Origin of the sequence: Halomonas sp., from assembly GCF_029263665.1 — a bacterium.
In the GTDB taxonomy this organism is placed as follows: Bacteria; Pseudomonadota; Gammaproteobacteria; order Pseudomonadales; family Halomonadaceae; genus Halomonas.
Window position 1 is genome coordinate 57,672 of the sequence record NZ_JAJUFQ010000007.1, and the last position, 115,343, is coordinate 173,014.

A 115,343-nucleotide genomic window follows, 5' to 3' on the forward strand; every position below is an offset into this window, starting at 1 on the left:
GAAGTCGCGAATTTCGGCCACTTGCTGATCGCGAGCATCGCGCAGCATATGCTCGATCTTCACACCCAGCCCACGAGCCGCCATACCCAAATGGGTCTCGAGGATCTGACCAACGTTCATCCGCGACGGCACACCCAGCGGGTTGAGCACCACGTCGACCGGCTCACCGTTGTCATCGAACGGCATGTCCTCGATCGGCATGATCGCAGAGATAACACCCTTGTTACCGTGGCGACCAGCCATCTTGTCACCCGGCTGCAGGCGACGCTTGATGGCCAGGTAGACCTTGACGATCTTGAGCACGCCAGGAGCCAGGTCATCACCTTGGGTGAGCTTGCGTTTCTTGTCTTCGAAACGCTCATCCATCTCTTTGCGACGGTTTTCCAACTGCTCATCGGACTGAGCCAGCAACTCGTTCAACCCCTCGTCCTGCATGCGCAGCTTGAACCACTGCTGACGCGGCAGCTCCTCGAGGTAGTCATCGGACAGGATATCGTCCTTTTTCAGCCTCGGACCGCCATTGACCGGCTGGCCAGAAAGCGTCCGCTTGAGGCGCTCGAAGGTAGCGTCTTCTGCAATGCGGTAGGTTTCCTGAAGGTCCTTACGCACTTCATCGAGCTGCATTTGCTCAATGGCCAGTGCACGCGAATCCTTCTCGACTCCATCGCGAGTGAAGACCTGAACATCAATGACGGTACCCTTCATGCCCGTTGGAGCACGCAAGGAGGTATCCTTGACGTCAGAGGCCTTCTCACCAAAGATTGCCCGCAGCAGCTTCTCTTCCGGCGTCAGCTGGGTTTCGCCCTTCGGCGTGACCTTGCCGACCAGAATGTCGCCAGGACCAACTTCGGCACCAATATAGACAACACCCGCCTCATCCAGTTTACCCAGAGCCGACTCACCGACATTGGGGATATCTGCGGTGATTTCTTCCGGCCCCAACTTGGTGTCGCGAGACACACAGGTCAGTTCCTGAATATGGATGGTGGTAAAACGGTCTTCCTGAACCACCCGCTCGGACAGCAGGATGGAGTCCTCGAAGTTGAAACCGTTCCACGGCATGAACGCCAGACGCATGTTCTGGCCCAGCGCCAAGTCGCCCATGTCGACGGAAGGACCATCAGCCAGGATGTCACCTCGCTCGACAGCATCTCCCGGGCGCACGATCGGACGCTGGTTCTGGCAGGTATTCTGGTTGGAACGCAGGTACTTGGTCAGATTGTAGATATCAACGCCGGCTTCACCGCCGATGATCTCGTCCTCATTGACACGCACCACGATGCGCTTGGCATCGACCGAGTCGATCACACCGCCACGACGCGCCACGGCACACACGCCGGAGTCACGCGCCACGACACGCTCCATACCGGTACCCACCAGAGGCTTATCAGCACGCAGAGTCGGTACCGCCTGTTTCTGCATGTTGGCACCCATCAAGGCGCGGTTGGCGTCATCGTGCTCAAGGAACGGAATCAGTGCAGCTGCAACAGACACCACCTGGCGCGGAGACACATCCATCAGCGTCACCTGCTCAGGGCGCATGAAGGTAGTCTCACCCCGGTGACGAACCTGCACCAGGTCATCGACCAACTGGTTCTGTTCGTTAACGGTGGCCGACGCCTGGGCGATGATGAAGTCACCTTCCTCGATGGCCGACAGGTGAACCACTTCATCCGTTACCGCGCCATCCACGACCTTACGGTACGGCGTCTCAAGGAAACCGTAGCTGTTGGTGTGGCTGTAGGTGGCCAGAGAGTTGATCAGACCGATGTTCGGGCCTTCCGGCGTCTCGATCGGACACAGGCGCCCATAGTGAGTAGCGTGAACGTCACGCACCTCGAAACCTGCCCGCTCACGCGTCAGACCGCCCGGGCCGAGAGCCGATACACGGCGCTTGTGCGTCACCTCGGACAGCGGGTTGTTCTGGTCCATGAACTGGGACAACTGAGATGAGCCAAAGAACTCCTTGACCGCAGCAGCCACCGGCTTGGCATTGATCAGGTCCTGCGGCATCAGGCCTTCGCTCTCGGCCATGGACAGGCGTTCCTTGACGGCACGCTCGACACGCACCAGGCCCACGCGGAACTGGTTCTCAGCCATCTCACCGACACAACGGATACGACGGTTGCCCAGGTGGTCGATATCGTCGACGTCGCCAAAACCGTTACGGATGTTGATCAGCTCGCGCAGCACATCAAGGATGTCACCCTTGTCCAGCACGCCAGAGCCAGTATCAGATTCACGACGCAGGCGACGGTTGAACTTCATGCGACCAACGCCGGACAGGTCGTAGCGGTCTTCAGTGAAGAACAGGTTGTGGAACAGCGTTTCGGCAGCCTCTTTGGTGGGAGGCTCGCCCGGACGCATCATGCGATAGATCTCGACCAGCGCCTCGAGCTGGGAACCAGTGGTATCCAGCTTGAGGGTGTCAGAGATGAAGGGACCACAGTCGAGATCGTTGGTGTACAGCGTCTCGATAGTGGTGATACCAGCCTGACCCAGCGTCTCAAGCAGCTCCGGCGTCAGCTCGGTGTTACACGGGCAGACCAGCTCGCCTGTCGAGGCATTGATCTGGTCCTTGCCAAGCGTCTTGCCGAACAGGTAATCCATCGGCACTTCGAGGCGCTCGAGACCGGCTTTTTCCAGCTGACGAATATGCTTCTGGGTGATGCGACGACCTTCCTCGACGATGACTTCACCATTGCCATCCTTGATGTCGAAGGTCGCTGTCTCACCACGCAGGCGCGAAGGCACCAGATCCACAGAGAAGCCAGTCTTCTCGATGTGAAAAACGCTGGTGTCGAAGAATTCGTTGAGAATTTCCTCGGTACTCATGCCCAGGGCGCGCAGCAGGATAGTCGCAGGCAGCTTGCGGCGACGGTCAATACGTACGAAGACGTTATCCTTGGGATCGAACTCGAAGTCGAGCCATGAACCACGGTAAGGAATCACTCGAGCGGAGTACAGCAGCTTGCCGGACGAGTGGCTCTTGCCCTTGTCGTGGTCGAAGAACACACCCGGACTACGGTGGAGCTGAGACACGATGACGCGCTCGGTACCATTGACAACAAAGGTACCGTTTTCAGTCATCAGGGGGATTTCCCCCATGTAGACTTCCTGCTCCTTGATGTCCTTGATGGCCTTGTTGGACGACTCTTTGTCGTAGATGATCAGGCGAACCTTGACACGCAGGGGAGCGGAATAAGTGACGCCGCGCAGCTGGCACTCCTTGACATCGAAGGCCGGAGTGCCAAAACGATAACTGACATATTCGAGCGCAGCGTTACCAGAGAAGCTCTCGATCGGGAACACGGACTTGAAAGCGGCGTGCAGGCCGACCTCCAGGCGCTCATCAGGCGAGCGGTCCTGCTGGAGAAAGTCGTAGTAGGAATCAAGCTGGATGGCCAGCAAATAGGGCACATCCATCACTTGGGGCAGTTTGCCGAAATCCTTGCGGATGCGTTTTTTCTCAGTGTATGAGTAAGCCATCTGTATTCCCCAGCTTGTTCACCATGGGTGACCGATGCGTGTCGGCGGCACCTGAAGGAGGCAGCTCCGTCAGGCGCTGACGACGAGCCCTCTAGACAAGGGCTCGTCGTCGGAATTCTGCAAGTTACACAGCCTATCGAGACTGTCGCAACTAGTGACAACAGAAAAAGGCCGGCAGCGGGTGTCCCGCCACCAGCCGTGGAAGCTTACGCAGCGCGTGAAGCCATGGGCACAAGGATTACTTGAGCTCCACGGAAGCGCCGGCTTCTTCCAGCTTCTTCTTGGCTTCTTCTGCGTCTTCCTTGCTCAGACCTTCTTTCAGGGTAGCAGGAGCGCCGTCGACAGCACCCTTGGCTTCCTTCAGGCCCAGGCCAGTGATTTCGCGGACAGCCTTGATGACGTTGACCTTCTTGTCGCCAGCAGCGGTCAGGACCAGGTCAAATTCAGTCTGCTCTTCAGCAGCAGCAGCAGCGCCACCAGCAGGGCCAGCCACAACAGCAGCAGCAGCAGAAACGCCGAACTTCTCTTCCATTGCTTCGATCAGTTCAACGACGTCCATCACGGACATTTCGGCGACGGCGTTGATGATGTCTTCTTTGGTCAGTGCCATTGTCTATATTCCTAACTTTGCGGGCACTCCCGATTGAGGGAGTGCGAAATGAGTCATGCAGTCTGTGCGATGAGCAGAACGCCTTAGGCGGCAGCTTCCTGCTTCTGGTCGCGCAGCGCAGCGAGGGTACGAACCAGCTTGCCGGCAGAAGCTTCCTTCATGACGGACATCAGCTTGGCGATCGCCTCGTCGTAAGTCGGCAGGCTTGCCAGACGGTCCAGATCGCTTGCAGGGATCAGCTCGCCTTCGTATGCCAGCGCCTTGACTTCGAAGTCTTTCTCATCTTTAGCGAAGTCCTTGAACAGACGGGCAGCAGCGCCCGGATGCTCGAGGGAAAACGCCAACAGAGTCGGACCAACGAATGTCTCGTTCAGGCACTCCCACTGAGTGCCTTCCAAGGCGCGACGTGCCAGGGTGTTGCGAACAACACGCAGCTGGACGCCATTTTCACGGGCCTGCTTGCGCAGAGAGGTCATTTTGTCGACCGTAACACCACGTGAATCGGCAACTACGACGGAGAGAGCGTCCTTCGCGGCTTCACTGACCTCGGCAACAATTGCCTTCTTGCCTTCGAGTGCTAGTGCCACAGTGATCACTCCTTCGTGCCGGAACCCGGAGGCCCCGGTGGTTACCATCCCCCTCTCCCACCGGGAAGAGAGGCCGTATGATGGTGCTCACCAGGATTGGCGGCACACCATCTGCGCAGGTGTTCTAGTAAACGATTAAGCTGTCATCGACTCAGCTTTCGAGGTCTTCATCAGACAGCGCCTGCGGTCTTTGACGGCGCCCGCCGGCCAGGTGCCGGCACGGGTACCGCAAAGCGAGGGGAAGCACTGCAGCGCTCCCCCAGATCATCGATCATCACACCAGAGGAGCGAGATCGACGGTCAGACCCGGGCCCATGGTAGTGGACAGGGTCATTTTCTTGAAGTACACACCCTTGGAGTTGCTCGGCTTGAGCTTCTTCAGATCAGCCAGCAGCGCCTCGAGGTTGCCCTTGATAGCGGCAGCATCGAAATCGACTTTACCCAGAGTGGTATGAATGATGCCGTTCTTGTCGGTACGGAAACGCACCTGACCTGCCTTGGCATTCTTGACAGCAGTGGCAACATCCGGAGTCACGGTGCCGACCTTGGGGTTCGGCATCAGGCCACGCGGCCCCAGGATGGTACCCAGCTGACCGACAACACGCATGGCATCCGGAGATGCGATGACAACATCGAAGTCGAGCTGACCAGCCTTGACCTTCTCTGCCAGATCTTCCATACCGACGATATCAGCACCAGCTTCCTTGGCCGCATCGGCATTGGCACCCTGAGTAAAGACAGCAACACGCACGTCCTTACCAGTACCGTGAGGCATGACAGTAGCGCCACGCACCACCTGGTCAGATTTACGCGGATCAACACCCAGGTTGATGGCGACGTCCAGAGACTCCTTGAACTTGACGGTGGACAGCTCGGCGAGCAGTGCCACAGCTTCATCAACAGAGTATGCCTTGGTAGCGTCGACCTTGTCGCGAATCAGCTTAGCGCGCTTGGTAAGCTTAGCCATGATCAAAGACCCTCCACGTTCAGGCCCATGCTGCGAGCAGTACCAGCGATGGTACGCACAGCGGCGTCAAGATCAGCAGCGGTCAGATCCGGCTCTTTGGTCTTGGCGATCTCTTCCAGCTGATCGCGAGTCACAGTACCGACCTTCTTCTTGTTCGGCTCACCAGAGCCGGACTTGATACCTGCAGCCTTCTTCAGCAGGATCGCCGCAGGCGGCGTCTTGGTGACGAAGGTGAAGCTGCGGTCAGAATAGACGGTGATGACCACGGGAGTCGGGAGACCCGGCTCGATGTTCTGCGTCTCAGCGTTGAACGCCTTGCAGAACTCCATGATGTTGACACCGTGCTGACCCAGAGCAGGACCCACGGGGGGGCTCGGGTTGGCCTTACCAGCTGCAACCTGCAGCTTGATGTATGCCTGGACTTTCTTAGCCATGTTAAGACTCCAGATGGGTAATAACGCTGCAAGCAGCTCCCCGGGACGACATGATCGCCCCTACCGTATCAATAGGGGCGACCTCGATAACACTTAAAAAGCAACCACAACCTTCACCCGGCAATCGGCCGAGCGAATGGCATCATTCTTTCTCCACCTGGGAGAATTCCAGCTCGACAGGCGTCGCACGACCAAAGATCAAAACACTGACCTGCAGGCGACTCTTGTCGTAATTGACCTCTTCCACCACACCATTGAAGTCGGCAAAGGGGCCATCAATGACACGCACGGACTGTCCCGGCTCGAACAAGGTCTTGGGACGCGGCTTTTCAGAGCCATCACGGACGCGACTGAGGATGGCATCCGCCTCACGCTGGGTGATCGGTGCCGGCTTTTCCTTGGTACCCCCAATGAAGCCCATCACACGGGGAGTTTCGTTAACCAGGTGCCAGCTTTCGTCCACCATCTCCATCTCGACCAGGACATAGCCGGGATAGAACTTGCGTTCGCTTTTGCGGCGCTTGCCATCACGCATCTCGACGACTTCTTCCGTAGGCACCAGGATCTCACCAAAGAGATCCTCCATGCCATGCAATTTCACACGCTCGATCAGCGAGCGCATGACATGCTTCTCGAAGCCAGAGTAGGCATGAACGACGTACCAACGCTTGGACATGAAATCTCCTAACCGATGACGCCGGACATTGCCCAGCTGAGCAGAGTATCAATCAGCCACAACACCAGCCCGACCACAGCAACGGACACCAACACGATAGCCGTGGTCTGGATAGTCTCAGGACGAGTCGGCCAGACGACACGCTGAATTTCCTTCTTGGCGCTTCGCGCCAGCTCCATCAGCTCGCGCCCCTTGGCAGTCATCAAGGCAACCAAAGCAGCGACCACGGACAGGGCAACGACACCCAGAACACGATACAGGAGCGGCTGATCGGCAAAGTAGGTATTGCCGACAACGGCCAACACCAGAAGAACGACGACAACCGCCCATTTGAGCCCGTCGTGGCGCGACTCCTGCACCTCGGCGCTATGCTTCATAAAGATGAGACTCCTCAGGGCGCGGCAATCGAAACCAGATAGTGTACAAAAAACTGCCAGCCTGGGGAAGACTGGCAGGCCAGGAGGGAATCGAACCCCCAACCTGCGGTTTTGGAGACCGCTGCTCTGCCAATTGAGCTACTGGCCTGTACTCGATGCAGGCAACCCTTTGCGGGCACCTCTGCAACAGCGGGCGCCATCTTAGCGGAGCCACCAGGATTTGGCAACCCCCTCGCACCCAGCAAACACCTCGTCATCGGAGCGATGACAAGAAGAAAGGCGAGCCTAGGCCCGCCTTTCAACACTGGAGCTCATGGACGGATTTGAACCGTCGACCTCACCCTTACCAAGGGTGTGCTCTACCCCTGAGCTACATGAGCGCACTCTTTGATATCAAGACCTTCAGACAGGCAGAGATATCCAACACTGGAGCGGGCAGCGGGAATCGAACCCGCACCATCAGCTTGGAAGGCTGAGGTTCTACCATTGAACTATGCCCGCCTACCCACTCAGAAATCCAATACCAGAAAACCGATATTCGATCTCAAATTCTGGTGGAGGGGGAAGGATTCGAACCTTCGAAGCTTTCGCGGCAGATTTACAGTCTGCTCCCTTTGGCCACTCGGGAACCCCTCCAGCTGGCGAAGCATTCTATCGCCTCATCCCGCAATGTCAAGTGCTTGTTTCTCAAAAGCTCTTCCAAAAGCTTTCTTTATTCACACTCGTCATCTAACGCAGAGCAACAAGGGAATTGCTCATCACTCTGCCCTGGAACGCGGCGTATGATGTCAAAGCAGTGATGAGAATGCAAGGCCCGCACGAATTTTTTCTAGTGCCACTGGGCGCGGAGGCGCTGGAGCCCCGGCCATCTTGCCAGCACGCTCAGCAGTCGTCAGCGGGAAACATGCCTCAAGCCCGGCATAGACCATGTCGGGCCAGATTGCATGAGGCACCTGAATTCCGCGCGACACCACTAGCGCATCTCCCCCGGTGACCAGCATCGGCAACGAGATGCTTTCGCGATCGCACACCTCAGCATATATACGATTGACAGCACTCACTGCGGCCAGATAGATACCGTGATTCACCGCTTCCGCAGTGCGCCTCCCTGGCGCCAGCAGCTCATCCGCTTCACTATCCGGATCGATGGCCACGTTGCCGGTACCCAGCTTGAGGCTTTCCTTCATCAGGCGCAGCCCTGGAAGGATGTAACCGCCCAGGTGGCGGCCACCAGGCAGTACGAAATCAATGGTGATGGCGCTGCCGCAATCCACCACGCAACAGGCGCCGGCCAATTGATATCCGGCCAGCACCCCCATCCAGCGGTCCACCCCCAAGCGACCGGGCTCGACATAACCATTGGTCACCCCCAGCGTCTCATGGGCAGGTCGCGCTACGTGCACTGTCCGCACATTGTCCTTGAGCAGCCTCTCTGTCTGAGTCAGTACAGAACGACGCGCAACACTGGAGATACGCACCGTTTCCACCACTTCCAGGTCAGGGATGTCTGCACCGGGTTTCCACTCATCACGAGTCCATACCGCACCTCGCGAACGAATTTCACTGCTCACAGAGTCTTTCAGGCGCCATTTGGATAGTGTATTGCCGATATCGAGATCAAGAATCATGAGCGGCCACGCACGCTGATTTCTCCTCCTACCAGGCGCTCCTGGCGCTCGCCTTGACGCACCAGAAGATTGCCATTCTGATCTACGCCTTCCGCTATCATGACATCGCGACGCTCTCCACGGATGACATCGACTTCACACCCTTCGAAGGCGTGGCGCTGATTCCACTCACCCTGCCAGCCAGCGAAGCCCAGAGCCTCGAAATCCGCCAACATTGCCAGCAATCCATTGAGCAGTTCAGCAGCCAACATGTTGCGCGAAACACTAGGGGACTGGTCGTACACGCAGGCTATCGGCTGGTCGATGGAGGCGCGGAAGTCATCTGGCAAATCCACATTGATGCCCATACCCAAGACCACTTCACAAGGACCCGCGGCATCTCCACTGATCTCCACAAGAATGCCGGCGAGCTTCCCCCATTCACCGCCATCATTCTTCAGCAATACATCATTGGGCCACTTCAGCGCAGGCTCCAGCCCGTGTCGTTCCAGGACCTGAGCCAGCACCACACCAACAGCCAGGCTCAGCCCCTCCAGGGCAGACACCCCAGACTCGAAGCGCCAACCTACAGAGCACATCAGAGTGCGCCCCCATGGCGTGGTCCATACTCGCCCCCGACGCCCCCGCCCCGCGCTCTGCTGCTCCACGAGACATGCCTCGGCATGACCTGCACCCTGCTGAAAGCGGTGGCGCAGGAACTCATTGCTGGAAGGCAAGACTTCTTCGACAAACAAGCGGGAAAGATGCTGGCGCGACTCACGCGACAAGGCAGTAACGATGGAATGACCATCGAGCAATTCCATGGGGGATGACAGACGATATCCCTGCCCTTTCACAGCCTCCATCGGAATGCCGAGATCTTCCAGCTTACGAAGTTGTTTCCATACCGCCGCGCGCGATACTCCCAGACGCTCTCCTAACTGCTGGCCAGAATGGTATTCGCCATCACTAAGGAGGCGAATCAGCTCACCTATGGTCATTCCTCATCCCCACCGCGGGAAAAGACCATAGTCTATCGAAAGTCATCAGACGAAGCATAATTCACCGATAAAGCTTTGCGCCGCGGCTCCAATGGATAGAATGGAGGCTCGATGCAAAATATCCCGGTCTGTCGCCAGGGCGACAGACATACCTCAAAAAATGGAGTCATATACCATGCGTCACCTTCTGGTCATGATCATGGTTAGCGTGTTGGGCTTCGGCCTTGCCGTTGATCACGCCGAGGCCCGCCGCCTGGGCGGTGGCAAGAGTGTCGGCAGCTTTTCCCAACAAGCTCCCAGCTCTGCCACATCCAGTTCTTCCGCATCATCACCCAAAGCCACCGGTGCAGCCGGTACTCGCAAGGGCGGCTTCATGGGCGGCATGCTGGGCGGCCTGCTGGCTGGTAGCCTGCTTGGCGCACTGTTCTTCGGTGGCGCATTCGATGGCCTTGGGATCGTCGACATTCTATTGATGGCTGGCCTGGCATTCCTGCTGTTCCGCTTCCTGACCCGGCGCCGGGCTGCCATGGCTGGGGCGGGAGACAATGTCATGCAGCGCCAGCAGCATGACACATCTGTACCTTTCAACATGCCAGGCACCTCCTCCGGCGGCATGGCATCCGGCCCTGTCAGCGATCCAGAGTGGTTTGACCGTGAGCGTTTCCTTGGCGGTGCCAAGGAGCATTTCATGACCTTGCAGCGTGCCTGGGACAACAATGACCTTTCGGGTATCCAGGAATACGTCACTCCCGAGCTGTACAACCTGCTGCGTGAAGAGCGCGCTAACCAACCTGCCAACAACAGCACCGAGGTCATCCGGCTGTTCGCCGAGATGGGTGGCATCCAGGAGCTCAATGGCAAGGCGGAGGCCCGAGTACTCTTCCATGGCATCCTCGACGAAAACGGCACCCAGACCGAGTTCAACGAGACATGGCACTTGGTCCGTGACGTGCGCGAGAGTGCCCCCTGGTATGTGCAGGGCATCGAACAGAACAGCTGATGCCGAGCGATTACCCGTTTCAATGAAAAAAGCCAGGGCAATGCCCTGGCTTTACTGTTTCAGATTCATGGAAATAGCGACTGACTAACCCAGTAGCATCGTACATCCAAACTCTGTAACGACATGTCATTGATCAGGCCAATGACATGGAAGAGTGCTTCAATCTTTCCTCAGGATGTCACCAGAGGCCACTAAAGCACCATCCAACCTGCCTCTTCTGCACATGGAAGCATCGTCAAGGAAGCACTGAAACGTTAGCATCCACCAGAAGACGAGGATATCAAGCTTGAGAATCCGGCTGACGAGTTCAAGTCTCGGCTAGCGTTTCTTTTGCCAGCAGGTTCAAGTCCGCTCAAACATGCTTAAGCAATTTCTTCATGAATGCTGCTGTACAACTGTAAGACGACAGAGGCCGAGCACATGCCCGGCCTCTGTTCTTCTCGCTACATCACTGCAATAAGCAGGTTCATTCAAGCGACGCCCAACTGATCACATCAGTTAGTTGTTGCTTCTCCTTCAGCAGAAGCATCAGCGTCTGCCTCAGTACCGTCCATTGCTTCCTTGGCGCTGTCGGCAGCATCATCAATGGCACCGTTAACAGCATCCTCGGCCTGATTCATGGCGTCATCCGCAGCTTCACCCATGGCATCGCCAGCTTCTGTTGCAGCATCCCCCACTTCAGATCCAGCCTCTTCTGCTGCCGTTGCAGCATCATCTGCCGCTTCATCCATCGTCTCGCCAGCTTCCGTTGCAGCTTCCTCCGCGGAGTCAGTTGCTTCATCTGCAGCAGTTGCCGCGTTGTCCATCTCTTCATCAGCGGTAGCAGCAGAATCATCTGCAGTCTGATCCGCGGGCTGCTCGGTGCTGGTATCGTCGGTAGCATCTGCAGGCTCTTCCTTGTCACAGGCTGCCAAGCCTCCCGCAGTCAGAGCCATCAACATTGCCATACCAATCGTGCGCTTCATGCTGTTTTTCATACACATCTCCTCCTGAGACATTGGTCAAATAACGCTATAACCCCAAGCTAGCCTTGAAAAGTGAAGCACGCCAGCACAATGCGTAACATTATGTAAACCACAAGCAGCAACTAAGTTTACTTGAGCTGTCTGAGCATCGAACTATTCTCGCAATCTTCAGACCACATACGTCAAGATAGAGCATTCGCTTGAGTTTCACAGGCCACATGTTCACACCACACTATGCTAAAAGAGATCCCATGCCATGGACTCTCTTTCTGCTGTCATCTGTCACAATGTTTCCATCGGGTATCACCCTTGGTCACCACCTGCTACGGGAACCACCGTACCTGTGATATAGCTGGCATCTTTCGAAGCAAGAAACAGAATGGGCCCAACTTGTTCATCAAGGGTGCCATAGCGATTCATCAGACATGAATCAATGGTCTGATCAATATGTGCCTGATACCAGGCCTGCTGTGTTTCATTCTGAGGCTCAGGGGTTCCTCGCGAAATCCTGCGAGGCGGTGCTTCTGTCCCCCCGGGTGCGGTTGCCACTACGCGAATACCAACATCTGCGTACTCCATGGCCAGCGAGGCAGTAATGGCATTGATGCCTCCCTTGGCTGCAGAATAAGGGATACGATGGATACCGCGAGTCGCCGCCGACGAGACATTGATGATCACGCCACTGCACTGCCCTACCATGGACGGTAGCACGGCACGGCAGGTATATAGCGTTGTCATCAATGACCGCGTGATTTCGGCCTGGATTTCAGTATCCGAGAATTCCACGAATGGCTTGAAGTTGATCGCCCCCCCAACGTTATTGACCAGCACATCGATTCGACCAAATCGCCCTAGTCCCTGTTGAACAGCGGATTCAGCTCCTTGCCATCTTTCCAGGTCGGCATTGATTGCCAGGACATCGTTACCCTGGGCATTCAATATGTCTGCGATCTCTTGCAAGTAGTGGGAACGATCCACCAGGATCAACTTTGCTCCCTCTTGTGCTGCGCGCTCTGCCAGGCGCCGCCCAATCCCTTGGGCAGCTCCTGTGATCAGCATCACTGTGTCGTTGAATCGCTGCATGACAGTTTCTTCTCACAAAGGTGGACAAGAAGTTCTTGGGACGAATTGGATCAATTCGGGGTGAACTTCTCGTAGTGAAAGCTGGCTGGTTCGATGCCTTCAGAAGCAAAGTGCTTGAGCACGGCGTCCACCATGGGAGGCGGACCACACAGATAGACATCGACATCACCACCATACAGCTTCGCCGGGTCCATATGGTTGGTAACATAACCCTTGCGGGGATGCAGGCTGTTTTCATCCACCACGACAGTGGCATAGTCGAAATCCAGCTCGACCGTTGCTGTATCGAGTTCGTCGCACTTGACCAGGTGGTCATCGACATTGACACCGTAGATCAGATGGACCGGATGCTCGCAGCCTGTCTGGCGTAACTGCTTGAGCATCGACAGGAAGGGCGCCAGCCCAGTACCACCAGCAAGCATCAGAATCGGACGCTGAATAGAGCGCAGGTAGAAACTTCCCATTGGCCCCGTCACTTCCAGGCTGTCACCTGCCTTTGCTTGCTGTGTCAGATAGGTACTCATCAGGCCGTTGGGGACATTGCGGATCAGGAAGCTGGCCCGACTCTCCCCGGGCAACGAGCTGAACGAGTAGGAGCGATGCTGGCCATTCGCCCCTGGCACCTCCAGATGGACATATTGTCCTGGCAAGAAGCCAATCGTATCTCCCTCAATATCGATTTCGACTTCAATCGCATCATCAGAAAGCGGCGCAACCTTCACGATAGAAGCCTGACGCTTACCGGCCCCGGTCTTGCACAACGTAGAAGCCACCGGCACTCTCAGGACACAATCGGAAGATGGCACCATCTGGCACGTCAACACCTGCCCTTCGTCAAGCTCCTCGTCCGACAGAGCCTCTTCCAGATATTCGTCACCGAGCTCGAATTCCCCTTGGTCGCAATGGCACTTGCAGGTGCCACAGACACCATCGGAACAATCCATCGGCAAGTTGACTTTCTGACGATAGGCAGCGTCCAGCACCGTTTCGCCTGCATTGCATTCGATAAAGCGCGATACCCCATCCTCGAAGTTGAGCGCGACGGTATAATTCATGATCGTTCTCCCAGCCCAGTCATGGCCACTGATCAGATGTGGTACACATCGATAACCTGATGGATATAGTCATTGTTGAGCTGCACGACCTTTTCCTTGATCTGTGGCTGCCCACCGGTGATATCCAGGGTGTAGAAAGACACCCCGAAATAGCTGTCGGTCTGCTTGTAGCGGTGACTCAACGTATGCCAGTTGAAGCGGATCTTGATGCAGTCGGCATCCTGCTCCAGCACTTCCAGGTTGGTGACCTGGTGGGTTGTGCGTGGCTCAGGCGTACTAGCACCGGAACGCTCGGTCTTGATGCGATAGACCCGATCCTCCAGCCCCTCACGATTGGGGTAGTACACCAGTGAGACTTCGGACATGGGGTCCTTGATCAGCGTATCGTCATCATCCCAGCAGGGCATCCAGAAGACGACGTCCTTGTGATAGCACTCGAGCCACTCTTCCCACTGGCGGTCATCAAGCAAGCGTGCCTCACGATAGACAAAGGCCTGAATCTGTTCATAACTGATGGACATGGCGATTCTCCTCCCGGGCACTCAGGATGCAGTGGCGATGAATTGGCTACGTTCCTTGTCGATGGCGCGCAGCATTTCCGATACCCAGTGCTTGTGGTGCAGCACATACAGACCTTCATCTTCAGGTGCCGCGCCGCTCAGCAACGGCCTCATGTCTATCGCCCTGGCATTGTCATCTGCTCCTTCGATCCACTGCAGAGCCCCTCGCGACAGGTCGTTCCACTCTGCCAGGCTCGATGCCTGGTAGCCGTTCTGGCAGCCACGGAACTCCTCCAGATCATCAGGCGTTCCCATGCCGCTGACATTGAAGAAATCTTCATACTGACGGAGACGCACACGGCGCATTTCCGCTGACTCTCCCTTGGGAGCAAAGCAGTAGATGGTGACTTCCGTCTTGTCCACGGAGATGGGGCGCAGTACACGTATCTGTGTCGAGAACTGATCCATCAGATAGACGTTCGGGTACAGGCAGAGGTTACGCGTCTGGTTGATGATGTGATCAGCTCGCGCTTCGCCATGCTGCTCCGTGATCCAGTCACGTTTCTCGAATACCGGACGCACCTCGGGGTTGAGCAGACGCGTCCACAGCAACATGTGACCATTCTCGTAGGAATAGAAACCGCCCTGGCTCTTCGACCAGCCGTCAGCGTCAACCGCCTTGGTTCCACCTGCCTCGTAATTGCGGCGATCCATGGTGGAGGAGTAATTCCAATGCACCGTACTGACGTGGTAACCATCACACCCATTCTCGGCGCCAAGCTTCCAATTGCCGCTATAGGTATAGGTGGAAGAACCACGCAGAACCTCGAGCCCTTCCGGGGCCTGGGCCACAATATTGTCGATGATCTTGCGTGTCTCGCCGAGGTACTCCTCCAGTGGTTGCACATCGTCACTCAGGCTGCCAAACAGAAAGCCTTTGTAGCTTTCGAAGCGCGGCAAACGCTTGAGGTCATGCGAGCCTTCCGTCTTGAAGCCTTCCGGATAGGCGCCTGTCTTTTCATTCTTGGCCTTGAGCAACCGGCCATCATTCTTGAACGTCCAGCCATGGAAGGGGCAGGTAAAGGTTCCTTTATTACCCCGCTTGCGACGGCACAAGGTAGCTCCACGGTGCGCACAGGCATTGATCAGGCCATGCAACTCACCTTCCTTGTCACGGGTGATGATGACCGGCTGACGTCCCATTTGCAGAGTAAAGTAGTCACCTGGCTCTGGAATCTGGCTTTCGTGAGCGATGTACAACCAGTTGCCCTCGAAAACGTGCTTCATTTCCAGTTCGAAGAAATCAGGGTCGGTAAACATGCTGCGGTGGCAGCGATAGATGCCTTTCTCGGCATCATCGACAACGGCACCACGAACGCGCTTCTCGAGTCGATCAAGCTGAGTGGTCATGATCCTGGTCCTCGCTATTTTGTGATGTTGGTACCCGGTCGGAGAGCGGCCGGGCTCTCGACCCCGTTCTTCGGAGCCGTCCTTGTGAGGTGCAGGCTCAAACCTTGGCGGAACCGGCCTGCTGACTGGCGGCCTCGTTGCTCTCCTTGGCCCGTGGGCGCGCATGGCGAACCTGGAGCAAAGGGTCATCGACCACCGTCAGCTCGACATCGAACACCACTTCAGTAAAGGGACCATCCAGGCCTCGCTGGTCGATTTCAGTAGCATCCTCGATACGCTTGCCATCCACGACCAACTCCTCACGGGTGGCATAGGCAAAGTCATCGTAGGTGTAGGGATCGCCTGCCAGATTGATTTGGGTAGTCAGATGTTGATAGCCAGCAGCCGAGACAAAGTAGTGGATATGGGCAGGTCTTTCGCCGTGCCGCCCCAGGGCCTTGAGCACTTGGTCAGTAGCACTGCCGGGGGGTACGCCATAACCAGAAGGAATGGTGCTGCGCACGGCATAGCGACCTTCTGCATCGGTGATGATGGTGCGGCGCAGGTTGTAATCAGATTGTGTCGGGTCAAAGAAGGAATACCCTCCTTTGGAATTGGCATGCCATATCTCGACCTTGGCACCAGACAGAGGGACACCATCGACATTTTTTACCTGGCCTGTCAGCCACATGGTTTCGCCATCAGGATCAGGATCGTCATCCATACGACCGACACCATGGACCTCCGGGGCTCCTGCTACATACAAAGGCCCTTCGATGGTCCGTGGTGTACCACCAGCTCTCTGTGCCGCTTCATCGGCAGCGTCCATGCGCATGTCCAGGTAGTGATCGAACCCCAACCCCGGAGACAGTAGACCGAACTGAGTTCCTGCTCCCAGAGCATTCAGCACAGCAATGGCACGCCAGTACTCGTCTGGGGTGATATCGAAGTCATCGATCGTCTTGAACAGGTCGGATAGGATGCGATGCAGGATAGCCTTGGCACGATCACTACCCTCGGTGTTATCCATACCGGCGATGACTCGCAGAAATTGCTGAACTTCCGGCGTATCGAAAATCCGTACGCTTTGCGTGCTCTCATTCATGCTATTCATGACGCTACCTCACGGTTGCATAGTGTTGTTGTTCTAATCTTCTCTTGATTGGATCAATGCCCTGCGCAGCCCCCTATCGGAGTCCACAGCAAGACAGGAATCTTTCAACTATCGTCGTCGCGAATCGAAGAGGGATGACGGCACAAGGGCTTGACGCTGATATCCATGTAAGGAAACAGTGGCAGACGAGAGATGATGTCCTGAAGTTCAGTGTTATCTTTCACATCAAAGATGCTGACGTTGGCGTAGCTGCCAGCGACACGCCATAGGTGCCGCCACTTGCCGATGCGCTGCAGTTCCTGGGAATAGGCTTTCTCGGTTGCCTTGATTTCGGCCGCCTGAGACTCAGGCATATCCGGGGGAAGGTTGACCTTCATTTCCACCTGAAAAAGCATCGTGACTCTCCTCCACAGCATATTGAATCGGGGTAATGCACGTTATCGAGTGACGTATCGATCATGTGCTGGAACAACGCGACAACATGTCAGCGCCGTGTATATTCCCTGAGTTTGTCTTCATCCAGCTCGACACCAAGCCCTGGCATCTGGGGTAGCTTCACGCCAAATTCCATATATCTCAGCGGCTGTTTGACAATGTCGTCCGTGAGCAGCAGTGGCCCGAACATTTCCGTACCCCAGGCCATTTCAGGTAATGTGGCCCAGACGTGCAGGGCCGCCACGGAGCCAATACTGCCTTCAAGCAATGTGCCGCCATACAGGCCAATCCCAGCCGCTTCAGCCAAGTGGGCCAGACGCTGTGCGCCGAAAGGACCACGGCTCTTGGCGATCTTGAGAGCAAAGGCCCCGCTGAACCCTTTCTTGATCAATGACAGGCCATCGATGCAGTCCTGCACCCCTTCATCGGCCAGAATGGGAACCTCAAAGCGCTCGGACAGACGGACGAGGCCAGCATGATTCCGTGCGGGGATCGGCTGTTCGATCAGGTCACAGCCAACTTCTTGCAGAGCAGCAATGGCACGTACGGCAGTACGCTCATCCCAGGCCTGGTTGACATCGACCCGAACACTGGCGCTGTCACCTAGGGCCGCCTTGATCCTGGCAACATGGCTGACGTCTACATCTACGTCCCTTGCCCCGATCTTGAGCTTGAAATCCCGGTGACGACGCTCGGCCAGCAAACTTTTGGCTTCTTCTATATCACGCTCGGTATCGCCACTGGCCAAGGTCCACAGAACCGGCAGGTGGCTCTGGCAGGCACCACCAAGAAGCGCTGCAATACTGACACCTAGCCGCTTGCCTTGTGCATCCAGCAGCGCAGTTTCCAGCGATGATTTGGCAATGGCATTACCTTGGGAAATCTTGTCCAGACGAGCCATCAGCGTATTGATATTGGAAGCATCTTGACCGATCAGAGCCGGTACGAGGTATGTATCCAGGTTGACTTTGATACTCTCGGGACTCTCCGGGCCATAGGCCAATCCTCCGATTGTCGTGGCCTCTCCCAGACCTTCGATGCCATCTGAGCAACGCAGGCGAATGATGACCATGGATTGGGTGGCCATTGTGGCCATTGATAGCTTATGTGGACGAATGGTCGGCAAATCGACCACTAGCGTCTCAATGGATTCAATCAAGACTGACATGGCGGCTCCTGCAGTCGGGTGACTCGGTACTGCTCTGGCATTGAGCAACAGTCTCGTTGCCCTTGAGTCCAGGAACCAATATGGTTTAAGTGGTCTCCCATACCTTGGAGGTATTATGGAACTTCGCCATCTTCGCTACTTCTGTGCAGCTGCAGAGGAACTGAACATCACCCGAGCGGCGGCCAAGCTGCATATGGCACAGCCACCTTTAACCAGACAAATCAATCAATTAGAAGAAGAGCTTGGCGTCAAACTTTTCATCCGAGGACCTCGTGGACTGAGCCTGACCCCAGCAGGAAAGTTCTTCCATGAGCACGCCATTCAGATACTCGAAAAGTTGGACACTACTGTCAGCGCAGTGCGCCGTATGGTCCGCCATAGTCGCGAAATCTTTGGCATTGGCTTCGTGCCATCATTGTTCTACGGCCAACTTCCTATCCTGGTACGAGAATTACGACAAAAGGAGAATCTGGAACTGACGTTGGCCGAAATGACAACGGTCGAGCAGGTACACGCTCTAAAGGCGGGACGCATAGACATTGGTTTTGGTCGCCTGGTGATTGACGATCCAGAAATCGAACAACAGGTATTGTTCGAAGAACCCATGATGGCGGCAGTGCCGGAAGGTCATCTCTTGGATGGCACTACTCCTACCATGCAGGAACTGGCCGAGTACCCAATTGTGCTCTACCCAGCAAGCCCAAGACCTAGCCTGGCGGATATCGTCCAAGGCCTGTTTCGACGTAGAGGTCTCAAGCTAAATATCGTGCAAGAAGCAAATGAAATGCAGACAGCCCTGGGGCTAGTCGTCTCTGATTTTGGCATCACGCTGGTGCCAGAGCAGGTAAAGCGTCAGAAACGTGATGGTATTCGCTATCTGTATCTGGCGGAGTCCCACATCACCTCACCTATAGTATGTAGTCGACGGCGCGGGGAAAAACCCTCGGAGACCATGAAGCTGGCAACCGAAATTCTTGATGTGCTGGTAGAAAACCGGCGTAGCGGAAAATATCCTTGAATCGTCTTTTGCGATGCCAGGAATATTTTTGCTGATGCCTTGGCCGAGAACGGAGCTGGCGACTATGCCACAAGCCCCGTTCATGGCTGGTAAAAGCATGAGGAGTGTTAGCGTTCCCTCAAGGCCTCGCGCGCTTTGTTCAGAGGCTTGAGCAGATAGTCCAGGACACTCTTCGAGCCAGTTGCGATATCCACGGTCGCGATCATCCCTGGCGATATTGGAAATTTGTGTCCAGCATCATTCTCAAGATAGGACTTATCTGTGCGAATATAGACACGGTAATAGTAGGTATCACGTTTCACTTCATCCTGAATGGTATCAGGAGAGATCGTTGTCACCTCGCCATCCAGCCCACCATAGATGGAATAGTCATAGGCAGTAATCTTGACTAGAGCTCTTTGTCCAGGGTGAACGAAAGCCACATCTCGTGGGGATATCCGCGCCTCGATCAGAAGCTGATCCTCTACCGGAACGATAGTCATCACATTACCGTTGGGTGGTACAACCCCCCCTGCGGTAGTAACGTCGATATCCTTCACTATGCCATTTACAGGAGAAAAGAAGACTAATCGGGTCAAAGCATCCTGGCGCCCTCTCACCACCGAGCGCAAAGATTCTATGTCTCCCGTGGTCTTGGAGAGTTCTTCACGAGCCTTGACGTAATACTGATTACGCGCATCATCAATCTTGTTCTGGAGATCACTCGCCTGACGGCGCAAGCGTAATACTTCTACTGCACTGGCAGCTCCCTTGGCTACATAGGGTTCTGTCATACGAATTTCCTGCTGCAGCAAATTCAAGGCATGCTGCAATCCGCCAACCGTCTCATTGAGGCTCTCCCTGCGAGACCGGTACAAACGCATCTCTGAATCAACCAGGTTCTGGTCAACGGTAACTTCAGGTGGAAACTCAGGTTCCTTGTCATTGACTTCAGCCCGCAGACGCGCGGCACTGGCCAATAGAGCCTGCAACTTGGCACGCGTCTCATTTACTGCCGATTCCGACTTGATAGGATCGAACTCTGCCAGTGTCTGGTCCTTGCTGACCCGATCACCCACCTTCACATAAAGATGCTTGAGAATCCCCCCCTCCAGACTTTGCACGATCTGCTCACGAGACGACGGCACGACCTTGCCACTACCTGTAGTGACTTCTTCAAGCTGAAAATACCAGGCCCACGCCACAAAAGCGCTCAGCACAAGGACTGTCAGCCACACGATGATAGTGCTCTTCGGTAGCGCAGGCTCACGCAGAGGCATGTTTGCCCCCGGGCGGGACAAAGATGATCCACTTGGTGCATTTAGATTGGATATACCCGACATTGGCCTCTTGCCTCCCTATCTATCGGCTGACCTCAGGAGGCCTTGGAAAACTTCTTGAGCACTACGTCGCGCGCATCATCAGCGACGATCTTTCCGTCATTGACCACGATCACTCGGTCCACCAAATCAAGTAATTCTGGTCTGTGAGTCGCCACCACCAAGGTCCGCTGCCCCATCCAGCGTTTGAGCTGCTTGACCACCTGGCGCTCGGTCATCTCATCCATTGCAGCCGTTGGTTCGTCGAGGAGCACTATATTAGGGCTGCGAATCAGCAGGCGGGCCAGCAGCAGCGCTTGACGTTGGCCGCCAGACAGCCCCAAGCCACCTTCCATGATCATGTAATCCAGCCCACCTTGCTGCTGCTGAACAAAGCTCAAGGCACCACTCAGCACCAATGCCTGATGAATTTCTTCATCTGTCGCCAGAGGCGAGCCCATGATCAGGTTTTCACGCAATGAACCAAAGAACAATTTGGTGTTCTGGTGCAACAGGCACATATCGCGCCGCAGATCGCCTGTATCCAATGATGTAATGTTCACATCATCAATCAATACACGTCCTTGGGAGGCAAATCGCATACCAGCCAGTAGCTGCAATAAAGTTGACTTACCAGCACCATTACGTCCCAAAAGAGCGATCTTCTCCCCAGGTTTGATCGACAGGTTAGGTATCGATAAGTTGGAGACTTTCTTTTCTTCGTCATACCAGAACTCGACATTACGAAGATCATACCCACCACGAATTACCGCCTTGTGCACAGCACGCCCATTTTCTGGCTGATCCAATGGGCGCTTCATCAGCTCATCAAGACCATTACGCGCTACCTTGGCCTGCTGCCATCGGGATAACACACCGGAAATCTGCGACAAGGGGGCGATTGTGCGAGACGCTAGAATGCTGGTACCAACTAGAGCACCAGTGGTCAGATCACCATTGATGACAAGATAAGCTCCCGTCAGCAGCACCGAAGCATAGACAATGGACTGTACTTCTTGCGTCCAGGTCATCAACATGCCGACCAGAAAACGTTGGCGCTTGGCAATATCTGCCGATACCTGGTTAGCATGGTTCCATTGGTTCTGAAACCTTTGTTCAGCACATAGCAGTTTAATGTCTTCTACATTCTCCACTGACTCGATCAAAGTCGCGTTGCGCACGGCAGACTCACGCAAACCATCATTTGCCAATCGGGCCAAAGGGCGCTGCAGCAACATACCTGGAATCAGCAACAAGGGAACAGCAGCCAGGACAATAAAGACCAGCGGCCCCCCGATCAGCCAAATGACAGCAGCAAACAAAAAGAAGAATGGGAGATCGGCAACCGCCCCGATTGTTGTTGATGTGACCAGGTCTCGCACTTGTTCCAATTCACGGACCTGAGAAATGAACGAAGCGGTCGACTTGGAACGCGCACTATTCTGAACCCGCAGAGCATGACCAAACACCTTGTCTGACAGACGTAGATCTGCTCGTTTACCGATGACATCTGAAATATGAGTACGTGTCAGACGCATGCAAAACTCGAAACATATCGCCAGCATCACACCACCAAACAAAACCCACAAGGTCGGGTAGGATTGAGCTGGCACCACTCTATCGTATACCTGCATGGAGAAGGTCATGCCGGCCAGCGCCAGCACATTGGCCACCAGCGAAGCGATGATGATGTCGGTATACCTGCGCCAGTCACGGAAAACGATGCTCCATAACCAGTTACGCTTGTATGGCTTGAGGTATTCATCAACGCGCGCATCGGGCGCAGAGTCTCGAGGTTTCAGCAGAATGGCAAGTGCAACCTTTTCTGCCAGTTCCGCCTTGTCAAAAGGCGTCGCAAGGCCAGCATCTGTAGTGAACTGGACATGCGCTTTCCCATCTCGATCGATCTTCTCCACCATGCCGATCTGGCCATCATGAAGCTGCACCACCATGGGCATTCGCCAAGGTGTAAGAATGGAAGTAGAAAAGCTTACGCTTCGCGCAGCCATTCCTAACTGCTTGCCCATATCTTCCAGGTATAGATCCAGGGGCGAGTCTTGCTCCCAGCTCATTGCTACCCGGACATTTTCTTCAGAAAAATCCAAGCGATGATGCTTAGCGACAGCGACAAAAGCTGTTAGCCATGCTTCATGATCACGAGTGCCCATATGATATATATCTCGCAGCCAGACAGGCCAGATGAGAAGCCTTTGGCGAATAAACAAGTGTTGAATCAGTTTAAGGAGACGTCCGGCACGAAATCCCCCAGACCTTTCCGGACAAATTGTAGGAAAATGCCTAAAAAAGGCCGTCCACTGGACGGCCTTTTATATTGAATTCATACGGTGGCTAGCACATACACAAGAACAGGTCACACCAAAGGTAGCGAACTTCCTTCCAGTAACGCCGCCATATCGAAGGATGAGCTCTGCATCGACATGACATCATGACCTGAGTCAAACCCTCCGTCAGTAGTTGTAGATGCTGTCTTCCCACTATCCAACAAGTCACTCAAATCAATAGAAAGATCATCTATATCTGCTGACAAGGCCGCCGCTGCATCTTCCACCGATAGTGTGCGCTGCGTGCTATGAGCTTCTCCAGCATCGTCCAGCACCGTCAGCATCAGTTCGTGCTCACCAGCCGAGAGATCCGTCACGGTCTCACCGGGCAGCTCAATTTCCCAACTGCCATCCGTATTAAGCTCTGTATTATAGGATTTACCATTCAGGGTGATGATCATGATAGATCCGGCATCAACCCCTGTGGCAGTGCCCGATACCAAGATTCCCTCTTGCAGCTCATTCGCCGTCACGACATCATCATCACTGACAGGATCAATCCCCAGCACAGGATCCGGAGTATCAACAGGGTCCTCTGATGCGCCTTTGATCGTTATATCGATGCTGTCACCTTGCTGAACGTCATCCCCTACGATCTGCACAATCTGGTAGTGGTGGTCACCATCTTCTTGGGAGGGCAGGCTTACCGTCCATGTACCATCCTCTGCTACCTGTGTGCTCGCCAGTGTTTCGCCATTAGCATCATTAATTTGTATTGATGCGCCTGGCTCCCCTGTGCCATTAAAAGTTGGTGTGCGATCATCAGTGGTATCCCCATCTTTCAGAGCTCCCTGACTCTCCCCTTCATCATCCATCACCGCATCAAAAGTGACCGGCGCAGTTGAAGGGTCAGACGAATCATCCCTTTTGAGGGTGTTGCTACCATCGTCATCATCCATCAATGCTATCGCCGCACCGCCTGCCAGAAGGATTCCTCCCAGGCCAATCCCCCAGGCCGTCGGACTTAGTGAACCCAGCCAGTTACCTAAAGAAGCAACAAGAGAGTCATTCTCTCCTACGAGCAGTTCATCGATATCGGCAACAGGCTCTACAGAGGGATCTAGCAGGATGCCATTCTCATTTCCATCTGCTAACAGCTTCTCTTCTGTCATATCAGCTTCAGAAAATGAGTATTTCACCAGTTGATCGCCAGAATCTAGGACAAGCTCACTGGCATTTTCACCATCAGAAACGAAAGCGAAATAGTCCTGAATACGTACTACTTCCTTTCCGCCCTGGTCACCATTCAGAACCATGACCAAGTCATTTCCTTGACGATGGACACTGGTTACCTGGTCAGCTTGAGCGCTTAAGTGAACAACACTTGGCCCATATAAGGCTACTGTAGAGCTATCGTATGCTACCGAAGCTAGAGATAGGCGAGAAACAACCTTAATATACATGGATTACGGAACACCTCATCTTAGATATCCGGCAGCAAATCCGACCGAGCCTGAACACGCAATGCAGGCAACAACTGATGTATCGCCGTGCGATAATCAATGACAGCTTTCCATTGGTCATACATGGCAGTTTTTACAGCAACTTTCGCCTGGTACACTTCCTGTTCGGTGCTGAGCAAATCATTGACGCTTCGATTTCCAAGCAAATATTCATCACGATAAACATCTCTCGACTTCAGCGAGCTTTGTAGCTGTCTTTGTGCAGCTACAGTTCGCTCTCTGGTTCCTTGGAGAGTTGAATTCGCTGTAGAAGCAGCTAAAAGAACATCCTGTCGAGCCTGGTTTACCTGAGATTCTGACATTTTCACCTGACTTTCGGCTTGCCTGACACGAGCAGATACTGCTCCACCCTGATAAATCGGAGCATCCATCTTAAGCTGAATAGAAGTATCCCAATAAGCGTCATCCGTATCATAACGGATGCGCTGGCCTTCTACTCTAAAGGAAGGCAAACGCTCGGTCTTGGCAATATCAACTCCTTTTTCCGAGGCTTCTGCCTGCGACTCAACCTGCTGAACTTCAGGAATCACGGAATAATCAATAGAGTCAAGATTAGTCTTGATGTCCTTCAAATCATTTGGATATTCTGCCAATGCCTGAACCTGCACGCCTGTCAATACAGAAAGCTGAGCTTTTGCAGCAGCAATTTGTGCATCATAATCTGCAATCTGTGACAACATACTGGCAATTCTGGCATCAGTTTGTAACTCATCAGATTTTGTGCTCAAGCCCCCTTCGACTCGCAAGGTAGCAATACCTTTTACTTTCTGTAATGAGCTGACCCCCTCTTCTGCCACGCGCTTCAACTCTTCATAACGCTTGACATTGAGATATGCCTGAATAGCCCTGGCTGCAACACTATTTACGGCCATTTGCAGGCCATACTGCTTACCGTGTGACAATGCCAACTTCTGATCGATGGTGCTGTCTGTTCGACCGAAGTCATACACTAATTGCGATAAGGTAAGTCCGTATGTGCGGGTCTGATCAAAATCACTATCATCATCTGCAGCTCCACCAGCACCAGCTTGAAAGCCAACCTGAGGACGCCATGCACTCCTTGCCTCCTCCACTTCACCCGTACTGATCCCCAGATCCGCCGCAGCTGTCACTACCGCAGGATCTGTCTCGAAAGCCCGTAGAACAACCTCCTGCAGCCCCATGGCAGGCATGGCGACAGACTGTCCGTTCAAAGGCTCAGCAGCATATGCATGTATGCAGAAAGATGAGGATAGTGACAATGTAGAGAAGAAATAAAATAAAGTCTTTTTCATGGCTGATGAAAGTAACTATCCCATCTATTAGTGGATCCGCAATCGATGCTCTTACCGAGAGCAGACTTAGGCATCATATTCCCCTATATATATTGGCTTGAAAGTAGGAATTATCCTATTTGGACGACAGAAATTTCCCATTTTTTGTATTTCTACTCTGATGTGTATGGAGCAATGGAAGCCTGAAACTCATACAACATCTCGACAAGCTCCTGTATGAGCTTGCTACGCTCGTTTCTCGATTCATGGCTATCAAAAAGACGCTCAATACGTTCACACATGGCGACAATTCTTCCACCACCTACCATTCTAATCGCTCCTTTCATTCGATGAACGAGCTCAAGCTGGGCAACCTCATCGGAGTCTCTTATCGCTTGATCGAGCGCTTCCATATCTTGGGCATTCGCACGATAAAGCTCTCTCAACAATTTTCTCGCCGTGTCCGGATCGACACCAATTGATTTACACATACGGCATATATCAACGTCATCGCTGATATCTCTCAACCTGCAGCTTACTTTCTTTCTTGCTTGTACTGATAGCAGTAAACTTCTCAAATCTTCTAAAGATAATGGTTTAAATACACATCCATCCATTCCTGCATCAACACAACGGTTATTCTCATCTGCAGTAGCATTAGCGGTGATAGCATATATGTAAGTCGAAGAATCTCGGCCCTCTACACCTTCCTCTTTTCGGATTGCTTTTGCCAGCTCATAGCCAGACATTCCAGGCATATTACAATCCGTCAAAACAAGATCAAACTGGTCTTTCTTCCATAAATCAAAGGCAGACTCTCCATCACTTACTTCAAAAGCCTGCTGCCCTAGCATTTCCAGCTGACGAGATATCAACATGCGATTAGGCTCATGGTCATCTACCACCATTACACGCATTCTAGAGAGAACTTCCTCTTCCATATCTACAGATGAAAATATATGAGTTGAGGGTGATAGAGGAGGAAGGACAAGGGATACGGTCGTCGTTGTCCCTTTGCCAAGTTGGCTCTCTATTTCTACATTTCCTCCCATCATCTGTGCCAACTGGCGACAGATGACAAGACCAAGCCCCGTGCCTTGTACTGTTGGCTTAAGCTGCGTGAAAGGAGCAAAGAGACGCTCTATATCTTCCGGTGCGATACCGCACCCTGTATCATGAACAATTATTCTAGCGTCCAGATATTTATCGGTTCTTGGAGTAAGTGACAAAGATACACCAACTTGACCTGACTCGGTAAACTTGATCGCATTGCTAACAAGGTTGGAGATAATCTGCCTTAATCTTTGACCATCAACATATACTTCTTGATGAATATCATCTGGAGCACTCAAGCTAAGGACCAGGCCCTTTTTCTCTGCAAGAGGAGAAAAGGTATTTATTACACTCCGACATATATCCGCAGGATTATAACGGTCTGGATGTAGCTCAAAATATCCAGCTTCTATCTTGGAGATATCCAGAACATCTCCTATCAGACTAAGTAAATCCTTTGAAGATTCATAGGCAGTGGCAATCAATCGCGCATCGACCTGTCGCTCGTTTGACTGTTTTACGACCAACTCCAGCATACCAATCATCGCACTCAAGGGAGTACGTATTTCATGACTGATAGTAGCCAGAAAAGTGCTCTTGTAACTATTGGCCCTTTCAGCAGACTGTTTCGCTACCTGCAAATCTCTTACTAGCTCTTCTCGATCACTGACATCAACCCATCCTCCAATAACTCCGCGGACCTGTCCTGAGTGACTCTTGTAAGGAATGACCCAGTGATAAACAGTCAGCTCTTCTCCATTTAACATTATTTTTCTATCTTTTATTATTTTCTTGTCGTACTTTATCGCGTACCAGTAGTCATCATATATTTCCTTTGCCGACGTATCGTCCAGGGAATAAATAGCAGTATCATCTTTGTATAGAATTTCCTGAACGTTTCCTTTTACGAACTCTTGATAGCTGCTATTATGGCGAACCATTCCTCCTTTATCATCTCTAATATAAATCGGATGAGGAGTCCCTTCTATCATTGCTTCCATGAACTCAATTTGGTCTTTCAGCCCGGATTCAGCTTTCTTCCTTCTATTTACTTGTCGGCGAAGAAGAAAGTTCCAGGCAAAGGATAACGCTATCACGACGCTGAATATAACGACAGATATGATTACAGCAGTACGATAATCTTGCCATCCAGATGTTTTAAGGACTGGATTGGTCCTCCAGCGATTCTCTATTACGCCCAATTCGTTTGGCTCTATAGAACTCAGTGCTTTTTCAACTATTTCCAATAGTTGCGCATTGCTGGAAGTCGCTGAAAAAGACGCTTTATATACATCACCTCCAAGAATATCCTTGACATCAAGATGCGTACCCTTCATCCGCTCTATGAAATATCGTGATACCAACAATGGCTGAATTGAGTAACGAGCATTTCCATTTTCTACTGCTTGGAAGCTGGAGCGGACATCATCTTTGTACAATAGCTTCGCATTGGGGTATTTTTCCAGAAACCCCGGCACCATAGCACTGTCCTTCAGCACTGCCAGCATCGACTTACTCAACAGTTCTTGTGTGATCAAGTCATTGTCATTCTTATGCCCAACCACAGCATACGGGCTCAGCAGGTATGGGTGGCTGAACAATAATGTCCTCCGGCGCTCCTTATTAGGGGAGAAATCCGCCAATATATCGACTTCCCCACTATCCAGAGCTAACTGTGCAGCTCTTACTGTGCTAAAGGGAACTGTTTGGAAGTTCAATCCTGTCATCACTGAAAGCAAGTTCAATATATCTTGCGTAACCCCAGAATACTTACCTTCACGATTGTAGTATGAGTATGGAGGGAAGTCATAATTGACACCCACTTTCACGAGTGGATTATCGCTAATCCATGTCTGCTGGTCAGGGGTAAGCTCGAGATTATTTCTCGCTACAACTCCCCCGCCATCCCATCGCCCAAGAATTGATTCTGACTGATTATCTGCAATTTCCTCAGCCACTTTACCAATAATCGTTTGAAGCTCACTACTCTCTTGAGATAAAGCAAAACGTATACCGCCATAGGGGTAATATGACAGGTTGCTGATATAAACATCATTGGAATATGCCTGACTAATCAGGAACTGCGCGCTAATGTTATCTGTAACAGCAACATTAGCTTTTCCAAATACTACTTCAGAAATAGCCTCTAGAGGAGAAGCTTTCATCTCGACAGATCGCCCGGATATTTTTGGCGATACAGTGGTATTATCTACTGCACGCCTATTCCAAGCATCATAGACATAATCAAATTTAGTCCTACTTTCTTCCTCACCGATATTACCATTTGCACGAACCAGCGCTATTTGAGGCTTGATATAAGCTTGGCTGTACCAGATGCCATCAGATCCCACATCCCCCTCTCTTACATTAATAATTCCATCAATGTCACCTTTTTTCATGGCATCGCTTGCGGCTGACAGTGATGGAAACTTATATACTTCAATATCCTTTCCAGTCACTCTTTTAAGGACCCAAAGGACGTCAGCACTAACACCTTCGTACTGACCTTCGCCAAAGAAAACTTCATAAGGTATAACAAATGGTTCTGCTATCCCTATTTTCAGGGAGCTTCTTTTTAATAGCCACTGCTGCTCATCTACGGATAAACTTATTGGTGTATGGATCACACCAGGCCTACCTAGAAACTGGACTTTTTTGGCTTGCACATATGATAGATCCTGAGCTTTCCCATCCTTGGCAAAGCTGTTCACACCAACCATTATACTAAAGAGAAAAAACAGCAAGACCCTCCATACATTCCAAGACATTGAACTCATCTCTCACAAACCATCCAGCACATTAAGGCGCCGAGCCAAATCATATAACTCCATCATATTACTAACGCCCAACTTATCAAAAATCCGCACCTTATAAGTACTAATAGTCTTATTGCTTAGTAGCATGGATTGGGAAATCTCTTTATTACTCATTCCTTTAAGCAATTTATTGAATACCATGAGTTCACGGTTAGACAATAACTTTATAAGATCACACTCACTATTACATGATGCTTCTGAAGGGTCAGAGGATAGGCTAGGAAAAAATGTATACCCTCCTAGAATTGTTTTTACTCCACTAACTAGAATGGACATATCCTTATCTTTACTGACAAACCCTGATGCACCTGCTAGATAAGACCTCATGGCGTAAATCTCAGGGGGATAGGAAGTCAAGACTAATACCCGGGATCGGTCATCCAAGGCTTGGATTCTTCTGATCACAGCTAATCCATCCAGGCCATGAATACCGATATCTAGTATAGCAAGATCTGGCTTCTTCTCCTTGATCAACTGGACAGCGTCTGCACCATTATCTGACTCACCGACGACTTTAATCCCATGATTATCAAGAGAAAATGAAACAGCAAGACGAATCATGGGATGGTCATCCACCACCACCACTCTCGCTCCTGGCTTATCTAACATTTTGTGTACCTGCCTTCTATAAGATTCAAGGCCGGAAGATTATTGTGTACCGTTTTTTTGACGACCACAACAACCTTATATGATTCGTTTTATATGCTTCATTAGCCGGCCGCTGTGCGATGCAGCATAATTCATTTTCATCACTTGGACCATGCCACTTTTACAATAAAAAAGCCCTACTCCTATTGAGGGAGAAGGGCTTTTTAAATCCATAATACTGACTAATGCATTATAGTTTTTAAGGTAATCTATATATATGTTTAACTCAATGACTCACTGCTGGGTTCCAGCCACTTATGCCAAGTAGCCATCACTGCCTCCCGGTGATGCCGAAAGGCCTCAACATCGCCTCTAGCAGGTTGCCGAGTCAGTGCCATACGGTGGTTGGCCGCCCGCGCATCCAGATACGCCTGCCGCAACGCTACGGCCTCTTCCTGCTGCAGATAACCGGTTTCTTCGAGAGCTTCAAGAATTCTCATGTTATCGCTATAGCGCAATAGCTCCGGCGTGTAATGAGACAATGCCAATACCGCGTACTGACACATGAACTCAATATCAATCATCCCACCTGCATCATGCTTCAGATCAAAGGTAACGCCCTCACCATCAGCATTCTCTTCTGTATTTTTAGAACCTGTATTTTTAGAACCTAGGTGATCGCGCATCTTGTGGCGCATCTGCACCACCTCCTTGCGCAGTTCATCTCGATCACGTTGACGCCCCAGGATTTCCTTGCGAATGGACTCAAAGTGCTGTGCCAAACGCTCATGTCCCGATACTACTCTCGCTCGTACCAATGCTTGATGTTCCCAGGTCCAGGCCTGCTCTCGCTGATATTCGGCAAAAGCCGTCATCGAACTGACCAACAACCCAGAATTACCCGAAGGCCTCAAACGCATGTCAACCTCATACAGTGAGCCGGCTGGTGTCACCGCAGAAAGCAGATGAATGATCCTCTGGCCCAGGCGGGTGAAGAACACACTGTTATCAATCGGCCGGGGACCATCTGTTTCGCCCTGGGACGCACCATCATGCAGGAACACCAGGTCAAGATCCGAGCCATACCCCAACTCGATGCCTCCCAGTTTTCCATAGCCAACGATCAGAAACTCGGGAACTTCGCCTGCACGTTCGCCATCGTGCCCTATCGGAAAGCCATGCTTGCGTGTCAGTGTTCGCCAAGCCATGGCCAGCACAGCATCCAGTACGACCTCGGCAATATAGGTAAGAAAGTCACTCACCTTCATCAGGTGACGGGTCCCTGCAATATCCGACGCTGCCACGTGCAACACTTGGGCATGCTTGAACACTCGCAATGCTTCGAGTTGGCTTTCCTCATCTTCCTCGGGGATACGGGCCAGAATCTGGCGAAGCTCGTCAGCCAAGCGTTCCTTGTCGGCCGGCGTATAGAGAGTATCAGGGGTCAACAACTCATCGAGCAGTACGGGGTAACGTGCAATCTGCTCTGCAATCCATGGACTGGCACTGCACAAGCGCATCAAGTGTCCCAGTGCATCGGGGTTTTCTCGCAGCAGTGCAAGGTACGCCGTACGTCGAAGCACCGCTTCGATAAGTGGCAGCACTCTTTCTAGAGCTGTATCTGGCGTCTCGCTTGCAACCACGGCCTCTATCAACATGGGCATCAGGGCATCCAGGCGTTCATAAGCCACTCGCTGCATGGCCTGAACCTGGCGTGATCCAGATAACCCCCTGATCCTCTTCAAGGCCACATCCGGATCTTCGAAGCCCCCATCAGCAAGCAACAGCAAAGCTTCTTCCTCATTAGGCTCGCCACGCCACAGTTGACTCCACACCTCACGTTCAGAGTGTTCCTCTTCCTCTTCGATATCATCCTCAGGCTGGCTGATGACCGCATCAAAGTGGCGCCTCACTCGATCTCGCACAGCCCTCAGGCACACCAGCAGTTCATTCCAACCTTCCATGCCCAAGGCAAAGGCAACCCGCTCCTGATCCAGATGCTCCGTAGGCAGCGCCTGAGTCTGCCGATCTTCCAATGCCTGGATCGCATGCTCCAGGTCCCGCAAGAAAATGTAATCTGGCATCAACTCGTCGACTACCTTCTGGGGCAGGAGGCCTAACTCTGCCAGACGCTGCAGCGCTGTCTTCAACGAAGTTACTTGAAGCTCGGTATCGCAGCCCCCGCGAATCAATTGAAAAACCTGGACCACGAACTCCACCTCGCGAATCCCGCCCGAGCCAAGCTTGATATTGCTTTCCATGCCCTTGCGCTTGACCTCACGATTGATCATCGCCTTGAGCTCACGCAGGGATTCAATAGCACCGAAATCCAGGTACTTGCGGTAGACGAAAGGACGCAAGCTGGACAACAGTTCGTAACCAGCATCGATGTCGCCTGCGATAGGACGCGCCTTGAGCATGGCATAGCGCTCCCACTCACGCCCTTGGTCCTGGTAATAGCTCGCCAGAGAAGCGAAGCTGCCAACCAGAGGGCCTCCATCACCCAGCGGGCGCAAGCGCATATCGACACGAAACACGAACCCCTCACTGGTCACGGCATCCAGAGCGGCTATCAGCTTCTGTCCCAGCTTGGTGAAATACTCGACATGATCCAGGGCCTTACGCCCCCCCGTCGTTTCACCCTTCTCGGGATAAGCAAAAATCAGATCGATATCGGATGACAGGTTGAGTTCGCCCGCCCCCAGCTTTCCCATGCCAAGCACGACCAAGCGCTGTTCACTGCCATCTCGACGTGGTGCGGGCAGGCCCCAGCGGGGTTCGAAGTGACGTTCCAACCAGCTCAGCACACCTTCGACACATACTTCAGCCAGACGTGATACTGCAGCGCTTGTGTTCCAGGCATCAACACCCGGTGGACGGGTCAGGTCGCGCCATACAATTCCCAACATCCGCGCACGCCGATAGCGGCGCACGACAGCATGCATGGCAGCTTCGTCCTCGGCAGCCTCCAGTCCTTCATCAAGCAACTCTTTAAGCGCCTGCGGCGCCAAGGCAGCATCCAACTCACCACTGGAGTCCAGACTGGCCAGCCACTCGGGATGACGCACCAGAGTAGCGCCAGCAAAGCGCGACACAGTCAATACCTTGGCCAACTGGATGCGTCGATGAGGTTCCAATGCCAGATAGACTTCAGAGGGTATTTCCACGCCTCGCATTGCCGCTAGATTGTCGCTTTGCTCAATGCTCGAGAGAAGCTGCCCCCAGGCCTTGTCCAAGGCTCCAAACAAGGGAGCCGGGATATTCTCACGAGGTAGGAAATCCATGCTCAGGTCCATGGCAGCACTCCTTGATCAATGCCTGCGCGCTCTCGCATGACGATAGAAAGAGCGCTTTAACCTGAGCATACCACCCATGCGCTATAGCGTAGCCTCGATATCCGGGTCGACTTTTGCATGTTCGGCAAGGGCAATGACAGGCAAGCGATGAACAAGTGAACGGATCAACACCGTGGACTATCTATCAAGTGCTATCCAGCAGCTGCTATCCGCTCCTGGCAGCCAGCCATGTCGAGTGGCCACCAGGGGGCATGGAAGGAAAGATTCGGTTCAGTTAGATCAGATGATATTTGTCGGCAGCCAGCAGGATCCACGTCAGCCCTGCCATAATCAGTGCCAGCATCACTGCTGCCGAGCCGATATCCTTGGCTCGTCCGGAAAGAACATGACGCTCAGGCCCAATCCGATCGACCACGCTTTCGATGGCCGTGTTGACCAGTTCGACGATCAGCACCATAAAGCAGCTACCGACGAGAAGAATCCATTCAACGGGCGTATCCCCGATCCACCAGGCCAAAGGTACCAGCACAAGGCACAAGCCAAGTTCCTGACGAAAGGCGGATTCATTACGGAATGCCGCCTTGAGCCCCTTGAGCGAATAACGAGTGGAATGAACCAAGTGGCGCCAGCCGGTATGTCCGGGCTTCATCAACTATCTCCTCAGGCAAGGCGTCAGTCAGTGTTGGGAAATCATCTGGTCAAGATCCAGGGATACCAGATCCAGGACGCGTGACCAGCTCAGGTAAGGAGTATTGGATGTGCCGTTGACCAGCACCGTGAACACCCCCCAGCGCTGCCCGGCGGTACGAAAATATCCGCTGAGAGCACGCACGGCCACCGGCTGATTCAATGTTCCCGTCTTTACCATCACATGGCTCTGGAATGTCTGCGAGCCTCGCCGCAAGTGACGCATGGGGCCATTGGTAGGAGCCTGCAGGCCAGCAGCAAAGACCGGGAACAGTTCGCTGCGCCCGTACATGTACTCGAGCACGGAGTTGACTCCCTGTGCCGATGTCTTGTTGCCGGTCGTCAAGCCGCTACCACTCTCTAGTGTCACAGGCCCATGCCCCGGAATCTTGGCCGCGAAGGCCTCCAGGATTTCTCCAGCCTGGTCGAGCTGCGCCTGGGGCTCTTCCACCAGGTCCAGTGCCATCAGGTCAGCCATGTAGTTGTTCGAATAATTGAGCATGCGCAGCAGAAGCTCCTGCAGCGGTTTACCATCCACTGCCGCCAAACGGACGGCGTTCGAGGGTGGCCGTTCGCTGGTCGTGCCATGTCCGCCTTCGACCTTTATACCCGCAAGCTCAAGCATGGCTCCCAGGATCGTGGCTGTCTGAGCCGCAGGATCGGCACTGGCACGATAGATTTCCTGAGGCAGTTCATTGATAGCGATCTTTCCCGCCACTCGTAGATGCTCGGTACCATTTTCCTGCACCCGGCTGGCAACCAGCCCCGTGGCCCCGTTAGCTCCCTGAGTGGTCACCGTATTGCTGATGCCCATCAGTGGCGTCATGGCATTACAGTCCGTAACTCGGGCAGGCCCCCCAACAGCCCCAGGGGCTACCTGCACGCACCAGCTGCCATAGTTCACTCCAGAAGAACTCAGCAAGGCGCTGTAGGCATTATCGGAGCGCTCGGCCACTGCACAGCGATCAACCGTCCTGCATTCCACCGGACCAAAACGCCACTGGCTGATCAGCAGCTGTCCCGTCACTTGACGAACCCCGGCCTGATACAGGCGCTGAGTCAAGCGCCACAGGTCCTCGCTGGTCAGTCCAGGGTCACCTCCACCGTCCAGAATCAGATCTCCATTCAGCACGCCATCACCAGTTGGACGCGCAGTACTCTTGAGCGTCGTGGTGAAACGATACTGGGGACCTAGGGCATCCAGAATGGCTGCTGCGGTGTAGACCTTGGTCACCGATGCTGGTGTCAGCAGCTTCTCAGGGGTAATGCTGCCCAGAATTTCTGGCTCTTCAGCACTGTCGCCCAATAAACGTGCTTGAGCACTGATCTGATACCCCTGTTGGCCAAGCTCTTGAAGATGTGAAAACCCAGCGGCCTGAACAGAAGATGTGGCAAGCACAGCCAGAGAAACCGCCATGATGGTGGCAAGCCAGGATGATAACGGGCGACAAGGCATAAGGACTTCCCTGAGGTGAATACGGATATTGCGCCAGCTCCCGGCACAATTGAATATCGAGTCTACCGTGTGATGATGACGGTTTCGACCGAGATACCGCTTCACATGCCCAATACCCACCTCAGCCACAGGATGATAGCCAGGGTGCTCAATGCCATCGACAGCATATTACCGATATAAGGATGGAAGTCGTCGGGCAGTTGCCCGGAGATCCAGCTGGCCAGAGGCGGCCCTATCAGCGCCCCGGCAAAGGCACTGAGAATGATCACTTCCGGCGCACTACCCAGGCCAACCACGCAGGCCGGTACAACAGATACCACAGGGACATAAGTGGGATACCAGCCTTTCTCCATCCACTTGCGCCGCCATAATATGATGCCAATGGCGGAAGTCATCACCTGCCCTACCAGGATCTGTGGCAGCAACAACGAGCCGTAGGCAGGGCCGAGAGGGTTCAGGACAACCGCAAGCAACACCCCCGCAATCAGACCTATCCCCGCCCATTCATTACCGTAGAACTGTGACTCGGAAAAGTCCGCCAGGATGCGCCGTACTGTCCACCCTGCGCCAAACCTGGCTTCGCGCCGAGTCCCCTGTTCCACCAGCATCTCTTGTGGCTTCACAGGCAAGCGAACCCAGACAGCAATGGCACCACGAAAGACACGATACAGATAGAAGGCAGCTACACTTCCCAGAGCCATGGCACTCACCCCACCAATTACCGCAGGCCATCCCATCGGAATGCATAGATAGTTGATCAACAGCAATGCCAACGGTGTCACCAGCAGGGGCCCCATGACAGCACCCAGCATGGCAACCCGCCAGCCTCGGCCCAACAGTAGAACCGTTGCCGCTGGCAAAGAGACAAAAACCACGAAGGTCGGCTGCCAATTCGCGGTGTTCGTCAGCGTCCAGCCCCACAACAGCTGATTCAGCAGCAGCGAAAATGTGGAAGCAGCAAGTATCCAGGGCCAGAGCCCCGAACCATAGGCAATCGGGAAGCCCTGCCAGCGACTCCCTCGATATGCTGCAAGCCAGGCGAAAAACGCTCCAATACATAATCCCAGACTCGCCAGTTCATGCTTGTAGAACGTCGGTTCCGACATGTCGCCAAGAAACCATCTTCCCCAGGCGAAACCTGAGTCAGATGAAGAGAAATAATCATTATATGCAGGCCAGGCAGACTGCCACGACTGGCCAAGCTGCTGTGCCAGCAGGCCTAGGCAGCCCACGACTGCGACCAGAGCAGCGGCCGCCATGACATTGACCCAGAGCCACCCTGACTGGAGAGAAGGAGTGGGGCTACGGACGGCCTCAAGAGACGGACGACCATCATTATCCATTTTTGCGCCTCGATAACTGCACACATAAAAATAACGCTCTGTATACAATTATTCGATATCACTGGCGACAAAAATTGCAGATTAGTCCACTAGACTATTGTCTATCCCATTTTTTTGTATACGAGACTAGTGAGAGGCAACCGAAGAAAACAGCTGAATGATGGCCACACCTCCTACGATCATGGCCATGCCCAGTACTGCGGGAAAATCAGGCTTCTCGCCATAGACAACAATGCCGACCAAGGCAACCAATACAATACCGAGCCCCGCCCACAGAGCATAAGCAATGCCCACCGGCACACTGCGCAATACCAGAGCCAACAGATAGAATGCCGTGAGGTAGCCCGCGACCACCAGTACGCTGGGCCAGAAACGACTGAACCCCTCGCTGGCCTTCAAGGCTGAAGTCGCAATGACTTCAGCGACGATGGCCAGGGCCAGATATAAGTAACTCATCAGGCTTCCCTCATGGCTTGCTGTGCTTTCGTGGCTTGCTGTGCCTTTGAAGCCTGCTTCGCAAGGCGCCGCTGCATGACACGATCAAACAGGCTGTTGAAGATCATGGCGTAACACAGGAAGAACAACATAAAGCCTGCATCAAGCCAGAATGCCTCGATCAGGCCAATGTTCAACCACCAGGCCACGATGGGCAGGGTGCCCAGCAGCAAGCCCAGTTCAAACCCCATTGCCTGAGCGAACCGTTGCCCAATGGTTCGCTGGCGAGTCGGTACGAGGCGATCGAAGAACCAGTTCCAGACAAGATTCCACAGCATGGCGATCGTCGCCAGTCCTGCAGCCAGGATACCAATCTCGCCCAGGCCATGGCCGCTGATGGCACTGGCCAGCGGAGTCACGATCACCAACCCACCGAGCTCGAACAATGACATATGAGCCAGACGCTCCTTGAACGAACGCATGGAATTCTCTCCTTTGACGTTAAGCGACAGCAGGATAAGCCAAGGAGATTCTAGTGCTATTCTTGATAGTATCCAGCTAGATACTATCTAAAAATCAGATAGGTTAGGTAATCTCATCATGCATTGGACATTGGACCAGCTAGAGCTATTCACCGCTTGTGCCGAACGAGGCTCATTTTCCGCAGCAGCACGCCATCTTGGCAGGGCGCAATCTGCGGTAAGCATGGCCATTGCCAACCTGGAACTGGACCTTGGCTGCGAGTTGTTTGACCGGAGTACGCGATCTCCCACCCTGACCGCCGCGGGTGAAGCGCTTTTACCTGAAGCCCATGCAGTGCTCACTCAATGCCAACGCCTGAATGCCCGTGCCCATACCCTGGCACTGGGAGAAGAACCCCGTCTGGTGGTCGCCATTGATGAAGCTCTGGTGGAAATGCCCCCGGTAGACGCAACCCTCGAGGCACTGGCAACGCACTACCCCGCGCTTTCTCTGACGCTATTGTACGGTGCCCAGGGCGATGTATCCGGCTGGGTCCAGGATGGAACGGCCAATCTGGGAATCCTGCTCAGCCATGAACGTACACCAGGTGCACTGGAAAACCATTGCATTGCCCTGCTTCGCCAACACTGGGTGGTGGGGGCATCACACCCCCTGGCGAGCCTGCCCCACGTCACCCCCAGTGATCTTGCCCAACACCGACAACTGATGATGGCACCGCGCCGCTACCAGCCTTCCAGCACACAGGCACCTCCCTTGAGCAGCCAGTGTTGGCGCCTGAACAGCTTCTATTCGATGGCCGAACTGGCGACCCGCGGCCTTGGCTGGGCTATCGTGCCTGAACATATCGCTCACTATCCGCCCTTTCGGCATCGCCTCACCCAACTGACCAGTGCCACGCTAGGAGAAGCGCCCAGCATCGAAGTGGATACTGTCACTCGCCGGGATGCTGGCCAGGGGCCCATCGCCACCTGGCTGCAACAGACGCTGCGAGAACGTTTCAGAGATCTGGCATGAATTCGGCGCCCGGCAATAGCCCAGGCCGGTAATCGAGTTGAACTACCAGATGCCACAGCGGTTGGCCACTGGCTTGATACTTGCGTTCGAAATGAGTCAAGGGATCGTCGCCTGGGTCGAAAGGCCCCAGCGGAGCCGTGACACCAGAAGCCTGTGCAACGGCAATGGCAAACTCCTCTATATACAGACGCCAGTTGGAGCGCACTTCTAGACGCCCCCCCAAGCCTACGATAGCGGGAAACACCGGATGGCCGTGCCAGCGCATCTTGAGCTGCACCGACTTGGGGTAGGGGTTGGGGTAGAGAAGATAGTGCCTTTCCGGCTTCCATCCTCCAGCCAGCGCCAGACGCCAGAAATCCACCAGATCAGCTCTCACCAGCAGCGCATTGTCCGGCAACTCACCATGGTCTCTAGACAGGCGATCTGCACTGCGATCGACACCAATGACACTGTATTCAGGAAAACGCATGGCCAGCTTGCGAGTCGACAAGCCTACCCCACAGCATGAATCAAGGATAAACCCTCGGCTCTTCTGGGCTCTACGCCAAGCATCAGCCTGTTCGAAAGCTGCACGCGTATGGCCCGCAATTGGCTTGCGCCAGACATGGGACAACGCTCGGCCAACCCTGCGAGTCAAATCCTCATGCGGCGTGGTCTGACCCGAACTGATCGGGCGACTATGGAACTGAGTCATGGCAATCTCGTCGTACTTACACAGCCCCGGCAAAAAAAGACATGAACATGGTTCATCCTCTTCCTGTACGGGGAAAATCCATTGATAGCGGGAAGTGTAATGCGAACACCATCCAAATACCCGTGACGCACACTCAAGGTGCAGCGGTTTCGTTACTGCACCACGCATGACGTCAACCAGACCAAATGCTAAGATTCTTGGCCTGCAATCCTCTCCCGTGGCAATATCGAACGGCGTTTTGCTTCATTTTCCCGATTTATTGACGAGGACCCCGGCTTGTCACATCTACCTGTGATCGTGGGCATGGGCGGCGTTAACCCGGCCGGCCGAACCTCGGGCCACCAGGCCTTTCGCCGCACTGTGCTCGATGCCTTGCCCAAGGCTGAGCAGGCCCGCACTCTGCTGGGCCTGGCGGCGATGATGCGCCTGGCCAGCCGTGACGCTGACCAGCGCTGGTATGACGCTTCCGGCCAAGAGCTGGATGCCGAGGCTCTGGTCGCAGCTACCCGTGACCATGTGCTCAACCACACCCTGATTCGTCGCATTGAAGATCCACGCTTCGGTGCTGAAGGACTACCGGCCAACCGTGCTGCCAGCCTGGCGTTGGATGCACCGTTGACCTTCCGTGTGCGTCGCCGCCAGCTACCCGCTGAGCTGCCGCCTACCTGGCAGGTCCGCGAACTGGACCGCCACAACATGGAAGTCACGGTTCCCGCCGGGAACATGGATGTCATGCTGCCGGAATCTCGTCCGGCCCAGGTGCGTACTGCCGGCCAACTCCCTACCGGCTTCGATGCCAGCCAGCTGTATCGCAGCGTCCATCACCCCAAGGGACTGTCCATGTCCGTATTCGCTGCCAGCGACTGCCTGGGCAACAGCGGCCTGGAATGGGATATCCTGCGCGACCGGCTCGATCCGGATAGCATCAGCGTCTACGCCGGCAATTCCATCGGCCAGCTCGATGAAGAAGGCTGGGGTGGGCTACTGCAGAGCTTCGTCTCCGGCAAGCGCGCGACCTCCAAGCAGATGCCGTTGGGCTACGGTCAGATGCCGGCAGACTTCCTCAACGCCTATGTCCTTGGCAGTGTCGGGGCTACTGGCGCTGCCCTCGGTGCCTGCGCCAGCTTCCTGTATAACCTGCGTCTGGGCATCGAGGACATTCGCGCAGGCCGCTCCCGCGTGGTCATGGTAGGAACGGCAGATGCTCCTATCACACCAGAGGTGATCGAAGGCTTCCGTGTCATGGGCGCTCTCGCCGATGATGACAGTCTCAAGGCCCTGGACGCCCTGGAACTGCTCACCGACGCAGACTACCAGCGCGCCAGCCGTCCTTTCGCTCTCAACTGCGGCTTCACCATGGGCGAAGCCAGCCAGTTCGTGATGCTGATGGACGATGCACTGGCACTGGAAGTTGGCGCCGAGATCCTCGGAAGTGTGCCGGACGTCTTTGTCAACGCTGACGGCTGGAAGCGCTCTATCTCAGCCCCTGGGATTGGTAATTATGTCACCCTGGGCAAGGCCTGTGCCCTGGTTCGCGACATGCTGGGAGAGAAGGCGTTGCGTGAGCGCACCTACCTCCATGCCCACGGCACCTCGACACCGAAAAATCGTACTACCGAATCCCATGTATTCGATGCCGTGGCCAAGGCCAACGGCATCCATGACTGGCCAGTCGTCGCCATCAAAGCCTACCTCGGCCATTCTCAGGGCAGTGCAGCAGGCGACCAGTTGGTCAACGCCCTGGGTAGCTTTGCCTATGGTTTACTGCCAGGCATCAGCACGATCGACCGCATTGCCGACGATGTCTATGCCGAACGTCTGCGCTTCTTCCAGCACACCATCGAGTTTGATGCCGACGCTTCCTTCATCAATGCCAAAGGCTTCGGTGGCAATAATGCCACTGGTGTCGTGCTGTCGCCCAAGGTGACGGAGCGCCTGTTGCAGCAGCGTCATGGCGAAGCGGCTGTAGCAGAGTGGCACGAGCGCCGCGAGACGGTCAGGGCCAAGGCCGAGGCTTACCACAACGAGGCCGATGCAGGCCATTTCCAGGTTCGCTATCGTTTTGGCGAGGGAGTGCTCGAAGGTCCTGAGCTCGAAGTAGGCAGCGATATCATTCGCATTCCTGGCTATGCCCAGCCTGTTTCCTTGGATGTGCACAACCCCTTTGGGCGTTTCAACGACGAGGATAGCTGATGACGACTGCCGTCTATCCTGGAACTTTCGATCCCATCACCAATGGCCATCTCGACCTGATCGAGCGGGCGGTAAAGCTGTTCGACAAGGTGGTGGTGGCCATTGCAGAAAGCCCCGGTAAATCACCGGCGCTACCCCTCGAAGCACGCCTGCAATTGACTCGGGACGTCCTCGATGGGTACGACAGCGTTGAAGTGGTCGGATATTCCGGGCTGATGACAGAGTTCATGAAAGCCAACAACGCCCGCATACTGCTGCGTGGACTGCGTGCCGTATCCGACTTCGAATATGAATTGCAGTTGGCCAATATGAACCGCGCCCAGATGCCTGACCTGGAAACCGTGTTCCTCACCCCTGCACTGGAAAACACTTACATTTCTTCCACCTTGATACGAGAGATTGCCCGTCTAGGCGGCGATATCTCTCAGCATGTGCATCCCAAGGTCGCCGAGGCGATGCGCAACCATTACAATACCTGACTAAACCACTTGGACTTTGGCGGCAATCCGCCACCCACTGCAGCGCGATGGCATGTTGCCTGATCGATTTTTGGCCTGTCGCGCTGCCTGGCTCAACGGCCAAGACTCTGCGTGAGGACTCCCATGGCCCTGATGATCACCGACGAGTGCATCAACTGCGACGTCTGCGAACCTGAATGCCCCAATGGCGCCATTTCTCCCGGTGAGGAGATCTACGTCATCGACCCCAACCTGTGTACGGAATGCGTCGGCCATTACGATGAGCCCCAGTGCCAGCAGGTATGTCCGGTAGACTGTATCCCTCTGGACCCGGAGCGTGTCGAGAACCACGACCAACTGATGGAAAAGTACCACATCATCACTGCCGCCTGATCAAGGCGGAGACGGGAGTTGCCTGTACGGCGTCCCCTTACTTGCCCAGGGAAGGGGTTCACTGTGTCGTCTCTCAAGGATAGCTTTGCCAGTCTGCCTCGCATCACTGCTCTCGCCTGGCCGATCATCCTGTCCAATATTACCGTGCCACTGCTCGGCCTGGTCGATACGGCTGTGGTTGGACACCTGTCAGATTCCCGATACCTGGCTGGTGTCACCTTGGGCGCCACACTGTTCAGCTTCCTCTATTGGAGCTTCGGCTTCCTGCGCATGGGCACTACTGGCCTCACATCCCAGGCCTATGGTCGTGAACGGGACGACGAGGTACGTCACCTTCTCGGCCAGTCGCTGATCTTGGCCCTTTGTATCGGCACCCTGCTGATTGCATTGGGTCACCCCCTCATTCACCTGGGTTTATGGTTACTGGATGGCAGCCCAGAAGCCACAGGGCTGGCCGCCAGCTACGCCGGCATACGCCTGCTTTCCGCTCCTGCTGTCCTGGCCAACTATGCCATTCTTGGCTGGTTCCTGGGCCAACAGAACAGTCGCGTCACGCTGATGCTGTTGCTGGTCAACAATGGTGTGAACATTGCCTTCGACCTGCTTTTCGTGGTGAGCCTGGGCATGACCAGCGACGGTGTCGCCTGGGCATCAGTGATTGCCGACTACAGTGCCCTGATGCTTGGCCTCTGGTTGTGCCGCAAACGCCTTGGTCTGCTGACTGGGCACTTTGAAACACCGCACCTGTTCAGGTTGTCAGCCTATACCGAGCTATTCTCGATCAATGCCAACCTGTTCGTAAGAACCCTGGGACTACTGTTTGCCAGCGCCTTCTTCACCGCCCAGGGCGCAGCACAGGGAGACACCATACTGGCCGCCAATGCGGTGCTGATGCAGTTCATCATGCTGACGTCCTATGCCCTGGACGGGTTCGCCAATGCCGCCGAGGCACTCACCGGCCATGCCATCGGCCGCCGGCGTTTCAACGAGTTCGCCTCCGCTGTACGCGGTGCTGCGCTATGCTCTTTGCTCAGCGCCATCCTGGCCAGTCTGGCCTTTGCGCTGGGTGGTAACGCCCTGATCTCCCTGCTCACCGGACTTCCCGAGGTGCGAGCCAGTGCAGCAGACTATCTACCATGGATGGTGATCATGCCATTGGTCGCGGTATGGAGTTATCTGCTCGATGGCGTTTTCATTGGCGCCACCGCCATTGCCGAGATGCGCAACTCCATCTTCATCGCGCTCGCGATTTACCTGCCGGCATGGTGGCTGACACAGGGGCTCGGCAATCATGGCCTATGGCTTGCTTTCACCCTCTTCACGGTCGTGCGTTCCACGGTACTGATCGCTTACTATCATATCTATCGCAGCAGCCGGTGGAGTTCCTGAACACGACCTGTGGTTGCCAGTGAACCGGTTGCTTTATCGCCAGGGCCAGGCAAGGCCCTCCCTCAACAATCAGAAAAAGCGATACACGCCATGCTTAGAGCCCTGTCACGACCCGCTGTGAAGCTGGTCGAACGCTATCTGCCCGACCCTTATATCTTCGTTTTGCTGTTGACCCTGATTGCGGCTGTTGCCGCCATTGCCATTCAGCATAAGTCGCCGCTGGCAGTGATCGACTACTGGGGCAATGGTTTCTGGAGCCTGCTGCAGTTCTCCATGCAGATGCTGCTGGTACTGGTCACTGGTTATATGCTGGCCAGCTCTCCTCCCGTGAAACGCCTGCTCGATCATCTTGCCAGCTACGCCAAGAATGCAGGTGCCGCCGTCGTTCTCGTTACGCTGGTCTCACTCATCGCCAGTTGGATCAATTGGGGTTTCGGGCTAGTAGTTGGTGCATTATTCGCCAAGGCCCTGGCCCGCCAGGTAAAGGTCGATTACCGCTTGCTGGTCGCCAGTGCTTACTCCGGCTTCATTGTCTGGCATGGCGGACTGGCCGGTTCCGTACCGCTGACCATTGCCACCGAAGGCCATTTCATGCAGGAGAGCATCGGCATCGTATCCACTGCTGATACGATCTTCTCCTATTTCAACCTGATTCTGGTGGCAGCACTGTTCGTCGCTGTTCCATTGGTCAATCGCCTGATGCTGCCCAGCGAGAGCGAAAGCATCTATGTGGACCCTGCCCTGCTCGGCGCCGAGGAAGAACCGCGGGTACGCATCACTCGACCGGCAGAGCGCCTGGAAAACAGCATGACCCTGGCCATGCTGGTAGGCTTACCAGGGCTGATCTATCTGATCAGCTACTTCGTGAGCGGCGGGGGCCTCAACCTGAATGTCGTCAACTTCCTGTTCCTGTTTCTGGCCATCGTGCTGCACCGCACCCCTCAGAGCCTTCTCAACAGTCTGCAGGAAGCCATCAAGGGTGGGGCCGGTATTGTCATCCAGTTTCCTTTTTACGCCGGTATCATGGCCATCATGGTGCAGTCGGGACTGGCCGAGACACTATCCCAGGCAATGATTTCCTTTGCCACGGAAACCACCTTGCCTTTCTGGACATTTATCAGCGCTGGCGTGGTCAACATGTTCGTCCCGTCAGGTGGCGGTCAGTGGGCAGTGCAGGCACCCGTAGTCGTTCCCGCCGCTCAGGCACTTGGCGTCGATATTCCTCGTGCTGCCATGGCCGTGGCCTGGGGAGATGCCTGGACCAACCTGCTACAACCCTTCTGGGCCTTGCCTGTACTGGGCATTGCCGGCCTCAAGGCCAAGGACATCATGGGCTTCTGCCTGATACAGCTGTTTGTCACAGGAGCCATCATCGGCGCCTGCCTGACTTGGCTATAAGACCACTGACAAGACAAATGGATACAACGATGGAAGATCATAGCCTGCCCGGCCAGCACGAACTGACCATGACGGTCTTGATGACCCCTGATATGGCGAATTTCAGTGGCAAGGTTCACGGCGGCGCTATCCTCAAGCTGCTTGATGAAGTCGCCTACGCTTGTGCCAGCCGCTACTCCGGCCATTATGTGGTCACGTTGTCAGTGGATCAGGTACTGTTCAAGCAGCCGATCCATGTGGGGGAACTGGTCACCTTCCTGGCCAGTATCAACCACGTTGGCCGCTCCTCCATGGAAGTCGGGATCAAGGTCGTCGCCGAGAATATCCAGCAGAAGATCATCCGTCATACCAATAGCTGCTACCTGACCATGGTGGCAGTGGACCCGGATGGCCGGCCGGCTCCTGTGCAGCCACTGCAACTGGATACACCTATTCGCAAGCTGCGTTTTGAGAAAGCTGCCCTGCGAAAGAAGCTGCGCAAGCAGGAAGCCGCCGGCGAACTACAGGCACAATCCAGGTTCGACAGCGACGCAACCAACACGTAAGACTATCCATCCAGCAACTAAAAGGGCTGTCCAGTCGAGGGCAGCCCTTTTTATCTGCGCACGTCCATCTTCAACGTATTCAGCAGCACATCAATCAGCGGGTCACAGCAGACAACAGGTATCTATCAGCCGCAGACAAGCGACTCGATGACATCATTGTCGTCCAACTTCACGTTCAGGCGATCTTGACGGAAATCCATGGTCGCCACATCACCAGGACGCAATACTCTCAAAGCCTTGGCACCACTTCCGCCCAATAATTGCTCGTCGAGGCTTGACTGGTACGGGCTACCGACATGCTGCTGAATGGCATCGGCATTGCAAGGTGCCTGAGCCCCCATTTTCGGCGGCATGGGCGCTGGCTCGGATGGTGCTGTCTGGGCGGAAGACTGGCAGCCGACCATACTCACAGCGGCAAGCATCAACAGTCCGGGGAAGAATCGCTTCATGTCTGGCCTCCATTGCCAATAGATGCATTTGCGAAGACTCAGAATATAACGCTTGATAACGGGGGAGCCCAATAGGCTCCCTCGGTCATGCAGAGGAAATATTACGCAAATGGGGTTATTTATTTGCGCTATTCTGGATGGCTTCCCCACCTTTCTCGATATCCTGCCCTACGCCTCTCCAAGTGTTGCAGCCAGTCAGCACTGCCATGGTGAGCAGCGAAATCAATACAAGTGACAACATTCTCTTCATGCTTCCAGCTCCCTTCATTTTTCAAACGGCAACAATGCTTTTATCCATCATGGTGGCACCATGGTCAACTAGCTAAATAACCGACTAGCTGATATTAGCCCCCAATGCCAGCTGCACGGCCTTCGACGTTATCCACAGCCCCTTACAGTAGCAGCCTGAGGATAATCACCACGATGACAGCCAAGGTTAGCCATTTGACCACCATCGCTCCACGAGCGCTCACATTGACCTTCACTGCCAACCAGGCTCCGGTCATGCTTCCCATTGCCAGCACTAAACCATAGCTCCAGCGCACCTGGTCATGCCACAGAAACATGGCCAATGCGGGCAAAGTGTATACCAGCACAATCAGCACTTTAAAAGCATTGACCTGAGCCAGGTCAATCTTGAGCATGCGATACAGCACAATGATGAACAGAATACCCACTCCGACTTGCAGGAAACCGCCGTACACACCGATGGCAAACATGGCGAGATACACGGCTGGAGTCAGCCGGTCTCTGGACAACGGTCGGGTATCCAGTTTGGGCTGAGGCAACATCATGATCACTGCGGCACAACTCATGACCACCACCAGAATATGCTGGAACAGAGCATCACTGATATTCAGCGCTAGCCATACCCCCAATAGAGACCCCACAACGGCAGGCAAGGACAGGCGCAAGCTCAGATCAAGGTGCCGCGAGCCAGCCCGCAAGAAACTGGCAACGGCAGCGACACTTTGAAAAGTGATGGAAACCCGATTGGTGCCATTGGCGACCTGTGGAGGCAAACCGAAGAACATCAACAGTGGCAGTGTCAGCATGGAGCCTCCAGCAGCCAGCACATTGATGAAGCCTGCCACGACACCAATGCCGAGCAAGGCAGTGGCTTCAAATAGCGTCATGGGCGATCCTTGTCCTGTGTTATTGCGATCTCACCAGCGAACTGAGACCCCCTGTCATGAACCACTTTTCCCTGCACCCCCGTCTTGCGGCTGACAGCCATCTCATCACCCACCTGCCCTTGTGCGAACTCAGGTTGATGGATGATGCCCGTTACCCATGGCTGATTCTGATCCCTCGTCGTCCTGCCATCAGCGAGGTCTTCGAGCTGTCCGAACGCGACCAGCAGCAGATGTGGCGTGAAGCTACCCAACTCGGTCAGGCACTGAAACAGCAATACCAGGGAGACAAGATCAACATCGCTACCCTTGGCAATATGGTGGCGCAATTGCATCTCCATGTGATACTGCGTCACCAGGACGACCCCGCCTGGCCTGGCCCAGTATGGGGGCAGGGACAGGCAGAGGTTTACGACGATGCCCGTCTGGAGCAGATCAGCGAAGAGCTTCTGGCACTGGTCGATGATCTTACCCTGGGAGACTAGCCTCCGATCAGCCCACTCCCACCTCTCGGAGCCACCAGTAACGGCAGGCTGCCTGCTCCTTGCTCGGCGTGAAGCAATAGCGACACACCGAGCACACAGATCACCACGCCCCCGGTCAAAGCCACCAGAGGCATGATCCATTCCACAGACCAATGGCGGTGGCTGGCCAGGCGTTGCTCTGCCCAGCCACGCGCCAGGACACTGAGCAGTCCCAGCGTCGAGACGGTGACGGCAGTCCCCAGCGCCATGACCATCACCGCAGCTATCCCCATCAACGGCTGTCCCAGCAGGGTCGTCACTCCCATCAACAGAACGGCGCCGCTGCATGGCCTGGCACCGATGGCCAACACGGTCAGCCAGACAGTCCTTTTCTGCCCGGAGTCGGCAAGATCCTCTGGAGACAGGTGATGATGTCCACCACAGCAGGCATGATCATGATGTTGATGAGCATGATCTTGATGGGAATGGTCTTGATGGAAATGGTGGTCGTGCACATGACCTGCAGGTACTTCAGTTGCACTCCGCCGTAGACGGATGAGGTCGCGTATCGCTCGCAGGCACAGCCACGCTCCCAGCAAGGCCACCAGCACAAAGCTGAGCTGTTCTACCCGGATGACACTGCCCAGCGCCTCACGTGTCAGCCAGCCAAGTACATTAACCAGTACCAGCACGATGGCAATGGCTACCACGCCCTGAACTATCGCTGCAGCAAAGGATAGTCCCAGTGCCTTGCGCCAGCTTCCCGTCCCTTGCCGCTGCGATAGCAGGTAAGTGGACAGCACCGCCTTGCCATGACCAGGCCCAGCAGCATGGAAAATACCGTAGAACAAGCTCAAACCCAGCAGCGTCATCCATGCCTGGGGCGAAGGACTACGATTGACCAGGCTCACTGCCTCAGTCATCTGGCGGTGGAGATCTCCCTGAACGCGATAGATCCAATGACTGACGTCGTCCATAACACCGGATGCCACACCCCAGAACAGCAAGCCACCCAGTACTATCGCCGCGAGCAACAGAAACATCCCTGCCCAACGTATTCCAGCACGGCTTTCCGTACTGCGCGTCTTGGCCATCGCCTTCATCTGCAGTCCACCCGTCCAGTTTCAGCAAAGAACCGACCCAGCCGGGGGTCTCCTGTCTCATCGATATCAAGGCGCGATGCTTCGGCAACTTTCTCTGGATCAGGGTTGGCCTTGACGATCTCATGCTCGCAATTCAGCCTGTCCGGCACCACCAGAGCATTCGGCAACGGCGTCGAGCCGTCATCCTCGGCCTCGTGAACCACCTCAATATAATAAGTCGGGTCATAGACCCGATAACTGAGTCGATGGCCGGCAAGCGTGATGGGTTTGCGCAATGGCAAGCGGAAATGCAGCACAATGCGGTCATTGCTATTCATGACCGTTGCCTCGGTCACTCCCTTGAAAGACAGCGCCTGACCATCCACCTCCGCTTCCGTGAAAAAACCTTGGGGAGCCAGGGTCCGCAGCATGTCGCCGCGAAGTCGATCGAGCGCGACATTCATGCCATCAGGCTCTGCAGCCAGATCCTCAAGCAGCACCAGACTGTAGAAAGGATCCAGCCGCCAGGCCTGCTCGAGTGCTTGCAGACGCCCTTTGTCATCCACCTCAAGACGTACCGACAGGTCAATCCAGCTATGAGGGTGGGCTTCCACCACAACGGGTGCTGCCAATGACAGGACCATCACGATCAGCATGTTCAGAATGCTTCTCACCGCGGATGCTCCCTACCCAGGCGTGACTGCAGGTCGATGAACAGGGGCTCAACCACATTGCTCGGCAAGGCCCTACCCCCCCCCAGGGCTTGTATGGCAATACGGCTGCCGCCGCCAGAATCCTGCGTGACACGTATTTCAACCCGATAACCGGGATAGCGTCCCAGAGCAGCATCAATGCGACCCAGGTTCCCATCGGCCTGGGTAATCACATAACCCCGCTCCATCATCAAAGCGAGACTCTCGTGCAACGCCGCCTGCGGTGTCGCTGGAGTGTGCATTTCTCGCGGTGGCTCCTGTGGTGCCGACGTTGTCGCACACCCCACCAATGAGACCAACAACAGCCCGGACAACGCCAGCCTTCTCATCCACCTCATTACGGCGCCTCCCCAGTGTTGTCCATACTGCTCCCGGAGCTGTTCATGGGTGTCATGTCCTGACGCAGGGCGACACAGAAGTTCGCATCGGATGCGCTGCGGAACTCACGCAGATCACCATTCCAGTCGAACAGGCGGATATCTCGACTGACGCGGACCTCACTATCGCTGAGCGCCACGGATACACGCTCTATGCGCGTAGCATCATCCATCCCCCAACCCCAGCCACCGAAGCCCACTCCGACGCCGCTGCCCACGCTGACACCGCGCCCTACCCCGATCCCAATCCCGACCCGAGGCCGAATCGCATCAGCATTGTGGTAGATGGCACGCTCAGCATGCTCGGCATAGACCACCCCCAGATCCGTGTCAGTGTCACGGATCAGAAAGTCTCGCTTCTCAAGTGCAGTGGCCACGTCGTTGAGATCCAGTGATCCAGGAATGATGCTCCAATGGCATTCTGCAGCGGGGTCCGGCTCGGCCATCGGCAGGCTCGTCGGGGTTGCCTGGCAACCAGCCAAGGCGACGGCCGCCAGCGATGCCAGTGGGAAAAATTTGGGCAAGCGCATCACGACCTCCATGGAGCGGCTATGAAATACTTCCCCAGAGTCTACGCTGTCCCACGCCATCGGGAAACGCATCAACGGGCAGATGACACTCGTCGCAAATAGATGAGATATACATATGGAAATATTTTCCATAAAGTAGTCTCCATATGATGCCTGGCCTAGGCACAGAGAACACAAGTAAAGAGAACAACGCTAAGAGCGAGTCGCCTTATGAACCTGCTTATCTGCCCCGATAGCTACAAGGATGCCCTGTCTGCCCGAGATGCTGCCCGAGCCATCGCAGAAGGCGCCAGGCGCGTCGACCCTGCCATCGGTATCGACGAATGTCCGCTGGCGGACGGCGGTGAAGGTAGCCTGGATGCACTGCTTGCCTCTACTGGTGCTGAACGACGTATCGCAACCGTTCAGGATGCCTTAGGACGTTCTTGTGAGGCCGCCTGGGGCTGGCACCCCGAATCTCGCACTGCCTATGTCGAACTTGCTGAAGCCAGTGGACTGCAGGCTTTGACACGAGAAGAGCGCACTGCCCTGCACAGCACCACCCATGGAGTAGGGGAACTCATCCGCGCGGCACTGGACAGTGGCGCTCAGCGTCTGCTGGTCACTCTTGGTGGCAGTGCCACCAATGATGGAGGAGCCGGAATGCTGGTGGCCTTGGGCGCGCGTCTGCTTGATGCTCAAGGCAAGCCCTTGCCCCCCGGTGGCGCTGCTCTGGAACAGCTCGCCCACTTGGATCTGTCGGAGCTTGATCCCCGACTGGCCGATATCGAAGTAGAGGCCGCCGTGGACGTGGACAATCCTCTGCTGGGAGAGCGCGGAGCAAGCGCCATCTTCGGCCCTCAGAAAGGTGCCAGCCCAGCAGATGTGGCACGCCTGGATGCCGCTCTGTGTCACTTTGCCGATCATGCCAGCCAGTTACTGAATGAAGACCATCGCGAACAGCCCGGCACCGGTGCCGCTGGCGGCATGGGCTTCGCTGTTGCGACCTTCTTGCGTGGGCGTCTACGGCCTGGCATCGAGATGATCATGGAGCAGGCGAACATGGAACAACGCCTAGCCAAGGCAGATCTGGTCATCACCGGAGAAGGCCAGCTCGATGGCCAGAGTCTGTCCGGCAAGACTCCCATCGGGGTATCGCGCGCGGCCAGTGCCAGACATATCCCTGTCATTGTGCTGGCAGGGCGCATGGCTCCAGGCTGGCAGGCTGCCTTGCAGGAAGGCGTCAGCGCTGCCTTTGCCTTGGCCGATGGCCCCATGGACCTGGATGAGGCCCTGTCTCGTTGCGCAGAGTTGCTGAGTGACCGCACCGAGAATCTCGTGCGGACCATCTACGCCACGTGTCGCCACTGAAGCTCGTACAAGTCAGGCCTCGTACAAGTCAGGATCGAGAAAGCCAGAACCCTGAAAACCTGCACTATGAAAATCTGCACTATGAAAACATAGGCTGTGCGAACAGGTTACCCATGGCGGCAGTTTGATATTGTTCATATGCACAACCGGTCGCGCGCTGACGGCCCAGAGGTGCTGCCAAATGTCGCAAGCAAATGTCATGCAATCCAGCTATGGTTGCGATACACGGAATTGGCTTTTCTGTCGTCAGTATCACAGATAGACTCAACCGCAGAACATGATCAAGGAGGCAATGCATGAGCGACACTAACGCTATCGGTCTACATCAGGGCAGCGCCAGCGATCTGGCCGCCAAGCTTAATGAGCTGCTGGCCAACTATCAGATTTTCTACATGAACGTGCGTGGCTATCACTGGAACGTGAAGGGCCCCAACTTCTTCGAACTGCACGAGAAGTTCGAAGAGTTCTACACCGACCTATTAGCCAAGGTCGATGAAGTGGCCGAACGTATCCTGACCCTGGGCCACAAACCGGTACATGCCTACAGCGACTACACCACCTTGTCGCGTATCAAGGAAGACAAGGACGTGCATGATGGTGAAGCCTGTGTGCGAGGCGTCCTGTCTGGTTTCCAGACCCTGATCGAATTCCAGCGCGAAATCCTCTCCGTGGCTTCCGATGCCGATGACGAGGGCACCGCTTCTCAGATCAGCGACTATATTCGCGAACAGGAAAAGACCGTGTGGATGCTGGGCGCCTATCTCGGCTGATACCCGACACACATCGGCTCTAGCACGAGATCTGGATCGAAGTACTAGTCCATGTACTAGGTCTAAAAGCACCAGGTCTAAAAGCACCAGGTCTAAAAGCACCGAGCCTAAAAGTACCAAGCCCACCTCGACCGGTGGGCTTGTTCATTTCATGGTCTCAGGGCGTGCTGTCATCAGGCGGTTCATCGGAACTTTTTCCAGGCGCCAGCGCATCGGCTTCCGCCGCACGCCGCAATGTCGCCGGCAGCGGTTTCTTCATGCGTGCCCCCAGACGCTCAAGCTCAACGGCCTGAGCCACCAGGCTGCCCTGCCCCCTGGACAGACGATTGATGGCCTGATGATGGCTATCCCGGGCGCGTTCGAGGTGCTTGCCGACATCTTCCAGACTTTCTGCAAAGCCAGAGAACTTGGCCAGCAAGCGTTCAGCCCGCGCCACGATCAAGCGTGCATTGTCATTCTGGCGTTCCATGCTCCATAGTCCAGCCACGGTACGCAGGCTGGCCAGCAGGGTGGTGGGTGTCACCACCACCACCTGGCGTTCAAAGGCTTCCTGGAATAACGAGGGATCACGCTCGAAGGCCGCGGCAAATGCCGGCTCTATCGGTACGAACAGAAACACGAAATCGGGCGAGTTGAGTCCAGGCAAGGCAGGATAGTCTTTGGCGGCAAGACCACGGATATGGCTGCGCAGGGACTGCAAGTGAGCGCTCATGGCTGTTTCCCGCTCACTGTCGTCCTCCGCATTCACGACTCGCGTCCAAGCACTCAATGAAACCTTCGCGTCGACGATCAGGTGACGCTCTTGAGGCAGGTAGATCACTGCGTCCGGGCGCTGTCGGCCCTGCTCTCCACTGAGAGAGACCTCACGTCGATATTCGATGTCGGGGCGCAATCCACTGCGTTCCAGCACCGTTTCCAACATCAGTTCACCCCAGCCCCCCTGGGTTTTCTGATCCCCCTTGAGCGCTCGAGCCAAACCCGCCGCCTCTTCACCAAGACGGGCATTGAGGCCTGCCAGTTGTTCGATCTGGGTCTTGAGCGAGATGCTTTCGCGGCTATGCTGGCCTGTCAATTCCTCGACCCTGCGGCGAAATTGATCCACCTGCTCGCGAAATGGCCGGAGCAGTGCTTCCAGCCCCTCACGACTCTGAGCCTGAAAGGTCTGCTGACGTTCCTCGAAGATACGTCCGGCGAGTTGCTGGAATTCGTTCTTGAGTCGCTCCCGGGATTCTTCCAGCAATGCCAGGCGTTCACGGTGATGTTCCTTCAACTGCTCACGCTCCGCCTCCAGGCGCACATTGCGCTCCCTGGCTTCGGTATGACGCAGGCGAGTCTCGTCGAGAGCATCCTGCAGGCTTTGCAGCTGCTCGCGGCAAGCATCCAACTGGACATCGCTGGCAGCCAGCTCCTGCTCGAGCTGACGAGTCTTCTCATCACGCTCCTGCAGGCGAGCCTGCAGCATTTCAGCCTGTTGTCGGGCCTTGAACAAATGCTTGCGCCCCTGCCACCAGGCCAGCGCCCCCACGCCGGCCAACACCGAGACACCCCCTAACAGCGATAGCAGGATGGACAGGAGAGGCCCCGAGGGATCGACGATACCCATCACTTCAAACCGGACTCCGTGCCAGATCGGTGATCAACGCCTTGAGCAAGCCATAGAATTCTGCCACTGAAGCGATCTCGACACGCTCGTCAGGGGAGTGAGCACCGCGAATCAACGGCCCGAAGGAAATCATTTCCAGATGGGGGTACTTTCCGCCCAGAATGCCGCATTCGAGCCCCGCGTGAATGACCTTGACCTCAGGTTCACAGCCAAGCCGAGTGCGATGCAACTCACAAAAACGCTGGAGCAATGCGCTATCAGGTTGAGGTGTCCAGCCGGGATAGCCATTCTCTACCCGAGTATGAGCGCCAATCAGTTCGAACAGAGCCCGAAAGCGCTCCGCTATATCGGCAGTGGCGCTGTCGCGCAGAGAGCGCACCAGAGCACACAAATGGAAACGACCGTCGGCAAGTTGCACCACACCAAGGTTGTTGGACGTTTCGACCACATCCGGAACTTCGACACTCATGCGCTCGACACCACAAGGCGCCGCATGCAGCGCAGCGATCAGCAGACGGCTGGCCTGACGCGCGAGAGCATTTTCGGGTGTCTCATCGGCAATCTTCAGGCTCAGGGAGAGTGCATCATCGATCCCTGACAGCTCCGCCTGAATATCCGCTTCCAGCGCTGCCACCCGTGACCTGGCTGCATCAATCTCGTCCCGGGGCAATACGATGGTGGCAAAAGCTTCCCGGGGCAGTGCATTGCGTAGCGTACCACCGTGGTAACTTGCCAGGCGGGCGCCGCAGGCATCCAAGGCACGTAGCACCCGAACCAGCAGGCGGTTGGCATTCCCCAGTCCCTTGTGAATATCGATGCCGGAATGACCACCGCGCAGGCCGGTCAGGGCCAGCGTCATGGCCACTTCATCCTCCGCTAGTGGCTCCTGAGGTAATTGCGCCTCTACATTGACGTCAGCACCACCCGCACAGCCGATATACACTTGACCACGATCCTCGGAATCGAGGTTGAGCAACAACTTGCCTTCCAGCCATCCCTCAGCCAGGTTCAACGCCCCGCCCATGGAGCTTTCCTCTTCCAGGGTGAACAGCGCCTCCAGCGGACCATGCACAATACCCTCGTCTTCAAGGGCCGCCAGGGCCGCCGCTACACCGATGCCATTATCGGCACCCAAGGTGGTATGACGCGCCTTCAGCCAGCCATCACGGATCTCTGTGTCGATAGGATCCTGAGTGAAATCATGGGAGGAATTGGCATTGGCCTGCGCCACCATATCCAGATGGCCCTGGAGAATCACACCAGGAGCCTGCTCAAACCCAGGACTCGCCGGTTTACAGATACGCAGGTTACCGTAGGCATCGCGATCATGATCCAGGCCCCGCTCTTCCGCCCACTGCTCCAGCTTGGCCAACAGCGCCGCTTCATGGCCAGAAGGACGAGGTGTATTACACAGTGTGCGGAAGTGGCGCCACAGAATGGCCGGAGACAGACTTTCAAGATGTGCGTTCATAGCGCCTTTAATATTGACCTGAAGATATTGACCTGATTCAGAATAGGGAGATGCAATTTAAAGAATTTTCCCCAAGTTTGAAGGCACTCTACCCTTGCTGATACCGCTTGGAAAGACTATCAAGCCCGTCCAGCAGCGCTGCCACTGTGCTACGCCGCCATTGCTTGACCTGAGCCCTGCCTGTCAGTGACAGCGCATGTGCCAAGGCTGCCTCATCACGTCCCTGGAAAGCCCAGGCCGCCAGCCATTGAGCATCGACCGTTGTCAGGCAACCTGCGCCCGCCGCCGTCATTACCAGGTTCTGGATAGCCGGACGTGCCAGTGCCGGTTCACGGCCGCCTGCCACCACATCGTTCAGATCCTGCCGTTGGATTGCGCTGATACAAGCCTGCGGCTCTCCTGCCTCTCGCTCTCCCGCGACAGCCTCCAACAATATCGCCACCAAGGCAGGAGAGAGAGTACGCAGTTCAAACGCCAGCAATCCTGGCAACTGGCACTGGAATCGCCGGGCAAGACGCTCGCTCAGCATGTATCCATGCTCGGAGCATGGATGAACCACCATGACGGCATGCTCACCGGTGGCTGCCTCGCGCGTCAGCCCCAGTCGCACAATGCGGTAGCCCTGGTTGAGCCAGAAGGACAACAACTCTGGATCAGCTCCGAAACTGGCCCCCAACAGGTCAATGCCATCATGTTCAGCCTGCTTCCGGGCCGCTTCCAACAACCGGCTTCCACCTCCTTGCCTGCGCATCTCGGGATGCACGGCGATACGGCTGATTCGCCTGACACGTGCAGTGAGCGCTTCTCTTTCACCTGCATGCACGGCCAAGGACTGGGCCAGGAGATGTCCCCGTGGACGCCGTTCACCACGCGCCACGGCCTCGGCCAGCTCAGCCTCGAAGCCGCCTTCATCCAGACTGACGATGACTCCGGCAGGGGTGCTGGGCTCCCCCAGCAGCATCAAGTGACCACCAGGGGCATCAAGCAATGCACGGAGATCTGCTGGCGTGGTGCGATAGTGGGCCTGAACCAACAAACCGAACAATCTGGCCAGGGCCACTTCATTAGTCACCAGTTGATCGGAATCGAACAGACATATGGGCAATCGGCCTGGCTGGGAGACTGCATCATCGCCAGTGATATCCCCCGGTTCCGCATCCAGTAGCAACAGACGTGACGTGACAATTTCCAGAGGGTCTCCCTGAGCCCAGCGTACTGGTGTTTTCAGATGCAAGCTGCGCCATTGCGGCGTCAGCTCATCGAGACGCCGTCGAAAGCGCAGAGCAAAGCCCCTCCCGGAACCTTCATAGCCATGCTCCGTGGTAGCAAAGGCGATGCGGGGGAAAGCCAGCAGCCACTCAGCCAGCAAGGCAGCAGGAATCGCCGCCGCTTCGTCCACCAGCAGCAAGCGATGCTGAGTCTTCATGCCGCCGTGAGAATGCCTGCCAGTGCTGCTCTCTTGCCGGTCGAAAGACTTGTCGATCCCAGACACCATGGCGGATAACGCATCGGGCGCCATGAAGCGTACGCTGCCACCCGTTGCCTCGAACGCGTTGGCGCTACGCTCCCCCTGGGGACACAGTGCAGCCAGACGTTCAAACACAGGGGCTACCGCATCCAGTCGTGGAGCCGTCAGTACGATATCCAGCTCCTCATGCCTGGCAGCAGCCTTTTCCAGCAGACGTGCACAGGCAATTCCCAATGCGGAAGACTTGCCTCGTCCACGATCGGCGGTCAGAACGAAAGGACGACGACGCTTGAGCCGAGTCAGGTTGTCGACCGCCTGTGCCTGATCCAGAGTCAGGCACTCCTCATCCTGCACAGGCTCGGACTGCGTGACACTGCCAGCGGGGACATCCTGACATTTCAGCGACTGCCCCGAGCGCCAGCAGGCAATTCCGGGCAACTGCTGGGCCAGCTCCGCCAACCGCGAGTGAAAGCGCCGCAGATAGCGGCTGGTCATCTGTTCCGGTGTCCATGGATATGCCGCCAGACGCGCATAGTCCGCATCCGGCCTGGCACCACCATCATCTGGTGTGAGCAATACCAGAACCCCTCCCGCGACCAGAGTTCCCGCAAGCGCTCCCAACGCATCAGGATCCAGCCCATGCCCCGGCGACAGCGCATCAATCACGACCAGGTCATGCTCGCTTCCCAGCCGGGTCCGCGCCTTGGCCGGAGACAGCCTTGAGCGGGGTTCAATAAACAGACTTGAGCGGGGGGCAATAGATCGACTTGAGCGAGGGTCAATAGGCTCACTTGAGCTGGCGGGATCTCCTCCTACCCACAACGGCGCCTGCCAATTGCCCTGCAACCACCAACCCCTGACCCCTGCCAAACATGCATCCGCTTCACCGGCAGCCCCCGTGACCCATACAAGACCTCGCCAGCGTCGTTCGGAAAGGCTATGTCGCCAGGACTCCAGCCTGTTGATTTCAAATGACGAAGAACACTGCGACATAGGGATCCCGTTAATCAACTTTGGTCTAATTTAAGCGAGTGTTTAAACGCTGAAATAACAGCACCGATACAGCAAAGATAACGACAAAAACCCTCATTTATCTGATATATCGACATCTTTTCCTCCACACCAGCCACTCTCGAGGAGATTCATCTCAATCGCATCAGCCACCAAGGGAGCATCGAACAGAATTCTCGCCCCGTGCTAGCTTGATGTTGCAAGCCAAACGGTCCGGACACCTTGGCACCATCATCAATGGTCGAACCACATTCCGGAAACCCGAGGCCCTGCGCCATATCATCAGTGCAGAACCCAGTACGAATAACAAATCATCACTTGTACAAGACAAGGACAAGGGGAGCACAACAAACAATGAACAAGTTTACCTTGACGGGTCTGGCTGCGGGCATCGCCCTGGCCACCCTTTCCAGCCACGCAATCGCCCAGGAAAAGTGGACCATGACCACCACCTGGCCGGATAACCTGGACCTGATCCAGATCGACCGTCACTGGGCCGAGCTGGTCAATCAACTTGCCGGCGACGAGGTCCAGATCGAATTCTATGCCGGAGGCACCCTGATGCCAGGTACCGAGGTCTTCGATGCTACCGAAAGCGGCAGCATCCAGGCTTCCGGTGACTGGCCCGGCTACTGGGCTGGTCGCAGCCCAGCATTCTCGCCACTGGCGACCACTACCAGCCTGTTCAATGGCGTCGACTACCTGAACTGGATCAACCAATGGGGAGGTTTCGATCTCTACCAGGAAGTCTACGGCCAGTTCAACATGGTCTATCTGCCCTACGGCATCACCAACAATGAGTCAGGGTTCCGTGGCGGCACACCCATCGAAAGTCTGGCAGACCTCAAGGGCAAGCGCCTGCGACTGTCCGGTCGTGATCAGGGACGTGTGCTGGAGCAACTTGGCGGTTCCCAGGTCACCTTGGCCGGTGGCGAGATCTATCAGGCCATCGAGCGCGGTGTCGTCGATGGCGCAGAGTTCTCCACACCCGGTGTCGATTACAAGGCCGGGTTCTCCGAGGTTGCCGACTACTGGATGACACCCGGCTGGCACCAGTCCGCCAGTGTGTTCGGGGTGATGATCAACAAGGAGGCCTGGGACGCCCTGTCAGAGGAAACCCAGGAAAAGCTGAAGATCGCCGCCCAGGCAACCATGGCCTGGTCACTGGCCTGGTCCGAGAAAGAGTCCACCAATGGCACGGCCAAGTTCCTCGCAGACGGCACCACCATCCATCAGCTGTCCGAGGATGACCTGGCCAAGATTCAGGACATCACCAACGAGGTGATTGTGCAAGGTGCCTGCGAAGACCCCATGCATGCCAAGATCTATCATTCGATGATCAGCTATCTGCAGGACTACGCACAATGGCGCGACATCTCGGTGCCTTACAACATGAGCCGAGTGACCGACAATCTACCGTCACTGGAAGACATTGAAGCCTGCATGAACAAGTAGCCTACAGGCCACCGTCATGGCCCATGGTTTATTGCTCGGTGATGGCCGATGGCACTGCCTGCCAGTCCGTCGGCCACCCATCTGAGACTCCTCATCTTTTGAGGCCATCCAGGCAGATGCTGACTTCACAGGACCTCCCCTCATGAACAATATTGCCAAGGCCATCGACTGCCTGAACGAATGGTTCGGTCGCCTGATCGCGCCATTGATCGCAGTCATCACCATGGTGGTGGTCTATGACATAGCCAGCCGCTTCTTCATAGGCCGACCCAGCGACTGGGCCTTCGACGTCACCACCATGCTGTTCGGCACCCACTTCATGCTGCTGGCCGCCTATGGACTGCGTCATCACGCCCACGTGGAAGTGGACGTTCTCAAGCGCCTGCTGTCACGGCGTGGGCGTGCATGGATCGATATCCTCGGTTATCTGATCTTCTTTACACCATTCATCGTGATGTTCCTTGCCTATAGCTGGAAGTTCTTCGAACGCTCCTGGAGTCGTTCTGAATCCACCTATGGCATCGTTTCCATTCCGGTCTACCCGGTGAAAGCTGTCCTGGTCATTGCGGCAGTGCTGATTCTGCTCCAGGCCATCGCCATCGTGATACGTGCCATCAATGAACTGCGTGGCACACCGGCAGAGGGAGATGTCCGATGAGTCCAGAAATGCTCACTATATTCATGTTCGGCGGGCTGATGGTGGGTCTGTTCATGGGACATCCTCTGGCCTTCGTTCTCGGAGGAACTGCCGTCCTCGGGGCCTGGTTCGGCCCTGGTCCCCAAGTGCTCGGCATCATCATCAACAACATCTATGGCCGCGCCATGGACAACTATGTCCTGGTTGCCATTCCACTGTTCATTCTGATGGCACGCTTTCTCAATGACTCGGGCGTCACCGAGAAGATGTTCGAGAGCATGCGATTATTGCTGGGCCAAGTGCGGGGCGGCCTTGCGTTGACCGTGGTCATTGTCTCCGTCCTGCTGGCGGCCACCACCGGCATCGTCGGAGCCTCCATTGCCGTGATGGGGTTGATTGCCCTGGCGCCGATGCTCAAGTACGGCTACCACAAGGGCCTGTCTGCGGGAGTGATCATGGCCAGTGGTTGTCTCGGCATCCTGATCCCGCCAAGTATCATGCTGATCCTGATGGCCAGCTATTCCCCGGTATCCGTAGGCGCCCTGTTTGCAGGTGCACTGATTCCCGGCCTGTTGCTGGGTGCCCTGTACGCGCTTTTTGTGCTGGCAGTGTGCATGATCAAGCCCAGCTATGGTCCTCCGGTCGCCATTGCCGAACGCGCTCAGATCAGTCGCGGCCAGATGTGGCTGATGATGGGAAAATATGTCCTGCCGCCAATGAGCTTGATCCTGGGGGTACTGGGTGCGCTGTTCACCGGCATCGCAACGGCCACCGAGGCTTCCGCCATCGGCGTGACTCTGGCGTTCATCCTGTTCCTGATCTTTGGCGATCGTAAACTGTCCACCTGCTACAGAACCTTCATCGAGGCCGGCAAGACCACCACCATGGTGATGTTTGTCCTGGTCGGTGCAACCGCCTTCACCGGTGTCTTTTCCATCGGCGGTGGCATGGATGTGATCAGTGAACTGGTACTGGCCATGCCTGGTGGTACCACAGGGGCGTTGATCCTGATGTTCCTGCTGGTCTTCGTGCTGGGCATGTTCCTCGACTGGACCGGGATCGTCTTGCTGAGCTTTCCGATCATGTTGCCGATCGTCCAGACCATGGGCGTCGACATGCTGTGGTTTGTGGTGATGGTGGCGGTGGTATTGCAGACTTCCTTCCTCACGCCACCTTTCGGCTATGCCCTGTTCTATCTCAAGGGAGTGGCACCACCTGAGGTGCAGACACTCGACCTGTACAAGGCGGTAATTCCCTTCTGCATCCTGATCATGCTGGCCTGCATACTGATGGCCTTGTTCCCCTGGCTGATTACCGGACTACCCGCCATATTGCTGGGATACGGTTGATTCAAGTCAAGGCTTTGTGCGAAAAGTCGACGAGCGATGATCAGGCAAGGCGGAATTGATCGAAAAAGCGGAGTTTACGGGGGTAAATGAGCATTTTGAGATCGACTGACTCGCTTCGCTCGCCCTTCGGCTGTTGCCTCCGCTTCGCTCCAGCTCAACGCAGCATGAACAAGCGCAGACACTTTTCGCACAGAGCCTAGGGCCCTGCCGACAGGTGCGGCTCTAGGCTTTACAGGCTCTGGTGATTATCATGCGCTGATGCCTTTCTGGAGTTCGCCTGTTGTCCACTCACCCGGTTTCTGCGCCTTCGGCTCGCCTGCGTCGTTCATTCTCCACCTGGACATGGCTGACCTTTGCGGTTGCGGCTGTGGTCGCCCTGCCTGTACTGGTGATTCTGGGGCATATCCTGGTTCCTGCAGGCGATATCTGGAGTCACCTGGCCGCTACGGTACTTCCTCGCTATCTGACCAACACCCTGCTGCTGGTGCTCGGTGTGGGGTTTGGCACTCTGGTGATCGGCACGGGGACGGCCTGGCTGGTCGTCATGTGCCGCTTTCCGGGCAAGCGCCTGTTTGAATGGGCCATGCTGCTGCCACTGGCAGTGCCGACCTATGTCATTGCTTATGCCTATACCGATTTCCTGCAGTACTCAGGGCCACTGCAAAGCGCACTGCGCGAAGCCTTTGGCTGGTCTAGGGGAGATTACTGGTTTCCAGATATCCGCTCGTTACCCAGTGCTGCCATCCTGGTCACTCTGGTGCTCTACCCCTATGTCTATATGCTGGCTCGTGCTGCCTTTCTCGAACAATCGGTATGCATGCTGGATGTCGGGCGTTCTCTCGGGCGAGGGCCCTGGCAGATGTTCACCCAAGTTGCCGTTCCCTTGGCTCGCCCCGCGTTGGTCGGCGGGGTTTCCCTGGCGCTGATGGAGACGCTGAATGAGTTTGGCGCCATGCAATATTTCGGCGTTGATACCTTCACCACTGGCATCTATCGCACCTGGTTCGGACTCGGCGAACAGGTTGCAGCCGCTCAGTTGGCGGCCTGCCTGCTGGCCTTTGTCATCCTGCTGGTATTGCTCGAGCGCTGGTCCCGGGGCAAGCGTCGCTACCATCACACCTCCCATCGCTATCAGCAGTTGCCCGAGTATCGTCTGACGGGAATTCGCGCTTTTGGTGCCAGCCTTGCCTGCACATTGCCGGTGTTGATCGGCTTCGTCGCTCCCTGCCTGTTGCTCGCAGAAATGGCGCTAAGCAAAGGTGACAGCGTGCTCGGTGGTGCCTTCCTCGAATACGCCGGCAACAGCCTGATGCTGGCACTGATTGCTGCGGCAGTGGCCGTAGGCATGGCCGTCATCCTGAGCTATGGCGCTCGCCTGATGCCTGGCCAGTTGACACGCACCGCTACCCGCATTGCGGCGCTGGGTTACGCCATCCCCGGTTCCGTGGTAGCCGTCGGTATCCTGATTCCCTTTGCCTGGATCGACAATCACCTCAACCAGTTGTACAAGGGCTACACCGGCGAAGTGTTCGGGCTGCTCTTCAGTGGCACTGCATTCATCTTGATCTATGCCTATGTCGTGCGCTTCCTTGCCGTATCCTTCAATGCAGTGGAAGCCAGCCTGGAGAAAGTCACACCATCGATGGATGCCGCTGCACGCACGCTGGGCGAAACGGCCACCGGCACACTGCGCAAGATCCATACCCCCATCATGCGCGGCAGCCTGCTGGCAGCAGCGATCCTGGTATTCGTCGATGTGATGAAGGAGTTGCCTGCCACCATCATCCTGCGCCCATTCAACTTCGACACTCTGGCGGTACGCGCCCACAACCTGGCAGCCGACGAGCGCCTGGCTGAAGCATCCACGGCCTCTCTGGCCATCGTCGCGGTAGGGATCATCCCGGTGATTCTGTTGAGTGTGGCCATGCGCAAGTCACGCCCAGGACAGCAAAAGTCCTGAGCGTTGCATGACTCCAGAGGGCTTGGTCCTGGAGAACATGCTCCCAGAGAACATAGACCAGGAGAGGTGCAGATTAATCTGCATTTCTAGTCGGCAGGAAAGACAAACGCCTGAGAGGGATCCAGGCTGACTTGAACGGCCTGGCCTTCTTCGGGCAGGAACACTCCCGGCATACGAGCGTGCAAGTGTGCTTCCTGGCCATCGATGCCATGGACACAGATATGCAGCAGACTGGAGCGACCCAACAGACGCGCTATCAACACATGGCTGTGATGGTCATGAGGTACATCGCTCTTGATCTCCACGACTCGCAGAGCTTCAGGACGCACCAGTACCTGTACACGACTGCCCTCTGCCAGTTTCGTGGCTACAGGTCCTACTGCAGTATGCACGAAGCCATTTTCCACGACGCCTTCCAGATGATTGACCTCGCCAAAGAAGGTCACCACAAAGGGATCCTGGGGATGGCAGTATAGTTCCAGAGGAGTACCGACCTGCACAATTCGCCCATCGCGCATCAGCACGATGCGATCGGCCATGAACATGGCCTCTTCCGGATCATGCGTTACCAGCAAGGTGCCGGCGCCAACTTGCTTGAGCACATGCAAGGTGTCGTCGCGAATGCGGTCACGCAACCGTGCATCCAGGCTGGAGAACGGCTCATCCAGCAGCATCAACTGCGGGGAAGGTGCCAGGGCCCGTGCCAGAGCAACACGCTGCTGCTGTCCACCGGACAAGGTGTGGGGAAAGGCATCGGCATAGGCCGCCATGCCAAGTTGATCAAGTAGCTGCATGGCACGCATGCGGCGCTGCTTTGGAGGTAGTGACTTGAGCCCAAAGGTGACATTGTCCAGCACGCTCAAGTGGGGGAACAAGGCTGATTCCTGGAACGCCAGGCCGACACTGCGCCTTTCCGGGGGAACATGAGGCATTCCCTGTGCGGCCAACGTCTGGCCATTGAAACGCAGCTCTCCCTGCTGCAACTCCTCAAGCCCCGCCACCACCCTCAGCAATGTGGTCTTTCCACAACCCGAAGGCCCCAGCAAGCACAACACCTCACCTTGGTGCATCACAAAGGACACATCATCCACGGCCACGCTGCCAGCGCTCCCCTGGGTGTATCGATGTCGGACACCATGAACTTCCAGCAATGGAGAAGCGCTCTGATCGCTTGGCTCATCATCCAGCACATCGGCAATCGTCGAGGTTGCCTCCAGCGTGGTTATTATCATGATTGTGGCCACCATTTACTTGTGGAACGCGAAGAAAGTGTATTCATGACCGCTGAGGTCGTGAGCAAGAAGCTCCCATGCTAGCGCGATTGACGCCGCCTCGGCGACAGGCTATGAATAGTAACGCGGAATTACATTGATTTTCATTTAGCAAAATAACGATCTCTTCTGGAGGTGGTACGCATGTTCCACATTTCCCGCCTTGCGGTGGCCATTGCTCTATCGAGTGCAGCCAGTCTTGCCTATGCCGAAGGTAGCGTGAACATCTACTCTGCCCGGCATTACGACTCTGACCAGGCTCTCTACGATGCCTTCACCAAGGAAACCGGCATCGAAGTCAATGTCCTTGAGGGCGATTCCGATCAACTGATCCAGCGCATCGAGCGGGAAGGGGAAGCCAGCCCGGCAGACATCATGATGACAGTGGATGCTGCACGCCTGTGGCGCGCGGAAGAGGATGGCGTATTTGCATCCGTCGATTCCCCCATACTCAACGAACGTTTGCCAGAAAACATGCGCCACCCCGAAGGCAAGTGGTTCGGTTTCAGCCAGCGCGTGCGGGTATTCTTCTACAACCCGGACACCATCGATCCCGAACAGATTTCCACTTACGAGTCCTTGGCCGATCCAGATCTCAAGGGCAAGGTCTGCATCCGCTCCTCCAACAATGTCTATAACCAGTCGCTGCTGGCCTCCATGATCGAGCACGATGGCGCAGAAGGTGCCGAGAAATGGGCTCAGGGCGTGGTAGACAACATGGGCCGCCCGCCTGAAGGCGGCGACCGCGACCAGATCAAGGCCGTGGCCGCTGGCGAGTGCGACGTGGCCGTCAGTAACCACTACTACTACGTGCGCATGCTGAATTCTGATGATGCCAGCGAGAAGGAAGCCGCCGAGAAGGTCAAGATCCTGTTCCCGAACCAGGGTGAAGGTGACCGTGGCGTTCATGTCAACGTCGGTGGTGCCGGACTGGTGGAAGGCGCACCCAACCACGACAATGCCATCAAGTTCCTCGAATTTCTGGCCTCCGATGAAGCTCAGGAACTGTTTGCCCAGGGCAACTATGAATTCCCGGTGGTAGAAGGCCTGCCAATCAATGAAACACTGGCCTCCTGGGGCGAGTTCAAGAAAGACGACGTCAATGTCAGCGTACTGGGCGCCAACAATCCCGAAGCCGTGAAGATCTTCGACCGCGTCGGATGGCGTTGATGGCACTGACGCCTGACGCCTGACGTTATAACGGAAACAACCGTTACTCCCAGAACGCTACTTGAGTATTTCCCATATACAACGACGCTCCAATGCAACAGCGCCCACGCCAAATGGCGTGGGCGCTGTTCATGGTGAGCGTCAATCAGTGCCTATTGCGCTCTCTTTTCCTCATCGGCCAGCGGCATGGCATCGGCGGCCCGCTGGAAAACGCTCAATGCGCCCATGCGGCGGCCTCGGTCATTGATAAAGGTTTCCAGTGTCACCACCGCATCGGTATCTGCACGAGAGAACACTACCCGGTCATCCCCAGGCGTTCCCGTCCACTCGCTACCGAGACACTGTCCCAGCGCTTCGCTTCCCGCCGCCAAGGCACCGCGCGGATCTTCGACCTGCAGCCTACCGAAGCATACGTAATGATCAGGGCGCTGCGCCGAAGTAATCACACAGGCATTGTGAAAGGCCTGGACATCGGTCTCCCAACTGCGTGTCAGACGAGTGTCGGTAAAACGGCCCTTGATATCCTTGAAGCCATTCGCCGCGCTGGCAACGGCCTGGTTGAGCGCCGCACAATCGAAAAGGTCAGCCGCCTGCTGCGGCGTGGTGGTGGTGACACATCCCGCCAGGCTCAGTCCTGCCATGACCAGGCTGGCCCTGATAAAGATTCCCCGTGTCATATCCTTGTCTCCGACCGATAGCCGTGTCCATCACGACCTTGATGAGGTAACCAGGATCACACCATAGCATTATGCCGACATACCTCGCATGCGCCATGTCACCTATCCCTCTATCTATTCGATCACAGAGCTTGAGACAGCGTAATTTCGCCACACCCAGAAAAAGACCCGCGTCGGAGAGCGCGGGTCCAGGGGAATACAAGACGGCCGGATTCATCACCAGCCTGATATCTCATTCCATGGTGATATCAGGCATCCTGTTGGCCACTCGGCAAGGCATGGGCATCGACTTCTTTCTGGAAGACGCTCAACGTGGCGACGCGATGATGACGATCATTGAGGAAAGTCTCCAGCGTCACCACGGTATCCGTTCCTTGGCTCCGGTACATGGCACGCCCAGCACCCACCGAGGCCTTCCAGTCGCTACCAAGACATTGCCCCAGTTCTTCACTGGCGATGGCAAGGGCGTTTCCAGGATCCTTGATATCGATGCGTCCAAAGCATTCATAGTGATCTGGACGCTGTGCCGAAGTAATCACGCAGGCGTCATGAAAGGCCTGCACGTCGGTGTTCCAACTACGTGTCAGGCGCGTTTCCTTGAACTGGCCTTTGATGTCATCAAAGCCATTGTCAGCACTGGCAACAGCCTGCTTGAGTTCTGCACAGTTGAACAGCGCCGCCACATGCTGTGGCGTAGCAGTGGTGACACAGCCAGACAGGCTCAGGGCGCTGGCCACAGCCAGTCCCGTCCAGGTGAGGGTTTTCCGCGTCATTTCCTTGTCTCCATGCGATAGCCGTGCCCGTCACGACCCGGGGACGTTACCATGCAACGTCATCGCACCTCGCCGATATGCCTCCCATGCGCCGCGCTCCATACCTCATATTGATCCGCTGGCAGGAACAGCGTCCGGTACGCCATACTCGTCTGCGCTCATCCACGCCTTTCCTCTTCTGCCAGGGTTTCACTCAGCATTTCTGCAAACAGGGCCAGAGCCGGTGACATGGGGCGTTCCCTGGCCACACAGATATCCAGCCTGGCATCCGCTATCTGGTGATCGGACAGTGGGCGAAAAACCAGCTCGCCAAGCTGGGCTTCCCGTACGATATCCAGAGGATTGAGAAAGGCAATCCCCAGGCCGGCACGGGCCAGGGACTTGATGCTCAGCACACGACTGCACTCAGCAAAGGTGCTGAATGCCACCTGATGGTGGGCCAGGGTCTGCTCCAGAGTCGAGCCGCGATACATGTCCTTGTCAGGAAGAATGACGCAGTATTCAGCACAGTCCTTGAGCTTCACTTCCTTCTGCCTGGCCAGAGGGTGATCTGGCGTCATGACAGCACCGAAGCGAAAGGTAGCACTGCGTAGCGTACGAACACGAGGGTTAGGAGAAGCGTTCACGCAGATTCCAATATCCGACTCCCCCGACACAATACGCTCCACAATGACATCCGTCAGACAGGTCAGCAGTTCGAAACGTACTTGGGAATAACGCTGTTTGAAGCGCTGCATGACAGCAGGCAAGGTGAGGTCGGTCATCGACTCGACACTGGCGACACGAATCTCGGCACAGCCAGCACCACGAATCTCATCGAACACGCCGAGAATCTGGCGCTCATCGCGTTGCCATTGACGCACTTGATAGAGCAGCAATTCTCCTGCAGATGATAACCGCATGCCGCGCGGCAGGCGCTCGAAAAGCGGCACCTCAAGCTCTTCCTCCAGCTTGAGAATCTGACGATTGACTGCCGAAGCCGCTACATGGAGCCGCTCGGCAGCCTTGCGCAATGATCCCTGACGCGCCACCTCCTCGAAGTAACGCAAAGCGGTTGTCATCAGCGGCATGATGCTTCCTCCAGCTCGTGCATGATCCTGTCACCCGTTTCTATCATCGATATGACAAAAGCCCCACCGTTGCCAAAAAAGCAACAGATGAAACGAAAAACGATGATGGACCAGTACGCGCTCAGAGCACTAGCTTGAGCTTGCTAGACAACACCACATGCATCCATGCCTAGCCCTGGTTGCTAACTCCCAAGCCCTCAACCATAGAGCACCACAACAATAACGAGGTTCTCCATGTCCCACCCTGACGCCTGTGCCACCGACCCCGTCGACGAGCGGCTGGCACCACATACCGCATTGTTGTTCGGCTTTCAGCATGTCCTGGTGATGGCTGCGGCGCCTATCACCGCCGTGTTCCTGGTCGGCCAGGCCATGGGCTTCGGCCCTGACATCACCGTACCGTTGATGAGTGCCACCTTCCTTGCCTGTGGGCTGGGAACCTTATTGCAATCCTTCGGCCCCTGGGGGATCGGAGCCCGTTTGCCATTTGTGCAGGTTCCCGGTGGCGCTCCCATCGTCATCTTCCTTGCCATCGCCCAAGGCACCGACATGCAGACCGCCACCGGGGCCGTCATCCTGACGGCCTTGTTCTACTTCATTGCATTGCCATTTTTCACTCGTGTGCTGCGCTTCTTTCCTCCTATCGTGATTGGCACCATGCTGCTCCTGGTAGCCGTCAACCTGGTCAAGATCTTCGGTAGCCTGATTGTTGGCCAACCAGATAGCCCGAGTTATGCCGCAAGCTCCACCACACTGCTGGCCCTGGCCACCATGGCCGCCATTGTGCTCTGTGCCCGCCTGTTCAGAGGAGTGCTACGCCGCATTTCAGTGATGTTGGGCTTGCTGAGCGGAACACTGATTGCTGCCCTGTTCGGCGACATCGATCTCAGTGGCATGACCTCTGGCCCCTGGTGGGCATTGCCTCAGCTGTTTCCTTTTGGCATGCCAAAATTCGACATCATCGCCTCGCTGCCCTTGATCATCTTCAGTGTCGTATCGATGACCGAAGCAACCGGACAGACCATGGCGACTGCCGAAATCGTCGGCAAGAAAGGAGATCCCAGCGTCCTGGTACCTCGCAATATTCGTGCTGACGCCCTGGGATCACTGTTCGGGGGTTGCCTGGGAACGTCTCTGATCATCACCAGTGGCGAGAATATCGGCATCGTACGTGCTACCGGTGTTCGCTCACGCTATGTCACGGTCGCAGCCGGCGCGTTGTTGATCGTCATCGCACTTTTCGCCCCGCTTGGACGCCTTGCTGCCGCACTCCCCACGCCAGTGGTTGCCGGTACCGCAGTGATCGTGTTCGCCATCATCGGCGCAATGGGCATCAATATTCTGCGCAACGTCAATCTCAATGAGCATGGCAATCTCTACACCCTGGCCTCGGCATTGGCCATGGGGCTGTTGCCTATCGTCGTACCGGATTTCTATTCCGACTTCCCCCAGCACCTGCAGATCATTCTGGGCAATGGCCTGGCCATGGGCACTCTCACTGCGGTGCTTGTCAACATTCTGTTTCATTGCACCAGGCGTCCGACGGCGTCTCATCGCCACAACACCTACACCACCTCTACCGACCAGGAGCCTTCTTGATGCGCTCTTCCACTCTGCCTTCCTCTCTCACCGCCAGCGACTTCGAGGCCGATGAACTGCTGCTGGCTCCCCAGGAAATATTGCTGGACGGCAATATCGTCGAGGGCATGGCGGTGCATATCGCACAGGGCCGCTTCGCCGCTATCGGACCTCGCGCCGCGCTATGCGCAAGCTTGCCTCACCTGGCCCCTCTGGAATTACCATCTCACTTGCTGATGCCTGGCTTCATCGATAGCCATCATCACCTGACCCAATCGCTGGGCAAGTCACTGGTGTTCGGCGAACCATCCGAGATCTTTCGCCGAATCTGGGTTCCTCTCGAGTCCAGCCTCGACGAACGCATGCTGTATCTCAGTTCAAAACTGGCGGCATTGGAAGCCCTGCGAGGAGGCTTCACCACTGCCGTCGATGCCGGCACCCGCTCCGCCGGAGAAATCGACGCCGTGGCCATGGCGGCCGAGGAAACCGGCATGCGTTGCGTATTGGGACTGATCTGCAACGACCAGGGCGGTAGCGCCACACCGCAGCAGCGCCAGCAGATTCTCGACCGTGCCCAGCATCACCTCACACGCTGGCCGTCATCAGGCTTGATTCATCCGTCACTGGCGATTTCCATTCCAGAAGCGGCCAGTGATGACATGCTGCACGATGTTTCAGCACTGTGTGCAACGCATGGTGCCATCTTCCAGAGCCACGTCAACGAACACCTTCAGGCAGTCGAGCGCTCCCTGGTGGCACGGGGCCTGAGGCCACTGCAACACTTGCATGCCGTGGGAGCTCTGGGACCACAGACATTGATTGCCCATGCCACTCTAGTGACACCTGACGAACTGAATCTACTGCGTGATACCGATACGGCAGTGGCTTTCAACCCGGTGGCCAGCAGTTGGAAAGGTAACGCTGTGGCTCCTGCCCTGAACATGCATGCACTTGGCATCCGTATGGGTCTCGGTAGCGATGGTACGCGCAGTGATGCTTTTCGCCTGATGGATGCTGCTGAAACCAGCCAACGCCTGACCATTGGTCTGGCAACGGGCGACAGCTCCTGCGGCGGCGGCTGGCCATGGCTGGACATGGCAACGTGCGATGCTGCCGATGCTGCGGGACTCTCGGGCATCTGTGGCAGCATCGCTGAAGGTCTGGCGGCTGACTTCCTGCTGGTCAATGTCGATACGCCTGAAATGACGCCAAGCTGGGACCGTCCCTGGGAACTGGTTCGCTATGGCAATCGTGACCAGATCGATGGCGTTTTCACGCTTGGGCGCCTGCGCCTGTGGCAAGGCTGGCCCTGTCATTGGGATGCGCGCGAATTGATGGCGGAAATACGTGAAAGCGCTGCTGCGGCCATTGCCCAGTCTCCCATCCAGCGCATCCACCCCACTTCCAGTACGCATCGTTTTCAACGACCATCTCAACAACAATCTCAACAACACCCATCCAGCCGCGCCGGGGAGCCGAGACAATGATCGACCCCACCACCTTTGCCATCCTGGCTCTGGCAACGGGACTGGCAGCCTTCATTCAAGGTGCCATCGGCATTGGCTTTGCTCTGGTCGTGGCGCCGGTGCTTGGTGTGCTGGAGCCCCAGCTTCTGCCCGTGGCATTACTGGTTCTGATGTTGCCATTGAACCTGTTCGTTGCCCTGAGAGAACGTGATGCCATCGATTGGCGCGGCAGCGCCTGGATCTCGGCCGGACGCCTGCCAGGCACCCTGTTGGGTCTCTGGATACTGGTGCTGTTAAGTGCCGAGGGGCTGAATCAACTGGTTGGCGCCTCTACCGTACTGGCGGTCCTGGTGGCATTGTTTGCGCCGGTCTTTCGCCCCGGCCCAGGCTCCTGCGTTTCAGTCGGCATGATCACCGGAGTAACGGAGACCGCCACCGGGGTCGGTGGTCCTCCGCTTGCGCTGCTCTACCAGCACCGCCCTGGTCCAGAGTTACGCTCGACCATCGCCTGCTGCTTTCTGGTCGGAGAACTGGTATCACTGGCCATCCTGGCCATCGCTGGCAAAGTCACCATGGAGCAATTGGCGTGGGCACTGGCGCTGGTACCGCCTTTGCTGATCGGCAGCGTCGCCAGTCGCATGATTCATCAACGTATCGACGCCCGCCGGCTGCGTCAGGGAGTATTGCTGTTTGCCCTGATTTCGGGGATATGGCTGATGCTGCCCGTTTAGCTGCTCCAAGCGCCATCGGTGCTTGCTATGCGAGTTGGGCTTTCTATTTCTCCGGGGCTTTTTATGCTTCGGGGCTTTCTATACTTTCAGCGTTTCCCGTACCTTCAGTACTGCCACGATAACTGGATCGAACCAAACTCGTCGTGGCGGTCCTGCCCTTCGAATTCACGAGTACGCCAGACATTGGTCAGTGACAACTGCCAATCCTGCCAGGTCATGGTGACACCCGCCTGAGCATCACCAACCCAAGGTTCACGTTCTACGGAATGGCTGTCCTCGAAGGTGTTGCCGTCCAGCAGCAGGTTGTGGGCCATATAACGGCCTTCGAAGTTGGCGAATACATACCAGGCAAAGTCGGAACCTGGGCGAAACCAGGCCTGCCCTGTGGCGGTCGGCGCCACGGCAGGAATGCTGTAACTACGTTCCAGCCCTTGGCCAATTCGCGCTCCAAAGCCTGCGGATGCATATGTATAGAGATTACCAAGGGCGAATCCTGCACTGGGTCCCGCGTCGAGCTCCAGTCCACCAAGCCTGCGTTGCGCTACCCAGCCACGCTTCATGGCAAGATTGACGATAGGCTCAAAATCGAGCTGATGGCTCCAGCCCTCGGGTTTGTCACTATCGGTCATCTTGTGAATGGCCTTCTGGGTCGGTTCAGCCAGACTGGCGGGACCAACCCAGCCCACGTCGACATGCACCCCGGTAAGCTGGCGCCAACTCTCATGCTGCTGCTCATCGAACAGCGAGATACCTCCATACAGCAGCCCAGCATAAGGTCTGTCATCTTCAACAAGGTCACTGCGTGAAATATCGATGGGTGTATACATCTGCTGGCTCAGGCGCCAAGCGGCAAGCTCCCATTCTTCTGCAGGAATTCCTGTCAGACGCTCCCCCATCTTCCGGGTCCAGTGGTCCGACTCCGGAACAAAGGCCCAACTGGCCTCGATACCGTTGGAATAGTGTCCATCGCTGCTGCCAGCAAATATGTCGTTTTCCACCTTGAGACTGGCAACACCATCGGCATGGGCCTGTCCCCCCCAAAGCCCGACCAACGCCAGTACCATTACACGGCGGAACACCTTGGGCATATTTCCTGCCGTCGGAAGATCCAGAGGGACAGAGAAATCTGGCAGAGAAAGAAAAGAGCGGGACATTACCTTCTCCAAAATACATACAAACATGAATGTATTTTACCAGAACCCAGTCCCTGGACTCGATACCTCCAATGGCAGATATCGAGTCCTTCTTTCCAGCACTATATGACGATGAATGGCCTAGTGTGCCTCATCCCAATTGGCACCACTCGCCGCTTCCACGGTCAAGGGAACATCCAGAGTGACGGTGTTCTGCATGAGCTGCTTGACCTCGGCCATGAAGGCCTCGACCTGATCTTCACGCACTTCGAACACCAGTTCATCGTGAACCTGCATCACCATCCAGGCATCGAACCCAGCGTTATCACGCAGCCACGTATCCACGTCGATCATGGCACTCTTGATGATATCCGCAGCCGTGCCCTGCATGGGTGCGTTGATGGCGGTCCTCTCGGCACCCTGACGACGGGCACGATTCTGCGAGTGGATCTCCGGCAGATACAGGCGGCGACCGAACAGGGTCTCGACGAAGCCGTCCTCGGCAGCCTGAGCACGAATACGCTCCATGTACCGCGCCACGCCAGGATAGCGATCGAAATAGCGATCGATATAGGTCTTGGCCTGGCTCTGTTCGATATGCAACTGACGGCCCAGCCCCCAGGCACTCATGCCGTATATCAGGCCGAAGTTGATCGCCTTGGCACTGCGGCGTTGGTCGGCACTGACCTGATCCAGTGCGACACCGAACACCTCTGCGGCAGTGGCTGAATGAATGTCTCGGTTTTCGGAAAACGCGGAGAGAAGTCCCTTGTCACCAGACAAGTGGGCCATGATACGCAGCTCGATCTGAGAGTAATCCGCAGCAACGATACGGTAGCCGGGCCGGGCGATGAAGGCCTGACGGATACGTCGCCCTTCCTCAGTGCGGATGGGAATGTTCTGCAGGTTAGGATCGGTGGACGACAGACGTCCCGTGGCAGCCACGGCCTGATGATAGCTGGTATGCAGGCGACGCGTGGCCTTGTTGACCAGCTTGGGCAGCTTCTCTGTATAGGTCGAGCGTAACTTGGACAATCCACGATGTTCCATGATCACCTTGGGTAGCGGATAGTCCAGGGCCAACTCTTCCAGCACCGCTTCCGCAGTCGATGGAGCCCCCTTGGGGGTCTTCTTGATGACCGGAATGCCCTGCTCCTCGAACAGGATCTGCCCCAGTTGCTTGGGTGAGCCCAGATTGAACTCACGCCCGGCCAGTTCGTAGGCGCGGGCTTCCAGCTCCTGAATGCGCTTGCCCAACTCCTGGGTTTGGGTATGCAGGCGCTCTACATCCAGTGCCACACCGTTGCGTTCCATGGCAGACAGCACTCGGATCAATGGCCTCTCCAGGCGATCCAGCACCTCGGACACACGGCCGGTCTTCTCCAGCCTTGGACGTAGTTCGCGGTGCAGGCGCAAGGTGATGTCGACATCCTCGCACGCGTAGGGAACCGCCTGTTCCAGCGAAATCTGGTTGAAGGTCAACTGCTTGGCGCCCTTGCCCGCAATATCCTCGAACTTGATCGTACTCTCGCCCAGATACTTCAATGCCAGAGAATCCATATCGTGGCGAGTGGCAGTAGCGTCGAGCACATAGGATTCGAGCATGGTATCGATCAATTCGCCCTTGACCGCAATGTCGTAGCGAGCCAGCACCGAAATATCATACTTGAGGTTCTGACCGATCTTGGCAATGCCGGCATCGTTCAACACCTCAGCCAATGCCTGCAATACCGCCTTCCGGTCCAACTGGGGCGGAGCATCGAGGTAGTCGTGGGCCAGGGGAATATAGGCGGCTTCGCCAGGTTCCAGAGCCAGCCCGATGCCGACAATATCCGCTTCCATGTAGTCCAGGCTGGTCGTCTCCAGATCAAAGCAGAATGCCTCGGCCTTCTTGAGGCGCTTCAACCATTCATCGAACTGGGCCTGTTCAAGGATAGTGACATCCTGGCGCGTGCTACTGGAACCTTGCTCCAATGCAGTATCGTCGTCATGATCACCGGACGGGGAAACCGATCCCGCTTTCTGGGGCTGTGCCTTGAGCAGTGACTCAAGCCAGGTCCTGAACTCCAGCTCCCGATAGAGCTCGATCAGGGCCTCGCTGTCCTCCTCACCGACCACCAGCTCATCCAGGCTGATCGCCAGCTCACAGTCGGTCTTGATGGTGGCAAGCTGGTACGACAGATAGGCCATTTCGCGGTGCTCTTCGAGCTTTCCGGACAAGGTCTTGGCCCCACGGAAGGACAGAGTCTTGACCTTGTCGAGATCCGCATAGATGGTGTCGAGCCCTCCGCCCATGCCCTGCAACAGGCCCAGCGCCGTCTTTTCTCCCACCCCGGGCACCCCCGGAATGTTATCGATCTTGTCGCCCATCAGGGCCAGGTAGTCGATGATCAGTTCTGGCGGCAGGCCATACTTTTCCTTGATCCCGGCGACGTCCAGCGTCTCATTCTTCATGGTGTTGACCAGGGTGATATGGCCATTGACCAACTGGGCCATGTCCTTGTCCCCCGTGGAAATCACGGCGTCACGCCCAGCCTCGGTCGCATGCCGGGCCAGCGTGCCGATGACGTCATCGGCCTCGACCCCCTCAATACACAGCAAGGGCAATCCCAGGGCTTTCACGCACTCATGCAATGGCTTGATCTGAGCACGAAGGTCATCAGGCATCGAAGGCCTCTGCGCCTTGTACTCCGCGAACAGCTCATCACGGAAGGTCTTTCCCGGAGCGTCAAAAACCACCGCCATGGGACTATCTGGATAGTCCTTGCGCAGGCTCTTGAGCATGTTGAGCACGCCCTTGATGGCACCGGTAGGCTGGCCCTTGGATGTGGTCAGTGGGGGCAAGGCGTGGAAAGCGCGGTACAGATAAGAGGAACCGTCGACGAGAACGATGGGGCTAGAGGCCATGGATCGGCGTCCCTGAACGAAATGGTGGCAAACTGTGTCAAAACAGGAAACACTGTTCGCGCATCATGTTTGACTGACAATCAGGTAACATGCGCAGGCCATACATGAAAAGCTTGCATGCTTCCTGAACGATTGGCTCCATAATACGCATCATTATCGATCTTTGCTTGGAGCCATTTTTGCTAGGAGTCCTCATCATGCCCTTACTTCGCCTCGCTCTCGCCCCGCTGCTGGCTCTGGCCCTCATGGCCGGCGCATCGCCACTGCTGGCCCAGACCGTCGAGCCGGACATCAAGGTGCGCCAGGAAGCCAGCCAGACGATTCGTGAGTACCGCATCAACGGCAAGCTCTATGCCATTCGTATCGAGCCCAAGGGCGGCACGGCCTACTTTCTTGTCGACCATAACGGCGATGGCAATTTTCAACGCCAGGAAGGAAATAGCGTGGACGTACCCGGTTGGGTGAAATGACCTCTATGTCGTGTATCGTGCTAGCTCTTCCGAGTCGCTACAATAGGCGCCTTGCAAACTCCGGGCGAGACGACACATGGCCGTATTCACACCTCTTGACGACGCGCAGGTCGCAAGTTTTCTCAGTCGCTTCGATGTAGGCGAACTGACTCAGTTGCAGGGTGTGCCTGCAGGCACCGAAAACAGCACCTTCTTCGTGACGACCGATCAGCGTGAACTGGTCCTGACCCTGTTCGAGCAGGGCGATCATGAGGAGCTGCCTTTTTTTGTCGAATTGCTGGATTTCCTGGATGAACATCGCATTCCTGTCGCAGGTCCCATTCACGACCGCGAAGGGGTTGCCTTGCATGAGTTGGCCGAACGTCCTGCTCTGCTGTTCCCGCGCCTGCCCGGCAAGCATCCCAAGGCGCCCAACCTGACGCAGTGTCAGGCGCTTGGCATGGCATTGGGCCGGCTGCATCGGGTCTCGCAGCATTTTCCGGGGCACCGCCCCAATCCACGGGACTTGAACTGGTTATCCGCCATGCATCACAAGGTGATGGCGTATCTCTCTGCCCAGGACCAGACGCTGATGCAAGACGAAGTGGAGTATTACCAGAGTGTCTTCGGAGAAGCCCCTGAGTTACCCCAGGGTGCACTGCATGGCGACCTGTTCCGTGATAACACTCTGTTCGACGGCGACAGCCTCGGTGGCATCATCGACTTCTACAATGGCTGTACCGGTGACCTGCTGTTCGACCTGGCCATCGTGATCAACGACTGGGCCACGGATGCCGATGGCCGTCTTGACCAAGAACGCCACGATGCCCTGCTGAGTGCCTACCTGGCCCAACGTCCGCTGAAGGCTGCCGAACTCGAACTCTGGCCGGCCATGCTGCGGATGACCGCCTTGCGTTACTGGCTATCTCGTCTGCTGGTGGTCTATGTGGATCCACCCGCTCATGACCTGACTCCTCATGACCCGGAGCAGTTCCGTCAAATCCTGCTCTCTCGAATCCACCACGGCGCGCTGCCTTTACCCGAGCCCGCCGTCAGCGCTGGAGCCCACTGAATGAGCCACAGCACCGCTGCACCATCCCCCGCCAAGCGCGCACGACGCATCTGGAACATCGACCAGTGGGGGAGTGGTTACTTCGATGTCAACGATGACGGCCAAGCCTTGGTACGCCCCTTGGGTGATGCCGTGGAAGGCCCGGTCCTGCCATTGGCAGAGCTGACCGATAAATTGCGTCAGGCAGGACTGCGACTACCGGTGCTGATCCGCTTCACTGATATCCTGCATGACCGGGTCGAGCAGCTATGTGCCGCTTTCGATCAGGCCATGGAGGAAGATGACTTCGATGGCGGCTACACCGCCGTTTACCCGATCAAGGTCAATCAGCAGCGTCGAGTGGTCGAGGAGATCCTTGCCACTCAGGAACGTGGCCGTGGTCGTGTCGGCCTGGAGGCCGGCAGCAAGCCCGAACTCATGGCGGTTCTGGCTCAATCAGGCGATGCTTCCTCACTGATCGTATGCAACGGCTACAAGGATCGTGAATACGTGCGCCTGGCCCTGATGGGGGAAAAGCTTGGCCACCGTGTCTATCTCGTGGTGGAGAAGCTCTCGGAACTGCCATTGATTCTCGAAGAGGCCGAGCGTATCGGCGTCGTACCACGTATCGGCTTGCGCGCTCGCTTGTCCACCATGGGCAAGGGCAAGTGGCAGGATACCGGCGGCGAAAAATCCAAGTTTGGCCTCACGGCAGGACAGATCCTCAACGTGATCGAGAGCCTGAAGCAGGCCAACCGACTCGAGAGCCTGCAACTGGTACATTTCCATCTGGGTTCCCAGATTGCCAACATCGGCGATATTCAAGGTGGTCTGCGCGAGTGTGCCCGTTTCTATCAACACCTGCGTGCGCTCGGTGCTCCTGTGGATACCGTCGACGTAGGTGGTGGCTTGGGTGTCGACTATGAAGGTACGCGCTCGCGCAGTTTCTGCTCGATCAACTACTCCATGCATGAGTATGCCCGCAACGTGGTCAACGCCTTCGCCCGGGTGTGCCAGGAAGAAGACCTGCCCTATCCGCACCTGCTCAGCGAGTCAGGCCGCGCTCTGACCGCTCATCACGCCGTGCTGATCACCAATGTGATTGGCGAAGAGCGGGTGGATACCAAGACGCCCGAACGCCTCAGTGATGACCCGGAAGTGGAATCCCTGTGGCAGACCTATGACATCGTCGCAGCAGATCCAGAGCCCCGCGCTCTGGTTGAAGCCTGGCACGACCTTGTCCAGGACATGGGAGATCTACATGACCGTTTCGTCCTTGGCCTAGCCGATCTTTCGGCCCGAGCGGAAGGTGAAAGCGTCTACTTTGCGGCCTCCGCTGCGCTGCGCAAGCAGCTCGATCCCCGCAACCGGGCTCACCGGGAAATTCTTGATGAACTGGCAGAAAAGCTTGCCGACAAACTGTTCGTCAACTTCTCCCTGTTTCAGTCGGTACCGGATGTCTGGGGTATCGATCAGATCTTTCCGGTCCTGCCACTGACCGGGCTAGATTGCGAGCCAAGCCGGAGAGGCGTGATCCAGGACATTACCTGCGATAGTGATGGCCGTATCGACGGTTACGTGGATGGTCAGGGTGTCGAGACCACCCTGCCGCTGCCGGAATGGCGTGAAGGCGAAGAACGACTGCTGGGCTTCTTCCTGGTCGGCGCCTATCAGGAAATCCTCGGTGACTTGCACAACCTGTTTGGCGATACCGACGCTGTCGATGCTTCCCTGGATCACAAAGGCAACTGGATCCTCAGCAACCTGCAGCGCGGAGACCGCGTCTGTGATGTACTCGGCTATGTCAATTTCAGTGCCGAAGTCCTGCGGGAACGCCTGCGCGTACAGCTGGCCGCCAGCAACCTGGACAGCAGCGAGCAACGTCGCTTCCTTTCTGACCTGACGGCAGGCCTGCAAGGTTATACCTATCTTCAGTGATCGCAGTACATTCAGTGATCGCAGTAAATGGGGGATTCACCCGGCAGAGAATGATGTGCCAGGTGACTCCCCTTATTTCAAAAGTACGTCTCGGCACCTTTAAAAATACGTCTCGGCACCGGAGCCTGGCAGTGAAGTCGGTGCCAGATACAGTGGTGCTGCATTGGCATCGGCTGGACATCCGGAGAAGGCCGTTCCTGGTATCAACTTCCACAGACTGCTGTTCTGCAGACCTAGGTCGACTCCCTGATTGAGGTCGCCACATTCAAGGCTGTCGAAGTCCCCCTCTTCTACCAGCAACCAGCGCTTTCCAGGGTTCTCGGCGAGCCAGGCCATCGCCCTCGGCACCTGTTCATCCACTGGCGTATGATCACCAAAATGTACCGTGGGTCGATGGGCATGGAGCAACGTCTCCTCACTGAAGTCGAGCATCGCCAGTTCACCCTGGGGCCCGAGTTGCTCATCCACCACAGCCATCATGTCTCGAGGTGAACGGTGTGGATCCATCCACATGTACCCCAGGGTCGACCACCACCCCCATACCAACCACAAGAACAGGGTACAGGCCAGCATGCCACGGCGTGGCCGCATCAACACTGCCAGGGCAATGGCGACACCACCCAGTACCAGCCAATCCCACCATGGCGTGATGCCATAGTCATGAGCCAGTTTTTGCAGGGCGCCTATACGTATGAAGCCAAGAATACTGGCGACCAGCAATAGACCACCCAGCACCAGAGTGACGCCAAAGGCACAGACATTGACGGGACGCTGGCGCAGCAGACCCGGCAGCAAAGGCGCCAGGGCCAGCACCATAAGCGGTATCGTGGGCAACATGTAGACACCGCGCTTGCCCGGAGACAATGAGAAGAACACGATGATCAGCACCAGCGCCGACAGCGGCAGGATCAATCGTGCATCCAGGCGCCGGATACGCCGCCACCAGTTGGGCAATGCCCAAGGCAACGCCAGCACCAGCGGCATCCAGGCCCAGGGCAACACTTCAAAGATGTAATAGTACCAAGGCTTCAAATGCGCCCAGGAATTGGCATAGCGCTGGCCCGTCTGCTTGAACAGGATGTTGTCACGATAGGCTGCCAGGCTCGGGTCATCGCCGAAGGTGGTGATCATGACCATGGGGATTCCCCAGGCCAGCACCACCGCCAGTAAACAAGCCCCTCCTTCCAGCCATTGGCGTAGGTTGACCTTATGAGCCTGCCCTTTATATGCCAGCCATCCCCAGGCCGGGAACAAGGCCATCGGCAAAAATCCTACCCCCTTCGTCAGGATACCAGCTCCCATCGCAGCAAAGCCGATCCGCCACCACCATAGCGCAGGCCCCAGCAAGACGTGGCGCATCACACCATAGGCGCCCAGGGTAGTGAAGAAGGTGAGCATCATGTCGATCTGAGCCGTCTTGGCCTGCAATACAAACTGTAGAGTGGCCAGCAGTGCCAACCCACTCAGCCAGGCAATCCGACGGCCATACAAACGGCGTACCAGGTCCACTGTCAATGCCAGGGTTCCAAGCCCGGCCAACAAGGTCGGTAGCAGGAACCCTATGCGCAGAGAACCGGTCAACCAGATCGACAGCGCTGAAGCCCACATGAAGATCGGCGGCTTGTCCGCGTATAGCTCGCCACCACGATGAGGAATCCAGAAATCCCCTGTTACCAGCATTTCAATGGCATTGAGGGCAAAGCGAGGTTCATCCGCAGGCCAGGGGTCACGCCAGCCCAACCCCAGAGACAACAGTATAGTGGCGAACACGATCAGAACTGCCCAGGCCAGCAAGCGACGAGGGCGTGTAGCAAAGCATGATGACAACATGAACAGCCTCGGACTCAGGATCGACCAAGAGGGATATACACTGACAACATTCAGGCAGGCTCTTGCTGGCTGCGCTTGTGTCGACGCAATAACGCCAGGTTGCGCAGGTAGATGAACAGACCAGTGCCCTGGCCTAGAATGAAGACCGGATCGCGGCGATGCAGCGCATAAGCGAACAGCGTCACCCCACCCGCCAGGCTGAGAAACCAGAATGCCGTAGGCACCACACTGCGTTTGGCCTTTTCACTGGCAATCCACTGGACCAGAAAACGTGCAGAAAAGAGCGCCTGCCCTGCAAAGCCGATTATCATCCACACAGTGACCGTCATCCTTTCAGGGCCTCCATGCGAGAAGACACGACATGAGCGGCAACGGACTCTACGTGCGCTTGCGCCACTGCCTCACTCTCCCCCTGAAGAGATTCGTTGTCCTCGATACCAGTGACCACAGCAGGCAGGCGTGAGCGCCTCTTGAGCCACATCACCCCCATGAGATCGACGATGCCCACCCACAGGCGATTGCCCAGACCATAATGCGACTGGCCTGCACCGCGCTCCCGATGGTTAACGGGGCGCGCCAGGCACTTGCCTCCCTGGGCATGGATCAAAGCAGGCAGAAAGCGATGCATATGATCGAAATAGGGCAATGCGAGGAAGGCATCACGGCGAATCACCTTGATGCCGCAGCCGCTATCGGGAGAGTCGTCGTCGAGCAGGCGGCGACGAATGTTGTTGGCGATACGCGATGACAGCAGCTTCAACTTCGTATCCTGGCGTACCACCCGATGGCCGCCGACCAGCACGGCATCTTCATCGATCGCCGCCTGCATGAGTGCCGGGATATCAGCAGGATCGTTCTGGCCATCACCATCCAGCGTGGCCAACCAGGTCCCTCTCGCCATCCGAGCAGCCTGCCAGACAGAAGTGCTCTGGCCTGCACTGCGGGAATGACGCAGCGGACGCAGATGCTTATCGTGTTGTGCACGTTGCACCAGCAGTGACCACGTGTCATCACTGGAGCCATCATCCATCACCAGTACTTCGTAGTTGATGACTGGGCTGATACCTGACATTGCCATGGCAATTTCATCCAGCAATGCAGGAAGATTACCGGCTTCATTATGGGCAGGAATCAGGACAGAAAGCTCAATATGGGTCATCATCGAGAACCTGTCTCAGAAAGGGGAAAAGAGTCAAAATTATGCCTGCAGAGCCTTAACCCTATATTAAAAAACTGACAATATGGCTCTCCGTCACCTTAAGTCATCGATTCTGCAAAATTTGACTTTTTTTCAGAATATTCTGTGAGTTACATAAGTATCATCCCATGAATTTGAACCAGCACCATTAACTAAACAGGAAGATCTGAACAGGAAGATAACGACATGCGTGCACTTCTCGTCGAAGACGATCCGCTGCTGGGAGATGGCTTGAAGACGGCTCTCGAACGAGAAGGGTATGCCGTGGACTGGTTTCAGCAAGGCGGGAACGCCCTGGAGGCCCTCAAGCGAGAGCCTTTTTCGGTCATGGTGCTGGATCTTGGCCTGCCCGACATGGATGGACTCGATGTCCTGACCGAGGTGCGTCGCAGTGGCTCCCTGCCAGTGCTGATCCTCACTGCCCGCGATGCCATCGATCAGCGGATCCGTGGCCTGGACGCTGGCGCTGATGATTATGTGCTAAAACCCTTCGAGCTGCAGGAGCTTCTCGCCCGCTTGCGTGTCATCCGTCGCCGTGCTGCCGGACGTGCCTCACAGACCATCCACCTTGGCAGGCTGAGTATCGACGAGGCCAGCCATCAAGTGACCTGGCAAGGGCAAAAAGTAGAGCTCAGCCGTAGAGAGTTTGCCCTGCTGGCAGAACTGGCCCACCAACCTGGCCAGGTCCTCTCGCGCCCCCGCCTGGAAAGCTTGTTGTACGGTTGGGGAACGGAGCTAGAGTCCAATGCGCTCGAAGTGCATGTCCATCACCTGCGCAAGAAACTGGATCGTTCCCTGATCGCGACAGTACGTGGCATCGGATATCGGCTCAACATCGACGCGGTGGAAACCCCACAGGCATGAACTCGATTCGTCGTTACCTGTTCCGCACCCTGGCACTGAGCCTGGCCTTGATCACTGTGCTGTCAGTCACGGCCACTTACCTGATCACCAACCACGAACTGGAAGAGATACTTGATGCCCAATTAAGCCTGACAGCCCGGGAGATCATGTCCTTCCTGCCTGACCAGCCTACTCCACAGGACTATCAACGCCTGGCCGAACGACTCGACCAAGGTGACGCGTCTGCCCAGTTATATCCAGCATCCGGTATCACGTCGCAGACCTCAGCACACCACCCTACCGCGCACCTCTATCACCACGAGGAACGCAAGCTGACTATCGGCCTGTGGGACAACCAGGCCAGGCCGTTGGTGATCGGCCCTCGTTGGCACAGCGATGATGAATCCATTGCTGCCCCGCAGTCAGAAGGCTTTGCCTGGATCGAGTACCAGGGCAAGCGTTGGCGCTCCTTCACGGTATTCGATGCGCAGAGTGACCTATGGTTACGCCTGGGGATCGAACATCACTTTCTCGAGGAAATCGTCGAACGAGTGTCTTTGAATCATCTATGGCCCATGCTGTTACTGCTACCACTGACGCTGGTCATGATGCTGTATCTGATACGCCGCGGCCTTGACCCTATTCGCCAGCTTTCTCGCCAGGTCCATGACCGCAATGCCGACAACCTCGGTCGGATAGAGCTCCCGGTACCCAAGGAGCTTCATGACCTGCGCAGTGCCTTGAATGAATTTATCGCTCGCCTGGACAAGACCCTGGAGGGAGAACGTCGCTTTACCGCCGACGCAGCTCATGAGCTGCGCACACCACTGGCTGCGATGAAAATCCATCTCGACAATGCAGAGGCAGGCGAGCGTGATGCCTTGCCCAAGGCTCAACGCGGCATTGCACGCCTGCAACGGGTCGTCGACCAGTTACTGACACTGGCCAGAGTGGATCGCAAGCAGTTTGCTGACTGGCAGCATCTCGATCTGCGCCCCTTGCTGTTCGAACTGGTTGCTGAATCCTGGCCGCTGGCCGAAGCTCGCCAACAACAGCTGTACATGCATGACATTCCTTCGGTATACATCGACGGCAATGCAGTGGAGCTGGGCATCCTGATTCGCAACCTGTTGGATAACGCCCTGCGCTACACCCCCGATGGAGGCCGCATCGATGTAGCTCTGCACCAGGACAGCAGTAGCACCACCCTGACAATCCAGGACAGCGGCCCGGGCATTCCTGAAGATCAGTTGGCAACGGTCACCGAGCGCTTTCGCCGCGCCAGCGACCAGAGCACCACAGGCAGTGGCCTGGGCCTGTCCATCGCCATGGCCTTGGCGGCCCGGCATGGCGCCATATTGTCTCTGACCAATGCCGACCGTGGCGGTTTGATCGTCAGACTGATCTGGCCCAGCACTCAAATGTCCTCTGATACGCAGCCCAGAACGCCATGATAGATATTGTTGAAGATGACCTGAGCCGGCTCGAGATGGTAGACATGATCCAAGCCCATCTGGAGAATCTGGACGAACTCTCCCAGGGTTCTCCTCCTGAAAGCCGGCATGCCCTGGGTATCGAACAGTTGAAAGCTCCAGAAGTCACCCTATGGGGAGCCTGGGAGGGAGACCTGCTGATAGGTTGCGTGGCATTGAAGGCGCTCTCGCCAGAACATGGTGAAATCAAGTCGATGCGCACGGCGCCAGAACATCTGCGCCGAGGCATTGCGTCCCTCTTGCTCCGCCATGTGATTGACCAGGCCCAGGCACGCCACTACCACCGGCTTAGCCTGGAAACCGGCTCTCAACCGGGGTTCAGCGCAGCAAGAGCGTTCTACCTGCGCCACGGCTTCAGCACCTGTGCTCCTTTCGACAATTACGTCGAGGACCCGAACAGCGTCTATATGACCATGTACCTGAACAAGAGACATGAGCAAGGCCACCTGCATACCCTGAAAACCGTTGGCCATAGCGCTGGTGGCAGTGACGATGGTACTCAGCTACCGCTACCGCAAGGGGCTGTGGAAATCGCCTTTTCCAGTGCAGGAACGATATGTCGTGGCTGGCATTTTCCACCAGTCGAGTTCGCCACCCAGAAAGACGCCATGGATAGCCCCGCACCCGCGACCCTGGTCATGGCCCCGGGGCTTGGCGGCATCATTGACGGTGGCCTGTCTGGCTATGCCTCGCGACTTTCCCAGGCCGGTTACCGGGTCGTCGGTTTCGACTACCGCTATTTCGGCCGTTCCAATGGAAAACCACGCCAGTTGCTGACCATTCATGACCAGTTGAAGGATTGGGCCGCCGCTATTGCCTTTGCCCAGCACCTGGCTCCCGCCTCACCCCTGGTGTTGTGGGGAACTTCCTTCTCCAGTGCACATGTGATGACGCTCGCTGCCAGACGCCATGATGTTGCCGCCGTCATCGCACAGAACCCGATGCTGGATGGCATGGCGTCGGTATTGGCCAAGTTGAAACATAACGGTCCCGGTTCAATCCTGAAGCTGAGCCAGGTCGCCATCGAAGACTGGCTGCGAGGCAGGGTTGGCATGCAACCGCGCTATATTCCCATCGCTGCCGAACCGGGACAGCTGGCAGCCCTGGATACCGATGATGCCTTGGAAGGAATCACCTCCTTGGTACCGGAGACATTCGACAACCGCATGTCGGCCCGTGTACTGCTCACCTTGGGCCTTTATCGTCCCATCAGAAAGGTGCACAGGATACGCTGCCCAGTCTTGCTGCAATTGTGCCGGCGAGACACCGTGACGCCCATTGCACCGGGTTATCGCGCGGCCACCCTTCTGGGCAGCCGCGCCACGTTAAGCACCTACGATGCCGGCCATTTCGATATCTACGAAGGCGACCTGCTGGACGCGGTAGTGAGTGATCAGATCGCCTTCCTGGACAGGGTGTTGACCCGAGCTAGGCTGCCGGCATCTGCATCACTGTCTCCAGCGGAGTAAAGTACGTCCGACTGATCGCATCGTGCAGATCTCCCAAGCCAATCTGCAGGTCATTGATGAAGTCATGCAGCCTCTCCGGTGAACGCACCAATCCGCCTACATCAGCTTCGGCCACATCCGCACGCACTTGAGTCACTGCCGCCAGGGCTCTCTCATGACGAGGCAGTGACATCAGTGCCTTGGAAGCATCCCACAGACTGCGCGTCACAGAACGAGGCAAGTTGCGGTCCTGCAGCAGGAATGTCAGAACATCGGTGGCTCGCACTCGCAGGCGTACATGCTGACGGTACATCTGGTACGCGGTCAGTGACTTCAGCACACTCATCCATTGCAAATGCTCGAAAGGGCGCATGTCCTCGGAACTTCGCGATAGCAGATTGCCCGAGCGCACATCGAGAATTCGCGTCGTCATGTCAGCCCGCTCGATCTGACGTCCAAGCACCATGAAAGTACGTGCGGTGCCATAGCTCAGGGTTCCTTCCACCAATCCTCTCATCATCTGGCACCCACTGATGATTTCCTTGAGGAAAAGCTCCCTGCGACCCTGGCCAAGACCTGCTTCAGCCTGGGTACAGGCTGCCATGTACAGTTGATTGGTGGCTTCCCATACCTCTCTCGGCACCACATCCCGGGTGGTACGCAGGTTCTCGCGGGCTTGAGCCAGGGCCGATAGAATGGAGCCCGGATTGCGTTGGTCGGCACACAGGAACTGCATCACATTACGATCATTGGGCTGATCATAGAGGTTGGCAAAATCCTCGCTTCCTCCTGTGATATCAACGACGGCAGACCACATCAACGGCTGACGCTGCGGCAGATCCAGCATCAGATGATTGGTGACGTTGACCAGACGAGCCGTATCTTCGGCTCGTTCGACATAACGAGCCATCCAGTACAGGTTCTCGGCTACGCGTGAAAGCATCGGCATGCTCAGTCCTCCCCTGTCTCAGCCAATCCTGTTTCAGCCAATCCTGGTTCGGCCGCTCTCGTATCGATCATTTCCGTCTCGACGATCCAGGTATCCTTGCTGCCACCACCCTGAGAGGAATTGACCACCAGGGAGCCCTTGTTCAACGCCACCCGGGTCAAGCCACCCGTCGTGACATAGGTGGAACCCTGGCCAGAAAGGATGAACGGGCGCAGATCGACATGGCGCGGTTCTGGCCGGCCATCGAACAAGGTGGGGGTCGTCGATAACTTGAGCATGGGTTGGGCCATGTAGTTGCGTGGATCTGCCTTGATCCTCTCGGCAAACGCCTCGCGCTCCTCCCGGGTTGCCTGGGGCCCCATCAGCATCCCGTAACCACCCGACTCATTGGCCGGCTTGACCACCAATTGATCGAGATGATCGAGCACATAGCGCCGATCCTCTTCGCGCATGCACAGATAGCTCGGCACATTGGCCAGCAACGGTTCCTGATCCAGGTAATAGCGGATCAGCTCCGGAACGAAGGCATACACCACCTTGTCATCCGCCACGCCCGCGCCCGGCGCATTGGCCAGGGCCACATTGCCGCTGCGCCAGGCCCGCATCAGTCCCGGCACACCGAGTATCGAATCCTCCCGGAAAGCCTCGGGATCCAGGAAATCATCATCGATACGGCGGTAGATCACATCGACACGAGTCAAGCCACGAACCGTGCGCATGTAGACCACATCATCGTCATCCACCATCAAATCCGACCCTTGCACCAACTGCACGCCCATCTGCTGAGCCAGATAGGCATGCTCGTAATAGGCCGAGTTATAGATACCGGGAGTCAACACCACTACCTGAGGGTCATCTGAATGACGTGGTGACATGCTGGCCAGCATGTCGTAAAGCTGTGGCACATAATCATCCACAGGCAGAATCCGCCCGGAGGAGAACAGTTCAGGTAGCACGCGCTTGGTCACATTGCGGTTTTCCAGCATGTAGGACACGCCAGAAGGAATACGCAGGTTGTCTTCCAGCACATATAGCGTGCCATCGTCTCCGCGAACCAGGTCAGAACCACAGATATGTGCCCACACACCATGCGGTGGGTTGATACCTACGCATTGAGGGCGAAAATTGACCGACTTGGCCAGGACTTCGGCAGGAAGTACCCCATCCTTGATGACCTTTTGATCGTGATAAAGATCGTCGATAAACAGGTTGAGGGCTTCGACACGCTGGATAAGTCCCGCCTCCGTGCGTCGCCACTCATCGGCTGGAATGATCCGTGGAACAATATCGAAGGGCCATGCCCGATCGATCATGCTGCCTTCGGAGTAGACCGTGAAAGTAATGCCCATGGTGCGAATCGCGATTTCAGCGGCGGTCTTGCGCTCCGCCAGCTCGCTGGGGGCAAATCCAGCCAGCACATCACATAACATCCTCGCGGCTTCTCGAGGCATACCCGGCGCCGCCATCAGTTCATCGTAGAACTCGTTGGAGCAATACTGCTGCCAGTCGACTCGGCTCATCGGCAATGCCTCCTTGATCCCGCAATCACATGTCCAGTAACCGCATGCCCAACAGCCACATGCTCAATCGTCACTTGCTTAAAAACATGGATTGCATCTTCCTTTGTATATTCAGCCCACTAGCAACCGGGCCTAGATCTAGCCAAGCAAGCGACGAGTCAGTTCGCAAGAAATTCCTTTACTTTGAAGCCAATTGCGTCGAATACGCACAATTAAGTAGACTTTTGTACCAACACCTATCCCTCTTATGCACCACGGCGAGACATCTATGCCAATATGTGCAAGAAAGACTTGAACGCATCATGAGACCAAGCTAGATCTTGATATCCTTTTCCGGGGACAGTAATTTCCTGTCGCCGACATTTCGAGTCTCGCCATGCCCCGTTATCGCCTGCGCCACACTACTCGCTACCGTTATACCGAGCCCGCAACCCTGAGCAGGAACGAGGCACGGCTGACGCCACGCACGCTTTCCTACCAGCGTGTCGAGGATATACGCCTGGAGGTTTTGCCGACTCCCGAGTACCACTCACAGTATCTTGATGCTTTTGGCAACGTTGTCTCACTGTTCAACGTCAATGCTCCCCACGACACTCTTGATGTGACCATGCACGCCTGGATCACTACCCTGCCACGACCCGAGCCCCCAGTGGGAAGGATGACCTGGGAGGCATGTCGCGATCGCCTGGCGCAGGAGCATTACGCGCAAAGCCAAGGTGCGCTGCCATTCCTGCAGGATTCCACCTTTATCCAGCGCAGCCAGGCACTGGCAGATTGGCTGGCCCCTTGCCTGACCCCAGGACGAGATCTTGTCGAGATGGCAGATGCTCTCAATAGGCGCATCTTCGAGGAATTTACGTACGACCCCGACTTCAGCACGCTGGAAACCACTTCACTGGAGGTGATGCAACACAAGCGTGGGGTATGTCAGGACTACGCACATCTGGCTATTGCTGCCCTGCGTTCCGTGGGCCTGGCCGCACGCTATGTCAGCGGTTATCTCGAGACGGCTCCGCCACCTGGACAACCAAGACTGATCGGCTCTGACGCGTCCCATGCCTGGTTTTCCGTACTGATTCCCGAATGGGGCTGGCTGGCTCTTGATCCCACCAATGGCACCCGAGCAGGCGAACAACATCCCGTGCTCAGTTGGGGACGCGATTACGCCGATGTCGCACCACTCAAGGGAGTGGTCACGGGGGGTGGCACGCAGAGTCTCAAAGTGGAAGTGGACGTGATTCCCGAGGATGAGGTTGCAGCCCTGGGCTTGTAGTCAGCGCGTCATCAAGCGAATAATCACTACACCATCAATTGCCAGGATGGCGCAGAAAGGCAATAGCACGCTTGTCCCGGGCATAAGCTACATTGATGCGCACCCAGGCAGCGTTGTCGCCCTGAGGATAGAAAACGTGGCCGGAAGACAGACTGATCCCGGCTTCCTGTGCATTCGCAACCAGTTGGTTCGAAGACACAACATGTGGATGCCTGGCCCAGATAAACATGCCGCCAGCCGGTTCGGCGAACACTTCCCAGCCGGATTCCTTGACCAAGTTGAGTGTCGTCGCCATCTGGCCTGAAAGTTTTACTCTGACTCTTTCCACCAGCTTCCGATAAGTGCCATTCTGAAGCATGGTCGTCACTACCCTCTCGGCAAACTGGGATGCTGTAATACTGGTCAGCATCTTGATATCCACCAATTGCTTCAACAATGCCGGACTGGCAGCAATGAAACCCACCCGAAGTGAACACGACAGTGTCTTGGAGAAGCTGCCGAGATAAATGATCCGCTGTAGCCCATCCAGTGCCGCAATGCGTATCGTGGGGTCGTGCTGAAAATCTGCGTAGATGTCATCCTCGACAATGTGGAAGTCGTGGCGCTCGGCCAGTTGCAGGATACGATGAGCAACGGTTGGTCCCAGCGTCGTACCGGTCGGGTTCTGAAACACACTATTGGTGAAAAACAGCCTTGGCTGATGATGCTTGAGAAGATACTCCATCCGTTCGACATCGGGGCCATCTTTCAGCCTGGGAACACCAATCACATTGACGCGATGCAGCCGAAGCAGCCCGAACAGATTGTAATAGCCCGGCGACTCGACAAATACACTATCACCGGGTTTCAACATTAACCGGGCAACCAGATCCAAGGCATAACTCCCCCCACCTGTCAGCATGATCTGGTTGGCATCGGCCAAGATGCCCAACAACCTGAGGCGCTCTTGTATGAGCTCTCTCAACTGAGGCATTCCCATCGGGGTGCCGTAATCAAAAATGCCAGGACGACTTTGCCGTGTGACCTGGCGAATGGCATACGCCAGGTCGTCACCTTCGCGATAGTTACTGGGCAGCCAACCGCATCCTAGTTTCAGACGGGTTTCATCGTCCTGAAAGAGATTCCACATTTCACTGGTCACATCTTCCAGGCTGGTCGCGTCGGCCTCTTTCTTGAGCAAGGTATCAGAGGCGCCGTCAGCAACGAAAAAGCCCGATCCCGGCCTGGAGCGCACCAGCCCCTGGGCGATGAGGTGCTCATAAGCCTCAATGGCGACGTTGCGACTGACGCCAAGCTCACTCGAAAGCCTGCGGATCGATGGTAGTCGGGTACCACCACCGGCGCCATTCAGGGCAACCCACTCACGCATGCCCTCCACGACCTGTAATGCCAGAGGTCGTCCAGAGCATCTGTCTACCTTCAGTTGCATGAATGGCAAGGGCCGTCTCCTGTGCTTCCTTCAGTTAAGTGCGTTCTTCAACCCAATACTCCCTTCAACCCAGTACTTCCTTCAACGCACATCACCTTCGATCACTTGATATTCACGAACCTAACTGTTCCACAGAAATACCAGAACAGTTCATTGATGATCGCCGCCAACTGTACCTTATCCAAGGTTTTATCGAGCGCAAAATGGAGCAATCGTGCGATGCAATAACAACCCCTTAGCAAGACAGCTACAACAAAGCATTTTGCTTACTTTTCAAGGTGTCCTATGTCTCGTTTCAACGCGCTTCGACTTGCCTTTGCGTTGTGCATGATCACTACAGCGGTCAATCTCCAGGCTCCTCTTTACCATGCACTGGCGGAAGAAGATGGCGCAGGTGTCGGGGCAACCACCATCGCTTTTGCCTGTTATGTCGTTGGCATCATGCCGGTCTTGCTGGCATTGAGCGGATTGCCGGACAAGCTAGGACGACGGCCTTTGATTGTCACCGCCCTGTGCCTGAGCCTGCTGGCCACGTCCCTCACCATCATCGCGCCTGGTCTGGTGACACTGGGGGCCGCCCGCTTCCTGATGGGCATCGGCGCAGCAATGCTTTCCGCGGCAGCGCCCGCCTACATGCTCCAACTGTTCAAGGGACAGGACAAGAGAGTGGCAGCCAACTGGGTCACAGCCAGCACGTCGCTTGGCTTTGGCCTGGGCGCGGCGGTGACCAGCCTGTTCATCATGCACTCGCCCAGCCTGACACCTCCAAGCCTATGGCTGTATCTGGCTGCGGCAACGCTGGCACTCGTGCTGGTGGCTGGCGTACCCGACACCTCAGCGAGACAGCACCATATCAAGATGCTGCGTCTGCCTGCTTATCCCGCAGGCACCCTGCCATTCGGGTTGGCTATCCTGCTGGCCTGGGCCACCGTGGGACTGGTGATTGCCATCCTGCCATCGACCCTGGCCCAGCATGGCCTGTCGTCCTGGTCGGGCTTCGCCACCTTTGGTATCTGTAGCTGCGGCGTATTGTTCCAGCCCTGGGCGCGCACGCTGAGCCCGGCCAAATCAACTCAACTGGGGCTGGTGATACTGCCACTGGCCTTTGCCCTGATTGCCTGGGGAGCATTGCAGGGTTCGCTGATCACCGTACTCATTGGTACCGTGGCAGCCAGCAGCGCCTGCTATGGTTTCATCTATCTCGGCGGCATGAGCGGTGTATTGGCCAGGGCAGGAGAAGAGCAACATTCACGGGCCAGTGCAGGCTTTTTCCTGATGGCCTATATCGGCTTCAGCCTGCCGGTAGTCTTTACCGGCGCCTTGATCGATCACGTCGGGCACGACACCGCTTTCAAGCTGTTCGGAGCCATCCTGCTGGCCGGCGTGATGGTCGTCAGTTGGGTATTAAGCCTGAACCACATGCCAAGCGGGCAAACCGGTGAAGCGTCCGCCCGCCAGGATTGAACAGACCGCGCCTCAACTGTCCTCGACCTCAGCTGCCATCAGACGATAGCCAATACCGGACTCTGTCTGGATCAGTTCCGACTGCTCGGAACTATCCCCCAGCTTCTGGCGCAAACGGCTGATGACGATACGCAGGTAATGGGTGTCATGCTGATGCACGGGCCCCCAGATATCCTTGAGTATCTGGGCCTGAGTGACCACGCGCCCAGGAAACTCGGCCAACAACGCCAGTACGGCGTATTCCTTGGGTGTCAGCTTCACAGCTTTCCCGGACAGGGTGATACGCCGATCATCCAGGTCGATGACCAGATCCCCCGCCTGCAAGCGCCGAACCTTAGCAACACCACTGATCTGGCGACGATAACGCAGCACCGCGCGCACCCTGGCCAGCAGCTCCTGGATACCGAAGGGTTTGGTCACATAATCATTGGCTCCGGCATCCAGGGCCATGACCTTTTCATCCTCCGATGCTCTCACCGACACGACCATCACCGGGACATCACTCTGGGCGCGGATGGCACACAATACATCGTGGCCGTCCACGTCAGGCAGTCCAAGGTCGAGCAACACCACATCGGGCTTGTCGTTCAACGCCCTCAGCAAGGCTTGCTCACCGTTTTCAGCTTCAATGACGTCGAAGCCCTGAGAACTGAGGCTGATACGCAGAAAACGGCGAATCTGCAGCTCATCATCGACGACAAGGACACGATGTTGATCAACACTCATCCGCTGCCTCGCTCTCCTGTGGTCCCGGTGGAGAATCCTCCAAGGGGAGATGAATGATGATACAGGTACCGATTCCGCCCGGGTTATCTTCAGCCCTGATCGAGCCGCCATGTGCGCCTATCATCCCACGGCATATTGCCAGTCCCAGGCCACTGCCATGTCGACCACGGTCGCCTTCCCCTCCGCTGAAGAACATGTCGAATACCCGCTCACGCATCTCCTCGGGGATACCCGGCCCCTGGTCACAGATACAAATCACCATGTCGCGGCCTTTCTGCTCGGCAACGATGCGAATGTCATCACCGGGTTTCGAAATGTCGTCACTGGGTTTCGAATAGCGCGCCGCATTTTCTATGATATTGACCAGCGCCTGTTCGATCAGCGCGGGATGCACATACAAGAGTGGCAGGTCCACCGCCCAATGGCGCGTGACATGCAGCTTGGCCAGAGGTGCACCGAGGCGCTTGAGCGCCGAGTTGACCAGGTCAGGCAACGTTACCCAATCCCGCTCGATCTTCATCGCACCATGGCCAAGGCGTGTCATGTCCAACAGGTTCTGAATGTACCGGTTGAGACGTTCGCTTTCACCCAGCACACCATCGAGCAGCTCACGCTTGTCCTCGGTGGACAACTGCTCATCCAGATCGCGCAGGGAACTGGCCGCACCGATGATTGATGCCAGTGGCGTACGGAGATCATGAGACACGGAAGACAGCAGCGCTGAACGCAGGCGTTCGTTCTCTTCCGCCATCCTCGCCGCACTCAAGTCGCTGACCATGCGGGTACGCGCCAGTGCTGTCGTCAGTTGATTGAGCAGCGTATCGATGAGCATTTCCTGCTCATAGGCCAAGGGTACCTGGCGGTCGGCCAGGGCCAGTCCGACGACACCCAGCACGACATCCTTGTCGACCAGAGGAATGAAGCGCCAGCGCTGAGATGACAGCGTATCAGAGCCATATCCGCTGGGACGCTGATGGTAATAGGTCCACATCGCAGCCTGGCGGGCCGTCGCATCCAGGTTCAATACACCCGGGCGGGACTCGCTCAAATGCAGTTCATCATCCTCTGCCGTACTTTCGAGATACACCGTGGGCACCTGCAACCAATCAGCCAGTGTGGCAACACCGACCTGCCGCACACCAGAATGATCGGCCGCCACCGACAAGGCACGGGAAAACTGCAGCAGCTTCTGGGTCTGGTCGCGGCTCTCACGCAGCGCAATGAGCTGGCGCCGAGCATGACCGGCCAGTTGCCCTCCTATCATGGCCACGGCAAGAAAGAACACCACCGAAAGCAGTTGATGGCGGTGATCCACAAACAGGGTGTAGCGTGGTTCAGTGAAGAGGAAGTTGTAGGCCAGGAAGCTCAGCACCGCGCACAGCATGGCTGCCCGGGTTCCGCTAAAGGCGGCCACCACCAGCACACCCGTGAGAAACACCAGGGACACATTGGCCAGTTCCATCACCCGATCAATGCCCAGCGCAATTGCCAGTGTTGCCGGCAACACGGCCAACGGTACCCAGTATTCGCGCCGGCTAAGGGAAAGCCATGAACGTTCAAACCAAGTAAAGGGTTTGCTTTGCTTGCCCCTTCCGCTTTCGGAAACGATGACCAGGTCGAAGTCTCGCGCGACCTTGAGCAATTTTCTGCCCAGGGAACGATGCCAGAAACGCCATGGTCTGGGCACTGCACGCCCGATGACCAAGGTGGTGATGTTGTTACGCCGAGCGTAATCGAGAAGTTCCATCAAGCGGCTCTGGCCAGCCAGGATGACAACCTCGCCACCCAATCTCTCGATCAATTGGCTGGAGCGCTCCAACTCCAGATGTATCGCTGGTGTATCGAGGCCTGTATCGACATGCACTGCCCGCCAGGAAGCATGTTGTCGTTCCGCCATGCGATGTGCTGCACGAATCAGGCTGGTATCTTCCGGGCGCCCGCTGAGGGCAACGAGGACCTTCGGCCGCACTGGCCAGGGCCCCTCCACACCGCGCACGCCCATGGAATCACGTACATCCGCGTCCACCCGCTCAGCCATGGTCTGCATGGCCAGCTCACGCAAGGCGGTCAGGTTCGCTTCGCTGAAGAAGCTGTCCAGCGCCTCTCTCGCCTGCTCGGGGACATCTACCTTGCCTTGCTGGAGGCGCTGGATCAGTTCATCAGGGGTCAGGTCGATCAAGGTGATGTCCCGGGCCCGACGGATCAAGGAGTCCGGTATCGTCTCTCGCATGCGGATACCCGTAACCCGGGCCACGATATCGTTGAGGCTCTCGATATGCTGGACATTGAGCGTGGTCCACACATCGATACCTGCATCGAGCAAATCCTCGATATCCTGATAGCGGCGCGAATGACGACTGCCAGGGATATTACGATGGGCCAGTTCGTCAACCAGGATGATATCCGGGGCCCGAGCCAGGGCGGCATCCAGGTCGAACTCATGGAAGCTGCGCCCACGATACATCCGCTCAGCCAGAGCCAGCCTCTCGATGCCCTCACACAGTTGTTCGGTCTCTACCCTTTCGTGAGACTCGATCACACCGATGACGATTTCCTCTCCCTGCGCACAGCGCTCCTGGGCAGTGCGCAACATGCCATAGGTCTTGCCGACACCCGGAGCGGCGCCAAGAAAGATACGCAAACAGCCGCGCGCCTCACGGCGCGCGGACTTGAGCAAGGCATCAGGACCGGGGCGAGGCACTTCCTGACTTCCCGGCTTCTTCATCCTGCTTCCTTGAATGGAGATTTTTTGGCACGTTGGTGAATGCAGCTTGCGGCACACAAATTCTGGGCTCTGTACAAAAAGTCGGCGGGCGATGGTCAGGGCCAGGTTCGCTCCCGGCAAACTAACGCACTGCCCTCATCCATGAGAGTCGCAAGGAGGAATTGATCGACACACCGCCAGGAATGGCGACTTGGACAGCTTCGCTGCTCGTAGCGCGAGAGGCAAGGATGCCTAGTCAAAAAGCGGAGTTTGCAGGGTATCAATGAGCATTTTGAGATTAATTGCCTCACTTCGCGAGTCCTTCTGGACAGCTCAGGAAGTAGCAGCGTAAAAATTCGATGTCGATTTTCAGGCTAAAGCGTAAAAAGAAGGTAAAGACCCAGATACGTCATGGCGGCGAGATCTGAAAATCCGGGAGGAGCGAGAAGCACGAGACACTCGGGATCCGAGAACAAGCCTACCCGGTGGGTCGAGACAGGTCGGCCCACCGAGATGAGTTAATGTCGAAATGGGCAGGGGAAAGCTCGCAAGTGACTGCCCAGTGGTGACATCATTCTGTTTCCAGAGGTACCCCCCAGGCTGTCAGTTCGGCGTCACTCCAATCGCCATATGCCGCGTTAGGCAGCACGATCCAGTCCTGGCCGAAGCGCTCGGCATTTTCCTTGACGAGCGCATGCTGGCCCGCCAGGTCAGCATCGGCAAATGCACCATCGAAGTCGTGCAGCGAATCGCCCAACTGCATCACCAGGGTATGTTCGTCGACGACCTTGGCCCGACGTTCCGCCTTGGGCGGCCCCAGCAACATGACGCTGTCTTCGGAGACCTGGGGCAAATCCAGCGCTTCGAGGGTCGCGATGGTATCGGCTTCGTTTTCCTGATAACGGTCCGATAGGTAGAAGATGGCCACACCGTGCTCATCGGCATAATCCAGGAAGGCCTTGGCGCCAGGAATCAGGCGGGGATCCCCTTCTCGCTCCCAATGTTTCCAGGTATCCCAGCGGGTGTAGTCGTGGCATTCGGCCATGTCCCGCGCCAGCAACGCTGAATTATCCAGCACGGTTTCATCCAGGTCCGTGATGATCGCCAGGTCAGCGTCTTCACCATGTTCTTCGATCTGTTCCTTGAGCCGGTATGTGGCCAGAGCGAAGCTCTGGCGCTGCAGTGCTTCTGCTTCTGCAGACTGCTGTTGATAACGCAGTCCCATGGAATAGGCTTGCTGGGCACACACGGCATCTTCTTCGGCCAATACCTGGCCCCCCATCAGGGAAGTCATCAGCCCGACTGCGGCAGTCGTGGGCCATAAGGTACTCTGATGTCTGCGCAGGGAAGAATGAATCAACTTGCTTCTCCTTGTTGTATGAGCTCCCGAAAGCATTCTGCCGGGAGACACTCAATGGCGATGCATGCTTGAGTAAAGTCTCGGGTGCCTTTTGAGCCTATTTTATGTTGATTAATCATTCAAATTAAAAGCATGAATCCTCACTCGCGTCCAAGGCTTGCTGGCTGAAGCAAGCCCCTGAAGCACGGCCATATTGGGCCTGCCTTTTCCTATCGCCTTATGGTCCACCAACATCCCTGCTAGAATGCGCCATTCCTCACTTTTTCTTAAGGCAGTGCCGTGCTACCTCTGCTGGCCGAACGCACCTCGCGACACCTGGAACGCTCTCCCAAATCTTCCAAGTACCTGTGCCTGCGCGATGCGATCATCGAGTTGATCGTGGAGGGGCACTTGAGTGAAGGCACGCGCCTGCCAACCGAGCAGGAGTTGGCGGCGAACCTGCCCGTCAGCCTGGGTACGGTGCAAAAAGCCCTGCGGGAACTGGTGGATAGTGGCGACCTCTATCGTCGCCGTCGCGTTGGCACATTCGTTGCCGGTGGCGACCATCGCCGCGAAATCACCACACCGGCCTTCCGCTTTCTGCGCCCTGATGGCACCAGGGTACGCATGGTCTTCATCCATTTGCTGAAACGTGAGCATGTGCTTCGCCAGGGAGCCTGGAGCGACATCCTGGGAGAATGCCCGAGTGGCTATGTTCGCCTGATACGCCAGGATCGTATCGATGGCGCCTTTGACTGCCATACCGAGATACATCTGCGGGCGGACATGGCATCTGCCCTGCTGGAAGCTGATGCAGAGGCCCTGGAACACGAAAGCATCCTGCCATTGCTGGAAACCCAGGGCCGGGTGACGCTCAGCCATGCCGAGAATCGCCTGCGCATGGTGCGCCTGCCCAAGGCCATCGCCCGGATCATGCACCCGAATCAGGATGCCGCCTCTGCCACCGGCCTGAGGCTAGAAACCTTCTATTGCCTAGCGGATGACACCCCTGTCGCCTGGCAGGTCATGCATATTCCCAACAATGATTACAGTCTGTCTCTGAATACGGCACTGCGTTAATCCACCAACTTTCTTTTCTAAAAAAATATCCCCCTAAATTCAATATATTAAATCCATCACATCTGTGTGAGAGCACAGAGGTAGGCGATATTGTGCCTTTTCATTACTATGTAGTATTTGACAGTCAGGTCGACGTCCCTATACTGGGATCTCATCGGATCAAATAAAAAACAAAGTTTCATAATTGAAACAACAATACCTATCCCCGACCGATGAGGACTGCATCATGAGTTGGACGACTGTCTGCAAGACCGACCAGGTTCAGGAAGACTTCCCTTACTCCGCCAAGATCGATGGCAAGGAAATCGGCGTCTACGTTCTCGACGGTGACTACTACGCCCTGGAAGACGTTTGCCCCCATGCCTATGCCCTGCTGTCGCAAGGTTTTGTCGAGGATGGCCAGGTCGAGTGCCCCCTGCACGAAGCGACTTTCGACATCCGTACCGGCAAGTGCCTGCGCGAGCCGGCAGACCGTGACCTTCATGTCTATCCGGTACGCATCATCGACAACGAAGTACAACTCCAGACCAGCGAGGAGAGCTGAACCGTGTCGCATCAAGACTACAACCCACAATTGAAGAGCTGGCAACGCATCATCCCTTCCAGTGAACCCGGGCAAGGCTACATCGAGCCCCCTGGCGGATTTGCCAATCCTGTCTGGCAGACGCGTGCCAATGTGCCAGGCGAGTTCGAGATAGATCTGCTGGCAGCCCTCGAAGAAGTGTTTAGCGATGGCGTGACCGAGCTTGATGCCCTGGTCGAAGGTCTCAATGCCCTTCAGCACCGTGACCGCCATGGCCAGGCCTGGACCCAGGAAAGCTTCCTCCAGGAAATGGCCGTCCTCGGATAGAAGTCTCCTCTTCTTGTTCCATTTCCCTGCCCTCACCCATCGCACAATCCAAACAACGAGGTCGAGTCATGACCACAGCACCCTCTTCTGACGCCAACGTACAAGACAATGTTCAGGACTACCTGGATAACGGTCTGCGTTCCTTGTGGTATCCCGTCGCGGCCAGTTGGGAAGTCGGCAGCGACCCTGTCGGCATTACCCGACTGGGCGAGAACCTGGCCTTGTGGCGCGATGAAGACGGCACCTTGCATGCCATCGAGGATCGCTGTCCTCACCGTGGCGCACGCCTGTCCAAGGGCTGGAACCTGGGCAACCGCCTGGCCTGCTGGTATCACGGGGTCGAAGTCAATGGTGAAGGCGAGGTCTGCGATGTTCCGGCCATCAGCAACAGTCCTCTGGTTGGCCAGAACTGCGTGCGCAAGTATCCCGTCCAGGAAGCGCACGGCGCCATCTTCGTCTACTTCGCTACCACGCCAGACGAGCAGCCCTGCGAGCTGGAACTGCCCGAACAGCTGACCGATAGCGAAAGCTATGGTCACTTCCTGTGCACCGCCACCTGGAAGTGCAACTACCAATACGCCATCGACAACGTCATGGACCCCATGCACGGCACCTACCTGCACTCGGACTCCCACTCCATGGCCGAAGGCGACCGTCAGGCCGAGATGGTGCTCGAGCCCACCGAAAGCGGTTTCATCTTCAAGAAGACAGGCCAGACCGGCGTCAACTTCGACTGGGTGGAATACGGCAATACCGGCGCGCTTTGGCTGCGCCTGTCGATCCCCTACCAGAAACGCTTCGGACCAGGTGGCCCGTTCTGGATCGTCGGCATGGCCGTGCCCGAAGACAAGGACAACACCCGCGTGTTCTTCTGGCGCATCCGCAAGGTCAGCGGCTGGCAACGTCAGGTATGGCGGTTCTTCTACCGCACCAAGCTCGAGCAGCTGCATTGGGACGTGCTGGAGCAGGACCGCATCATTCTCGAGGACATGGCTCCAGATGCCCGCGATCACGAGAACCTCTATCAACATGATGTCGGTCTGGCCCGCCTGCGCCGTGTGATGCTGAAAATGGCCAAGCAGCAGTTGGCCCAGCGCCAGCAGGTGGCCTGAGATGGCCCTGGTGCTGACGAACAAACGACGGTCTGACAAACGACTGGCTGACAAACGGATCCTGGTGAGCGGAGCGGCTCGCGGCCTGGGCCGCAATATTGCCGAAGCCGCTGCCCGTGAAGGGGCACGGCTGATCATCAGCGACATCCTCGAACAGGAGTTGAATGCCACGGCCAAGGCACTGCGTGAAAGTGGTGCTGAAGTGGAAGCGCTGGTCATCGATCAGGCCGATCCTGCTTCCATCGAAGACGGCATGGCTCGCATCGGCAGCAACGGCCCCCTGCATGGGCTGGTCAATAACGCCGCCATCGCCACCGGCGTGGGTGGCGATACCCTCATGGACTACGACATGGGTCTGTGGGACCGGGTAATGAACGTCAACGTACGCGGACCCTGGTTGATGACTCGTGCGGCCGTTCCCCTGCTCGAGCGCAGTGGCAATGGCCGGATCGTCAACCTGGCATCAGATACCGCCCTGTGGGGTGCCCCCAAGTTGATGGCCTATGTCGCCAGCAAAGGTGCCGTGATCTCCATGACCCGTGCCATGGCGCGTGAACTCGGAGAGCAGCATATCTGCGTCAACGCTGTCGCTCCCGGTCTCACCCATTGCGAAGCAACGGAATACGTGCCCCAGGAACGCTATGACGTCTATGCCCAAGGGCGAGCGCTGAAGCGTGAGCAACAGCCGGATGATGTGAGCGGCACCGTTCTCTATCTACTGTCGGACTGGGCGACATTCGTGACCGGCCAGGTCATCCCGGTCAACGGTGGTTTCGTCTTCAACTGAGGAATGGCGAACATGACAAGCGACATCCAGCGCATCATCGTCATTGGCGGCGGTCAGGCCGGCGGCTATGCCTGCAAGGCACTACGCAGCGAAGGTTTCCAGGGCCAACTGATGGTCGTGGCCGACGAGCCACACGATTTCTATGAGCGCCCTCCCCTGTCCAAAGGCGTGATCACTGCCCAGGAACCGCTGCCAAGGCTGTTTCCCGCGGATAGCCTGGCGGCACTCGATATCGACTGGCACCGTCCACAGCGGGCCACACGCATTGACCGGGACGCCCGGCAGGTGGAACTCGACGATGGCTCGCGCCTGCACTATGACCGCCTATTGATCGCCACAGGCAGTCGCCCACGCCTGCCCGTGGAGGCCTGGTCGAAGATCAACAATGTCATGACCCTGCGCTCCTGGGATGATGCCTGCCAACTCAAGGAGCGTCTGGAAAGCAGTCAGCGCATCGGCGTCATCGGCGGTGGCTGGATCGGCCTCGAAGTAGCCTCCAGCGCGCGCAAGCTGGGGATCGAAGTAGATGTCTTCGAACGCGCCCCTGCACTCTGCGGGCGCAGCGTGGGCCCTGAAGTGGCCGAGACCATCCGCGAGCTCCACCAGCAACACGGTGTCGGATTGGAGCTGGAGCGCCAGGACATTCAGCTCGAAGAAGAGCAGGACGGACGAGTCACGATCCTGGCCGACGGACAGGCGCATGAGCCGTATGACCTGGTCGTGGTGGGAACCGGTGTGGCCATCAATCTGGAGCTGGCACGCGAGGCCGGGCTCAAGACCGAGCAGGGCATTGTCATCGATGCTGCCGGAAAGACGTCAGATCCGTACATCTTCGCCGCCGGTGATGTCGCCCAGCATCCCCATCTGGGGCTCTGCCTGCAATCCTGGGCCTATGCCCAGAACCAGGCACGCGTAGTGGCCGATACCATGCTCGGCAAAGAGGCTCACTATGACGAACCCGCCTGGCTGTGGTCCGACCAGCATGGCGTCAACATTCAGATTCTGGGTGTCCCGAGTGGAGAAACCCATTGCGTGGTGCGCCAGGAAGCTCAGGGGACAGTGTTCTTCAACCTGGATCAGGACAACCGTCTGGTACAGATGGTGGCCTTCGACCAGCCCCGGGCGATCAAGCTCGGTAAACGCTGGATGAGTGCCGGACGCACCCTTGATCCGCAGTCGCTGGAAGACCCTGACTTCAACCTGATGCAGCTACGCTGAGCGCCCATAGCAAGCGACCGATACGACTAGCCCCCTGAGGAAGCGCACGCATTGATTTATGCAGTGCTTCCCTGACAACACCTATAACAATCAAGGTAATGACATGTCCCATACTGCTGCTCCGTCCCAGGCGACCGGGGTCCTCAACGAGGTCGGGCCGATGCCAGGAACAAGGCGCTGGCTGGTGCCACTGGCCCTGCTGGCCTGCGTGATCCTCTCCTTCTTCGACAAGATCAGCATCGCCGTGCTGATCTCAAGCCCGACGTTCCAGGCAGACCTGGGCCTTGCCGGAGAATCGACCAAGTTGGGCCTGCTGATGACAGGCTTCCTGCTGTCCTACGGCGCCTCATCGATGTTCCTGGGCTTTCTTGGTGACATTTTCAGTCCCAAGAGCTGCCTGTACGGCATGCTGGCCGTTACCGCGGCGATCATGGCCATCATGGGTTTCGTCGACGACTTCGGCTGGTTGCTGGGGCTGAGGATACTGCTCGGTATCGCTGAAGGCCCGATGTTCGCTGTGGCTTACACCATCGTCAAACGCCTGTTCCCGCCACGCGAACAGGCCCGTGCCACCATGCTGTGGCTGCTCGGTACACCGATCGGGGCCACGCTTGGCTTCCCGTTCACTATCTGGGTGGTCGATCAATTCGGCTGGCGCGCCAGCTTCTTCGCCATCGCCCTGCTGACGATCCCCGTCGCGCTGATCGTATACCTGGTGTTCCGCAAGCTGGATGTTTCCACTCGCTCACCGGCCCTGCAGCATAGTGAGCGCTCCCATGTGCCACTCTCCACACACCGGGCCGCCACCACCACATTGTTGAAGCGCTGGTCGTTCTGGTCGATCTGCCTGTTCAACGTCGCCTTCCTTGCCTACCTGTGGGGACTCAACAGCTGGCTGCCGACCTATCTGGTGCAGGACAAGGGCATCGACCTCGATCAGGCCGGAATTTTCTCCTCCCTCCCCTTCCTCGCCATGCTGGTGGGCGAAGTGCTGGGAGCCATTGTCTCCGACCGTTTCGATCGCCGCGCTCTGATGTGCTCGATTTCCATGCTTGGCGCAGGCCTGGGGCTGGCACTGGTGCTGTCCATAGAAGGCTCCAACTGGGCAATGATTGCCGCCATGTCATTCAGCGCTGCCATGTGGGGTGTAGGTGCCCCTAATGTCTTCGCTCTGCTGGCCAAGGCCACCCCTTCCGATGTCAGTGCCACCGCAGGCGGTATCTTCAATGGTATGGGTAACTTCTCGGGAGCCCTGGTACCCGTATTGATCGGCAGCCTCATCGTCATGACCGGAAACATGACCGCAGGTCTGATGTTCATGATGGCCATGGCCTTTGTAGGAGCCGGTGTCCTGCTGCCCTTGATCAAGCGTTACTGAGTGTCAGAACGAAGGGCTGCAAGAGGGATGATGCACGGTCGAAAACCGTGCATCACAGCCCCTGCTCGACTTCATTTTTTGATTAAATATCAAATAGTTATGAAGAAAATAAACGCCCTGAAACCCTTGACAGAAACAACTGGTGAAGACTACGCTCCATTCGTACCAAATAAGAAATAGAGTTTCATATATAAACCATCCAGAACTGAACGACTGAACTGAACACGACGGTGCAGGTCGGCGACCAGGTTTCGATCCGGTATCTTAAGTAACAAAGAAACTTCTTCGAGCCGGACACCAAGAGGCGATGAGCGACATGGAAAAGGATGCACGGAAATACTTGATTCCAGGCCTGGAACGCGGCCTGCTCATCCTGATGGAGCTGAGCCGCAGTAACCGGGAAATGAGCTTTGCCGAAATCCTCAAGCTCGTGGAGATTCCCAAGGCCACGGCCTACCGTGCCATCCAGACCCTGGAATACATGGGCTTTGTCCAGCGCCACCCCACAAGCGGGCTCTACTCGCTCGGCGTCAACGTATTGCGCCTCGGCTTCGAGTACGTCGCCTCTCTGGATGTGGTGCAAGTCGGCCAGCCCATCATCGAATCCCTGCGCGACAAGACAGGCTGCTCCAGTCATATCGCCATCCGGGATGGGCGTGATGTCATCTACGTTGCCCGCGTCAGCGCGGCCAACGCCACGATTCGGCGTGTCAGTGTCGGCACACGCCTGCCGGTACACCGCACTTCACTGGGCAGGATGCTGCTGACTGGCGTCAGCCGGGAAACCTTCGAATCCCTCTACCCTGAGGCGCAACTGCCGGATAACGAACCTGGCTCCCCAAAAGATCGCGAAGCGCTCTGGGCCATGGTGCAGGAAGACCGTGAACGGGGTTATGTGATCGCAGAATCGTTCTTTCAGTTCGGTATCTCTTCCATCGTCTACCCGCTGTTCAACCACGATGGCGAGATAGAAGCCGTGGTCAGCATCATGGTGCCAGTGCACGAGATTCCGGAAAGCGACCGTGAGCGCCTGCGCCATGACGTGGCCGAGGCCGCCAGCAACATCTCCAACCTGCTGGGTTATCAAGGTGGCGCTGACCAGAGCGGTTCTCTCCAGAAAAACGCGGGAGGGCGGCACCGGATGGGATGACAATGTCAACAACGACATCGACTGACTAGGCACTTTTCGTACAAGGCCAAGCTGCCGGACGGCTGATCGCACGCCGCTCTCCGGCCCTGAGTCAACACAAGCACAGCCAGAGTATCGCGCTGCCACATGCGGCGCGACAGGGATGCTCATGCTCTGAAACTGGATGGTTGAAAGTGGATTTCTGAAAACGAACTTTTGAAAACCCGCTTTTGAAAACGAACTTTTTGAACGGTCACGACCGATAACCAGGGTCATGTTCAGCAGGAGACCACCATGAAAATCGTAGGTATCGAAGAACTGGAGTTTGGCGCAGAAGACATAGCGACAGGCAAGCAGTTCGCCAAGGACTTCGGCCTGAACCAGGTGGATGACAGCAACGTTGACGCCAACACCCAAGGTGCCACCTTCGAGACCCTCGATGGTGCCCGTCTGGTCATTCGAGCCATGGATGATGCTGAACTGCCCCCGGCGTTCGAGGATGGCTCGACCCTGCGCCGCATGACCTGGGGTGTGGCTTCAGCCGACGACCTGGACGCACTGCGCGAGAAACTGAGCGACCAGCCCGGTTACATCGATCATGGCGACAGTCTGGAATGCCGCGACCCCAATGGGCTGGCGGTACGTATCCGCCCCACTCGTCTGCGCGATGTGGCGCTGGAGGTCACACCGATCAACCAGTACGGCGACATGCGTCGTGTCGACCAGCCCAGCCCGGTATATGAACAGGCCACACCGGTCGGTGTCGGTCACACCGTGTTCTTCGTCGATGACCTGGAAGCCAGCGAACACTTCTATCGCGAGCTGCTGGGCTTCTCGGTCTCCGACCGTTATACGGATCGTGCCGTCTTCCTGCGCATGCAGGCGCGTGGTGGCCACCACAACCTGTTCCTGCTGAAGCTGCCGCATCGTGGCGCGGGCCTTAACCATGTCGCTTTCACCGTACGCGATATTCATGAGGTGATCGGCGGTGGCCTGGCAATGAACCGGCGCCAGTGGAGCACCTTCCTGGGCCCAGGGCGTCACCCGATTTCCTCCGCCTATTTCTGGTATGTCAACAGCCCTCTGGGCGGCGCCTTCGAGTACTACACCAACGAGGACTACCTCACGGAAGCTTGGGTGCCGCGCGAAATGCAGCACTCGCTGGAATCCTTCACCGAGTGGGCCATCGAAGGCGGCATCGACGCCGAGACCCGGCGTCAGAAGAAGACCAGCGCCTGACCTGAAACCAGAGCAAGGCCTGAGAGAGCAGCAGAGAGCACACAGCAACGACCGATCCACCAGTCACCTCCGGGCGACTGGTCAGGGGAGCCTTTGTCCCGAATCCGGCCACCTTTAGCACTTCATGGCCACCGGGTGACGCGCAACAAGGCGCCTCTACATCACCACCAGCGCGATACCGAGGAAACCGATCATGTCTGAACAGTTCGCTACCTGGAACAAGCCCGACGACCAATCTTTCGAGGATTGGATCGAGTCACGCATCGCCCGCTTCAAGGGCCGCAAGTATGACTGGAATGCCCTGAAGTTCCAGGCCGACTTCGATCCCAAGTACCGCCGAGCCCAGATGCGTTACATCGGCACCGGGGCCACTGGCGTTGCCAACGACACCAATACCATTCCGGCTGAGCACTTCACCTTCTCGACCATGGTGCTGCCTTCCAAGTGTGAAGGGCCACTGCATGTGCATGACGATGTCGAAGAAGTCTTCTTCGTGCTCAAGGGCAGCATCCGCCTGTTCATCAAGGACGGTGACAACTACACCGAGACCGTGCTGGAAGAGCGCGACGTGATCTCGGTACCGCCGGGCATCTATCGCGGCCTGCTCAACGAGAGTGAAGAAGAAGCGCTGATGTGCGTGATGCTGGGCACACCCAAGCCGCAGATCCCGACCTACCCGGACGATCACCCGCTGGCCAAGGTCAAGCGTAACGGATGAGCGATTCGGCCATGACTCCCCTGACCATGACATCTCAGTACGCAACGCCCAGGAACCTGGCACTCGCTGAAGGCCGCCAGTCCTATCGGGAAGGTGGCGAGGGCCCGGCCATCGTGCTGCTGCATGGCATCAGCTCCGGTGCAGCCTCCTGGGCACCTCTGACAGAGCACCTTGAAGGCTACCGCCTGCTGGCCTGGGATGCTCCCGGCTACGCCGACAGCCAGGCGCTCAGCGGCCCTCATCCGACAGCGGAAGACTATGCCGCACGTCTTGATGCCTGGCTCGAAGCGCTCGGCATCGAGCGTTGTGTACTGGTCGGCCACTCGCTGGGTGCCATGATGGCCTGCGCCTATGCAGCGCTCAGGCCCGAGAGGCTGGCAGGGGTGGTTCTGGCCGATCCCGCTTTGGGGTATCGCGATGCCGATGCCGACAAGCGTGATGAGGTCTATCGCAGTCGTTGGACCATGCTCGCCGAGCAGGGCCACGAAGCCTATGCAGCGGCCCGCGCCCCACGCTTGTTGCGTGAGGACGCCAGCCCGGACGACATCGCCCGGGTTCGCGAAGGCATGCAGCGCTTGCATGTCGAGGGCTTTGCCCAGGCCAGCTGGATGCTGGCCAACGATTCCCTGGAAGGCTATCTGAACCGCTCGACCTTGAATGTCCCGGCCATCGTGCTGTGTGGCGCTGAAGATCGCATCACCACACCGCAGGCTTCGCGTGCCTTGGCAGGACTACTCGATCTGCCCTATCACGCCATTGCTCACGCCGGTCATGCCAGCTACATCGATGCACCGCAGGCCTTTGCCGCCGTCGTCGACACCTTCTCTCGCCCACTGCTCAAGACCCAATGAGGACCCAGCCATGAGTTTCATGATCGAACAGCGGGTAGCCGTCGTCACCGGCGGCTCCTCCGGCATCGGGCTGGAAACGGTACGCCTGTTGCTGGCCCATGGGGCCAAGGTAGCCATGTGCGGCCGCAGCCGCGAGCGCCTCGACGCCGCCCAGGCCGAATTGACCCGGGAATTTCCCCAGGCTCAGCTACTGGCCGAGCGCTGCGATGTGCTCGATGCCGACTCCTGCGAGGCGTTCGCCGCTACAGTGGTCGAGCGCTTCGGCGCTGCCGACATGCTGATCGCCAATGCCGGCCAGGGTTATGTGGCCCATCTCGATGACACTCCCAAGGAAGCCTGGCTGTCCGAGACCAACCTCAAGCTATTCGGTGTGCTCAACCCATTGGGCGCCTTCCGCCGTCAGCTTGCCGCCTCCGACATCGGCTCGCTGACCTGCGTCAACTCACTGCTGGCGTTGCAGCCCGAGCCCCACATGATTGCCACCTCGGCGGCTCGTGCCGCCCTGCTCAACATGACGCATTCGCTGTCTCACGAGTTGATCAAGGAAGGCATTCGCGTCAATTCCATCCTGCTGGGCATGGTCGAGTCCGGCCAATGGCGGCGCCGCTTCGAGCAACGTGATGACCCGTCACAGAGCTGGGAAGAATGGATCGGCGCCATCGCCACCAAGCGTGGCATCCCCATGGGGCGCCTGGGACATCCGCAGGAGCCGGCGCGCGCGCTGGTGTTCCTTGCGTCTCCCATGGCCTCTTTCACCACCGGTGCCGCCCTGGATGTCTCCGGTGGCTTCAACCGCCACCTATAACGCCTGGAGCTCATCTCAATGACAAAACGACTCCTGATGATCGGCTATGGCGCCATGGGCGCTGAAGTGCACCGTTTACTTCCCGAAGGCATGGCACTGGCCTGGGTGGTGGTACCGGAAGCTTTTGCCGCCCAGGTTCGCGACCGCCTGGCGGGCAAGGTCGCTGTGCTGAGCAGTATCAACCAGTGCAACGAGACCCCGGACCTGGTGGTGGAATGCGCCGGTCAGCCTGGCCTGGCCGAGCATGGCGAAGCCGTGCTGCGCCGTGGCCTGACCATGGCCGTCGTGGCCACCGGCGCGTTGGCCGATGAAGCCCTCTATCAGCGTCTGGCCCAAGCAGCCTGCGAGGGTGGTGGCCGCATGCAGCTGTTGTCCGGTGCCGTGGCCGGCATGGATGGCCTGGCCGCCGCTCGCGAAGGCGGTCTGGAAGACGTCACCTACGAAGCCTGCAAGGCACCACGCAGTTGGCGCGGCAGCCATGCCGAGCAGTTGATCGATCTGGATGCCGTCAGTGAACGCACCGTGTTCTTCGAAGGCAATGCCGGGGAAGCCGCACGCCTGTTTCCGGCCAACTCCAACGTCGCCGCCACCATTGCCTTGGCCGGACTCGGCATGCGCGACACCAAGGTGCAGCTTGCCGTCGATCCGGCAACCACCCGCAACACCCACTGCATTCACGCCAGAGGGCGCTTCGGCGAGTTCAGCATCGAGCTCAATGGCCATCCTCTGGAAAGCAATCCCAAGACCTCGACCCTGGCCGCCCTGTCGGTGGTTCGCGCCTGCCGCCAGGCGCTTGAGCCGGTCTCGTTCTAAGCGGAGATTCTGACATGACCCACAAGATTTTCGTCGCTGGCGAATGGCGTGAAGGCCGAGGCGACCCCATGATGTCGCGCTTCCCCGCCGATGGTTCGATCAATGCCGAGCTCAACGCAGCGGGCCTTGAGGATGTCGAGGAAGCCGTGGCCGCCGCGGATGCCGCCTGGCGTGCGCCTTCCTGGCGTAATCGTCAGCCCCATGAGCGGGCCGAAGTGCTGTACCGCGTGAGCGAGCTGATCAAGTCGCGCAACGAGGAACTGGCGGCACTGCAGACCCGCGACAATGGCAAGCCCTTGGCCGAAACACGCGGTCTGGTGGCCAGCGCGGCTGCCACAGCCCGCTACTTCGCCGCAGCCTGCGAAACCCTGGAAGGCGAGCTGCCGACCCAGCGCAACAGCGACTTCATGACCCTGAGCCAGTACGAACCGCTCGGCGTCATTGCCGCCATCACCCCGTGGAATTCTCCCATTGCCAGCGAGATGCAAAAGCTTGCCCCCGCCCTGGCCGGTGGCAACGCCGTGGTGCTCAAGCCTGCCGAAGCGACTCCTCTGCTCGCGCTCAAGCTGGCCGAGCTGTTCGAGGAAGCGGGCCTGCCCAAGGGGCTGATCAGCGTGCTGCCCGGGCGCGGCAGCGTGATTGGTGAAGCCATTGTGCGTCACCCCAAAGTACGCAAGATCTCTTTCACTGGCGGCACCAATACCGGCCGCCACCTGGCCCATATTGCCGCCGACAAGCTGATCGGCACCTCACTGGAACTGGGCGGCAAGTCGCCGACCATCATCTGCGAGGATGCGGACCTGGAACAGGCCGTCAAAGGCGTGGCTTATGGCATTTTCAGTTCCGCAGGTCAGGCCTGCATTGCCGGCTCGCGGCTGTTCATTCAGCGGCGTCTCTACGACGAGGCCATGCAGCGCCTGGAAAGCATTACCCGCCACCTGCGTGTCGGTCATCCTGAAGCCCCCGGCATTCATCTCGGCCCGCTGATCAGCGAAAGTCATCGCGACAGTGTCGCCGCCTATGTCGAACGAGCCCGTCAGGAAGGCGGCCATATCCGCGTGGGTGGTGGGATTCCGGACTCTCCTGAGCTGGCCAACGGCAGCTTCTACCTGCCCACCCTGATCGAAGGCCTGCCCAATGACAGCACCGTATGCCAAGAGGAGATCTTTGGTCCGGTACTGGTAGCCCTGCCCTACGACGACGAAGACGAACTGATCGGTCTGGCCAATGACAATGCCTATGGCCTGGCCGCCGGTATCTGGAGCCGCGACTACCAGCGCGCCCTGCGCCTGGCCAGCAAGCTCGAGGCCGGCACCGTGTGGATCAACACCTACAAGAAATTCTCCATCTCGACCCCTTTCGGCGGCTACAAGGACAGCGGCCTTGGACGCGAGAAAGGACGCCAGGGCATCCATGCCTACATGCAGCAGAAGAGCCTGTACCTGGGGCTCGACAGCACGCCCATGAACTGGTGCGACTGAGTGCCCACGGAATACAGAGGAATCACCATGACAACGATCACCGTAGGCGAAGCCGTCGCCCGTACCCTGGAAGCCTATTCGGTCTCGGCCGTTTATGGCGTCATCTCCATTCATAACCTGCCGATTGCCGATGCTATCGGCCAGCGCCAGCGCGTGCGCTTCGTACCCTCTCGCGGTGAGGCCGGCGCCGTGACCATGGCCGACGGCCATACGCGCATGGGCGGGCTCGGCGTCGCCCTGACCAGCACTGGCGCCGGTGCCGGCAATGCCGTCGGCGCCATGCTCGAAGCCCTGAATGCTGGAACCCCATTGCTGCATATCACCGGCCAGGTCGAGAAAGCCTATCTGGACCGGGATGCCGGTTTCATTCACGAAACCCGCGACCAGATGGGCTTTCTCCAGGCCTGTTCCAAACGCGCCTATCGTGCCTGTACTCCCGAACAGGTGGTGCCCCTGCTGCATCGCGCCATTCAGGAAGCCATGACCCTGCCGCGCGGCCCGGTCAGCATCGAAATCCCCATCGATATCCAGGCCAGTGAAGTGGAATGGATAGAACCGACTCCAGTGCAAGCCGCAGCCCCGGCACGCATTGCCGATAGCGAAATCGACCGCTTGGCTGAGCAGGTGCTGGCCGCCAAGCGCCCCATGCTGTGGATGGGTGGCGGTTGCCTCGAAGCAGGCGATGCGGTGCGCCGCCTGGCCGATATCGGCCTGCCGGTAGTATCCAGTACCCATGCACGAGGCGTGCTGCCCGACAGCCATCCACGCAGCCTGCGCGCCTTCCACAGCGCCCCGGCCGTGGAGGAGCTGTATGCCCAGAGCGACCTGATGCTGGTGGCGGGTTCGCGCCTGCGCAGCAACGAGACCCGCACCTATTCGGTAGAACTGCCTCGCCCGCTGGTGCAGATCGATATCGACCCTGCTGCAGCACAGCGCAACTACGCCACGGATACTTTCCTGTGCGGCGAATGCGGTGATGTGCTCTCGCGCCTGGCCGAGCGCCTCGAAGGCAGGTTCTCTCCTGACGCCAAGTTCGATGCCGACATCGCCTTGGCCGTGCAGGATGCTGAAAAGGCCCTGCGCAAGCAGGTCGGTGAATACGCCAAGCTGAGCGATGCCATTCGCGATGCCCTGCCCGATGACGGTGTTTTCGTGCGCGATATCACGGTTTCCGGCAGCACCTGGGGCAGCCGCCTACTGCCTATCGAGCGTCCGCTGACCAATATTCATTCACTGGCCGGCGCGATCGGCCAGGGACTGGCCACTGGCATTGGCTGTGCCGTGGCCGCGGAAGGCAGAAAAGTCGTGACAGTGGTTGGTGACGGCGGCCTGATGCTGATGGTCGGTGAGCTGGCCACCCTGGCACAGGAAGCACCCGACATGACCCTGATAGTGATGAATGACAGTGGCTACGGCGTGATGCGCGGCATCCAGGACAAGTACTTCGACGGCCGCCAGTACTACAACGACCTGCATACCCCCGACTTCCAGGCCATGGCCGCATCACTCGGCCTGCCGCACTGGAACGTCAGCCATGGCGACGAGTTCCAGGCAGTGATCGCCGAGGCCGTGGGCCATGCCGGACCAGCGCTTGTCGAGGTCGACATGCACAGCGTCGGCCCGCTCAAGTTCGCCGGCCCCCCGCAGAAGACGCTCTATTAAATAGAAACCCTATTAAGCAGAAACCTATTGGGCAGAACGCTTGCTGGCAAGAAGCGCTACTGATCTGCGGTTTCTGACATAGCGCTTTCCCCTCCCGAGCAGAGGCTCCCCACTGCAGGCCAGCCAGGTGCTGAACGAAAAGTCCCTTGGCCTGCAGTTTCCACCGTGCGTGCCGATACATAAGCAATCACTAAAAAACCGGCTCCACATCTCTTTCACAAGGATAACCACAATGAAAATCACGCCCTCCCGACTTGCCGCGATCAGCGGCCTTGCTCTGGCCTGCACATCCTCCGTTCAAGCAGCCACCTGGAGCGATACTTTCATCGGCTATCGCTACGGCACACAGTTCAGCGAGCCTGAAAACCCGGAAGACGTCACCAAGAACATTCTTCAGATTTCCCACGCCAGTGGTTATGCCTATGGCCAGAACTATTTCAACCTGGACATCCTGCAATCCGGCGATGAAGACCCTGCCGAAAATAGTGACAGCGGCGCTACCGAGGCCTATCTGGCCTATCGTCATCAGTTGCATTACGGCAAGGTATTCGGCGAGCCATTGGCTTTCGGACCGATAAAGGACGTGGCGCTGACCGCCGGTTTCGACCTCAACACCAAGAACAGCGCCTTCGCACCACGTAAACGCTTTGTTGCCGTAGGCCCGACCCTCAAGTTCGACCTGCCGGCCGGCTTCCTCGATGTCAGCCTGTTCTACGCGCGTGAATGGAATCATTGCGGACTCGAAGCCTGTGGTTTTCCAGGTAACGACCATGATGTCTCGTTCGACCCTTATTACCAGTTCAATGTCGCCTGGGGTGTACCCTTCGATGCTGGTCCCATGCCAATGAAGTTCCAGGGATTCTTCAACTACAACGGCCCGAAGGGAGAGGACTACTTCGGTACGGAAACCAAGCCCGAACGCCTGATCCGTTCATCATTGATGCTGGATGTCGGCAAACTGGCCTGGGGCGAGAGCAACCAGCTATGGGTAGGCGCCGGCTATGAATTCTGGCGCAACAAGTACGGTAATCATGGCAAGCCAGGCGTCGATACCGATGCTCTGACTTTCAACCTGGAATGGCATCTGTAGAAAGTTACAGACTGTCCAGGAGCAGGGATAAGCCCGACATGAAGCCAGTTCGCGTCAGTCGGCCGATCCCTGCTCCTGCACAGCAAAGGCCTCTTCGAAGAGGAAGGGATCGTCGAAGTGGCGCCGGCCCACGAATACCGTGGCATGATTGCCCCACTGGCGCATGGCGCCCGGGCTGCGGATACCCGATGGCCACAGGATGAAGCGTTCGAGACGTTCGGTCGTCTCCACCAGTCCCTGACTGTTGAACAGGCTGCGGCGGCCACCATCGGGCAAGGCCAATGAGCGTCGTCCGTAATCTGGCGCTTCATTCACCAGACGCAGGGTGTAGGGAGTGGCCCCACGAGGAACACCTTCACTCACCGCCAGTCCCACCAGAAAATGACTGGTCGGCGCCAGCTGCAGCCCCAGGCGCTGCCTATCTTCCAGTTGCGGTGCTGAAACGGGGGTCAACGGTGCTTCGCGGGGATCATTGTCCGCCGCCACTTCGACTCGCTGCAATGGCGGCACGGGGAAGAACAGGTGATAACAACCACAGGGATGCATGCTGTCATAGATCAATGGCCTGCCATCCGTCCCCAGCGTCACTCGCCAGACCAGACCATCCAGGCGCCCGCCAAGGATATCCATGGCGCCGCTGCGGGTACGCGCCGGAAACCACACGGTATACACCAGCTGCGGCAGTACCTGTCCCTGATAACGGGTATGGGCCAGGCGCACATCAGCTACCGGGTGGTTACTGTCCACCGCTGGCAACGGGCCTTCGGGCCCTCGCCGCCAATAGGGTGCGCCAAGGGCGTCATCAT

Annotated in this window: 100 protein-coding genes and 4 tRNA genes (2 of these 104 cut by a window edge); 44 read left to right on the plus strand and 60 right to left on the minus strand. The window is 56.8% G+C overall.

Annotation, left to right across the window (positions count from 1 at the left end; translation table 11 throughout):
* The 13 genes from rpoB to Q1K07_RS09475 form a co-directional block, all read right to left on the minus strand.
* Positions 1-3,489 carry the 5' portion of a DNA-directed RNA polymerase subunit beta gene (gene rpoB, locus Q1K07_RS09415; protein WP_300310125.1) on the minus strand. It extends 591 nt beyond the left edge of the window, so 3,489 of the gene's 4,080 nt are visible here — the first part of the coding sequence; its start codon is at positions 3,487-3,489; its stop codon lies off the left edge, out of view.
* Between the two features lie 238 nt (positions 3,490-3,727).
* A complete protein-coding gene (gene rplL, locus Q1K07_RS09420; RefSeq protein WP_300310127.1) occupies positions 3,728-4,099 on the minus strand; it encodes a 50S ribosomal protein L7/L12 in 372 nt (123 codons plus the stop codon).
* 83 nt (positions 4,100-4,182) lie between these two features.
* Positions 4,183-4,686 carry a 50S ribosomal protein L10 gene (gene rplJ, locus Q1K07_RS09425; protein ID WP_149286987.1) on the minus strand — a complete coding sequence of 168 codons (504 nt, stop codon included), beginning with the start codon at positions 4,684-4,686 and terminating at the stop codon, positions 4,183-4,185.
* Between the two features lie 274 nt (positions 4,687-4,960).
* On the minus strand, positions 4,961-5,653 hold the full coding sequence (gene rplA, locus Q1K07_RS09430; protein WP_300310128.1) for a 50S ribosomal protein L1: 693 nt from the start codon (positions 5,651-5,653) through the stop codon (positions 4,961-4,963).
* Between the two features lie 2 nt (positions 5,654-5,655).
* The gene (rplK, locus tag Q1K07_RS09435; protein ID WP_149282993.1) at positions 5,656-6,087 is read right to left on the minus strand and encodes a 50S ribosomal protein L11; all 432 of its coding nucleotides are present in this window, start codon (positions 6,085-6,087) and stop codon (positions 5,656-5,658) included.
* A 142-nt stretch (positions 6,088-6,229) separates the two neighbouring features.
* Positions 6,230-6,763, minus strand: coding sequence for a transcription termination/antitermination protein NusG (gene nusG, locus Q1K07_RS09440; RefSeq protein ID WP_149282991.1), 534 nt, complete (start codon positions 6,761-6,763; stop codon positions 6,230-6,232).
* 8 nt (positions 6,764-6,771) lie between these two features.
* The gene (gene secE / locus Q1K07_RS09445) at positions 6,772-7,140 is read right to left on the minus strand and encodes a preprotein translocase subunit SecE (RefSeq protein ID WP_149282989.1); all 369 of its coding nucleotides are present in this window, start codon (positions 7,138-7,140) and stop codon (positions 6,772-6,774) included.
* A gap of 72 nt (positions 7,141-7,212) precedes the next feature.
* Positions 7,213-7,288: transfer RNA gene (locus Q1K07_RS09450), tRNA-Trp, on the minus strand.
* Positions 7,289-7,445: 157 nt separating this feature from the next.
* Positions 7,446-7,520 (minus strand) — tRNA-Thr (locus Q1K07_RS09455).
* A gap of 47 nt (positions 7,521-7,567) precedes the next feature.
* Positions 7,568-7,641, minus strand: a tRNA-Gly gene (locus tag Q1K07_RS09460).
* A gap of 51 nt (positions 7,642-7,692) precedes the next feature.
* Positions 7,693-7,776, minus strand: a tRNA-Tyr gene (locus tag Q1K07_RS09465).
* Between the two features lie 152 nt (positions 7,777-7,928).
* Positions 7,929-8,768 (minus strand): type III pantothenate kinase, encoded by an 840-nt coding sequence (locus Q1K07_RS09470; RefSeq protein ID WP_300310129.1) that lies wholly within the window; start codon positions 8,766-8,768, stop codon positions 7,929-7,931.
* Entirely contained in the window at positions 8,765-9,748 is a 984-nt protein-coding gene (locus tag Q1K07_RS09475; protein ID WP_300310130.1) for a biotin--[acetyl-CoA-carboxylase] ligase, read from the minus strand. Before Q1K07_RS09475 ends, Q1K07_RS09470 begins: the two co-directional genes overlap by 4 nt.
* Before the next feature lie 175 nt (positions 9,749-9,923).
* Between Q1K07_RS09475 and Q1K07_RS09480 the strand changes: the two genes are divergently transcribed.
* Positions 9,924-10,748 (plus strand): Tim44 domain-containing protein, encoded by an 825-nt coding sequence (locus tag Q1K07_RS09480; protein ID WP_300310131.1) that lies wholly within the window; start codon positions 9,924-9,926, stop codon positions 10,746-10,748.
* A 494-nt stretch (positions 10,749-11,242) separates the two neighbouring features.
* On the opposite strand, the gene Q1K07_RS09485 is transcribed toward Q1K07_RS09480, so the two are convergent.
* From Q1K07_RS09485 to Q1K07_RS09520, 8 genes are all read right to left on the minus strand, one after another.
* Positions 11,243-11,725, minus strand: a complete 483-nt coding sequence (locus tag Q1K07_RS09485; protein WP_300310132.1) for a hypothetical protein — start codon at positions 11,723-11,725, stop codon at positions 11,243-11,245.
* A gap of 291 nt (positions 11,726-12,016) precedes the next feature.
* Positions 12,017-12,796, minus strand: a complete 780-nt coding sequence (gene benD, locus Q1K07_RS09490; protein WP_300310133.1) for a benzoate diol dehydrogenase BenD — start codon at positions 12,794-12,796, stop codon at positions 12,017-12,019.
* A 50-nt stretch (positions 12,797-12,846) separates the two neighbouring features.
* Positions 12,847-13,851: a benzoate 1,2-dioxygenase electron transfer component BenC gene (gene benC / locus Q1K07_RS09495; protein ID WP_300310134.1), complete on the minus strand. Its 1,005-nt coding sequence runs from the start codon at positions 13,849-13,851 to the stop codon at positions 12,847-12,849.
* Between the two features lie 32 nt (positions 13,852-13,883).
* Positions 13,884-14,372 (minus strand): benzoate 1,2-dioxygenase small subunit, encoded by a 489-nt coding sequence (gene benB / locus Q1K07_RS09500; RefSeq protein WP_300310135.1) that lies wholly within the window; start codon positions 14,370-14,372, stop codon positions 13,884-13,886.
* 21 nt (positions 14,373-14,393) lie between these two features.
* A complete protein-coding gene (locus Q1K07_RS09505) occupies positions 14,394-15,761 on the minus strand; it encodes a Rieske 2Fe-2S domain-containing protein (protein WP_300310137.1) in 1,368 nt (455 codons plus the stop codon).
* A 97-nt stretch (positions 15,762-15,858) separates the two neighbouring features.
* The gene (catA, locus tag Q1K07_RS09510) at positions 15,859-16,854 is read right to left on the minus strand and encodes a catechol 1,2-dioxygenase (protein WP_300310139.1); all 996 of its coding nucleotides are present in this window, start codon (positions 16,852-16,854) and stop codon (positions 15,859-15,861) included.
* Positions 16,855-16,958: 104 nt separating this feature from the next.
* Positions 16,959-17,249: a muconolactone Delta-isomerase gene (catC, locus tag Q1K07_RS09515; protein WP_300310141.1), complete on the minus strand. Its 291-nt coding sequence runs from the start codon at positions 17,247-17,249 to the stop codon at positions 16,959-16,961.
* A gap of 89 nt (positions 17,250-17,338) precedes the next feature.
* Complete coding sequence (locus Q1K07_RS09520; RefSeq protein WP_300310143.1) at positions 17,339-18,457, minus strand: muconate cycloisomerase family protein; 1,119 nt, start codon at positions 18,455-18,457, stop codon at positions 17,339-17,341.
* A gap of 115 nt (positions 18,458-18,572) precedes the next feature.
* Between Q1K07_RS09520 and Q1K07_RS09525 the strand changes: the two genes are divergently transcribed.
* Complete coding sequence (locus Q1K07_RS09525) at positions 18,573-19,475, plus strand: LysR family transcriptional regulator (RefSeq protein WP_300310145.1); 903 nt, start codon at positions 18,573-18,575, stop codon at positions 19,473-19,475.
* A gap of 107 nt (positions 19,476-19,582) precedes the next feature.
* Here the strand turns inward: Q1K07_RS09525 and Q1K07_RS09530 are convergent, their stop codons facing one another.
* The 12 genes from Q1K07_RS09530 to Q1K07_RS09585 all read right to left on the minus strand — a co-directional run bounded on the left by Q1K07_RS09530 (position 19,583) and on the right by Q1K07_RS09585 (position 37,987).
* Entirely contained in the window at positions 19,583-20,734 is a 1,152-nt protein-coding gene (locus tag Q1K07_RS09530) for an HlyD family type I secretion periplasmic adaptor subunit (RefSeq protein WP_300310147.1), read from the minus strand.
* 95 nt (positions 20,735-20,829) lie between these two features.
* The gene (locus Q1K07_RS09535) at positions 20,830-22,941 is read right to left on the minus strand and encodes a type I secretion system permease/ATPase (RefSeq protein ID WP_300310149.1); all 2,112 of its coding nucleotides are present in this window, start codon (positions 22,939-22,941) and stop codon (positions 20,830-20,832) included.
* Between the two features lie 203 nt (positions 22,942-23,144).
* On the minus strand, positions 23,145-24,518 hold the full coding sequence (locus Q1K07_RS09540; protein ID WP_300310151.1) for an Ig-like domain-containing protein: 1,374 nt from the start codon (positions 24,516-24,518) through the stop codon (positions 23,145-23,147).
* A 20-nt stretch (positions 24,519-24,538) separates the two neighbouring features.
* Positions 24,539-25,852, minus strand: a complete 1,314-nt coding sequence (locus tag Q1K07_RS09545) for a TolC family outer membrane protein (protein ID WP_300310153.1) — start codon at positions 25,850-25,852, stop codon at positions 24,539-24,541.
* A 152-nt stretch (positions 25,853-26,004) separates the two neighbouring features.
* Positions 26,005-29,628, minus strand: coding sequence for a transporter substrate-binding domain-containing protein (locus tag Q1K07_RS09550; RefSeq protein ID WP_300310154.1), 3,624 nt, complete (start codon positions 29,626-29,628; stop codon positions 26,005-26,007).
* Between the two features lie 36 nt (positions 29,629-29,664).
* Complete coding sequence (locus tag Q1K07_RS09555; RefSeq protein WP_300310156.1) at positions 29,665-30,309, minus strand: response regulator transcription factor; 645 nt, start codon at positions 30,307-30,309, stop codon at positions 29,665-29,667.
* 260 nt (positions 30,310-30,569) lie between these two features.
* The gene (gene glnE, locus Q1K07_RS09560; protein ID WP_300310158.1) at positions 30,570-33,584 is read right to left on the minus strand and encodes a bifunctional [glutamate--ammonia ligase]-adenylyl-L-tyrosine phosphorylase/[glutamate--ammonia-ligase] adenylyltransferase; all 3,015 of its coding nucleotides are present in this window, start codon (positions 33,582-33,584) and stop codon (positions 30,570-30,572) included.
* A gap of 274 nt (positions 33,585-33,858) precedes the next feature.
* On the minus strand, positions 33,859-34,233 hold the full coding sequence (locus Q1K07_RS09565) for a diacylglycerol kinase (RefSeq protein WP_300310160.1): 375 nt from the start codon (positions 34,231-34,233) through the stop codon (positions 33,859-33,861).
* Positions 34,234-34,260: 27 nt separating this feature from the next.
* The gene (dacB, locus tag Q1K07_RS09570) at positions 34,261-35,727 is read right to left on the minus strand and encodes a D-alanyl-D-alanine carboxypeptidase/D-alanyl-D-alanine-endopeptidase (protein WP_300310161.1); all 1,467 of its coding nucleotides are present in this window, start codon (positions 35,725-35,727) and stop codon (positions 34,261-34,263) included.
* Between the two features lie 101 nt (positions 35,728-35,828).
* Positions 35,829-37,070, minus strand: a complete 1,242-nt coding sequence (locus tag Q1K07_RS09575; protein ID WP_300310163.1) for a hypothetical protein — start codon at positions 37,068-37,070, stop codon at positions 35,829-35,831.
* Between the two features lie 126 nt (positions 37,071-37,196).
* On the minus strand, positions 37,197-37,526 hold the full coding sequence (locus tag Q1K07_RS09580) for an SMR family transporter (protein WP_300310165.1): 330 nt from the start codon (positions 37,524-37,526) through the stop codon (positions 37,197-37,199).
* On the minus strand, positions 37,526-37,987 hold the full coding sequence (locus Q1K07_RS09585; protein ID WP_300310167.1) for a PACE efflux transporter: 462 nt from the start codon (positions 37,985-37,987) through the stop codon (positions 37,526-37,528). The genes Q1K07_RS09580 and Q1K07_RS09585 overlap by 1 nt, the downstream gene beginning before the upstream one ends.
* Before the next feature lie 118 nt (positions 37,988-38,105).
* Between Q1K07_RS09585 and Q1K07_RS09590 the strand changes: the two genes are divergently transcribed.
* Positions 38,106-39,002, plus strand: a complete 897-nt coding sequence (locus Q1K07_RS09590) for a LysR family transcriptional regulator (RefSeq protein WP_300310170.1) — start codon at positions 38,106-38,108, stop codon at positions 39,000-39,002.
* On the opposite strand, the gene Q1K07_RS09595 is transcribed toward Q1K07_RS09590, so the two are convergent.
* The gene (locus tag Q1K07_RS09595) at positions 38,986-39,696 is read right to left on the minus strand and encodes an SAM-dependent methyltransferase (protein WP_300310172.1); all 711 of its coding nucleotides are present in this window, start codon (positions 39,694-39,696) and stop codon (positions 38,986-38,988) included. The two genes, Q1K07_RS09590 and Q1K07_RS09595, sit on opposite strands and share 17 nt — an antisense overlap.
* A gap of 303 nt (positions 39,697-39,999) precedes the next feature.
* Here Q1K07_RS09595 and Q1K07_RS09600 point away from each other — a divergent pair, with 303 nt between their 5' ends.
* From Q1K07_RS09600 to Q1K07_RS09625, 6 genes are all read left to right on the plus strand, one after another.
* Positions 40,000-41,889 (plus strand): beta-ketoacyl synthase, encoded by a 1,890-nt coding sequence (locus tag Q1K07_RS09600; protein ID WP_300310383.1) that lies wholly within the window; start codon positions 40,000-40,002, stop codon positions 41,887-41,889.
* Positions 41,889-42,368, plus strand: a complete 480-nt coding sequence (gene coaD / locus Q1K07_RS09605; protein ID WP_300310174.1) for a pantetheine-phosphate adenylyltransferase — start codon at positions 41,889-41,891, stop codon at positions 42,366-42,368. The genes Q1K07_RS09600 and coaD overlap by 1 nt, the downstream gene beginning before the upstream one ends.
* A 123-nt stretch (positions 42,369-42,491) precedes the next feature.
* Positions 42,492-42,740 (plus strand): YfhL family 4Fe-4S dicluster ferredoxin, encoded by a 249-nt coding sequence (locus Q1K07_RS09610; protein ID WP_300310176.1) that lies wholly within the window; start codon positions 42,492-42,494, stop codon positions 42,738-42,740.
* A 63-nt stretch (positions 42,741-42,803) separates the two neighbouring features.
* Positions 42,804-44,129 (plus strand): MATE family efflux transporter, encoded by a 1,326-nt coding sequence (locus Q1K07_RS09615; RefSeq protein WP_300310178.1) that lies wholly within the window; start codon positions 42,804-42,806, stop codon positions 44,127-44,129.
* 90 nt (positions 44,130-44,219) lie between these two features.
* Complete coding sequence (locus Q1K07_RS09620) at positions 44,220-45,527, plus strand: short-chain fatty acid transporter (protein ID WP_300310180.1); 1,308 nt, start codon at positions 44,220-44,222, stop codon at positions 45,525-45,527.
* A gap of 29 nt (positions 45,528-45,556) precedes the next feature.
* A complete protein-coding gene (locus tag Q1K07_RS09625; RefSeq protein ID WP_300310182.1) occupies positions 45,557-46,072 on the plus strand; it encodes an acyl-CoA thioesterase in 516 nt (171 codons plus the stop codon).
* Positions 46,073-46,197: 125 nt separating this feature from the next.
* On the opposite strand, the gene Q1K07_RS09630 is transcribed toward Q1K07_RS09625, so the two are convergent.
* The 3 genes from Q1K07_RS09630 to Q1K07_RS09640 form a co-directional block, all read right to left on the minus strand.
* On the minus strand, positions 46,198-46,521 hold the full coding sequence (locus Q1K07_RS09630) for an I78 family peptidase inhibitor (protein WP_300310184.1): 324 nt from the start codon (positions 46,519-46,521) through the stop codon (positions 46,198-46,200).
* A 115-nt stretch (positions 46,522-46,636) separates the two neighbouring features.
* Positions 46,637-46,789 (minus strand): entericidin A/B family lipoprotein, encoded by a 153-nt coding sequence (locus Q1K07_RS09635; RefSeq protein ID WP_366945057.1) that lies wholly within the window; start codon positions 46,787-46,789, stop codon positions 46,637-46,639.
* A gap of 124 nt (positions 46,790-46,913) precedes the next feature.
* Positions 46,914-47,657: a sulfite exporter TauE/SafE family protein gene (locus tag Q1K07_RS09640; RefSeq protein ID WP_300310188.1), complete on the minus strand. Its 744-nt coding sequence runs from the start codon at positions 47,655-47,657 to the stop codon at positions 46,914-46,916.
* A gap of 56 nt (positions 47,658-47,713) precedes the next feature.
* Here Q1K07_RS09640 and Q1K07_RS09645 point away from each other — a divergent pair, with 56 nt between their 5' ends.
* Positions 47,714-48,139: an HIT family protein gene (locus tag Q1K07_RS09645; RefSeq protein WP_300310189.1), complete on the plus strand. Its 426-nt coding sequence runs from the start codon at positions 47,714-47,716 to the stop codon at positions 48,137-48,139.
* Here Q1K07_RS09645 and Q1K07_RS09650 read toward each other — a convergent pair.
* Genes Q1K07_RS09650 through Q1K07_RS09665 form a run of 4 tightly spaced genes read right to left on the minus strand, consistent with a single transcriptional unit; the run spans position 48,136 to position 50,820 of the window.
* Complete coding sequence (locus Q1K07_RS09650; RefSeq protein ID WP_300310191.1) at positions 48,136-49,221, minus strand: nickel/cobalt transporter; 1,086 nt, start codon at positions 49,219-49,221, stop codon at positions 48,136-48,138. The two genes, Q1K07_RS09645 and Q1K07_RS09650, sit on opposite strands and share 4 nt — an antisense overlap.
* Positions 49,218-49,874 (minus strand): DUF1007 family protein, encoded by a 657-nt coding sequence (locus tag Q1K07_RS09655; protein ID WP_300310193.1) that lies wholly within the window; start codon positions 49,872-49,874, stop codon positions 49,218-49,220. The genes Q1K07_RS09650 and Q1K07_RS09655 overlap by 4 nt, the downstream gene beginning before the upstream one ends.
* Positions 49,871-50,251: a hypothetical protein gene (locus Q1K07_RS09660; protein ID WP_300310195.1), complete on the minus strand. Its 381-nt coding sequence runs from the start codon at positions 50,249-50,251 to the stop codon at positions 49,871-49,873. The genes Q1K07_RS09655 and Q1K07_RS09660 overlap by 4 nt, the downstream gene beginning before the upstream one ends.
* On the minus strand, positions 50,251-50,820 hold the full coding sequence (locus Q1K07_RS09665; RefSeq protein ID WP_300310197.1) for a hypothetical protein: 570 nt from the start codon (positions 50,818-50,820) through the stop codon (positions 50,251-50,253). The genes Q1K07_RS09660 and Q1K07_RS09665 overlap by 1 nt, the downstream gene beginning before the upstream one ends.
* Before the next feature lie 210 nt (positions 50,821-51,030).
* Here Q1K07_RS09665 and Q1K07_RS09670 point away from each other — a divergent pair, with 210 nt between their 5' ends.
* Positions 51,031-52,170, plus strand: coding sequence for a glycerate kinase (locus tag Q1K07_RS09670; RefSeq protein ID WP_300310199.1), 1,140 nt, complete (start codon positions 51,031-51,033; stop codon positions 52,168-52,170).
* A gap of 296 nt (positions 52,171-52,466) precedes the next feature.
* On the plus strand, positions 52,467-52,940 hold the full coding sequence (locus Q1K07_RS09675) for a Dps family protein (protein ID WP_300310201.1): 474 nt from the start codon (positions 52,467-52,469) through the stop codon (positions 52,938-52,940).
* Between the two features lie 157 nt (positions 52,941-53,097).
* On the opposite strand, the gene rmuC is transcribed toward Q1K07_RS09675, so the two are convergent.
* From rmuC to Q1K07_RS09690, 3 genes are all read right to left on the minus strand, one after another.
* The gene (rmuC, locus tag Q1K07_RS09680; protein ID WP_300310203.1) at positions 53,098-54,543 is read right to left on the minus strand and encodes a DNA recombination protein RmuC; all 1,446 of its coding nucleotides are present in this window, start codon (positions 54,541-54,543) and stop codon (positions 53,098-53,100) included.
* 4 nt (positions 54,544-54,547) lie between these two features.
* Positions 54,548-56,014 carry an aminoacyl-histidine dipeptidase gene (locus tag Q1K07_RS09685; RefSeq protein WP_300310205.1) on the minus strand — a complete coding sequence of 489 codons (1,467 nt, stop codon included), beginning with the start codon at positions 56,012-56,014 and terminating at the stop codon, positions 54,548-54,550.
* An 88-nt stretch (positions 56,015-56,102) separates the two neighbouring features.
* A complete protein-coding gene (locus Q1K07_RS09690) occupies positions 56,103-58,475 on the minus strand; it encodes a GNAT family N-acetyltransferase (protein ID WP_300310207.1) in 2,373 nt (790 codons plus the stop codon).
* Between the two features lie 372 nt (positions 58,476-58,847).
* Between Q1K07_RS09690 and dctP the strand changes: the two genes are divergently transcribed.
* From dctP to Q1K07_RS09710, 4 genes are all read left to right on the plus strand, one after another.
* Positions 58,848-59,948, plus strand: coding sequence for a TRAP transporter substrate-binding protein DctP (gene dctP / locus Q1K07_RS09695; protein ID WP_300310209.1), 1,101 nt, complete (start codon positions 58,848-58,850; stop codon positions 59,946-59,948).
* A 142-nt stretch (positions 59,949-60,090) separates the two neighbouring features.
* Positions 60,091-60,606 (plus strand): TRAP transporter small permease subunit, encoded by a 516-nt coding sequence (locus Q1K07_RS09700; RefSeq protein WP_300310212.1) that lies wholly within the window; start codon positions 60,091-60,093, stop codon positions 60,604-60,606.
* On the plus strand, positions 60,603-61,934 hold the full coding sequence (locus Q1K07_RS09705) for a TRAP transporter large permease subunit (protein WP_300310214.1): 1,332 nt from the start codon (positions 60,603-60,605) through the stop codon (positions 61,932-61,934). Before Q1K07_RS09700 ends, Q1K07_RS09705 begins: the two co-directional genes overlap by 4 nt.
* A 346-nt stretch (positions 61,935-62,280) precedes the next feature.
* Positions 62,281-63,894, plus strand: coding sequence for an iron ABC transporter permease (locus Q1K07_RS09710; protein ID WP_300310385.1), 1,614 nt, complete (start codon positions 62,281-62,283; stop codon positions 63,892-63,894).
* An 86-nt stretch (positions 63,895-63,980) separates the two neighbouring features.
* On the opposite strand, the gene Q1K07_RS09715 is transcribed toward Q1K07_RS09710, so the two are convergent.
* Positions 63,981-65,126, minus strand: a complete 1,146-nt coding sequence (locus tag Q1K07_RS09715; protein WP_300310216.1) for an ABC transporter ATP-binding protein — start codon at positions 65,124-65,126, stop codon at positions 63,981-63,983.
* A gap of 183 nt (positions 65,127-65,309) precedes the next feature.
* Between Q1K07_RS09715 and Q1K07_RS09720 the strand changes: the two genes are divergently transcribed.
* Positions 65,310-66,335 carry a Fe(3+) ABC transporter substrate-binding protein gene (locus Q1K07_RS09720; RefSeq protein WP_300310218.1) on the plus strand — a complete coding sequence of 342 codons (1,026 nt, stop codon included), beginning with the start codon at positions 65,310-65,312 and terminating at the stop codon, positions 66,333-66,335.
* Between the two features lie 152 nt (positions 66,336-66,487).
* On the opposite strand, the gene Q1K07_RS09725 is transcribed toward Q1K07_RS09720, so the two are convergent.
* The 3 genes from Q1K07_RS09725 to Q1K07_RS09735 all read right to left on the minus strand — a co-directional run bounded on the left by Q1K07_RS09725 (position 66,488) and on the right by Q1K07_RS09735 (position 68,855).
* Positions 66,488-67,012 carry a hypothetical protein gene (locus tag Q1K07_RS09725; protein WP_300310219.1) on the minus strand — a complete coding sequence of 175 codons (525 nt, stop codon included), beginning with the start codon at positions 67,010-67,012 and terminating at the stop codon, positions 66,488-66,490.
* Positions 67,013-67,260: 248 nt separating this feature from the next.
* Positions 67,261-67,785 carry a hypothetical protein gene (locus Q1K07_RS09730; RefSeq protein WP_300310221.1) on the minus strand — a complete coding sequence of 175 codons (525 nt, stop codon included), beginning with the start codon at positions 67,783-67,785 and terminating at the stop codon, positions 67,261-67,263.
* A 158-nt stretch (positions 67,786-67,943) separates the two neighbouring features.
* A complete protein-coding gene (locus tag Q1K07_RS09735) occupies positions 67,944-68,855 on the minus strand; it encodes a LysR family transcriptional regulator (RefSeq protein ID WP_300310223.1) in 912 nt (303 codons plus the stop codon).
* A 234-nt stretch (positions 68,856-69,089) separates the two neighbouring features.
* On the opposite strand from Q1K07_RS09735, the gene Q1K07_RS09740 reads away from it, so the two are divergent.
* From Q1K07_RS09740 to Q1K07_RS09750, 3 genes are read left to right on the plus strand one after another with little or no spacing between them, the layout of a single operon-like run.
* Positions 69,090-70,454: a uracil-xanthine permease family protein gene (locus Q1K07_RS09740; protein ID WP_300310225.1), complete on the plus strand. Its 1,365-nt coding sequence runs from the start codon at positions 69,090-69,092 to the stop codon at positions 70,452-70,454.
* Positions 70,454-71,920 carry an amidohydrolase family protein gene (locus Q1K07_RS09745; protein ID WP_300310227.1) on the plus strand — a complete coding sequence of 489 codons (1,467 nt, stop codon included), beginning with the start codon at positions 70,454-70,456 and terminating at the stop codon, positions 71,918-71,920. Before Q1K07_RS09740 ends, Q1K07_RS09745 begins: the two co-directional genes overlap by 1 nt.
* On the plus strand, positions 71,917-72,630 hold the full coding sequence (locus tag Q1K07_RS09750; protein ID WP_300310229.1) for a sulfite exporter TauE/SafE family protein: 714 nt from the start codon (positions 71,917-71,919) through the stop codon (positions 72,628-72,630). The genes Q1K07_RS09745 and Q1K07_RS09750 overlap by 4 nt, the downstream gene beginning before the upstream one ends.
* 104 nt (positions 72,631-72,734) lie before the next feature.
* Here Q1K07_RS09750 and Q1K07_RS09755 read toward each other — a convergent pair whose 3' ends face one another.
* Together Q1K07_RS09755 and polA are read right to left on the minus strand one after the other, a co-directional pair.
* Positions 72,735-73,784: a lipid A deacylase LpxR family protein gene (locus tag Q1K07_RS09755; protein ID WP_300310231.1), complete on the minus strand. Its 1,050-nt coding sequence runs from the start codon at positions 73,782-73,784 to the stop codon at positions 72,735-72,737.
* Positions 73,785-73,904: 120 nt separating this feature from the next.
* Positions 73,905-76,670: a DNA polymerase I gene (gene polA / locus Q1K07_RS09760; protein ID WP_300310233.1), complete on the minus strand. Its 2,766-nt coding sequence runs from the start codon at positions 76,668-76,670 to the stop codon at positions 73,905-73,907.
* A 197-nt stretch (positions 76,671-76,867) separates the two neighbouring features.
* Between polA and Q1K07_RS09765 the strand changes: the two genes are divergently transcribed.
* The 3 genes from Q1K07_RS09765 (at position 76,868) to speA (ending at position 80,108) form a co-directional block, all read left to right on the plus strand.
* Positions 76,868-77,140: a DUF2782 domain-containing protein gene (locus Q1K07_RS09765; protein ID WP_300310235.1), complete on the plus strand. Its 273-nt coding sequence runs from the start codon at positions 76,868-76,870 to the stop codon at positions 77,138-77,140.
* 76 nt (positions 77,141-77,216) lie between these two features.
* Positions 77,217-78,191: a homoserine kinase gene (locus Q1K07_RS09770; RefSeq protein WP_300310236.1), complete on the plus strand. Its 975-nt coding sequence runs from the start codon at positions 77,217-77,219 to the stop codon at positions 78,189-78,191.
* A complete protein-coding gene (gene speA, locus Q1K07_RS09775) occupies positions 78,192-80,108 on the plus strand; it encodes a biosynthetic arginine decarboxylase (RefSeq protein WP_300310238.1) in 1,917 nt (638 codons plus the stop codon).
* Between the two features lie 99 nt (positions 80,109-80,207).
* On the opposite strand, the gene Q1K07_RS09780 is transcribed toward speA, so the two are convergent.
* From Q1K07_RS09780 to Q1K07_RS09790, 3 genes are read right to left on the minus strand one after another with little or no spacing between them, the layout of a single operon-like run.
* Positions 80,208-81,938, minus strand: coding sequence for a glycosyltransferase family 39 protein (locus Q1K07_RS09780; RefSeq protein ID WP_300310241.1), 1,731 nt, complete (start codon positions 81,936-81,938; stop codon positions 80,208-80,210).
* 50 nt (positions 81,939-81,988) lie between these two features.
* Positions 81,989-82,267, minus strand: coding sequence for a lipid-A-disaccharide synthase N-terminal domain-containing protein (locus Q1K07_RS09785; protein ID WP_300310242.1), 279 nt, complete (start codon positions 82,265-82,267; stop codon positions 81,989-81,991).
* Positions 82,264-83,100, minus strand: a complete 837-nt coding sequence (locus Q1K07_RS09790) for a glycosyltransferase family 2 protein (protein ID WP_300310244.1) — start codon at positions 83,098-83,100, stop codon at positions 82,264-82,266. Before Q1K07_RS09790 ends, Q1K07_RS09785 begins: the two co-directional genes overlap by 4 nt.
* Positions 83,101-83,322: 222 nt before the next feature.
* Between Q1K07_RS09790 and Q1K07_RS09795 the strand changes: the two genes are divergently transcribed.
* From Q1K07_RS09795 to Q1K07_RS09805, 3 genes are read left to right on the plus strand one after another with little or no spacing between them, the layout of a single operon-like run.
* Positions 83,323-84,000: a response regulator transcription factor gene (locus tag Q1K07_RS09795; protein ID WP_300310246.1), complete on the plus strand. Its 678-nt coding sequence runs from the start codon at positions 83,323-83,325 to the stop codon at positions 83,998-84,000.
* A complete protein-coding gene (locus Q1K07_RS09800; RefSeq protein WP_300310248.1) occupies positions 83,997-85,433 on the plus strand; it encodes an ATP-binding protein in 1,437 nt (478 codons plus the stop codon). Before Q1K07_RS09795 ends, Q1K07_RS09800 begins: the two co-directional genes overlap by 4 nt.
* 44 nt (positions 85,434-85,477) lie before the next feature.
* Entirely contained in the window at positions 85,478-86,941 is a 1,464-nt protein-coding gene (locus Q1K07_RS09805) for a GNAT family N-acetyltransferase (RefSeq protein ID WP_300310250.1), read from the plus strand.
* Here the strand turns inward: Q1K07_RS09805 and Q1K07_RS09810 are convergent.
* On the minus strand, positions 86,901-87,869 hold the full coding sequence (locus Q1K07_RS09810) for an alpha-E domain-containing protein (protein ID WP_300310253.1): 969 nt from the start codon (positions 87,867-87,869) through the stop codon (positions 86,901-86,903). The two genes, Q1K07_RS09805 and Q1K07_RS09810, sit on opposite strands and share 41 nt — an antisense overlap.
* A gap of 2 nt (positions 87,870-87,871) precedes the next feature.
* Positions 87,872-89,389: a circularly permuted type 2 ATP-grasp protein gene (locus Q1K07_RS09815; protein ID WP_300310255.1), complete on the minus strand. Its 1,518-nt coding sequence runs from the start codon at positions 89,387-89,389 to the stop codon at positions 87,872-87,874.
* A 376-nt stretch (positions 89,390-89,765) separates the two neighbouring features.
* Between Q1K07_RS09815 and Q1K07_RS09820 the strand changes: the two genes are divergently transcribed.
* Entirely contained in the window at positions 89,766-90,662 is an 897-nt protein-coding gene (locus Q1K07_RS09820; RefSeq protein WP_300310257.1) for a transglutaminase family protein, read from the plus strand.
* A gap of 34 nt (positions 90,663-90,696) precedes the next feature.
* Here the strand turns inward: Q1K07_RS09820 and Q1K07_RS09825 are convergent, their stop codons facing one another.
* On the minus strand, positions 90,697-92,091 hold the full coding sequence (locus tag Q1K07_RS09825) for a PLP-dependent aminotransferase family protein (protein ID WP_300310388.1): 1,395 nt from the start codon (positions 92,089-92,091) through the stop codon (positions 90,697-90,699).
* Positions 92,092-92,376: 285 nt separating this feature from the next.
* Between Q1K07_RS09825 and Q1K07_RS09830 the strand changes: the two genes are divergently transcribed.
* Positions 92,377-93,555: an MFS transporter gene (locus Q1K07_RS09830; RefSeq protein ID WP_300310259.1), complete on the plus strand. Its 1,179-nt coding sequence runs from the start codon at positions 92,377-92,379 to the stop codon at positions 93,553-93,555.
* A 12-nt stretch (positions 93,556-93,567) separates the two neighbouring features.
* Here Q1K07_RS09830 and Q1K07_RS09835 read toward each other — a convergent pair whose 3' ends face one another.
* The 3 genes from Q1K07_RS09835 to Q1K07_RS09845 form a co-directional block, all read right to left on the minus strand.
* A complete protein-coding gene (locus tag Q1K07_RS09835; protein WP_300310261.1) occupies positions 93,568-94,281 on the minus strand; it encodes a response regulator transcription factor in 714 nt (237 codons plus the stop codon).
* Positions 94,271-97,006, minus strand: coding sequence for a sensor histidine kinase KdpD (locus Q1K07_RS09840; RefSeq protein ID WP_300310262.1), 2,736 nt, complete (start codon positions 97,004-97,006; stop codon positions 94,271-94,273). Before Q1K07_RS09840 ends, Q1K07_RS09835 begins: the two co-directional genes overlap by 11 nt.
* Positions 97,007-97,556: 550 nt before the next feature.
* Positions 97,557-98,279: an HAD family acid phosphatase gene (locus tag Q1K07_RS09845; protein ID WP_300310390.1), complete on the minus strand. Its 723-nt coding sequence runs from the start codon at positions 98,277-98,279 to the stop codon at positions 97,557-97,559.
* Positions 98,280-98,624: 345 nt separating this feature from the next.
* Here Q1K07_RS09845 and Q1K07_RS09850 point away from each other — a divergent pair, with 345 nt between their 5' ends.
* The 16 genes from Q1K07_RS09850 to Q1K07_RS09925 all read left to right on the plus strand — a co-directional run bounded on the left by Q1K07_RS09850 (position 98,625) and on the right by Q1K07_RS09925 (position 114,537).
* Entirely contained in the window at positions 98,625-99,404 is a 780-nt protein-coding gene (locus tag Q1K07_RS09850) for a GntR family transcriptional regulator (protein ID WP_300310264.1), read from the plus strand.
* 226 nt (positions 99,405-99,630) lie between these two features.
* Entirely contained in the window at positions 99,631-99,948 is a 318-nt protein-coding gene (gene nirD, locus Q1K07_RS09855) for a nitrite reductase small subunit NirD (protein ID WP_149282853.1), read from the plus strand.
* 3 nt (positions 99,949-99,951) lie between these two features.
* Positions 99,952-100,254, plus strand: a complete 303-nt coding sequence (locus tag Q1K07_RS09860) for a recombinase-like helix-turn-helix domain-containing protein (protein WP_300310268.1) — start codon at positions 99,952-99,954, stop codon at positions 100,252-100,254.
* Between the two features lie 68 nt (positions 100,255-100,322).
* Positions 100,323-101,366, plus strand: a complete 1,044-nt coding sequence (locus Q1K07_RS09865; RefSeq protein ID WP_300310270.1) for an aromatic ring-hydroxylating dioxygenase subunit alpha — start codon at positions 100,323-100,325, stop codon at positions 101,364-101,366.
* A gap of 1 nt (position 101,367) precedes the next feature.
* Complete coding sequence (locus tag Q1K07_RS09870; RefSeq protein ID WP_300310272.1) at positions 101,368-102,153, plus strand: SDR family oxidoreductase; 786 nt, start codon at positions 101,368-101,370, stop codon at positions 102,151-102,153.
* A 12-nt stretch (positions 102,154-102,165) separates the two neighbouring features.
* Entirely contained in the window at positions 102,166-103,371 is a 1,206-nt protein-coding gene (locus Q1K07_RS09875; RefSeq protein WP_300310277.1) for an FAD-dependent oxidoreductase, read from the plus strand.
* Positions 103,372-103,474: 103 nt separating this feature from the next.
* Positions 103,475-104,749 carry an MFS transporter gene (locus Q1K07_RS09880; RefSeq protein ID WP_300310279.1) on the plus strand — a complete coding sequence of 425 codons (1,275 nt, stop codon included), beginning with the start codon at positions 103,475-103,477 and terminating at the stop codon, positions 104,747-104,749.
* 307 nt (positions 104,750-105,056) lie between these two features.
* Positions 105,057-105,899 (plus strand): IclR family transcriptional regulator, encoded by an 843-nt coding sequence (locus Q1K07_RS09885; RefSeq protein ID WP_300310281.1) that lies wholly within the window; start codon positions 105,057-105,059, stop codon positions 105,897-105,899.
* Between the two features lie 273 nt (positions 105,900-106,172).
* Positions 106,173-107,117: a VOC family protein gene (locus tag Q1K07_RS09890; RefSeq protein WP_300310283.1), complete on the plus strand. Its 945-nt coding sequence runs from the start codon at positions 106,173-106,175 to the stop codon at positions 107,115-107,117.
* Between the two features lie 193 nt (positions 107,118-107,310).
* Positions 107,311-107,835 carry a cupin domain-containing protein gene (locus Q1K07_RS09895; protein WP_300310285.1) on the plus strand — a complete coding sequence of 175 codons (525 nt, stop codon included), beginning with the start codon at positions 107,311-107,313 and terminating at the stop codon, positions 107,833-107,835.
* Between the two features lie 11 nt (positions 107,836-107,846).
* On the plus strand, positions 107,847-108,686 hold the full coding sequence (locus Q1K07_RS09900; RefSeq protein ID WP_300310287.1) for an alpha/beta hydrolase: 840 nt from the start codon (positions 107,847-107,849) through the stop codon (positions 108,684-108,686).
* 10 nt (positions 108,687-108,696) lie between these two features.
* Positions 108,697-109,491 (plus strand): SDR family oxidoreductase, encoded by a 795-nt coding sequence (locus Q1K07_RS09905; RefSeq protein ID WP_300310289.1) that lies wholly within the window; start codon positions 108,697-108,699, stop codon positions 109,489-109,491.
* Positions 109,492-109,509: 18 nt separating this feature from the next.
* Positions 109,510-110,304 carry an aspartate dehydrogenase gene (locus Q1K07_RS09910; protein ID WP_300310291.1) on the plus strand — a complete coding sequence of 265 codons (795 nt, stop codon included), beginning with the start codon at positions 109,510-109,512 and terminating at the stop codon, positions 110,302-110,304.
* A gap of 14 nt (positions 110,305-110,318) precedes the next feature.
* On the plus strand, positions 110,319-111,785 hold the full coding sequence (locus Q1K07_RS09915; protein ID WP_300310293.1) for an aldehyde dehydrogenase: 1,467 nt from the start codon (positions 110,319-110,321) through the stop codon (positions 111,783-111,785).
* A 27-nt stretch (positions 111,786-111,812) separates the two neighbouring features.
* Positions 111,813-113,447, plus strand: coding sequence for a thiamine pyrophosphate-binding protein (locus Q1K07_RS09920; RefSeq protein ID WP_300310295.1), 1,635 nt, complete (start codon positions 111,813-111,815; stop codon positions 113,445-113,447).
* Between the two features lie 232 nt (positions 113,448-113,679).
* Positions 113,680-114,537: a hypothetical protein gene (locus Q1K07_RS09925; protein WP_300310297.1), complete on the plus strand. Its 858-nt coding sequence runs from the start codon at positions 113,680-113,682 to the stop codon at positions 114,535-114,537.
* Positions 114,538-114,591: 54 nt separating this feature from the next.
* Here the strand turns inward: Q1K07_RS09925 and Q1K07_RS09930 are convergent, their stop codons facing one another.
* Positions 114,592-115,343, minus strand: partial view of a hypothetical protein gene (locus tag Q1K07_RS09930; protein WP_300310299.1) — the 3' portion only. 961 nt of this gene lie beyond the right edge of the window; the window shows 752 of its 1,713 coding nt (coding positions 962-1,713); the start codon falls outside the window, past its right edge; the stop codon is at positions 114,592-114,594.

What these genes read in the sequence shown, in the direction of transcription:
- Q1K07_RS09865 (WP_300310270.1), top strand. Translation starts at nt 100,323, where the DNA reads ATGACCACAGCACCCTCTTCTGACGCCAACGTACAAGACAATGTTCAG.
- Q1K07_RS09725 (WP_300310219.1), bottom strand. Translation starts at nt 67,012, where the DNA reads ATGACACGGGGAATCTTTATCAGGGCCAGCCTGGTCATGGCAGGACTG.
- Q1K07_RS09635 (WP_366945057.1), bottom strand. Translation starts at nt 46,789, where the DNA reads ATGAAGGGAGCTGGAAGCATGAAGAGAATGTTGTCACTTGTATTGATT.
- Q1K07_RS09870 (WP_300310272.1), top strand. Translation starts at nt 101,368, where the DNA reads ATGGCCCTGGTGCTGACGAACAAACGACGGTCTGACAAACGACTGGCT.
- Q1K07_RS09885 (WP_300310281.1), top strand. Translation starts at nt 105,057, where the DNA reads ATGAGCGACATGGAAAAGGATGCACGGAAATACTTGATTCCAGGCCTG.
- Q1K07_RS09820 (WP_300310257.1), top strand. Translation starts at nt 89,766, where the DNA reads ATGCCCCGTTATCGCCTGCGCCACACTACTCGCTACCGTTATACCGAG.
- nusG (WP_149282991.1), bottom strand. Translation starts at nt 6,763, where the DNA reads ATGTCCAAGCGTTGGTACGTCGTTCATGCCTACTCTGGCTTCGAGAAG.
- Q1K07_RS09575 (WP_300310163.1), bottom strand. Translation starts at nt 37,070, where the DNA reads ATGGATAATGATGGTCGTCCGTCTCTTGAGGCCGTCCGTAGCCCCACT.
- Q1K07_RS09810 (WP_300310253.1), bottom strand. Translation starts at nt 87,869, where the DNA reads ATGCCGATGCTTTCACGCGTAGCCGAGAACCTGTACTGGATGGCTCGT.
- Q1K07_RS09780 (WP_300310241.1), bottom strand. Translation starts at nt 81,938, where the DNA reads ATGTTGTCATCATGCTTTGCTACACGCCCTCGTCGCTTGCTGGCCTGG.
- Q1K07_RS09700 (WP_300310212.1), top strand. Translation starts at nt 60,091, where the DNA reads ATGAACAATATTGCCAAGGCCATCGACTGCCTGAACGAATGGTTCGGT.
- Q1K07_RS09800 (WP_300310248.1), top strand. Translation starts at nt 83,997, where the DNA reads ATGAACTCGATTCGTCGTTACCTGTTCCGCACCCTGGCACTGAGCCTG.
- Q1K07_RS09730 (WP_300310221.1), bottom strand. Translation starts at nt 67,785, where the DNA reads ATGACGCGGAAAACCCTCACCTGGACGGGACTGGCTGTGGCCAGCGCC.
- Q1K07_RS09740 (WP_300310225.1), top strand. Translation starts at nt 69,090, where the DNA reads ATGTCCCACCCTGACGCCTGTGCCACCGACCCCGTCGACGAGCGGCTG.
- rplA (WP_300310128.1), bottom strand. Translation starts at nt 5,653, where the DNA reads ATGGCTAAGCTTACCAAGCGCGCTAAGCTGATTCGCGACAAGGTCGAC.
- Q1K07_RS09670 (WP_300310199.1), top strand. Translation starts at nt 51,031, where the DNA reads ATGAACCTGCTTATCTGCCCCGATAGCTACAAGGATGCCCTGTCTGCC.
- Q1K07_RS09920 (WP_300310295.1), top strand. Translation starts at nt 111,813, where the DNA reads ATGACAACGATCACCGTAGGCGAAGCCGTCGCCCGTACCCTGGAAGCC.
- Q1K07_RS09805 (WP_300310250.1), top strand. Translation starts at nt 85,478, where the DNA reads ATGATCCAAGCCCATCTGGAGAATCTGGACGAACTCTCCCAGGGTTCT.
- Q1K07_RS09735 (WP_300310223.1), bottom strand. Translation starts at nt 68,855, where the DNA reads ATGCCGCTGATGACAACCGCTTTGCGTTACTTCGAGGAGGTGGCGCGT.
- Q1K07_RS09545 (WP_300310153.1), bottom strand. Translation starts at nt 25,852, where the DNA reads ATGAAAAAGACTTTATTTTATTTCTTCTCTACATTGTCACTATCCTCA.
- Q1K07_RS09890 (WP_300310283.1), top strand. Translation starts at nt 106,173, where the DNA reads ATGAAAATCGTAGGTATCGAAGAACTGGAGTTTGGCGCAGAAGACATA.
- Q1K07_RS09925 (WP_300310297.1), top strand. Translation starts at nt 113,680, where the DNA reads ATGAAAATCACGCCCTCCCGACTTGCCGCGATCAGCGGCCTTGCTCTG.
- Q1K07_RS09720 (WP_300310218.1), top strand. Translation starts at nt 65,310, where the DNA reads ATGTTCCACATTTCCCGCCTTGCGGTGGCCATTGCTCTATCGAGTGCA.
- Q1K07_RS09690 (WP_300310207.1), bottom strand. Translation starts at nt 58,475, where the DNA reads ATGTCGCAGTGTTCTTCGTCATTTGAAATCAACAGGCTGGAGTCCTGG.
- Q1K07_RS09675 (WP_300310201.1), top strand. Translation starts at nt 52,467, where the DNA reads ATGAGCGACACTAACGCTATCGGTCTACATCAGGGCAGCGCCAGCGAT.
- benD (WP_300310133.1), bottom strand. Translation starts at nt 12,796, where the DNA reads ATGCAGCGATTCAACGACACAGTGATGCTGATCACAGGAGCTGCCCAA.
- Q1K07_RS09595 (WP_300310172.1), bottom strand. Translation starts at nt 39,696, where the DNA reads ATGACTCAGTTCCATAGTCGCCCGATCAGTTCGGGTCAGACCACGCCG.
- Q1K07_RS09620 (WP_300310180.1), top strand. Translation starts at nt 44,220, where the DNA reads ATGCTTAGAGCCCTGTCACGACCCGCTGTGAAGCTGGTCGAACGCTAT.
- Q1K07_RS09900 (WP_300310287.1), top strand. Translation starts at nt 107,847, where the DNA reads ATGACTCCCCTGACCATGACATCTCAGTACGCAACGCCCAGGAACCTG.
- rplL (WP_300310127.1), bottom strand. Translation starts at nt 4,099, where the DNA reads ATGGCACTGACCAAAGAAGACATCATCAACGCCGTCGCCGAAATGTCC.
- Q1K07_RS09600 (WP_300310383.1), top strand. Translation starts at nt 40,000, where the DNA reads ATGGGCGGCGTTAACCCGGCCGGCCGAACCTCGGGCCACCAGGCCTTT.
- Q1K07_RS09750 (WP_300310229.1), top strand. Translation starts at nt 71,917, where the DNA reads ATGATCGACCCCACCACCTTTGCCATCCTGGCTCTGGCAACGGGACTG.
- Q1K07_RS09525 (WP_300310145.1), top strand. Translation starts at nt 18,573, where the DNA reads ATGGAACTTCGCCATCTTCGCTACTTCTGTGCAGCTGCAGAGGAACTG.
- Q1K07_RS09555 (WP_300310156.1), bottom strand. Translation starts at nt 30,309, where the DNA reads ATGTTAGATAAGCCAGGAGCGAGAGTGGTGGTGGTGGATGACCATCCC.
- Q1K07_RS09610 (WP_300310176.1), top strand. Translation starts at nt 42,492, where the DNA reads ATGGCCCTGATGATCACCGACGAGTGCATCAACTGCGACGTCTGCGAA.
- Q1K07_RS09475 (WP_300310130.1), bottom strand. Translation starts at nt 9,748, where the DNA reads ATGACCATAGGTGAGCTGATTCGCCTCCTTAGTGATGGCGAATACCAT.
- Q1K07_RS09580 (WP_300310165.1), bottom strand. Translation starts at nt 37,526, where the DNA reads ATGAGTTACTTATATCTGGCCCTGGCCATCGTCGCTGAAGTCATTGCG.
- Q1K07_RS09840 (WP_300310262.1), bottom strand. Translation starts at nt 97,006, where the DNA reads ATGAAGAAGCCGGGAAGTCAGGAAGTGCCTCGCCCCGGTCCTGATGCC.
- Q1K07_RS09585 (WP_300310167.1), bottom strand. Translation starts at nt 37,987, where the DNA reads ATGCGTTCGTTCAAGGAGCGTCTGGCTCATATGTCATTGTTCGAGCTC.
- Q1K07_RS09565 (WP_300310160.1), bottom strand. Translation starts at nt 34,233, where the DNA reads ATGAAGCCCGGACATACCGGCTGGCGCCACTTGGTTCATTCCACTCGT.
- polA (WP_300310233.1), bottom strand. Translation starts at nt 76,670, where the DNA reads ATGGCCTCTAGCCCCATCGTTCTCGTCGACGGTTCCTCTTATCTGTAC.
- Q1K07_RS09830 (WP_300310259.1), top strand. Translation starts at nt 92,377, where the DNA reads ATGTCTCGTTTCAACGCGCTTCGACTTGCCTTTGCGTTGTGCATGATC.
- benB (WP_300310135.1), bottom strand. Translation starts at nt 14,372, where the DNA reads ATGTCCATCAGTTATGAACAGATTCAGGCCTTTGTCTATCGTGAGGCA.
- benC (WP_300310134.1), bottom strand. Translation starts at nt 13,851, where the DNA reads ATGAATTATACCGTCGCGCTCAACTTCGAGGATGGGGTATCGCGCTTT.
- Q1K07_RS09650 (WP_300310191.1), bottom strand. Translation starts at nt 49,221, where the DNA reads ATGAAGGCGATGGCCAAGACGCGCAGTACGGAAAGCCGTGCTGGAATA.
- Q1K07_RS09505 (WP_300310137.1), bottom strand. Translation starts at nt 15,761, where the DNA reads ATGACCACTCAGCTTGATCGACTCGAGAAGCGCGTTCGTGGTGCCGTT.
- Q1K07_RS09765 (WP_300310235.1), top strand. Translation starts at nt 76,868, where the DNA reads ATGCCCTTACTTCGCCTCGCTCTCGCCCCGCTGCTGGCTCTGGCCCTC.
- Q1K07_RS09535 (WP_300310149.1), bottom strand. Translation starts at nt 22,941, where the DNA reads ATGGGCACTCGTGATCATGAAGCATGGCTAACAGCTTTTGTCGCTGTC.
- catA (WP_300310139.1), bottom strand. Translation starts at nt 16,854, where the DNA reads ATGAATAGCATGAATGAGAGCACGCAAAGCGTACGGATTTTCGATACG.
- rplK (WP_149282993.1), bottom strand. Translation starts at nt 6,087, where the DNA reads ATGGCTAAGAAAGTCCAGGCATACATCAAGCTGCAGGTTGCAGCTGGT.
- Q1K07_RS09915 (WP_300310293.1), top strand. Translation starts at nt 110,319, where the DNA reads ATGACCCACAAGATTTTCGTCGCTGGCGAATGGCGTGAAGGCCGAGGC.
- Q1K07_RS09910 (WP_300310291.1), top strand. Translation starts at nt 109,510, where the DNA reads ATGACAAAACGACTCCTGATGATCGGCTATGGCGCCATGGGCGCTGAA.
- Q1K07_RS09880 (WP_300310279.1), top strand. Translation starts at nt 103,475, where the DNA reads ATGTCCCATACTGCTGCTCCGTCCCAGGCGACCGGGGTCCTCAACGAG.
- Q1K07_RS09785 (WP_300310242.1), bottom strand. Translation starts at nt 82,267, where the DNA reads ATGACGGTCACTGTGTGGATGATAATCGGCTTTGCAGGGCAGGCGCTC.
- dctP (WP_300310209.1), top strand. Translation starts at nt 58,848, where the DNA reads ATGAACAAGTTTACCTTGACGGGTCTGGCTGCGGGCATCGCCCTGGCC.
- Q1K07_RS09630 (WP_300310184.1), bottom strand. Translation starts at nt 46,521, where the DNA reads ATGAAGCGATTCTTCCCCGGACTGTTGATGCTTGCCGCTGTGAGTATG.
- speA (WP_300310238.1), top strand. Translation starts at nt 78,192, where the DNA reads ATGAGCCACAGCACCGCTGCACCATCCCCCGCCAAGCGCGCACGACGC.
- Q1K07_RS09645 (WP_300310189.1), top strand. Translation starts at nt 47,714, where the DNA reads ATGAACCACTTTTCCCTGCACCCCCGTCTTGCGGCTGACAGCCATCTC.
- Q1K07_RS09905 (WP_300310289.1), top strand. Translation starts at nt 108,697, where the DNA reads ATGAGTTTCATGATCGAACAGCGGGTAGCCGTCGTCACCGGCGGCTCC.
- rmuC (WP_300310203.1), bottom strand. Translation starts at nt 54,543, where the DNA reads ATGGGTATCGTCGATCCCTCGGGGCCTCTCCTGTCCATCCTGCTATCG.
- Q1K07_RS09770 (WP_300310236.1), top strand. Translation starts at nt 77,217, where the DNA reads ATGGCCGTATTCACACCTCTTGACGACGCGCAGGTCGCAAGTTTTCTC.
- Q1K07_RS09795 (WP_300310246.1), top strand. Translation starts at nt 83,323, where the DNA reads ATGCGTGCACTTCTCGTCGAAGACGATCCGCTGCTGGGAGATGGCTTG.
- Q1K07_RS09875 (WP_300310277.1), top strand. Translation starts at nt 102,166, where the DNA reads ATGACAAGCGACATCCAGCGCATCATCGTCATTGGCGGCGGTCAGGCC.
- Q1K07_RS09835 (WP_300310261.1), bottom strand. Translation starts at nt 94,281, where the DNA reads ATGAGTGTTGATCAACATCGTGTCCTTGTCGTCGATGATGAGCTGCAG.
- catC (WP_300310141.1), bottom strand. Translation starts at nt 17,249, where the DNA reads ATGCTTTTTCAGGTGGAAATGAAGGTCAACCTTCCCCCGGATATGCCT.
- nirD (WP_149282853.1), top strand. Translation starts at nt 99,631, where the DNA reads ATGAGTTGGACGACTGTCTGCAAGACCGACCAGGTTCAGGAAGACTTC.
- Q1K07_RS09660 (WP_300310195.1), bottom strand. Translation starts at nt 50,251, where the DNA reads ATGAGGTGGATGAGAAGGCTGGCGTTGTCCGGGCTGTTGTTGGTCTCA.
- glnE (WP_300310158.1), bottom strand. Translation starts at nt 33,584, where the DNA reads ATGGACCTGAGCATGGATTTCCTACCTCGTGAGAATATCCCGGCTCCC.
- Q1K07_RS09625 (WP_300310182.1), top strand. Translation starts at nt 45,557, where the DNA reads ATGGAAGATCATAGCCTGCCCGGCCAGCACGAACTGACCATGACGGTC.
- Q1K07_RS09815 (WP_300310255.1), bottom strand. Translation starts at nt 89,389, where the DNA reads ATGAGCCGAGTCGACTGGCAGCAGTATTGCTCCAACGAGTTCTACGAT.
- Q1K07_RS09825 (WP_300310388.1), bottom strand. Translation starts at nt 92,091, where the DNA reads ATGCAACTGAAGGTAGACAGATGCTCTGGACGACCTCTGGCATTACAG.
- Q1K07_RS09665 (WP_300310197.1), bottom strand. Translation starts at nt 50,820, where the DNA reads ATGCGCTTGCCCAAATTTTTCCCACTGGCATCGCTGGCGGCCGTCGCC.
- Q1K07_RS09520 (WP_300310143.1), bottom strand. Translation starts at nt 18,457, where the DNA reads ATGTCAGTCTTGATTGAATCCATTGAGACGCTAGTGGTCGATTTGCCG.
- Q1K07_RS09470 (WP_300310129.1), bottom strand. Translation starts at nt 8,768, where the DNA reads ATGATTCTTGATCTCGATATCGGCAATACACTATCCAAATGGCGCCTG.
- Q1K07_RS09745 (WP_300310227.1), top strand. Translation starts at nt 70,454, where the DNA reads ATGCGCTCTTCCACTCTGCCTTCCTCTCTCACCGCCAGCGACTTCGAG.
- Q1K07_RS09530 (WP_300310147.1), bottom strand. Translation starts at nt 20,734, where the DNA reads ATGCCTCTGCGTGAGCCTGCGCTACCGAAGAGCACTATCATCGTGTGG.
- Q1K07_RS09790 (WP_300310244.1), bottom strand. Translation starts at nt 83,100, where the DNA reads ATGATGACCCATATTGAGCTTTCTGTCCTGATTCCTGCCCATAATGAA.
- Q1K07_RS09715 (WP_300310216.1), bottom strand. Translation starts at nt 65,126, where the DNA reads ATGATAATAACCACGCTGGAGGCAACCTCGACGATTGCCGATGTGCTG.
- Q1K07_RS09705 (WP_300310214.1), top strand. Translation starts at nt 60,603, where the DNA reads ATGAGTCCAGAAATGCTCACTATATTCATGTTCGGCGGGCTGATGGTG.
- Q1K07_RS09480 (WP_300310131.1), top strand. Translation starts at nt 9,924, where the DNA reads ATGCGTCACCTTCTGGTCATGATCATGGTTAGCGTGTTGGGCTTCGGC.
- coaD (WP_300310174.1), top strand. Translation starts at nt 41,889, where the DNA reads ATGACGACTGCCGTCTATCCTGGAACTTTCGATCCCATCACCAATGGC.
- Q1K07_RS09845 (WP_300310390.1), bottom strand. Translation starts at nt 98,279, where the DNA reads ATGACTTCCCTGATGGGGGGCCAGGTATTGGCCGAAGAAGATGCCGTG.
- Q1K07_RS09640 (WP_300310188.1), bottom strand. Translation starts at nt 47,657, where the DNA reads ATGACGCTATTTGAAGCCACTGCCTTGCTCGGCATTGGTGTCGTGGCA.
- Q1K07_RS09895 (WP_300310285.1), top strand. Translation starts at nt 107,311, where the DNA reads ATGTCTGAACAGTTCGCTACCTGGAACAAGCCCGACGACCAATCTTTC.
- Q1K07_RS09540 (WP_300310151.1), bottom strand. Translation starts at nt 24,518, where the DNA reads ATGTATATTAAGGTTGTTTCTCGCCTATCTCTAGCTTCGGTAGCATAC.
- dacB (WP_300310161.1), bottom strand. Translation starts at nt 35,727, where the DNA reads ATGCCTTGTCGCCCGTTATCATCCTGGCTTGCCACCATCATGGCGGTT.
- secE (WP_149282989.1), bottom strand. Translation starts at nt 7,140, where the DNA reads ATGAAGCATAGCGCCGAGGTGCAGGAGTCGCGCCACGACGGGCTCAAA.
- Q1K07_RS09485 (WP_300310132.1), bottom strand. Translation starts at nt 11,725, where the DNA reads ATGAAAAACAGCATGAAGCGCACGATTGGTATGGCAATGTTGATGGCT.
- Q1K07_RS09590 (WP_300310170.1), top strand. Translation starts at nt 38,106, where the DNA reads ATGCATTGGACATTGGACCAGCTAGAGCTATTCACCGCTTGTGCCGAA.
- Q1K07_RS09755 (WP_300310231.1), bottom strand. Translation starts at nt 73,784, where the DNA reads ATGTCCCGCTCTTTTCTTTCTCTGCCAGATTTCTCTGTCCCTCTGGAT.
- Q1K07_RS09685 (WP_300310205.1), bottom strand. Translation starts at nt 56,014, where the DNA reads ATGAACGCACATCTTGAAAGTCTGTCTCCGGCCATTCTGTGGCGCCAC.